At 62.6% G+C, this 115,343-nt stretch carries 80 protein-coding genes (2 of these 80 cut by a window edge); 48 read left to right on the forward strand and 32 right to left on the reverse strand.

All coding sequences use genetic code 11. The features are described from left to right. The 4 genes from ACN9MY_RS08620 to ACN9MY_RS08635 all read right to left on the reverse strand — a co-directional run. A protein-coding gene (locus tag ACN9MY_RS08620; protein ID WP_426169682.1) for an NAD(P)/FAD-dependent oxidoreductase crosses the window boundary here: on the reverse strand, nt 1–263 show its start. Its footprint begins 805 nt before the window's first position; only the first 263 of its 1,068 coding nucleotides appear in the window; the start codon lies at nt 261–263; its stop codon lies beyond the left edge, outside the window. Between the two features lie 81 nt (nt 264–344). Further along, nucleotides 345–668 carry a ferredoxin FdxA gene (gene fdxA, locus ACN9MY_RS08625; RefSeq protein WP_028100735.1) on the reverse strand — a complete coding sequence of 108 codons (324 nt, stop codon included), beginning with the start codon at nt 666–668 and terminating at the stop codon, nt 345–347. Nucleotides 669–807: 139 nt separating this feature from the next. Further along, the gene (locus ACN9MY_RS08630; protein WP_426169685.1) at nt 808–1,086 is read right to left on the reverse strand and encodes a protealysin inhibitor emfourin; all 279 of its coding nucleotides are present in this window, start codon (nt 1,084–1,086) and stop codon (nt 808–810) included. Next, nucleotides 1,083–2,492, reverse strand: a complete 1,410-nt coding sequence (locus ACN9MY_RS08635) for a hypothetical protein (protein ID WP_426321714.1) — start codon at nt 2,490–2,492, stop codon at nt 1,083–1,085. Before ACN9MY_RS08635 ends, ACN9MY_RS08630 begins: the two co-directional genes overlap by 4 nt. A 121-nt stretch (nt 2,493–2,613) precedes the next feature. Between ACN9MY_RS08635 and ACN9MY_RS08640 the strand changes: the two genes are divergently transcribed. Further along, nucleotides 2,614–2,895, forward strand: coding sequence for a polyhydroxyalkanoic acid system family protein (locus ACN9MY_RS08640; protein WP_426169690.1), 282 nt, complete (start codon nt 2,614–2,616; stop codon nt 2,893–2,895). 367 nt (nt 2,896–3,262) lie between these two features. Here ACN9MY_RS08640 and ACN9MY_RS08645 read toward each other — a convergent pair whose 3' ends face one another. The 9 genes from ACN9MY_RS08645 to ACN9MY_RS08685 form a co-directional block, all read right to left on the reverse strand. Then, nucleotides 3,263–3,631 (reverse strand): hypothetical protein, encoded by a 369-nt coding sequence (locus ACN9MY_RS08645; protein WP_426321716.1) that lies wholly within the window; start codon nt 3,629–3,631, stop codon nt 3,263–3,265. Beyond that, the gene (locus tag ACN9MY_RS08650; RefSeq protein WP_426337139.1) at nt 3,628–4,497 is read right to left on the reverse strand and encodes a GNAT family N-acetyltransferase; all 870 of its coding nucleotides are present in this window, start codon (nt 4,495–4,497) and stop codon (nt 3,628–3,630) included. The genes ACN9MY_RS08645 and ACN9MY_RS08650 overlap by 4 nt, the downstream gene beginning before the upstream one ends. Before the next feature lie 137 nt (nt 4,498–4,634). Beyond that, nucleotides 4,635–5,168 carry a DUF2867 domain-containing protein gene (locus tag ACN9MY_RS08655; RefSeq protein ID WP_426337140.1) on the reverse strand — a complete coding sequence of 178 codons (534 nt, stop codon included), beginning with the start codon at nt 5,166–5,168 and terminating at the stop codon, nt 4,635–4,637. Then, nucleotides 5,165–5,503 (reverse strand): hypothetical protein, encoded by a 339-nt coding sequence (locus ACN9MY_RS08660; protein WP_426169701.1) that lies wholly within the window; start codon nt 5,501–5,503, stop codon nt 5,165–5,167. Before ACN9MY_RS08660 ends, ACN9MY_RS08655 begins: the two co-directional genes overlap by 4 nt. Nucleotides 5,504–5,583: 80 nt before the next feature. Beyond that, complete coding sequence (locus ACN9MY_RS08665; RefSeq protein WP_028100729.1) at nt 5,584–5,835, reverse strand: acyl-CoA-binding protein; 252 nt, start codon at nt 5,833–5,835, stop codon at nt 5,584–5,586. An 88-nt stretch (nt 5,836–5,923) separates the two neighbouring features. Further along, nucleotides 5,924–6,967, reverse strand: a complete 1,044-nt coding sequence (locus tag ACN9MY_RS08670) for a DUF1176 domain-containing protein (RefSeq protein WP_426337141.1) — start codon at nt 6,965–6,967, stop codon at nt 5,924–5,926. A 110-nt stretch (nt 6,968–7,077) separates the two neighbouring features. Further along, nucleotides 7,078–7,365: an HU family DNA-binding protein gene (locus ACN9MY_RS08675; protein WP_057261775.1), complete on the reverse strand. Its 288-nt coding sequence runs from the start codon at nt 7,363–7,365 to the stop codon at nt 7,078–7,080. A gap of 173 nt (nt 7,366–7,538) precedes the next feature. Then, complete coding sequence (locus ACN9MY_RS08680) at nt 7,539–8,876, reverse strand: hypothetical protein (protein WP_426337142.1); 1,338 nt, start codon at nt 8,874–8,876, stop codon at nt 7,539–7,541. Between the two features lie 106 nt (nt 8,877–8,982). After that, on the reverse strand, nt 8,983–10,350 hold the full coding sequence (locus tag ACN9MY_RS08685; protein WP_426321725.1) for a S8 family serine peptidase: 1,368 nt from the start codon (nt 10,348–10,350) through the stop codon (nt 8,983–8,985). Nucleotides 10,351–10,439: 89 nt separating this feature from the next. Between ACN9MY_RS08685 and ACN9MY_RS08690 the strand changes: the two genes are divergently transcribed. Further along, the gene (locus ACN9MY_RS08690; protein WP_130315233.1) at nt 10,440–10,943 is read left to right on the forward strand and encodes an RNA polymerase sigma factor; all 504 of its coding nucleotides are present in this window, start codon (nt 10,440–10,442) and stop codon (nt 10,941–10,943) included. Continuing rightward, nucleotides 10,940–11,698 carry an anti-sigma factor family protein gene (locus ACN9MY_RS08695; RefSeq protein WP_426169715.1) on the forward strand — a complete coding sequence of 253 codons (759 nt, stop codon included), beginning with the start codon at nt 10,940–10,942 and terminating at the stop codon, nt 11,696–11,698. Before ACN9MY_RS08690 ends, ACN9MY_RS08695 begins: the two co-directional genes overlap by 4 nt. A gap of 21 nt (nt 11,699–11,719) precedes the next feature. Here the strand turns inward: ACN9MY_RS08695 and ACN9MY_RS08700 are convergent, their stop codons facing one another. Next, a complete protein-coding gene (locus ACN9MY_RS08700) occupies nt 11,720–12,076 on the reverse strand; it encodes an FKBP-type peptidyl-prolyl cis-trans isomerase (protein WP_057261771.1) in 357 nt (118 codons plus the stop codon). 141 nt (nt 12,077–12,217) lie between these two features. On the opposite strand from ACN9MY_RS08700, the gene ACN9MY_RS08705 reads away from it, so the two are divergent. The 8 genes from ACN9MY_RS08705 (at nt 12,218) to ACN9MY_RS08740 (ending at nt 24,096) form a co-directional block, all read left to right on the forward strand. After that, nucleotides 12,218–13,186 carry a cytochrome D1 domain-containing protein gene (locus ACN9MY_RS08705; protein ID WP_426169718.1) on the forward strand — a complete coding sequence of 323 codons (969 nt, stop codon included), beginning with the start codon at nt 12,218–12,220 and terminating at the stop codon, nt 13,184–13,186. After that, nucleotides 13,186–13,965, forward strand: a complete 780-nt coding sequence (locus ACN9MY_RS08710) for a polysaccharide deacetylase family protein (protein ID WP_426337143.1) — start codon at nt 13,186–13,188, stop codon at nt 13,963–13,965. Before ACN9MY_RS08705 ends, ACN9MY_RS08710 begins: the two co-directional genes overlap by 1 nt. Next, entirely contained in the window at nt 13,962–14,927 is a 966-nt protein-coding gene (locus ACN9MY_RS08715; RefSeq protein WP_426169723.1) for a sterol desaturase family protein, read from the forward strand. The genes ACN9MY_RS08710 and ACN9MY_RS08715 overlap by 4 nt, the downstream gene beginning before the upstream one ends. Beyond that, on the forward strand, nt 14,927–15,754 hold the full coding sequence (locus ACN9MY_RS08720; protein ID WP_426169726.1) for an EI24 domain-containing protein: 828 nt from the start codon (nt 14,927–14,929) through the stop codon (nt 15,752–15,754). Before ACN9MY_RS08715 ends, ACN9MY_RS08720 begins: the two co-directional genes overlap by 1 nt. After that, nucleotides 15,739–16,524: a competence/damage-inducible protein A gene (locus ACN9MY_RS08725; protein WP_426337144.1), complete on the forward strand. Its 786-nt coding sequence runs from the start codon at nt 15,739–15,741 to the stop codon at nt 16,522–16,524. The genes ACN9MY_RS08720 and ACN9MY_RS08725 overlap by 16 nt, the downstream gene beginning before the upstream one ends. 311 nt (nt 16,525–16,835) lie before the next feature. Further along, a complete protein-coding gene (locus ACN9MY_RS08730) occupies nt 16,836–20,045 on the forward strand; it encodes a transglycosylase domain-containing protein (protein ID WP_426337145.1) in 3,210 nt (1,069 codons plus the stop codon). Nucleotides 20,046–20,198: 153 nt separating this feature from the next. Beyond that, complete coding sequence (locus ACN9MY_RS08735; RefSeq protein WP_426169732.1) at nt 20,199–21,497, forward strand: TAXI family TRAP transporter solute-binding subunit; 1,299 nt, start codon at nt 20,199–20,201, stop codon at nt 21,495–21,497. Between the two features lie 106 nt (nt 21,498–21,603). Further along, nucleotides 21,604–24,096, forward strand: coding sequence for a TonB-dependent receptor plug domain-containing protein (locus ACN9MY_RS08740; protein WP_426337146.1), 2,493 nt, complete (start codon nt 21,604–21,606; stop codon nt 24,094–24,096). 90 nt (nt 24,097–24,186) lie between these two features. Here the strand turns inward: ACN9MY_RS08740 and ACN9MY_RS08745 are convergent, their stop codons facing one another. Continuing rightward, on the reverse strand, nt 24,187–24,648 hold the full coding sequence (locus tag ACN9MY_RS08745) for a rhodanese-like domain-containing protein (protein WP_426169737.1): 462 nt from the start codon (nt 24,646–24,648) through the stop codon (nt 24,187–24,189). Between the two features lie 217 nt (nt 24,649–24,865). Between ACN9MY_RS08745 and glnA the strand changes: the two genes are divergently transcribed. The 7 genes from glnA to ACN9MY_RS08780 all read left to right on the forward strand — a co-directional run bounded on the left by glnA (nt 24,866) and on the right by ACN9MY_RS08780 (nt 33,490). Continuing rightward, nucleotides 24,866–26,281 carry a type I glutamate--ammonia ligase gene (gene glnA / locus ACN9MY_RS08750; protein WP_090437322.1) on the forward strand — a complete coding sequence of 472 codons (1,416 nt, stop codon included), beginning with the start codon at nt 24,866–24,868 and terminating at the stop codon, nt 26,279–26,281. A gap of 99 nt (nt 26,282–26,380) precedes the next feature. Beyond that, on the forward strand, nt 26,381–26,866 hold the full coding sequence (locus tag ACN9MY_RS08755; RefSeq protein ID WP_426321736.1) for a DUF4124 domain-containing protein: 486 nt from the start codon (nt 26,381–26,383) through the stop codon (nt 26,864–26,866). Beyond that, complete coding sequence (glnL, locus tag ACN9MY_RS08760) at nt 26,863–27,954, forward strand: nitrogen regulation protein NR(II) (RefSeq protein ID WP_426337147.1); 1,092 nt, start codon at nt 26,863–26,865, stop codon at nt 27,952–27,954. Before ACN9MY_RS08755 ends, glnL begins: the two co-directional genes overlap by 4 nt. Before the next feature lie 9 nt (nt 27,955–27,963). Then, complete coding sequence (ntrC, locus tag ACN9MY_RS08765) at nt 27,964–29,451, forward strand: nitrogen regulation protein NR(I) (RefSeq protein WP_426169747.1); 1,488 nt, start codon at nt 27,964–27,966, stop codon at nt 29,449–29,451. Nucleotides 29,452–29,587: 136 nt separating this feature from the next. After that, nucleotides 29,588–30,553 carry a magnesium/cobalt transporter CorA gene (gene corA / locus ACN9MY_RS08770; protein ID WP_426169749.1) on the forward strand — a complete coding sequence of 322 codons (966 nt, stop codon included), beginning with the start codon at nt 29,588–29,590 and terminating at the stop codon, nt 30,551–30,553. A 42-nt stretch (nt 30,554–30,595) separates the two neighbouring features. After that, on the forward strand, nt 30,596–32,137 hold the full coding sequence (locus ACN9MY_RS08775) for an HD domain-containing phosphohydrolase (RefSeq protein WP_426337148.1): 1,542 nt from the start codon (nt 30,596–30,598) through the stop codon (nt 32,135–32,137). A 9-nt stretch (nt 32,138–32,146) separates the two neighbouring features. Next, nucleotides 32,147–33,490, forward strand: a complete 1,344-nt coding sequence (locus ACN9MY_RS08780) for a sensor histidine kinase (protein WP_426169753.1) — start codon at nt 32,147–32,149, stop codon at nt 33,488–33,490. Here ACN9MY_RS08780 and ACN9MY_RS08785 read toward each other — a convergent pair. Beyond that, the gene (locus ACN9MY_RS08785; protein ID WP_426169755.1) at nt 33,465–35,099 is read right to left on the reverse strand and encodes an NAD(P)/FAD-dependent oxidoreductase; all 1,635 of its coding nucleotides are present in this window, start codon (nt 35,097–35,099) and stop codon (nt 33,465–33,467) included. The genes ACN9MY_RS08780 and ACN9MY_RS08785 overlap by 26 nt on opposite strands. Before the next feature lie 237 nt (nt 35,100–35,336). Here ACN9MY_RS08785 and ACN9MY_RS08790 point away from each other — a divergent pair, with 237 nt between their 5' ends. Next, entirely contained in the window at nt 35,337–38,129 is a 2,793-nt protein-coding gene (locus ACN9MY_RS08790; protein WP_426337149.1) for a TonB-dependent receptor, read from the forward strand. Nucleotides 38,130–38,299: 170 nt separating this feature from the next. Here ACN9MY_RS08790 and ACN9MY_RS08795 read toward each other — a convergent pair whose 3' ends face one another. Further along, nucleotides 38,300–39,025: a 16S rRNA (uracil(1498)-N(3))-methyltransferase gene (locus tag ACN9MY_RS08795; protein ID WP_426337150.1), complete on the reverse strand. Its 726-nt coding sequence runs from the start codon at nt 39,023–39,025 to the stop codon at nt 38,300–38,302. Nucleotides 39,026–39,151: 126 nt separating this feature from the next. Here ACN9MY_RS08795 and tkt point away from each other — a divergent pair, with 126 nt between their 5' ends. Both tkt and gap read left to right on the forward strand, forming a co-directional pair. After that, the gene (tkt, locus tag ACN9MY_RS08800) at nt 39,152–41,143 is read left to right on the forward strand and encodes a transketolase (RefSeq protein WP_426169762.1); all 1,992 of its coding nucleotides are present in this window, start codon (nt 39,152–39,154) and stop codon (nt 41,141–41,143) included. 24 nt (nt 41,144–41,167) lie between these two features. Then, nucleotides 41,168–42,178 carry a type I glyceraldehyde-3-phosphate dehydrogenase gene (gap, locus tag ACN9MY_RS08805; protein WP_426169765.1) on the forward strand — a complete coding sequence of 337 codons (1,011 nt, stop codon included), beginning with the start codon at nt 41,168–41,170 and terminating at the stop codon, nt 42,176–42,178. Nucleotides 42,179–42,376: 198 nt separating this feature from the next. Here gap and ACN9MY_RS08810 read toward each other — a convergent pair whose 3' ends face one another. Continuing rightward, a complete protein-coding gene (locus ACN9MY_RS08810; protein ID WP_426169768.1) occupies nt 42,377–43,345 on the reverse strand; it encodes a helix-turn-helix transcriptional regulator in 969 nt (322 codons plus the stop codon). 92 nt (nt 43,346–43,437) lie between these two features. On the opposite strand from ACN9MY_RS08810, the gene ACN9MY_RS08815 reads away from it, so the two are divergent. Beyond that, entirely contained in the window at nt 43,438–44,016 is a 579-nt protein-coding gene (locus ACN9MY_RS08815; RefSeq protein ID WP_426321748.1) for a glutathione S-transferase family protein, read from the forward strand. On the opposite strand, the gene ACN9MY_RS08820 is transcribed toward ACN9MY_RS08815, so the two are convergent. Together ACN9MY_RS08820 and glnE are read right to left on the reverse strand one after the other, a co-directional pair. Next, a complete protein-coding gene (locus tag ACN9MY_RS08820; protein ID WP_426169772.1) occupies nt 44,017–46,881 on the reverse strand; it encodes a TonB-dependent receptor plug domain-containing protein in 2,865 nt (954 codons plus the stop codon). Between the two features lie 121 nt (nt 46,882–47,002). Next, a complete protein-coding gene (glnE, locus tag ACN9MY_RS08825) occupies nt 47,003–49,732 on the reverse strand; it encodes a bifunctional [glutamate--ammonia ligase]-adenylyl-L-tyrosine phosphorylase/[glutamate--ammonia-ligase] adenylyltransferase (RefSeq protein ID WP_426169774.1) in 2,730 nt (909 codons plus the stop codon). Between the two features lie 101 nt (nt 49,733–49,833). Here glnE and ACN9MY_RS08830 point away from each other — a divergent pair, with 101 nt between their 5' ends. The 4 genes from ACN9MY_RS08830 to udk all read left to right on the forward strand — a co-directional run bounded on the left by ACN9MY_RS08830 (nt 49,834) and on the right by udk (nt 56,998). Then, entirely contained in the window at nt 49,834–53,997 is a 4,164-nt protein-coding gene (locus tag ACN9MY_RS08830) for a YhdP family protein (RefSeq protein WP_426169777.1), read from the forward strand. After that, nucleotides 53,994–54,803, forward strand: a complete 810-nt coding sequence (locus ACN9MY_RS08835; protein WP_426169779.1) for a carbon-nitrogen hydrolase family protein — start codon at nt 53,994–53,996, stop codon at nt 54,801–54,803. The genes ACN9MY_RS08830 and ACN9MY_RS08835 overlap by 4 nt, the downstream gene beginning before the upstream one ends. Nucleotides 54,804–54,841: 38 nt before the next feature. Beyond that, entirely contained in the window at nt 54,842–56,302 is a 1,461-nt protein-coding gene (gene tldD / locus ACN9MY_RS08840) for a metalloprotease TldD (RefSeq protein ID WP_426321757.1), read from the forward strand. Nucleotides 56,303–56,365: 63 nt separating this feature from the next. Next, nucleotides 56,366–56,998 carry a uridine kinase gene (gene udk / locus ACN9MY_RS08845; RefSeq protein ID WP_426169784.1) on the forward strand — a complete coding sequence of 211 codons (633 nt, stop codon included), beginning with the start codon at nt 56,366–56,368 and terminating at the stop codon, nt 56,996–56,998. A 58-nt stretch (nt 56,999–57,056) separates the two neighbouring features. On the opposite strand, the gene ACN9MY_RS08850 is transcribed toward udk, so the two are convergent. Both ACN9MY_RS08850 and ACN9MY_RS08855 read right to left on the reverse strand, forming a co-directional pair. After that, nucleotides 57,057–59,900: a TonB-dependent receptor gene (locus ACN9MY_RS08850; RefSeq protein WP_426321759.1), complete on the reverse strand. Its 2,844-nt coding sequence runs from the start codon at nt 59,898–59,900 to the stop codon at nt 57,057–57,059. Nucleotides 59,901–60,302: 402 nt separating this feature from the next. After that, nucleotides 60,303–62,942 carry a TonB-dependent receptor gene (locus ACN9MY_RS08855; RefSeq protein WP_426169789.1) on the reverse strand — a complete coding sequence of 880 codons (2,640 nt, stop codon included), beginning with the start codon at nt 62,940–62,942 and terminating at the stop codon, nt 60,303–60,305. 435 nt (nt 62,943–63,377) lie between these two features. Between ACN9MY_RS08855 and aroG the strand changes: the two genes are divergently transcribed. Beyond that, nucleotides 63,378–64,436, forward strand: coding sequence for a 3-deoxy-7-phosphoheptulonate synthase AroG (gene aroG / locus ACN9MY_RS08860; protein WP_426169791.1), 1,059 nt, complete (start codon nt 63,378–63,380; stop codon nt 64,434–64,436). Nucleotides 64,437–64,563: 127 nt separating this feature from the next. Here the strand turns inward: aroG and ACN9MY_RS08865 are convergent, their stop codons facing one another. From ACN9MY_RS08865 to ACN9MY_RS08880, 4 genes are all read right to left on the reverse strand, one after another. Further along, nucleotides 64,564–67,356 carry a TonB-dependent receptor domain-containing protein gene (locus ACN9MY_RS08865; RefSeq protein WP_426169794.1) on the reverse strand — a complete coding sequence of 931 codons (2,793 nt, stop codon included), beginning with the start codon at nt 67,354–67,356 and terminating at the stop codon, nt 64,564–64,566. Nucleotides 67,357–67,748: 392 nt separating this feature from the next. Then, nucleotides 67,749–70,565: a TonB-dependent receptor gene (locus tag ACN9MY_RS08870; protein ID WP_426169797.1), complete on the reverse strand. Its 2,817-nt coding sequence runs from the start codon at nt 70,563–70,565 to the stop codon at nt 67,749–67,751. 164 nt (nt 70,566–70,729) lie between these two features. Continuing rightward, entirely contained in the window at nt 70,730–73,627 is a 2,898-nt protein-coding gene (locus ACN9MY_RS08875; RefSeq protein WP_426169799.1) for a TonB-dependent receptor, read from the reverse strand. A gap of 363 nt (nt 73,628–73,990) precedes the next feature. Then, entirely contained in the window at nt 73,991–76,759 is a 2,769-nt protein-coding gene (locus ACN9MY_RS08880) for a TonB-dependent receptor (RefSeq protein WP_426337151.1), read from the reverse strand. Between the two features lie 241 nt (nt 76,760–77,000). On the opposite strand from ACN9MY_RS08880, the gene ACN9MY_RS08885 reads away from it, so the two are divergent. From ACN9MY_RS08885 to ACN9MY_RS08980, 20 genes are all read left to right on the forward strand, one after another. Beyond that, entirely contained in the window at nt 77,001–77,936 is a 936-nt protein-coding gene (locus ACN9MY_RS08885; protein ID WP_426321763.1) for an ABC transporter permease, read from the forward strand. 12 nt (nt 77,937–77,948) lie between these two features. Continuing rightward, the gene (locus tag ACN9MY_RS08890; RefSeq protein WP_426337152.1) at nt 77,949–78,980 is read left to right on the forward strand and encodes an ABC transporter permease; all 1,032 of its coding nucleotides are present in this window, start codon (nt 77,949–77,951) and stop codon (nt 78,978–78,980) included. A 1-nt stretch (nt 78,981) separates the two neighbouring features. Next, on the forward strand, nt 78,982–80,655 hold the full coding sequence (locus tag ACN9MY_RS08895) for an ABC transporter ATP-binding protein (RefSeq protein ID WP_426337153.1): 1,674 nt from the start codon (nt 78,982–78,984) through the stop codon (nt 80,653–80,655). A 70-nt stretch (nt 80,656–80,725) separates the two neighbouring features. After that, nucleotides 80,726–82,948, forward strand: coding sequence for a response regulator (locus ACN9MY_RS08900; RefSeq protein WP_426169811.1), 2,223 nt, complete (start codon nt 80,726–80,728; stop codon nt 82,946–82,948). A gap of 29 nt (nt 82,949–82,977) precedes the next feature. After that, nucleotides 82,978–83,967 carry a VTT domain-containing protein gene (locus ACN9MY_RS08905; RefSeq protein WP_426169814.1) on the forward strand — a complete coding sequence of 330 codons (990 nt, stop codon included), beginning with the start codon at nt 82,978–82,980 and terminating at the stop codon, nt 83,965–83,967. A gap of 246 nt (nt 83,968–84,213) precedes the next feature. Continuing rightward, the gene (locus ACN9MY_RS08910; RefSeq protein WP_426337154.1) at nt 84,214–85,224 is read left to right on the forward strand and encodes a glucokinase; all 1,011 of its coding nucleotides are present in this window, start codon (nt 84,214–84,216) and stop codon (nt 85,222–85,224) included. A gap of 177 nt (nt 85,225–85,401) precedes the next feature. After that, nucleotides 85,402–86,133, forward strand: coding sequence for an SMC-Scp complex subunit ScpB (gene scpB, locus ACN9MY_RS08915; RefSeq protein ID WP_426321770.1), 732 nt, complete (start codon nt 85,402–85,404; stop codon nt 86,131–86,133). Beyond that, entirely contained in the window at nt 86,120–88,129 is a 2,010-nt protein-coding gene (gene rluB / locus ACN9MY_RS08920; protein ID WP_426321772.1) for a 23S rRNA pseudouridine(2605) synthase RluB, read from the forward strand. Before scpB ends, rluB begins: the two co-directional genes overlap by 14 nt. A gap of 338 nt (nt 88,130–88,467) precedes the next feature. Beyond that, on the forward strand, nt 88,468–88,956 hold the full coding sequence (rimP, locus tag ACN9MY_RS08925) for a ribosome maturation factor RimP (protein ID WP_130315189.1): 489 nt from the start codon (nt 88,468–88,470) through the stop codon (nt 88,954–88,956). Next, nucleotides 88,953–90,518, forward strand: coding sequence for a transcription termination factor NusA (gene nusA / locus ACN9MY_RS08930; RefSeq protein WP_426169826.1), 1,566 nt, complete (start codon nt 88,953–88,955; stop codon nt 90,516–90,518). Before rimP ends, nusA begins: the two co-directional genes overlap by 4 nt. Nucleotides 90,519–90,581: 63 nt before the next feature. Continuing rightward, on the forward strand, nt 90,582–93,470 hold the full coding sequence (gene infB / locus ACN9MY_RS08935; RefSeq protein ID WP_426321775.1) for a translation initiation factor IF-2: 2,889 nt from the start codon (nt 90,582–90,584) through the stop codon (nt 93,468–93,470). 197 nt (nt 93,471–93,667) lie between these two features. After that, on the forward strand, nt 93,668–94,069 hold the full coding sequence (gene rbfA, locus ACN9MY_RS08940; protein WP_426169831.1) for a 30S ribosome-binding factor RbfA: 402 nt from the start codon (nt 93,668–93,670) through the stop codon (nt 94,067–94,069). After that, nucleotides 94,066–94,992: a tRNA pseudouridine(55) synthase TruB gene (gene truB, locus ACN9MY_RS08945; RefSeq protein WP_426337155.1), complete on the forward strand. Its 927-nt coding sequence runs from the start codon at nt 94,066–94,068 to the stop codon at nt 94,990–94,992. Before rbfA ends, truB begins: the two co-directional genes overlap by 4 nt. Next, a complete protein-coding gene (locus ACN9MY_RS08950) occupies nt 94,989–95,570 on the forward strand; it encodes a hypothetical protein (protein ID WP_426321779.1) in 582 nt (193 codons plus the stop codon). Before truB ends, ACN9MY_RS08950 begins: the two co-directional genes overlap by 4 nt. A gap of 111 nt (nt 95,571–95,681) precedes the next feature. After that, nucleotides 95,682–97,661, forward strand: a complete 1,980-nt coding sequence (locus ACN9MY_RS08955; protein ID WP_426321781.1) for a M13 family metallopeptidase — start codon at nt 95,682–95,684, stop codon at nt 97,659–97,661. A 70-nt stretch (nt 97,662–97,731) separates the two neighbouring features. Next, entirely contained in the window at nt 97,732–98,829 is a 1,098-nt protein-coding gene (locus ACN9MY_RS08960) for a sensor histidine kinase (RefSeq protein WP_426337156.1), read from the forward strand. Continuing rightward, complete coding sequence (locus ACN9MY_RS08965; protein WP_426321783.1) at nt 98,826–99,545, forward strand: LytR/AlgR family response regulator transcription factor; 720 nt, start codon at nt 98,826–98,828, stop codon at nt 99,543–99,545. Before ACN9MY_RS08960 ends, ACN9MY_RS08965 begins: the two co-directional genes overlap by 4 nt. A 73-nt stretch (nt 99,546–99,618) precedes the next feature. Continuing rightward, a complete protein-coding gene (typA, locus tag ACN9MY_RS08970; protein WP_426169847.1) occupies nt 99,619–101,454 on the forward strand; it encodes a translational GTPase TypA in 1,836 nt (611 codons plus the stop codon). Nucleotides 101,455–101,717: 263 nt separating this feature from the next. Next, nucleotides 101,718–104,816, forward strand: coding sequence for a TonB-dependent receptor (locus ACN9MY_RS08975; RefSeq protein ID WP_426169849.1), 3,099 nt, complete (start codon nt 101,718–101,720; stop codon nt 104,814–104,816). A gap of 8 nt (nt 104,817–104,824) precedes the next feature. Further along, a complete protein-coding gene (locus ACN9MY_RS08980) occupies nt 104,825–106,732 on the forward strand; it encodes a family 43 glycosylhydrolase (protein ID WP_426337157.1) in 1,908 nt (635 codons plus the stop codon). Here the strand turns inward: ACN9MY_RS08980 and ACN9MY_RS08985 are convergent. From ACN9MY_RS08985 to ACN9MY_RS09010, 6 genes are read right to left on the reverse strand one after another with little or no spacing between them, the layout of a single operon-like run. Further along, on the reverse strand, nt 106,719–108,089 hold the full coding sequence (locus tag ACN9MY_RS08985) for an FGGY-family carbohydrate kinase (RefSeq protein ID WP_426337158.1): 1,371 nt from the start codon (nt 108,087–108,089) through the stop codon (nt 106,719–106,721). The genes ACN9MY_RS08980 and ACN9MY_RS08985 overlap by 14 nt on opposite strands. Next, nucleotides 108,086–109,102, reverse strand: a complete 1,017-nt coding sequence (locus tag ACN9MY_RS08990; RefSeq protein ID WP_426337159.1) for an ABC transporter permease — start codon at nt 109,100–109,102, stop codon at nt 108,086–108,088. The genes ACN9MY_RS08985 and ACN9MY_RS08990 overlap by 4 nt, the downstream gene beginning before the upstream one ends. After that, nucleotides 109,099–110,091 carry an ABC transporter permease gene (locus ACN9MY_RS08995; protein WP_426337160.1) on the reverse strand — a complete coding sequence of 331 codons (993 nt, stop codon included), beginning with the start codon at nt 110,089–110,091 and terminating at the stop codon, nt 109,099–109,101. Before ACN9MY_RS08995 ends, ACN9MY_RS08990 begins: the two co-directional genes overlap by 4 nt. Beyond that, entirely contained in the window at nt 110,088–111,575 is a 1,488-nt protein-coding gene (locus ACN9MY_RS09000) for a sugar ABC transporter ATP-binding protein (RefSeq protein WP_426337161.1), read from the reverse strand. The genes ACN9MY_RS08995 and ACN9MY_RS09000 overlap by 4 nt, the downstream gene beginning before the upstream one ends. A gap of 26 nt (nt 111,576–111,601) precedes the next feature. Continuing rightward, nucleotides 111,602–112,567 carry a rhamnose ABC transporter substrate-binding protein gene (gene rhaS / locus ACN9MY_RS09005; protein ID WP_426172152.1) on the reverse strand — a complete coding sequence of 322 codons (966 nt, stop codon included), beginning with the start codon at nt 112,565–112,567 and terminating at the stop codon, nt 111,602–111,604. A gap of 38 nt (nt 112,568–112,605) precedes the next feature. Then, on the reverse strand, nt 112,606–113,472 hold the full coding sequence (locus tag ACN9MY_RS09010) for a DeoR/GlpR family DNA-binding transcription regulator (RefSeq protein WP_426321797.1): 867 nt from the start codon (nt 113,470–113,472) through the stop codon (nt 112,606–112,608). 277 nt (nt 113,473–113,749) lie between these two features. Here ACN9MY_RS09010 and ACN9MY_RS09015 point away from each other — a divergent pair, with 277 nt between their 5' ends. Continuing rightward, nucleotides 113,750–115,343, forward strand: partial view of a bifunctional rhamnulose-1-phosphate aldolase/short-chain dehydrogenase gene (locus tag ACN9MY_RS09015; protein ID WP_426321799.1) — the 5' portion only. 506 nt of this gene lie beyond the right edge of the window; the window shows 1,594 of its 2,100 coding nt (coding positions 1–1,594); the start codon lies at nt 113,750–113,752; the stop codon falls past the right edge of the window.

Here is a 115,343-nt window from a genome sequence, read left to right on the forward strand (position 1 = left end):
GCGCCGAACGGCTCGATCTGCTTCAGCAGGCCGTCAGTCAGTTCCTGGCCGGTGCAGGATGGAATGGCTGGAATGTCGTAGATCGGCTTGTCCGGATACAGTTCCACGCACTGGCCGCCAACGGCGCTCAGCGAGTCAATCACGTGGGCTTTGATCTCCAGCAGGCCGAGTTCGAAGACCTGGAACAGGCCGACCGGGCCGGCGCCGATGATGACTGCATCGGTCTCGTGGAGACCGCCTGGTGGGGTGCTGACGACATTCATAATGATTCTCATTCCATCTGAATAAGCGAACACCGCGTCAGGCGCGGTGTTGCACGGTGAATAACAGGCTGCTGGAAGCGTTTAGCGCTTCAGCAAGTGGGCCTTTTCCTTGACGTCCTTGAACTGCTCGGCTTCCGGCAGGGCAGGCTTGGTCTTGGTGATCGAAGGCCAGTTGCGCGACAAGTCAGCATTGATCTTGATGTATTGCTGCTGGTCGGACGGCACGTCTTCCTCAGCGAAGATGGCGTTGACCGGGCATTCGGCCACGCACACGGCGCAGTCGATGCACTCGTCTGGGTCAATGGCCAGGAAGTTCGGGCCTTCGCGGAAGCAATCTACCGGGCAAACATCGACGCAATCGGTATAGCGGCAGGCGATGCAGGATTCGGTGACAACGTGGGTCATAACAGTCCTATCTATGTTGGAGCGCTGGAAAAAGCTCAGCAAAGCACTGTATTTTAAGGCAATCCGCTATTTCTCACAATTCGGGCTTAGATACAATCTAAATAAGCAAATTCGTGGCGTGACTCTAACAGTCTTGCTTTCAGGCAGCGGAACGGATCAAATCGAGCAGATTTTGCCAGGGCGGCGCGCCAGTCTCGACAAAGCTTAAGCTATGTCGTCGACGGCCATCGTCGGCTGTGATAGTCCAGTGCCCCAGATCGGCGCCAAGCGGGGGCGAAAAATTTTCTGCGGACGCGAAAAAACCACTGGAGGCGAGGGCCGCCTCCAGCGCCGAACCGACTGGACTTGCATCCGTGTCAACTTCGAAGTGCTGGCTGAGGCCGGCGAAGCCGCCTCCACCGGTCGCGGTGATCTTCATTTTTCGACGGTCAATTCTCCATGGCGGGTACTGTAATTTTTGCACCAGGCCGCTAAAGCCTGGCGCTCGGCATCGAGCACGCCTTCCAGGTCGAAGTATTCGGCATGGTTCATGGTACCGCAGCAGGCGCGGCGGTCCTGGCGCGCGTCGGGGGCGTCTTCCACCATGGCCGGCAGTTCCAGGTTTTGCGGCTGGTCCTCGGTCAGCGGCACGGGCGAGACCACCACCTCGCGCAGGGCGAAGCGGTTGCGGATGAAGTTGGCGTAGTCGACAGGCTTGCCGTCTTCCTGCGCAATGCGCAGCATCTGGTTGACCACGTCGGCATACTTGGCGTTGGCGTCGGGTGCTGCGACCAGGGCGCGCAGCACCAGGCTGCACAGGTAGCCTGCCACGCCGTGCAGGCAGGCTGCATCGTCGCGCAGGCCCGGGGCGCGTTCGAACGAGAAGATGTCGGCCAGGATGTCATAGATGGCGCCGGTGAACACCTGGGAGATCGCGTGCACTTCATTGCCGGTTTCGGACAGCTTGAGGTCGTTGTCGGCATTGCGCAGGCCGTTCGGACGGCCGAGTGCGAGGCCGAACTGTTCCGCCATATCGGCCAGGAAGGTCTTGTCGTGCAGGTCAGCCTTGGTTTGCGCGATCACCGCTTCCACCTGGTCGAGCTGGGACAGCGCCAGGAAGATCGCCGTCAGGTCGCCGAAGGATTCATGCAGGCCGCCGGTTTGCGGCGGCGCGCTGTTCAGTATCCATTGTGGTTTCAGCCCGTCCAGCACGGCGTGGCCGGTCTCGTGCGAGACGATATCGAAGGAGCGGCAGGTGAACACGCGCCCGGCGGCGCCGGTCGGCACGAAGTCGCCGAATTTCAGCGCGCGGTCGCTGCGGCTGTAATAGGCGTTCATTACATTCGGCAGCCCATGCGGGAACACCTGCAGCGGATCGGTGTTGCTGCCGCTGTTCCAAGCCCAGGGCAGGGGCGCGCTTGTGTCGGCACGCGATAGCACGCGCTGGTACATGGTCAGGGTCGAGCGCACCACGGCAAAGGCATGCACGGCATCGAACTGGTCGGTGTCCGGCGCCATGATGAAGTCGCCGAAAGCATTCGGGCTGACCGGGGCAATGCCGGGCTGGCCGTACGTGATGCGGGCGTCGCGCGGACCTTCCAGGATCACGCCGGGCAGGAAAATCTTGCGGGTGCCGAGTTCGCTGACGGAAGGGTCCTGCTTCCAGATCAGCACGCGGGCGCCAGCGGGCGGTGCGGCGGCGGGACGCGTTGGCAACGCGGTATCTTTCAGGCGTGGCAGGCTGGGCTGCTGTAGCAGTTGCGCCGACTTACGGTGTGCGCGGTACAGGGCGGATGGTGTCGGCACAAAGCTGACAGGCAAAGTCATGCACATATTCTCATCCATGATCACTCTCCCAAGGGCGGTTGAATGACCATGGTTACCCTGTCTGTGGCATCGCCCTTTGATCCAGCACAAAGGTGCGTGCGTTAAAATAGCGCCTTTTGTGCTTTTTGATTAGCAGAGTATGGCCGATATCAACATCACCCAGGCCCACAGCCTGGAACCTGCGCAAGCGCGCGCAGCAGCAGAACAAGTCGCACAACGTATCGCCAAGGAATTCGACCTGGCCTGCCAATGGCACGGCGATACCCTGAAGTTCGGCCGCAGCGGCGTGGAGGGCACGCTGACCCTGGCCGACAGCGCAGCCCATATGAATATCAAGCTCGGCTTCCTGATGGGTGCCTTCAAGAGCGCCATCGAAGGCAAGGTGGCCGAGAAGATGCGCGCGGTATTCGCTCCGGCCTAAGCGGCCCTGGTGGGTTGGCCCACCGTCTCGCTCATCGCCACCGCAGCACGCTCCAGTTCCTGCCTGCCTGGCTCATGCTTGCCGCTGCCTGCCATGCGCTGCTCGATGTGCAGCAGGCGCTTGCTTCTTCATCGTTCCAGGTCCTTTCTCATCGCTAGGGCGGCTCGGCAGGCTGGATCTTCCTCGCCAAACTTGCACGATTTCTTGAGCGCTTCGAGGGCTTTCTGCCTGTTGCGCGGATTGCTCTTGTCCCCGCCAAGGATAAACCCGTACATCGAACAGCCCCATGGGTCGTTTGCCGCACAAGTTCGCTCGAACGTGCGCGCAGGGCAGCTTTGCGCGTCCACCTTCGCTGGACGTTCCGGCATCAAGGTGGCTGCACGGTTGGTGGGGATGCCACGCCTAATTTGCAGGATCGCTGGAACAGAATGTCCGACGCGCGATCATCCTGCTCCGATGCTTGCAGCGCAACCCCTAACCAATAACAATATTCGCCTTTGCCGGCCTTGCAAGCAGCCATGCATGCCGGCTGGCTGGACGCGGTCTCGCATTGCGCTTTGACGCCGTGGTTGTAGTCTGGCTGGCTGGTTGCAGGCATCAGGTCGGCAGGGCATCTTGCGAGATCGCCTGCCCAGTCCTTGCTTGCATTTATCTCCTTGACCAGCGCCGAAGTGTTTGATTCGGCCCACGCTGAAGGCAGCATCAAGCAAAGCAGCAGGAACATTAACTTCTTCATTCTTCTTCAAGGAATCGATGTAAAACGTAGGCGTCGACCAGTCCAAGTTCGCGATGACGGAAAGCTTGCGGCAAGATGCCGGCGATGTTGAAGCCAAGCTTGCGATACAGCGCCAACGCCGCGGCGTTGGTACTGACGACGTAATTGAACTGCATGGCGAGGAAGCCTTCGCGACGCGCCTGTGCCAGGCTGTGTTCGACCAGCGCGCGGCCGATGCCATTCCCATGCGCCGGTGCGGCGACGGCGTAGGTGGCGCTGGCGACGTGGGCTCCGTGGTCGGGATAGTTGGCGCCCATTTTGTACATGCCGAGAATGACGTCTCCCGCGCAGGCAACATAGGCCGGGTGGCTGCCGAACCAGTGCAACTGGAAGGTGGATTTCTCAAATCCCTGGCCAAACGGGAATGCGTCGCCGCCTGCCAGCAGCGGCTGGAAAATGCTCCACATTGAATCAAGGTCGCGCGGTTCGGCAAGGCGAATCGTCGTCGCTCGCTCGAGCCGGTAGTGCACATCGACGCCATTGCTGATCTCACCGCGCTGCCAGCCTTGGGCCAGATAGAAGCGATCGGCGCGCGTGTCGGCCGCAGTGGAGAGTTTGATGGATTGGGCGCCGCTGGCAAACAGCCATTGCGTCGCCAGTTGCAGCAAGCGCTTGCCCGCGCCCAATCCTTCAAATGCCGGCTCAACGAATAGTGCCCAGATCGAGTTGTCTTCGCGCGCAGCGTAAGAAAAGCCGATTACTGCTCCTTCGCGTTCGCACACCCAGCCCTGGCCAAGGCGATCCAGGTAATCTTCATACATCTGTTGCGTAACGCGAGCCGGATTGGAAAGTGCGTTTTCGCGCACGGCCAGCCTGATCGCACTCATGGCGGGAATATCGGCAGTTGTCGCGCGGCGGAAAAGAAGTGTCATGCGTCGGGATTGGCTTATAGAAAGCGCAACTCTAGCATGCAGGTGGAAGAGGTGGCGAGCTCGCGCGCCTGCTTGCACATTGGCGGCGTGTGCTACCGACAGCGATGCGCGAACGTCGCCAAGGCTGTCCTCTTCAGCATTGTCCTGACAATTATCTTGTGCAGAGGCGTGACCGGCAACATGTACAAGCGCCCCAGCCAATTGTGCACATGGACGACAGTGGTCACGCTGACCGCACCTTGCGGCGCTTTGCAGACGGATAGCACCACGTTCAGGTGCTTGTCCGAGTCGCCCAGCAGCACTTCATCCTGCGACAGGTAAAGCAGGGAGAAGATGCCGACGCGATCGCCGATACGATATTCGCTTACCGGTTTGGCCGCGCGCAGCGCGCCTAGGTGGCCCAGGTTTTTCAGCCCGGCCAGGCCGGCCAGCCAGTTGCGCAAGGCCATGAGCCGGTTTACCCAAGCTGGAGTCTGCTCCACAACGTGCAAGTACAGCTCCAGCGCGGAGACGTTGGCGTCCGGCGAGACGATCTGGTAGCAGTCATGGAAGTACGCGCCCGGCAGGCGCAGGCTGGCCTGGCTGCCCGCTGGCACTGAGGCGGGAGTAACTTGGCCGCGCATCATTTGCGCAGCAGCGCCCACAGGGAATAGCCGCCTGTCACGGTGCCGACTGGAACGTTGAACAGGGCGACAATGCTGAAGATGATCAGGGGCGTGCGCGCGGCGCGCGAACCCTTCAGGTAAGCGATGGCTGAGCCGATTTGCAGCAGGCAAAGCGCAACCAGCAGGCCAAGAATGATGGTGCCCGCACCCGTGATGAATTCAACGACACCCGGGGCATTGCGTACGATCTCCGCCAAGGCGTGGAAGAAGACGGCCAGGCAGGCCACCAGTAACAAGGAAAGGAAGCCGAGGACGATGTGGGCAATCGCGGCGATCCTGGAGTGGTTGTCCAGCATTTGACTGTTAATTATTTTGCAAATACTGGAGTGTGCAGCGCCGCGCTGGTTTTGACAAGCGCGGCGTCAAGGCGGGAGGATTACTTCAAGCTTTCGATCAGGTCGATGTACTGCTGCTTGGCGTCGTCCTGGCTGGTGCCTGCCAGTGCCGCCCATGCGTCGAACTTGGCGCGGTTGACGAAGTCGGTCATGCCAGGGCGCTCGCCGGTGGCGTCGCCTGCCGAGCCTTGCTTGAACAGGGCGTAGATCTTCAGCAGGGTCATATTGTCTGGGCGTTCCGGCAGGTTCTTGGAATCGGCCATCGCTTGGTCAAACTGTTCTTGCAGGCTCATGGTGTCTACCTTTGGTTTAGTGGAGTTATGAAGCGCCATCATACAAAAGAAAGCCTGCGCTGCCTTAGAGGGGAGGCTCCAAATTCTCCTACTCCTGGGTCACCACGGTTGGCAGGTGCCAGGTTCCGTCAGGTGCGATCGCCTGGCACATGCCGGTCGTGGATGCTGCGGTGAGCTGAAATTGCTTGCCGTTCCAGCGCAGGGTTTTATAGGTCCAGCAGTCACCGAGGCCACGTCCCTTGTGCATCTCGCTGATCTTGCCGGAGGCGTAGTCGCTGCCGGTCGTGGTCACCAGGACTGGCCGGAACGGCGGCTTGTCGTTGACGACCCAGTAGCCAGCTCCTGCGTTATAGGCCGCTATCCAGCAGCGCATGGATACCAGCATCTGATTGGAAGTCAGCCTGACCGCTTTCAGCGAGTACAACATCTCGTCGTCAAAAAGTTCTTCGCAATCGTCCGGCTTCACGCTGGTGCGCAGGGCAGCCACCAGGTTCTTGCGATGGCGATCCACGAAGCGGGAGTCCGCCTGCTGCGTCATGGCGGTTGGCGCGGGCAGGAACTTCGGCTTGGCGACAGCCGGCGGGACGCTTGATTCGGGCCGCGAACCCTTGCGAACCACCGCGCCGGGCGTGCCAACCCGTCCCTGGTATTCGTCCATCTTCAGCAGGACTGCGGTGGCGCCAGCGTCGGATATCTCTCCCCATAGCTCGTCTCCCCGCTTCAGTTCAACGGTGGCATGCTGGGGCAATGCGGCCAGCAGCGCCGCGATCTGAGCCTGTGAAAGCTCGGCCACAAACGTTTCCCGGGCAAATTCCAGCGAACCTGTCGCCGTGTCGTTGATCCACAGTTCAAGCTTGAACTTTGCCGGCATGTGCGCGATCGCTTCCCTTTCGTCATAATGGCCCAGCATGACTTGTCCGCTGACTTGCTGGCCAGGGCCGGCTTGCCTGGTCAGCAGGATGGATGCTGCCTGGTCTTTCTGGAGATTCCCGCCGTAGCCGGCAGCACGGCAGGCGCCGGTGTTGTCGCAGGCCAGTTCCCATGCGTCGTGTTCGAAATACAGGCCGGACGGATTGAAGGCGTGGGCGCAAAGCGGCAGCAGTGCCGCGGCGAGGGCAAATATCAGGCGCATGAATTTTCCTGGCGTGGGCGCCGTGTGCGGCGCACCATATAAAAACGGCGGTTCAAGACAAGCCGCTTGGGCCAGCCTTGAACCGCCGTTCTGGCGGTAAGCCTGAAGAATTACTTCTTCTTGGTTGGGTTCACAGCGGCTTTCAGGGTTGCGCCAGCCGAGAACTTAGGGGTCTTGGATGCAGCGATCTTGATCGCTTCGCCGGTTGCCGGGTTGCGGCCTTTACGGGCAGCGCGCTTGGCGACGGAGAAGGTGCCGAAACCGGTGATGCCAACGGTGTCGCCCTTTTTCAGACGCTCGGTAACGATCGCGATCAGGGTGTTAATTGCGTCGTTAGCGGCTGCGCCGGACATTTCGGTACGCTTCGCAAATTCTGCAATCAGTTCGCCTTTTTTCATTACTACCTCCTTGGTTAATGGAGCGCGCAGATTAGCACATTAATTGAAAAAAGTGTGTACCGTTTTTTGAAGAAGCCCATATAGTGACTGGCTCGCCACGAAATCTGGGGCGGTTTATGGCGAAAACCTCAGCTAGTTTAAGCTTTTCCGCCGCGCCGCCCCAGCCTGGTGCGTCATTGCGCGGAGCCTTCAACGGCGGCGTTCCTGCCTGCCTGGGCGCTGAAACCGGCGTTCACACCGCCGTTTGCGGAAGCGCTTTTCGGCGATTGCTGCGCTGCGGTTTGGCTACCGCTGCGGGCGCTTTTGCTGGCGCTGGCGGAACCGTTGGCCGAGCCGTTTGCCGCGGCGTTGGCATGGCGGGAAGGCGTCGCTGCCTTGCCGCTGGCCGCGCCGTTGGTGCTGCCGTTCGCCGAACCGCTGGCGCCGGAACGGCTTGCATTCGCATTTGCGCTGCCGTTGGATGCGCCGTCTGCGCTGCCGCTCACGATGCTTGTGCCGCGCGCCAGGCTGGCGCCCAGGCCGGACGCGCCGTTGCCGCTGCCGGATGCCGAACCGGACTTGCCGCCGTTCGAAGTTCCGCTTGGGGTGTTATTGGCAGTGCTGTTGGAAGCGCCGTTCGCGATACCGCTTGCCGCGCCGTCGGCGTTGCCGCTGGCCGCACCTGCATTACGCGCGACCTGAGCGCCCAGGGAATGTGCGCCCGCTGCGCCGCCTGCCAGGCTACCCGCCAGGCCATTCGCCGCACCATTCGCCGCGCCGTTTGCTGCGCCGCCTGCGTTGCCGCTGGCGTTGCCGTTCGAGGTGCTGCTGGATGCTTTGTTTGCCGTGCCGTTTGCGGTGCCCGATGCGGCGCCGTCCACTGCACCGTTTGCGGAACCTGCACGGTGCGCCACCTTGCCGCCGAGGGCGGATGCGCCTGCCGCTGCGCCAGCCAGGCCGCCTTCCGCACCATTCGCGCCGCCACTGGCCGCGCCGCTAGCCGCGCCGTCGGCGCTGCCGCTGGCAGTACCAGCACCGCGCGTCAACTGGCCGCCGAGCGCAGATGCGCCGCCGGCACCACCGGCCAGGCTGCCGGCGATGCCGTTCGCCGCTCCATTAGCGGCGCCATTTGCTGCACCGTCTGCGTTACCGCCTGCCGCGCCAGCATTGCGCGACAGGTTGCCGGTCAGGTTGGCGGCGCCGTTGGCCGCACTGCTGGCGTCCAGGCCGCGCTGGGTGGCATTGTTAGCCGCCGAATCCGCAGCTGCGACGCGGGAAGCGGTAGCGGTGACATTGCCTGCCGCATTGCCGGCGATATCCGCGCCGGCGCGATTGCCGCGCATGGTGCTGCCGGCGATATCGCCGGTCATTCCGCCGCGCATGGCGCCCATGCCGCCGCCAAAAGCACCGCCGATACCGCCGCCGATATTCCCCCCCAGTGCGCCGCCGAGCGGGCCAGCCTGGGCGATGGATGCGGCGCTGGCAGCAGCGATAAAGGCAGCGCGGATGATGGTTGCGATGTTGGTCTTCATATCAGTTCTCCTTGGTCTGGCTGCGGGAAATCCGCCGCGTACATACAGAGAACGAACCGGGAAATGGATTTCTTCCATCCATCCGGAAAAAAAATTCAAATTCTTTTCAGCGGAAGGCTGAAGGGGGAACGCGCAGGTTTTCGGCAACCACGCCGCGGCCGGTGCCGTCGCCGGCTGCGCTGGCATCGGCGGCGAGGGCGGAAAGCGCTTCGGCGGCCTGCGCCGGGGAGGGCGAGTGCAAGCGCGGCGCCAGTAGCGCCGCCACCAGGGGCGAGGCGAAACTCGTCCCGCGCACAAGCTTATACGGCGGCGTGCCGATGGCAGCTGCGGCCATCTGGCTGCCTGGCGCGGCGAACATCACTTGCGGGCCGCGCGCAGCTTCCGGCAGCGGGCGGCGCTTCGGATCGATGCCCGTCACGCCGACCACGCCGGGGTAGCTGGCCGGATATAAAGGAGGTGCAGCAGGCCCGTCGTTACCGACCGCAGCCACCAGCAAATGGCCGCGCGCCACCATCGCCTGCACCACACGGCCCAGCATCTGGTTGGGTGGGCCGACCAGGCTGATATTAATGACGCCGACTTGTTCCCTTGCCAGCCAGGCCAGTGCCTGTACGATCTGGCTGGCGGAGCCGCCGGTCGGCTGGTCGCAATATATATCTGCTGCATAGAGTTTCGCGCCCGGCGCCGCGCCGGTGAAGCGCTCGGACTTGCCGATCATCAGGGCGCCTACCGCCGTGCCATGGGGCGCAGGACGGGCCGCTCCGTCGCAGCCCCAGCGCACGATGCGGGCGTTCTCGAAAACCTCGTGGCTGCCATCGATGCCGCTGTCCACCAGGCCAACGCGCACATCGCCGCCAACCGCGCGGGCTGGCGCGGTACGCGGCAAGCTGCCCGCATTGTCTCGCGCCGCTGCCGGATCGGCATCTGGCGCATCGTTCGCACCGGCGCCTGTATACACATGGTTGAAATCGTAGCTGCTATCAGGATCGGCGGCGCGCAGCCTGGCCAGCGCGTCCGCCGTGGCAACGCCATCGGGCACCCGCAAGGTCACCAGCACCTGGCCGACCTCCGGCATTTCCTGCCGGCCGGTCAGCGTCAGCCCGGCCGCGACGGCTGCCGCAAGTCCGGCCTCCGATGGCGACCAGGCCAGGATTTCCTTGCGCACAATAGGAAATCCGGCGGGATCCGGCTCAAGCTGCGCCGGATGCCGCTGCAGCAATTGGCGCATGTTCAGCGCACGGAGCTGGTCCAGCGACACCTTGCCTGGCAGTTCGGCCGTGTCCAGCAATTTTTCGCGCAGCCGGTCGCGCAAGCCGTTGTCGCCAAGACGGGATGGCAGGCCGCCGGGCAACTGGGGCAAGCCAGGCAGGCCGATTTGCGCCGCCGCCGGCCCCGCGCCGGCCAGCAGGCCAAGGGCCAGCAGCAGGCAGCGGCAGGAACGCAACAGGGAATAAGTCGGGCGCAAGGTTGGCATGGTCGGATGATAATATAAGCTACCGGTATCTATTCTGTATTAACGACGGAGAGAGGGAAGAAAATCCCGATCCCGTTCGTTATCTTCATATGATGGACAACGATAGCGCCCTGCACGAGGAAATCGCCACACTGTTGCCGCGACTGCGGCGTTTCGCCCGTACCCTGGCCTGGCACCGCGAGGATGCCGACGACCTGGTCCAGCTCTCCGTGGAGCGCGCCATCCTGCACAGCAGCTCTTACCAGCCGGGAACCCGCCTGGATAGCTGGTTGTTCCGCATTATTAAAAATGCCTGGATCGACGAAGTGCGTTCCCGTACCCGCCGCAGCGAACTGTTTGCGCCGGAGGAGGAAGGCGAGCACGTAGGCGACGATTATGCCGAAGCGCACCAGCAGCGCATGGCGGTGCAAAAAGCCGTCAGCCTGCTGAGCGAAGAGCACCGGCTGGTGGTCGGCCTGGTGCTGGTGGAGGGGCTGCCTTATAAAGAGGCGGCCGAGGTGCTGGATATTCCGGTCGGCACCCTGACCAGCCGCCTGGCGCGTGCCCGCACCGCGTTGCAAGAAATGTTATCGGAACAAGCGAGGACAGTATGAAGAGTTTTTCCGACGAAATCCTGATGGCCTATGCCGACGGCGAGCTGGATGAAGTCACCCGCCGCGCAGTGGAAGAAGCCATGCACAAGGATGCCGCGCTGGCGCGCCGCGTCGCCCAGCACAAGGCCATGCGCAATGACGTCTTTGCCGCCTTTGCCCCGGTGGCGGAGGAAGCGGTGCCGCCAAGGCTGGCGCAGCCGCTGCGCCAGGCCACGGTGGTCAGCCTCGATTCCGTGCGCGCCCGGCGCGAGGCCGAGCAGCAGGCTGCCCGCAAGGCCACTCGTGGCCGGCGCTGGTCATGGCCGGAGTGGGGCGCGCTGGCGGCGATGTTGATGGTGGGCGTGATGGCCGGCCATTACGGCGTCGGCATGCTGCCGATCGACCGCGGCGAAACGGTGGCCAGCCGCGATGGCGTGCTGGTGGCGCAAGGCCGCCTGGCAACGGCGCTGGACCAGCAACTGGCCGGCAGCGGCGGCCCGGTGCGCATTGGCACCAGCTTCCTGGCGCAGGACAACAGCTACTGCCGCAGCTTCACCACGGCCCAGGATATGTCGGGCCTGGCCTGCAAGCAGGGCGGTGCATGGAAGGTGCAGCTGGCGGTGCAAAGCCAGGGCAAGGCCCAGCAGGGGGAATACCGGCAGGCGGCGGCGGACATGCCGACGCAGGTGTTGGATGCGATCGACCAGCGTATTGCCGGCCAACCGCTCGATGCAAAAGCGGAGCAGGAGGCCGTGCAGCGCAAGTGGCAGCGCTAGGCCTCCCGTCGCAGGGCTGGCTTATACGCCCAGCAGTTCCACGTCGAAGATCAGGGTGGCGTTGGGTGGAATCACGCCGCCGGCGCCGCGCGAGCCATAGCCCAGTTCAGCAGGGATGATCAGCTGGCGGGTGCCGCCTACCTTCATGCCTTGCACGCCTTCATCCCAGCCGCGGATCACCATGCCGGCACCCAGGGCGAATTCGAACGGATCATTGCGGTCCTTGGACGAATCGAATTTCGGGCCTTTGCTGCCGTCGTCGTTGCGCAGCCAGCCGGTGTAATGGACGGTGACGTTCTGGCCAGCTTTTGCTTCCGCGCCATCGCCAACCTTGATGTCGTCGTATTGCAGGCCGGATGCGTTAGTGATGATAGTCATTTGGATTCCTTAGAAATGTGGGGCTTAGGCCGCGATTGTAGTCCATTCGCGGCCGATACCCATTAAATGTTGTCGGCAATAACTTGATACAAGACGTTTGACCGTAAAATACTGGTTGGCTTAACCAATAAGCGAGTTTTCATGTTCCGCAGTATCCGTAGCGCAGCAGTTTTATGTGGTTTGCTGGCAGGCGTGCAGCCTGTCCAGGCAAACGTCGTCGTCGTGCTCAATTCGCGCGATGCCACGGTCCAGTTGCTGGACCAGGTAAGCTACAAGAGCCTGCAGACCTTCCCGGTGGGGAAAGAGCCCCACCACCTGATGGCCACGCCCGATAACAAGTCGCTGATCGTCGCCAGCGCCGTGGGCAATGAGCTGGTCTTCCTGGACCCTGTGACCGGCCAGGTGCAGCGCCACGTCAAGGATATCCTCGATCCATACCAGATCGGCTTTTCGCCGGACCAGAAATGGTTCGTCGCGACTTCGCTGCGCTTGCACCGGCTCGATGTCTATTCGTATAACGGCAAGGAAATGACCCTAGCCAAGCGGATTCCGCTGCCCAAGCTGCCCAGCCATATCGCCTTCGATGCCAAAAGCACCACGGCCTTCGTCACCCAGCAGGGCAGCGACCAGGTCAGCGCGGTCGACCTGAAGACGCAGAACGTGCTGTGGACTATCCCGGTCGGCAAGCTGCCGGCCGGTATCGCCATGACGCCGGACGATAAATACCTGCTGGTCGGGATCATGGGCAGCGACTACGTCGAAGTAATCGACTGGCGCACCCGCCAGACCGTCAAGCGCATCAAGGCCGGCGCCGGCACCCACAACTTCCGCGCGCTGGGCGATGGCCGCTACACCTATGTGTCGAACCGGGTGTCGAATACCATCAACATCATCGACCAGAAGACGCTGGAGAACGTCGGCACCATCGACGTGCCCGGCGGCCCCGATTGCATGGAAATCACGGCCGACAAGAAATACATGTGGGCCACGCTGCGCTGGATTAAAAAAGTGGCAGTGATCGACCTGCAGCAGAAGAAGGTCGTCAAGATGATCCCGGTCGGCCGCTCGCCGCACGGCGTCTTCTTCGCCAACTCGTCCGCGAGGATGTAATGCGGTTGCAGGCATGCGTGCTGGGACTGGCCGCTGCGGCGGCCACCGGCGCGTCGGCCGCCGCGCAGGCGCCCGCGCCGGCATGCCGCGGCACGATCTACCTCACCTTCGACACCGGCAGCCAGTCGCAGGCCGACCTGATCGCGACGGTCCTGGCGCGGCAAAACGTCAAGGCCACCTTCTTCCTGGCGAACGAAAAGACCGTCAAGGGCGACTACAGCCTGGACCCGTCCTGGCAAGCCTACTGGCGCGCCCGCGTCGCCGAGGGCCATGCCTTCGGCAGCCACACCTTCGACCACACCTATTACGTGCGCGACGCCGGCAACGGCAAGATCAGCGTCAAGCCGCAATTCGGCGCCCGCGCCGGCAAGGTGCAGGACTGGACTTCGCAACAGTACTGCGCGGAGTTGCGCCGCGTCGACCAGCGCTTCCAGGAACTGACCGGCAAGGCGCTGGACCCGTTCTGGCGCGCTCCCGGCGGCAAGACCAGCCCGCGCACCCTGGCTGCCGGCAAGGCCTGCGGCTACCAGCATGCGGGATGGGCCACGCCCGCCGGCTTCTCCGGCGACGAACTGCCGGTGGAACGCGCCTCCAACGCGCAATTGCTGAAGCGCGCCCTGGACGGCCTGCGCGACGGCGACATCTTCATGGCCCACATGGGCATCTGGTCGCGCAAGGACCCATGGGCGCCGGCCAACCTGGAACCCCTGATTGAAGGCTTGAAGCAGAAAGGCTTCTGCTTCGCCACCCTGAGAGAACACCCGGATTACAGCAAATGATTCAATTCTTCCTGGACCTCCTGGGCCAAGCCCAGGGCTGGCTGTTTGAAAACGCCATCCAGCCGCTGATCTATTACTCCGGCATGGGCGACATCACCGAAGAAGCCTTCGAAGGCACGGAATGGCTGCTGATCGGCATGGCCGAACTGCTGCTGATCTACCTGGTGCTGCGCCCGCTGGAAGCGGCCATCCCGGTGCACCAGTTCAGCGACAAGCGCGCGCGCTGGAATGACTTCATCTACACGGTGCTGCAGCGTATCGGCCTGATTCCGCTGCTGCTGTTCTTTACGCTCGATCCCGTCATGGACGCCATTTCCGGCGCCTTGCACATGGAAGGCGTGCAGCCCTTCAACCTGGAAAACCTGGTCACCAATATGCACCCGCTGGCCAGCTTTGCCGTCTACCTGCTGGTGCTGGACTTTTTCGATTACTGGTTCCACCGCGCCCAGCACCAGTTCAACTGGTGGTGGGGCCTGCACAGCCTGCACCACAGCCAGCAGAACATGAACCTGTGGAGCGACGACCGCAATCATTTGCTGGACGACCTGCTGCACGATGTCTTTATGGCGGTGCTGGCGCTGGCCATCGGCGTGCCGCCAAGCCAGTACGTGCTCCTCGTATCGCTGTCCCGTATCGTACAAAGCTTACAACACGCCAATGTTCGTATACACTTCGGCCGCATTGGCGAACGGCTGCTGGTGTCGCCGCGCTACCACCGCATGCATCACGCGATTGGCGTCGGCCATGAATCGAAGGGCCAGGGCACGCTGGGTGGTTGTAATTTCGCCGTGCTGTTCCCGATCTGGGACATTATTTTCCGCACCGCTAACTTCACGCCGCGCTTCGAAGCGACCGGCGTGCGTGACCAGTTGGCGGGCCGCGATTACGGCCGCGGCTTCTGGGCCCAGCAATGGCTGGGCCTGAAGCGGATGTTTGAATATTTGAGAAAGAAACCGAGTTAATGCGCGCTGTTATCCACGCTTATGGCAGGGCCCTGCTGTCCCAGTTCCACGGCAAGATCTTATTGCTGAGTATTGTTCCTTTCATTTTGTCAGTCGCCCTCTGGGCATTGCTGCTCTGGCTTGGCCTGCAGCCGCTGCTGGACTGGCTGCACGGCCACTTCGTGGAATTCGAGGTATACCGCGTCACCAGCGACTGGCTGCAATCGATCGGCCTGGGCGGCTTGCGCTCGATCGTGGTGCCGCTGTTTGCGCTACTGCTGCTGCTGCCGCTGATGATCGTGACGGCCATGATCTTCATCGGCGTGGCTGCCATGCCGTTCATCGTGCGCCACGTCGGCGGGCGCCATTTCCCGCAGCTGGAAAAGAAGCAGGGCGGTTCGATACTGGGCGGCGTCGTCAAGGCGCTGGGCGCCTTCGGCATCTTCGTCGTGGCCTGGCTGTGCATCCTGCCGATGTATATCTTCCCGCCGCTGGCCGGCCTGGCCACGGTGCTGCTGTGGGGCTGGCTCACCAGCCGCGTGATGAGCTATGACGCGCTGGCCGACTATGCCAGCCCGGAAGAACTGTCCAAGCTGCAGCGCGAACATCGCTGGCAGCTGATGTCGATCGGCGTGGTGTCCGGCCTGGCCGGCTCGCTGCCGGCACTGGTGTGGGTGGGCGGCGCGGCTGCTGCCATTGCCTTCTTCCCGATCCTGCTGGCCGCATCGATCTGGGTGTATGTGGTGATTTTCATCTTCACCGGCCTGTGGTTTGAGTATTATTGCCTGCAAGCGCTGGCGCAATTGCGCCATGAACCCTTCGAGGAAAGCCTATGCGAATCGGACTGATCATCATTGGCGACGAAATCCTTTCCGGCAAGCGAACCGACCAGCACTTCCCCAAAGTGGTGCAGCTGCTGGCGGCACGCGGCTTGCAACTGTCCTGGGCCGAATTCCTGGGCGATGACCGCGAGCGCATCACCGCCACCCTGAAGCGCACCTTTGCCAGCGGCGATATCGTGTTCTCCTGCGGCGGCATCGGCGCCACGCCGGACGACCATACGCGGCAGGCCGCCGCTGCGGCACTGGGCTTGCCGCTGGAGTTGCACGAAGGCGCAAAAGACAGCATCCAGCAGCGCGTGCGCCAGGTGGCTGAAGAGAAGGGCGAGGTAGCCGATCTCGCTTCGGCGGAAAACCTGCAGCGCTTGCAAATGGCCGAATTCCCGCAAGGCGCTGCGCTTATTCCAAATCCGTATAACAGCGTGGCCGGATTCGCGCATGGAACACATTACTTCGTCCCCGGCTTCCCGGTCATGGCGTGGCCGATGATCGAATGGGTGCTCGACACGCACTACACCGACCTGTTCAATCGTGAGCCTCGCGCTGAGCGATCGGTGTTAGTGTACGAGGCAGCGGAAGCAGCGCTTACTCCGCTGATGCTGGCCCTGGAAGCAGCCTGGCCGCGCATCAAGGTCTTCAGCCTGCCAAGCGTGGGCGATGCGAACACCAGGCGCCATATCGAGCTTGGCGTGAAAGGCGATCCGCCCCAATGCGAGGCTGCATTTTCCCAAATGTGCCGTGAGCTCGATGCCCTGAACGTGGAGTACGCGAAGCCCTGAATCCACAGTGTGAAAAGGGTGTTAACTGCTCTTGCAACGGCGCTTACAAACGTGTGAAGCGCCGTTGTTTTTTTGCGAAACTGAACCGCGAAGTTTAAATATTTTGCGAGTTGCCCCGTGCAGTGCGCGCCGATGTGGTGCAATGGTAATCAAGCAGAAATACTCTGCGTGTACTGTCCGGTTTGAACACTATGTTAAGCAATCGTCGTTTTCGCCGGCCCCGAGTTGTCGTTCGAGCGGTGCGCAAAATGCGCGCCGGCGCGGCAGCAATTGGATATGGCGGCAACAGGCGGCGTTTGCGCTCGGTACCTATGCCTTCCCAACAAGATCACGAATCAAGCTCCTTCGAACCAAGCCCGCCAACCGAGCCAGCACTGCCACCTCCATCTGAACCGAAGAAGGGTTCGCGCTTGCGCAATGCGCTGATTGTGCTGATCCTGGTGCTGCTGACCGTGGGCGGATTCTGGGGCTATCACGAGACCCGCACCTCGACGATGCAGGCGAAAGTGTTCACCGACCTGGTCGGCAAGCTGACCTACAAGGTGGAACCGGGGCCGAGCAAGTCGATCCGCTTCCCGCACGACAGCCCATACGACGAGCGCCTTGGCTACGCCAACCTGCCGGATTACCTGGACAAGCTGAAGGCGCGCGATTACGAAGTCATTTCGCAGGCGCGTTTCTCGCCGAAGATGCTGGAGCTGACCGACATGGGCGTGTTCGCGACCTATCGCGAAAAGACCCGCACCGGCCTGTCAATCTTCGACTGCCGCGAACAGCCTCTATTCACTGCCAGCTATCCGGAGCGCATTTACGGCAGCTTCGAGCAGGCGCCGAACGCGCTGGTGCAAAGCCTGCTGTTCATCGAGAACCGCGAGCTGCTGGACAACAAATACCCGAAACGCAACCCGGCCGTCGAATGGGATCGCCTGTCCAAGGCCATCCTTGAAAAAACCGCGAGCGCCGTGGGCGCCGGCGGCCACCGCGCGGCGGGCGGCTCCACCCTGGCTACCCAGATCGAGAAATATCGCCATTCGCCGGAAGGCCGCACGGGCTCGATGAAGGACAAGCTGCAGCAGATGATTTCGGCCTCGCTGCGAGCCTATCAGCAGGGCGAAGACACAACCAAGGTGCGGCGCCAGATCGTGGTCGACTACCTGAATACCGTGCCGCTGTCGGCCAAGCCGGGCTACGGTGAAGTGAACGGCGTGGGCGACGGCATGTGGGTCTGGTACGGCCGCGAGTTCGACGAAGTGGGGCGCCTGCTGGGCGGCAAGATGGACCAGCCGGGCAGCCCGCTGGCTTTCAAGGAAGCGCTGTCGCTGCTGATCGCGCAGCGCCGCCCGAGCTACTACCTGGGCGAGGGCGATGAAGACCTGGAGACGCTGGCCAACAGCCACCTGCGCCTGCTGGCCAGCGCCGGCATCATCACGCCGCAGCTGCGCGACGCCGCGCTGAAGGAAAAGCTGCACCCGGCCAAGGGCAACGGCGTGCAGGCTGCGCCGCCGATGACCTATGTCACCAAGAAGGCCTCGAACGCCGTGCGCGTGCACCTGGCCAACCTGTTGGGCGACAACCGCATGTACAACCTGGACCGCCTCGACCTGTCGGTGAACACCACGCTCGACGCGGAAACCCAGAAAACCGTCACCGCCATGCTGCGCCAGTTGCGCGAGCCGGAGACCGCCGTGCAGGCCGGCCTGACCGGCAAGGGCATGCTGGGCAATGGCGACCCGGCCAACGTGGTGTACAGCTTCACGCTGCTGGAGCGCGGCGAGCACGCCAACTACCTGCGCGTGCAGACCGATAACTACGACCAGCCGCTGGACATCAACGAAGGCGCCAAGCTGGACCTGGGCTCCACCGCCAAGCTGCGCACCCTTGTCACCTACATGGACATCGTTGACCAGCTGTACAAGAAGTATGGCCAGATGGAGGTGGCTGAACTGAAGAAGGTCAGCGTCGACCAGCGCGACCGCCTGACCACCTGGGGCATCGAGTACCTGACCATGACGCCGAAGGACAAGCGCAACCTGCCTGACATGCTGCAGGCGGCGCTGGAGCGCAAGTATTCGGCCAATCCTGGCGAGGGCTTCTTCACCGGCGGCGGCCTGCATTACTTCGGCAACTTCAGCAAGGACGACGACTTCAAAATCATGACCGTGCGCGAAGCGCTGCGCCGCTCCACCAACCTGGTGTTCGTGCGCCTGATGCGCGACGTGGTCAAGTATTACTCCTTCCAGATGCCGGGCTCCTCGCAGACGCTGCTGACCGATTCCGACGATCCGCGCCGCGCGGCCTATCTGGCGCGCTTCGCCGACAAGGAAGGCAAGGAATTCCTGTATCGCTTCTACGCCAAGTACAAGGGCAAGAAGACGTCGGAGCTCGATGCCATCCTGCTCGATACGATCCGCCCGACGCCGGTGCGCCTGGCGAATATCCACCGCACCGTATATCCAAACGCGACGCTGGCGGAGTTCGACAAGTTCGTGAACGAAAACCTGAAGGTGCAGAACGATGTGCCGGAAGAGCGGCTGGCGAAGATGTACGAGCAATACGCGATGGACAAATGGAACCTGGCCGACCGCGGTTACCTGGCTGCCGTGCACCCGCTGGAATTGTGGCTGGTGGCTTACCTGCACCAGAACGAAGGGGCTTCGTTGTCCGACGTGGTGGCCGCCAGCGAGAAGGAGCGCCAGGAGGTTTACCAGTGGCTGTTCAAGACCCATCACAAGTACGCGCAGGACAAGCGCATCGCCGGCCTGCTGGAGATGGAGGCCTTCATGGGCATCCACCGCCAGTGGAAGAAGATGGGCTATCCGTTCGATTCGCTGGTGCCATCGTATGCGACCACGCTGGGCGCGTCGGCCGATCGTCCGGCAGCGCTGGCCGAGATGATGGGGATCATCGTCAACGGCGGCGTGCGCAAGACAACGCAGCGCATCGAGTCGCTGCACTTTGCGGAAGGCACGCCCTACGAGACCACGGTGGCGCGCAACAAGTCGAGCAGCAATGAGCAGGTGCTGACGCCGGAAGTGGCGCGTGCCGTGGCCGACGCGATCCGTGAAGTGGTGTCGGATGGTACGGCGCGGCGCGTGAAGTCCGCTTTCGTCGGGTCGGACGGGCAGATCATTCCTGTGGGCGGCAAGACCGGTACCGGCGACCAGCGCTTTGACGTGTACGCGGCGGGCGGGCGCCTGATCGAGTCGCGTTACGTGAACCGCTCGGCCACTTTCGTGTTCAATATCGGGGAGCGCTTCTTCGGCTCGATGACGGCTTATGTGCATGGGCCGGAGTCGAAGAATTATGACTTCACCTCGGCGCTACCGGTGCAGCTGCTGACGGTGCTGGCGCCTTCGCTGATGCCGCTGATCGAGCCGAATGCGCAGAAGGCTGCGCCGGTGGTCACAGCGATGGCGGCTGGCGCGCCGGGCGGCGTGCAGCCGGTGGCCACGGCGGCTTTGGTGGCGGCGACTTCCGCTGCAGCTCCCGCCGCGCCGCTGCGCGCCTGCGGCGCGCGCTAAACCGGTAAACCTGGGTCTCCAGGCCGAGGGCTTGGGTTGTGCGCCGTTGATCTTCGTCGAAAGTCAAAAGCCTCAAACCCCGTCAGCGGCCGCCGCACTGACGGTGTCTGACCCTGCGGGTCAGACACCGGGTTACCGGTTTAAAATGCGCGAATGAAACTCATCACCAAGTTCACCCGCATCAGCCTGCGCGACCTGCTGGTCTCGTTCGCCCCCACCATCCTGCTGATCGCTGGCGCCTGCGCACTGGCCTACTGGATCATCGACCCCACCCCTCCGCGCGTGGTCAAGCTCTCCACCGGTCAGGAAAACAGTGCCTACGAAAACATCGGCAAGCGCTACGCGCAAGCGATGGCCAAGCACGGCATCAAGGTCGTCCTGCAGCAAAGCCAGGGGTCGCAGGAAAACCTGCAGCGCCTGAACAAAGGCGAAACCGACATCGCCTTCGTGCAAAGCGGCTCCACCAACGAAGCCGAAGCCGAACGCACCGGCCTGGTCTCGCTGGGCAGCCTGTTCACCGAACCTGTGTGGCTCTTCATGCGCGAGAAGAAAGCCGTCAACAGCCTGACCCGCCTCAAAGGACTGAAGGTCAACCTCGGCCCCGAAGGCAGCGGCGTGCCGCGCCTGTTCCGCCAGGTACTGCAGATTAACGGCGTCCACAACGGCGACATCATCGCCAGCGACCTGGAAAACACGCCCGCCACGGTGGAACTGCTGGAAGGGCGCATCGATGCCCTGGTATTCGCAGCGGCGCCGGACGACCCGCTGATCCAGATGCTGTTGATGACGCCCGGGATCAAGCTGTTCAACTTCACCCAGGCCGAAGCCTATGCGCGCCGGCTGCCGTTCCTGACCCATGTCACCCTGCCGCGCGGCATCGTCGACCTGGGCCGCGACCTGCCGGCTCGCGACTACCACCTGATCGCACCAACCGCCACCCTGGTGGCGCGCGAAGACTTGCACCCGGCCTTGATCGACTTGTTCGTACAGGCCGCCAGCGGCATCCATAGCGGGGCGGGCTGGTTCCAGCAGCAGGGCCAGTTCCCTTCACCGCGCTATACCGAGATCCCGGTCGCGCGGGAAGCGGCCAAGTTCTACAAGGATGGCCCGCCGTTCCTGCAGCGCTACATGACCTTCTGGCTGGCCAACCTGTTCGATCGCCTGTGGGTGGTGGTGCTGGCCGCCGGCGCCCTGATCCTGCCGCTGTCGAAAGTCGTGCCGCCGATCTACGTCTGGCGCATCCGCTCGCGCGTCTACCGCTGGTATGGACAACTGCGCTCGGTGGAGCAAGGTGTCGATGAGGGCAAGCCGCGCGATGAGCTGCTGCACCGCCTGGACCAGATCGAAGAACGGGTCAACCGTCTCACCGTGCCGCTATCCTTTGCCGATGAGTTCTACGGCTTGCGCAACCACATCGAGTTCGTGCGGCAGAAGCTACGTACAAACACGTAAAACACCTTGAAAGTGTTGTATCCGCGAGACCCTTAATTGACAGTTGCTTACAGTTACCTCAAAGATAAGCCGGGGAGTGAAACTGGTTTAACAACAAGGGGTAGCTATGGCACCAAAAAAACAGGTTCTGGCAATCGCAGTTGCATCACTTTTCACCAATGCCGCATGGGCGCAGGAAGCGCCTGCCGGCGAAACCGCTACGGTGGTGGTGACCGGTACCCGGGTCTCCAACCGCACTGTGCTCGACACCACCGCACCGGTGGACGTCATCAGCGCCGACAGCATCAAGAATGCCGGTGTGCCGGAAGTGACGCAAGCGCTGTCCGTGGCGCTGCCTTCACTGAATTTTCCGCGTCCGGGCCTGGCCGACGGTACCGACACCATCCGCCCGGCCACCCTGCGCGGCCTGGCGCCCGACCAGACCCTGGTGCTGGTCAACTCCAAGCGCCGCCACACTTCATCGCTGGTGAACCTGAATGGCACTATCGGCCGCGGTTCGGCAGCGGTGGACATGAATACCATCCCGGCCGGTATTGTGAAGACCATTGAAGTGCTGCGCGATGGCGCGTCCGCACAATACGGCTCTGACGCGATTGCCGGCGTGATCAACGTGCGCCTGCGCACCGATCGCACCGGCGGCGAAGCCAGCGTGAGTTATGGCCGTCGCGATACCGAGTACAACTTCAATCCAGGCACGCCGCCGGCCGGCGCCACCTGGGGCGTTGAAGATTCGCGCAAGCGCAAGGACGGCAATACGCTCAATCTCAGCCTGTGGAAAGGCATGGAGCTGGGCGAAAGCGGCTTCCTGACTCTCGCGCTGGAGCGCAAGCGGCAGGATCATACCGAGCGTTCCGGCTGGGACGTACGCCAGCAATATCCGCTGGTAAACGGCGCCTTCGATCCGCGCGAAGCGAACTTCAACCGCTTCAACGCCTGGTACGGCGAGCCTGAGCTGACGCAGAGTACCTTCTTCGCCAACGCCGGCTACAACCTGGCAGGCGGCGTCCAGCTGTATGGCTGGACCAGCTACCAGGACCGCGATGCGCGTTCGGGCGGCTTCTTCCGCCGCGCCCAGCAGGACAACAATACGATCGAGATTTATCCAAATGGCTTCCTGCCGATCATCGCGCCGGCAGTATCGGACTTCAGTGCCGCCTTCGGCGCCACCTGGACCGCCGGCGAGTGGGACATGGATGCATCCGTGACTTACGGCGACAACCGGATGGACTTCACCATCGAGAACACGCTGAACCGTTCCCTTGGCCCGTCCTCCAAGACTGTCTTCGATGCAGGCGGTTTCAAATACGACCAGCTCACCTTGAACCTGTCTGGCGTGCGGCAGTACGAAGTAGGCCTGTCGTCGCCGCTCAACGTGGCCGTTGGCGCGGAAGCGCGTCGCGAAGGCTACGCACTGCATGCTGGCGAGCCTGACTCCTGGCGTAACGGTGGAGTGACGCTGCCGCCGCTGCCGCCGCCGGCGGCGCAAACGCCACGGCCTACGGCTTCCGGTTCGCAGGTCTTCCCAGGCTTCCGTCCGAGTGATGAATCGGATGCCAACCGCAAGGCCTACTCGGTATATGTCGACGTGGAAGCGAACCTGACGCAGAACCTGTTGGCATCGGCCGCAGTGCGCGGCGAGCATTACACGGACTTCGGCAACAACTGGTCGGGCAAGCTGGCGGCCCGCTACAACTTCTCGCCATCGTTTGCGCTGCGCGGTTCGGCGCAAAATGGTTTCCGCGCACCGTCGCCGCAGCAGCAGTTCTTTACCTCCACGGCGACCAACTTCGTTGGCGGCGTGCCATACGACATCACCACCTTCAAGCCTAGTGATCCGGCTGCAGTGGCGCTGGGCGCCAAGCCGCTCGATGCCGAAAAGTCGACCAACTTCTCGCTGGGCGCGGTCGGCAAGATGGGCAAGGCCAGCCTGACGGTGGATGCGTTCCAGATCAAGATCCGTGACCGCATCGTGTTGTCTGAGAACCTGCTGCAGGACAATGTGCGGAACTACCTGACATCGCTGGGCTTCATCGGCATCGGCGGCGGGCGCTTCTTCATCAACGGCGTGAACACGACGACGCGCGGCGTGGACGTGGTGGCCAACTATCCATGGAATGCAGGCAACGTGGGCAAGTTCGACTTCACTCTGGCGGGCAATTACACCAAGACCGAAGTGACCAAGGTGCCGGTGACTGCGCAATTGGCCGCGCTGAATCCTGCGCCCCCGCTGTTCGACCGCGTGAACGTGCTGACCTTTGAACATGGCACGCCGCAGACCAAGTTCACGGCCAGCGTGAACCATACGCTGGGCAACTGGAGTGGCACCTTCCGCGCCACGCGCTACGGCAAGGTGTTGCAACCGGATGCGAATCCGGCACGCGATCACTGGATGACGCCGAAGACTTTGGTTGACGTGGAAGGGCGCTACAAGATCACGCAGCGCCTGACTGCAGCGCTGGGTGCGGAGAACCTGTTCGACCAGTATCCGGATCCGTATCCAGCGTTGTTGAATGGCACCGGCAATGCGCCATATTCCAATTACTCGCCGTTTGGCCGCTCGGGGCGCTTTGTCTATGCACGTTTGAACTACGCGCTTTAACCCAGAAGCCGCGGATCGGATAGGCGGCAGTTACACCGGAGAGATGATGGGCATCGGCGATATTGAACTATCCCGATGCCCATTTAATTCTTACGCGCCCGCCCAGGGCAGGCCTGCCTTGCACCAGCCGCCCACGTTCTTGCGGTGGCCTTCGGCATCCTTGTCGCCTTCGAAGCCTTCCAGGATGTCGTAGCACTGGGTGTAGCCGGCCTCGGTCGCCGCCTTGGCCGCATGGCGCGAACGCACGCCAGAACGGCACAGGAACACAATCACTGTGTCCTTGCCAGGCACCGCCGCCGCCAACTGGCCCAGGAAGTCAGGATTGGGCGTCCCGCCCGGATAGACGTTCCACTGCGCCGCATGATGCTGCTCGGCCGGAATCGCCACGCGCCCCACCCAATCGCGCTCGGCATTGGTCCGCACATCGACCAGGCGCACATGCGGATCGCATTTCAGCAGCTCGTATGCCTCATGCGGGGTCACCGCACCGGCATAGGGCAGGGAAGTGTCGCGTTTGCGTGCACGGTCGAGGATTTCGGCGGTGGAACTCATGGTTTTTCCTTTATGATGACTGCACCACAACGATGCATTTGCTTCAATTGGTGCAAATATGCACCACAGTGGTGCGATAATCGGCAGATGCACCCGCATGGTGCGCCTTTTGCGTGTTGGTAGCATGGAATTGGCTGGCATGATATCTGCTTAATGTACCACCAGCGTTCGCCGCACCCAAGTGGTCGCGGCAGTTTTTTCACTTAGGAGATATGTAATGGCACTGACCGCCGCAGACGTTCTGAAGATGGTACAAGAGCACGAAGTCAAGTTCGTGGACTTCCGTTTCGCCGATACCCGTGGCAAGGAACAGCACGTAACCGTGCCTGTGTCCCATTTCGACATCGACAAATTTGAATCGGGCCACGCTTTCGACGGTTCTTCCATCGCCGGCTGGAAAGGCATTGAAGCTTCCGACATGATCCTGCTGCCGGATCCTGCGACCGCCAACATCGACCCATTCTTCGAAGAAACCACCCTGTTCATGCAGTGCGACGTGATCGAACCGTCGGACGGCAAAGGTTACGACCGCGACCCGCGCTCCATCGCCAAGCGCGCTGAAGCCTACCTGAAATCCTCCGGCCTGGGCGACACCGCCTACTTCGGCCCAGAGCCAGAATTCTTCATCTTCGACTCCGTGAAGTGGAAGATCGACATGTCCGGCGCCATGGTCAAGATCGACTCCGACGAAGCTTCGTGGTCGACCGACAAGGACATCGACGGCGGCAACTCCGGCCACCGTCCAACCGTGAAGGGCGGCTACTTCCCAGTGCCTCCAGTCGACTCCTTCCAGGACATGCGCTCCGAAATGTGCCTGATCCTGGAATCGATGGGCATCCCGGTCGAAGTGCACCACCACGAAGTGGCCGGCGCCGGCCAGAACGAAATCGGCACCAAGTTCTCGACCCTGGTCGAGCGCGCCGACTGGACCCAGAACCTGAAATACGTGGTGTGGAACGTTGCCCACTCCTACGGCAAGACCGCTACCTTCATGCCTAAGCCAGTGGTTGGCGACAACGGCTCCGGCATGCACGTGCACCAGTCGATCTGGAAAGACGGCAAGAACCTGTTCGCCGGCGACGGCTATGCCGGCCTGTCCGACTTCGCGCTGTACTACATCGGCGGCATCATCAAGCACGCCAAGGCACTGAACGCGATCACCAACCCAGGCACCAACTCGTACAAGCGCCTGGTGCCAGGCTACGAAGCTCCAGTGAAACTGGCTTACTCCGCACGTAACCGTTCGGCTTCGATCCGTATTCCACACGTGGCCAATCCAAAAGGCCGCCGCATCGAAACCCGCTTCCCGGACCCGCTGGCCAACCCATACCTGTGCTTCGCTGCACTGATGATGGCCGGCCTGGACGGCGTGCAGAACAAGATCCACCCAGGCGAAGCAGCGTCCAAGGACCTGTACCACCTGCCACCGGAAGAAGATGCACTGATCCCAACCGTCTGCGCATCCCTGGAAGAAGCCCTGGATCACCTGAACAAGGACCGTGAGTTCCTGACCCGCGGCGGCGTCTTCACCGATTCGATGATCGATGCCTACATCGAACTGAAGATGACCGAAGTGACCCGCATGCGCCAGACCACTCACCCGGTCGAGTTCGACATGTACTACTCCCTGTAATCAGGGGGCGATTGCCGGAATTAACCGGCAGTCAACAAAAACGCGAGGCCAGCAGCTTGCTTTCCTCGCGTTTTTTTTCGGATGTTGTATAGTCGGGGCATGAACACTCGCACTCTCGTATTACATGGGCTGGCGTTGCTGGCCGTGAGTGGCGCAGCGCAGGCGCAGCAAATTTTTCTCTGCGTGGATGCCGATGGCCGCAAGGAACTGACCGATACCCGCAAGGGGAAGAACTGCAAGACGCTGGACCTGCCGGGCGCCACCATTCCCGCGCCGGGCGGCGCGCGCCGCGGCTCGACGCCGTCCGCACCTGCCGTAGCGCCAGCCAACTTCCCACGCGTGGAAAGCTCGGAACAGAAAGCCCGCGATGCCGACCGCCGCGCCATCCTGACCGATGAGCTCAACACCGAAAACCGTAAGCTGGCGGATTTGCGCAAGGAATTCAACAACGGCGAACCTGAACGCAGGGCCGACGAGCGCAACGCCGCCAAGTACCAGGAGCGCGTAACTGGCCTGAAGGACAGCATCGCGCGTGCGGAATCGAACGTGGAAGCGCTGAAGCGCGAGCTTGCCAATATAAAATGACCCCAGACAGCCCTGCCAGCATCCGGCCCGCTGAACTGGCAGGGCTGGACCTGCTGGCATCGGCCGTTGTCATCGTCGATGGCGGCGGCCATATCCTGTACCTCAACGCGGCTGGCGAAAACCTGCTGGAATCGTCGCTGAAGGCCTTGGTACGCCAGCCGCTGGGCGGCCTGTTTGCAGCGCCGCTGGAGCTTGAGAACATCATCGCGCAGGCGCGCGAGCACAAATTCTCCGACGTACGGCAAGAGCTGGTGCTGGAACGCAGCGGGCGTGAAGCGCTGCACGTGCACATCATCGCCAGCGCGCTTGACGAGCCGGATGGCGCCGTGATGATCGAGCTGCGCGAGATCGTGCAGCAGATGAAGCAGGACCGCGAAGAACGCCTGATGGACCAGAGTCAGGTCAACAAGGAGCTGATCCGCAACCTGGCGCACGAAATCAAGAACCCGCTGGGCGGCATCCGCGGCGCTGCCCAACTGCTGGAAATGGAACTGCCGCCGCTGCACCTGACGCAGCTGCGCGAATACACCCAGGTCATCATCAAGGAAGCGGACCGCCTGCAAACCCTGGTGGACCGCCTGCTGGCGCCGCACCGCCGGCCGCACATCGTGGGCGACGTCAATATCCACGAAGTGCTGGAGCGGGTGCGCAGCCTGATCCTGGCCGAATTCCCGGTCGGGCTCACCATCCGCCGCGACTACGACGCTTCCTTGCCCGAATTCCGCGGCGACAAGGAGCAGTTGATCCAAACGGTCCTGAACATCGCCCACAATGCCGCGCAGGCGCTGGCGGCACGCATCGAGCAGGGCGATGCCGAGATCATTTTCCGCACCCGTGTGGCGCGCCAGATGACGCTGGCGAAGGTGCGTTATCAGCTGGCATTAGATTTGCATATCATCGATAACGGACCGGGCATCCCGCCCCAGATCCGCGACCGCATTTTCTACCCGCTGGTGTCGGGCAGGGATGGCGGCAGCGGCCTGGGACTGACGCTGGCGCAAACCTTCGTGCAACAGCACATGGGTGTTATCGAATGCGAAAGCAGGCCTGGTCAAACGGACTTCAGAATCTTATTGCCTTTGCCTTGATCGGAATACATGAAACCAATCTGGATAGTTGACGACGACGAATCGATCCGCTGGGTGCTGGAGAAAGCCCTGGCGCGGGAGAACCTCGCAACGCGCAGCTTTGCCAATGCGCGCGATGCGGTCGCCGCGCTGGAACATGAGACGCCGCAGGTGCTGGTGTCGGACATCCGCATGCCGGGCGACTCCGGCCTCGACTTGCTGCAACTGGTGAAGCAGCGCCATCCCGGCCTGCCGGTGATCATCATTACCGCCTTCTCCGACCTGGATTCCGCCGTGGCGGCCTTCCAGGGCGGCGCCTTTGAATACCTGGCCAAGCCCTTCGATATCGACAAGGCGGTGGAGCTGATCCGCCGCGCGCTGGACGAAAGCCTGCGCGAGTCGAGCATCGAATCCGGGCCGGCCGATACGCCGGAAATCCTGGGCCAGGCGCCGGCCATGCAGGAAGTCTTCCGCGCCATCGGCCGCCTGTCGCAATCGAATGTGACGGTGCTGATCACCGGCGAATCCGGCACCGGCAAGGAGCTGGTGGCGCGCGCATTGCACAAGCACAGCCCGCGCGCCGAGCAGCCCTTCATCGCCATCAATACGGCCGCAATTCCCAAGGACTTGCTGGAATCCGAATTGTTCGGCCACGAGCGCGGCGCCTTTACCGGCGCGCAGACGACTCGCCGCGGCCGTTTCGAGCAGGCCGAAGGCGGCACGCTGTTCATGGACGAAATCGGCGACATGCCGTTCGACCTGCAAACGCGCCTGCTGCGCGTGCTGTCGGACGGGCACTTCTACCGCGTCGGCGGCCACTCGCCGCTGAAGGCCAATGTGCGCGTGATCACGGCCACGCACCAGAACCTCGAGCAGCGCGTGCGCGACGGCCTGTTCCGCGAAGACTTGTATCACCGCCTGAACGTGATCCGCCTGCGCCTGCCCAGTTTGAGGGAGCGGCGCGAGGATATCCCTATCCTGGTGCGCCACTTCCTGGTGCAGAGTGCGCGCCAACTGGGCGTGGAAGCCAAGCGCATGAGCGATTCGACGCTGGCGTTCTTGCAGCAGCTCGAGTTGCCGGGCAATGTGCGCCAGCTGGAGAACCTGTGCAACTGGATCACCGTCATGGCGCCGGGCCAGACGGTGGAAGTGAAAGACCTGCCGCTGGAACTGACGCAAGGGCAGGAGAGCGCCATGCATGCCGCCGTGCCGGCCGCGGCCGAAACCGCGATGCCGCAGCACCACGGCACAGTGCAGCCCTTGGCGCCACCGCCATTGGCTGCATCGCCGGAAGGCTGGCTTAGCCTGCTGGAACTGCAGGCGGCCGGCATGCTGAGCAGCGGCCAGCAGGACGTGATGGACGTGCTGGGTCGCCAGTTCGAATCGGCCCTGATCCGCACCGCGCTGAAGTACACGCACGGGCGCAAGAACGACGCCGCGATCCGGCTTGGCATCGGGCGCAATACCATCACGCGCAAGATTGCCGAACTGGGCATCGACGGCGCCAAGGATGACTGAAACCGGTAAGGCGGTGTCAGGCACAAGTGCCTGACACCGGTCTGCGGCGGCCGCGTGCGGGGTCAGGCCTTGCGGGCCTGACCCCGGTTTACCGGTTTTCAGTTATGCTGCGGGCTTGGAAATTTGAGGAGCCTGCATGCTGATTAACTGCGTCGCCTACCAGGATGGGCGCAAGCTGGCTGATATCCCGGTCGAGGACATCAGCGATTACGTGGCGCGTCAAGACGCCTTCGTCTGGGTCGCCCTGCGCGACGCTTCACGCGCGGAACTCGAAGTGATGCAGGAAGAATTCGGCCTGCACGAACTGGCGGTGGAAGACGCCGGCCGGGGCCAGCAACGCCCCAAGATCGAGGAATACGGCGACTCCCTGTTCGTCGTGGTCAAGATGCTCGAGTTGCGCGAGGACGAGCTGCATGTCGGCGAAGTCGATATCTTCGTCGGCCCAAACTACGTCCTGTCCAATCGCTCCAATTCCACCAAGGACTTCCTTGGCGTGCGCGCCCGTGCCGAGCGGGAACCGCACCTCTTGCAGCAAGGCTCCGGCTTCGTGCTGTACGCGCTGATGGACGCTGTGGTCGACCGCTATTTCCCGATCATCGACACGCTGGAAGTCGAACTGGAAAAGATCGAAGAGCGCATCTTCATCCGCGGTTCGCAGCAGGACAATATCGAGCGGCTGTATGAGCTCAAGCGCAAGGTGATGACGGTGCGCCACACCGTCGCCCCCTTGCTCGATGCCATTGGCAAGTTGCACGGCGGCCGCGTGCCGGCGGTCTGCCGGAACACGCAGGAATATTTCCGCGATGTCCACGACCACTTGCTCCGCATCAACTCTGCCCTCGATACCATGCGCGAGACCATCGGCACCGCAATCCAGGTCAACCTGTCGATGGTGGCGCTGGAAGAAGGCGAGGTCAACAAGCGCCTGGCCGCCTGGGCTGCAATTTTCGCCGTCTTGACCGCCTTCGCCGGCCTGTGGGGCATGAATTTCAAGCACATGCCCGAGCTGGACTGGCGTTTCGGCTACCCGGCGGCCCTGACCTTGATGGCTGTTGTTTGCGGCGCATTGTATCGACGCTTTAAGAAGGTGGGCTGGCTGTAGCGGTATATAATTTTCAATAAACAACCTCTGGTGGGGCTGGGCATGGTTGATGACGCAATGTTGTTCGACGATGATGAAACGCCAGCCCCGGCCGCGTCCCTCCCGCCCTGGGAGATCCTGGTCGTCGATGACGAGCAAGCGGTACACCAGGTCACCGAGCTGGTGATGTCGGACTTCGAGTTCGACGGCCGCCGCGTCCATTTCTCCCATTGCTATTCCGGCAGCGAAGCGCGCGCGCACCTGGCCCGGCCCGGCCAGTTTGCCCTGATCCTGCTCGACGTCGTGATGGAGTCCGAGCACGCCGGCCTGGAGCTGGTGCGCTATATCCGCGAAGAGCTGGGCGACCGCAACGTGCGCATCGTATTGCGTACGGGCCAGCCTGGCCAGGCGCCGCAGGCGCTGGTGTTGAAAACCTACGACATCAACGATTACCGCGAAAAGACCGAGCTGACGCACGCCAAGCTCAGCACCGTGTTCTATTCCGGCCTGCGCGCCTATCGCGACCTGATGCGGCTGGAGCGGGCCCGCCTTGGCTTGCGGCGCTCGATCGACGCCATCACCCATGTCTGCGATTCGGACAACCTGCGCCATTTCTGTTCCGCAGTACTGGAACAGGCCTCGGCATTGCTGGGCCGGCAGGCGGAAGGCGTCTGCGCCAGCCGCATGAATGCCTACGCTGCGGCGCGCCAGCCAAGCCGCCTGCAGGTGCTGGCGGTGACCACGGCCTACGCCGACCTGGCCCTGGAGGAAACGCTGGACCATTTGCCGGCGCAGGTGCGCGATGCCTTCCTGCGCTGCATGGCGGAGCAGGCCGACCATTATGGGCCGCGGTACTACGCTTGCTACTACCGCACGCGCGACGGCAACGAGAGCCTGCTGTACATGTCTTTCAGCGAAGCGCTGGAAACGGAGGAGCGCGAACTGCTTGGCCTTTTCTCGGCGAATGTCGCCATCACCTACGAACGGCTGCTGGCGCGTGAGGAACTGGAGGCGACCCAGGAAGCCATCATCCACATCCTTGGCGAGGCGCTGGAAAGCCGCTCGGCAGCGTCCGGCGGCCATGTGGAACGCGTGGGCGAGATCGCCGCCATGCTGGGCGCAGCGGTCGACATGCCGGAAAACGCCGTGCGCCAGCTGCGCCAGGCCGCCCCGCTGCACGATATCGGCCATGCCGGCATCCCGGACGACATCCTCAACTTGCCCGGCCCGCTCGACGCGGCGCAGCGCACGCGCATGCAGGGCCATAGCGACATCGGCTGGCATATGCTGTCCTCGTCGACCCAGCCGGTCCTGCAACTGGCAGCGCGCATCGCCCACGAACACCATGAGCGCTGGGATGGCGCGGGCTACCCGCAAGGCTTGCAGGGTGCCGATATCAGCCTGGCAGCGCGCATCACCGCGCTGGCCGACTTCGTCGACGCCATGGTGAGCCCGCGCAGCTATCGCCCGGCGCATACGCTGCAGCATGCGCTGGATGAGGTGCGCGAGGGCAGCGGCAGCCGCTTCGATCCGGCATTGGCCAGCCTGCTGTTGCAGCATAAAGATGACCTGCAAGACCTGTACCGGCGCCACCCACCCCATTAGGAGCCCGTGATGGAACTATTCGACGCCAACGACGCGCGCACCCTGGCCGAAGCGGCGTTGCGCTCGATTACCGATTCCACTGCGCGTGCGCGCGGCGAGGAATTTTTCCGCGTACTGGTGCGCGACCTTGCGGCGGCGCTGGACGTGACCTATGTGATCGCGGGCCGCGTGATCCACATGCCGGACGGACAGGAAGGCATCCGCACCCTGGCCGTGTGGGGCGGCGAAGAGTTCCTGCCGAATATGGAATACAGCCTGGAGCACACGCCTTGCCACAACGTGACCGACCAGACCATGTGCTTCCACGGCTGCGGCATCCAGCAGGATTACCCGCTCGACACCCTGCTGGTGGACATGAAGGCGGAAAGCTACGTCGGCATGCCGATGGTCGATACCGAGGGCAAGACCCTGGGCATCCTGTCGGCCATCGACACCAAGCCGATAGATGAAAACAGGCGCTTGCTGGCGCTGTCGCTGCTGTCGATCTTCGCCGCGCGCGCAGCGGCCGAGCTGCAGCACCAGGATCGCGAGCACCTGCTGGAGGAAAAGGTCTCGCGCCGCACCGAGGCCCTGCGCGCGGCGCAGGCCAGCCTGGTGGAGCAGGAAAAGCTGGCGGCGCTGGGCGCGCTGGTGGCCGGCGTGGCGCATGAGGTGAACACGCCGGTGGGCGTGGCGCTGACCGCCGCATCGGCCATGAGCAGCTATACGGCGCAACTGGTGCAGGCATTGGAAGCGCCGAAAGTGAGCCGCTCCGACCTGGTCAACCTGGCCGCGCGCTTGAACGATGCGGCAGCGCTGATCGAGCAGAACCTGCACCGCGCCGCCGCCCTGATCGGCAACTTCAAGCAACTGGCAGTGGACCAGGGCACCGAGCATGTGAGCACGCTGGCGCTGAAGGATTATGTGCAGGGCGTGGTGTCGGCGCACAGCCCGGAATTGCGCAAGGCCGGCATCAAGGTGGAGGTGGAGATCGACCATCTGCTGCGGCCACGCCTGCCGCCCGGGAAGTTCTCGCAAGTGCTGTCCAACCTGCTGATGAACGCCGCGCGTCACGCCTACCCGGATGGGCAGGGCGGCACGGTGACCGTTCGCGCCAGCACGGCCGACGGCTGGCTGGAGATGGACTTCATCGACCAGGGCGTGGGACTGGCCCCCGGCGTGAGGGAAAGGATTTACGAGCCCTTCTTCACCACCAAGCGCGGGCAGGGCGGCTCAGGACTCGGCATGCATATTGTCTACACCATCATGCAGCAGATGGGCGGCGCGGTGGAAGTGCACAGCAAGCCCGGGCAAGGCTGCCGCTTCCACCTGCAGATGCCGTTTGAAGTCAGGACTTCTCCGCCGCCTGCATAGACAGCGCCACCGCTTCCGCCACCTTGATGCCATCCACGCCGGCCGAGAGGATGCCGCCGGCATAGCCCGCGCCCTCGCCGGCCGGGAACAAACCGCGCGTGTTCAGGCTTTGCAGGTCGTCGTTATTGCGCTTGATGCGGATCGGCGAGGAGGTGCGGGTTTCCAGGCCGGTCAGCACGGCATCGTGCTTGAAGTAGCCCTTGACCTGCTTGTCGAAGGCCGGGAAGGCTTCACGCAGCGCGACCACGGCGTAGTCCGGCAAGATGGTGGCCAGGTCGGTCCAGGTGATGCCGGGCTTGAAGGAAGGGACTACGGCGCCAACGTCGCTCGACGCGCGGCCGGCCACGAAGTCGCCCATCAACTGGCCCGGCGCATTGTAATTGGAGCCGCCCAGCACATAGGCCTTCTCTTCCAGGCGGCGCTGCAGTTCGATGCCGGCCAGCGGGTGGCCAGGGTAGTCTTCCTCAGGGCTGATCGACACCACGATGGCGCTGTTGGCATTGCGCTCGGCGCGCGAGTATTGCGACATGCCGTTGGTGACCACGCGGCCCGGCTCCGAAGCGGCCGCCACCACGGTGCCGCCCGGGCACATGCAGAAGCTGTATACCGCGCGGCCATTGCTGGCGTGATGCACCAGCTTGTAGTCGGCCGCGCCCAGGATAGGATGGCCGGCATTCGGGCCGAAACGGCACTGGTCGATCAGCGATTGCGGGTGCTCGACGCGGAAGCCGATCGAGAACGGCTTGGCCTCGATGTAGACGCCGCGCTGGTACAGGGTTTCGAACGTGTCGCGCGAGCTGTGGCCGATGGCCAGCACCACATGATTGGTTGCGAGATATTCGCCGCTGGCCAGGTGCAGGCCGCGCATCTGGCGCACGCCGCTTTCCTCGCCGATGTCGAAATCGGTCACGCGCTGCTCGAAGCGGATTTCACCGCCCAGGGCGGTGATTTCCTCGCGCATGTTTTCCACCATCTTCACCAGGCGGAAGGTGCCGATGTGCGGCTTGCTGACATAAATGATTTCTTCCGGCGCGCCGGATTTGACGAACTCGGTCAGCACCTTGCGGCCATAGTGCTTGGGATCGCTGATCTGGCTGTACAGCTTGCCGTCCGAAAAGGTGCCCGCGCCGCCTTCGCCGAACTGCACGTTCGATTCAGGGTTCAACACGCGCTTGCGCCAGAAGCCAAACGTATCCTTGGTGCGCTCGCGCACGGTCTTGCCGCGTTCGAGGACGATAGGCTTCAGGCCCATCTGGGCCAGGATCAGGGCGGCGAACAGGCCGCATGGGCCCATGCCGATGACCACCGGGCGCGGCTGCTTGCCGTCGGCGTTGACGCCATGCGCGACGAACTTGTAAGCCATGTCCGGCGAGACCATCAGGTGCTTGTCGTCGGCGCGCTTGGCCAGGATGCCGGCATCGTCCGTGGTTTCCACATCGACCGAGTAGATCAGCGAGATGTTGGACTTCTTGCGCGCGTCATAGCTGCGTTTATAGACGGTAAAGCCCAGCATCTGCTGCGGTGAAATCTTCAGGCGGGCCAGAATGGCTTTGGCCAGCTCCGGTTCTTCGTGGTTGAGGGGGAGCTTGATTTCGTTCAGTCGCAACATGGTGGTCTTTCTCTCTCGGATGGGGCGCGCAACGGGCCCAAAGGCGACATTTTACCCGCTTCCTCCAGATTGATTTGTGTTGGTTGCACGCCATAAGGCTTTGCCGATTCGCCGCCGCCTTCCTGGCGACTCCGGCACAATCCGCTTTTTTCATTATTCATTGCTGAATTGACATGCTTTGATTCACAAGCCGCACCCGGCGGCGAGTACAAAAAACAGAGAGTCAAAGAGGAAACGATGATGAAAGAAACCATCCTGTCGCGTTCGGTGCGACTGATGTTCATGGCCGGCCTGGGCGTTGCAGTCCAGCCGGTGATGGCTGAGGAGAACATCCAACGGGTCGAGATCACCGGCTCGGCAATCAAGCGCGTTGCAGTGGAAGGCGCGCTGCCGGTGCAGACCCTGTCCAAGGCGCAGATCGAGCAGACCGGTGCCACCACGGTGGCCGACCTGGTAGCAACGCTGCCGTCGATGCAGGGCTTCGTGACGTCGTCGGCGTCGATCAACGGCGGCGGCGGCGGGGTGCAGACGGCTTCGGTGCATGCCATTGGCACCGGCTACACGCTGGTATTGCTGAACGGCCGCCGCATTGCACCTTACAGCTCGGGCTCCGCGGTCAACCTGGCCTCGATCCCGCTGTCGGCGGTCGAGCGGGTCGAGATTCTGACCGACGGCGCTTCGGCCCTGTACGGTTCCGACGCGATTGCCGGCGTGGTCAACTTCATCCTGAAGAAAAACCAGACCGACGCCAACATCGAGCTGACCTACAACCGCCCCACCAAGGGCAGTGCAGGCTCCACCTCGAACGTGGCCATTTCCAAGGGCTTTGGCGAGCTGGAGAACGATGGCTTCAACGTGCTGCTGGCCTACAGCCACGACACGCAGAAGGAGCTGAGCGCGAGCGACCGCCGCTTCTCGGCGCCGGGCGGGGTGCATGCCTTCGGCGAGGGCGGCAAGGCCTATTCGATGTATCAGGTATCGGCCAATTCGATCCCGGGCAACGTCAATGCGCGCACCAGCAACGGCAATGTGCTGTTCAATCCAAGCCTGATCAATACTGGCGCCTGTGGCGCGCCGAACACCTTCAAGGTGGGCGACCGCTGCATGTACAACTATGGTTCGGTGGTCGAACTGTTGCCGGAACTGAAACGCGACGGCCTGTTCGCCTCCACCAACATCAAGCTCAATGCCGATTGGACCTTCTTCGCCGAAGGCCTGTATTCGAAGTTCACCAGCACCGCGCGTTATGCGCCGCCGGCCCAGCCGCTGTCGCTGGATATCAATTCCGCGCTGTACAAGGCCAACGTGGTGCCGGCGCTGGTCAAGCTTGGCGTGGACCCGGCGACGGTGAATTCCGCCACCATGAGCTTGCGCCTGGTCGATGCAGGCGGCCGTACCGACGACTGGAAAACCGAAGCGAGGCACCTCGCGCTCGGCGTCGAAGGCCGGTTGGGCGGCTGGGACCTGACCGCCTCGTACACGCATTCCGAAACCAAGGCGGAAGACCACGCGGTAGCTGGCTACACCAGCAGCGACAAGCTGGACGCCTTGATGGCCTCCGGCGCCTACAATCCCTTCATTGTGCCGACTGAGGAAACCCGCGCCGCGCTGGCTTCTGCCGTGCTGCACCAGCAACTGGATGAAACCACCTCGAAGATCGATGTCGTGAACCTGCGGGGCTCGCGTCCGGTATTCGAGGCGCCGGGAGGGGCCGCCATGCTGGCTTTGGGCGGCGACTTCCTGCGCCAGAAATATGTTTACGATCCAAGCGCGATCACCATGGGTGCCAACAGCCTGCAGCCGAACTTTACCGATAGCCCGATCGGCGGCATCTCCGGCTCCTTGCCGACCGATGCCTCGCGCAAGAACTGGGGCGCGTTCGCCGAACTGGTTGTGCCGGTGATGAAAGGCCTGGAGCTGACTGGCGATGTGCGCTATGACAGCTACGACGCGGTGAAGGACAAGATGAACTTCGACAGTACCGGCAAGCTGGTCGCGCCGGGAACCAAGGGCAATGAGGCCAGCAAGACCACCTACAAGCTGGCCGCGGCCTGGCGTCCGGCCGATTCCGTGCTGGTGCGCGGCTCATACGGCACAGGCTTCAAGGCGCCGGTGATGACCGATATCACCAACCCGCTGCAAGGCGGCGGCTCGTCGAATGCGCATCCATGCCCGATTACGTCAGGTCCGCTGATGCCGCTGTGTAACGGCACCTCAGAATATAACCTGCTCAGTGGCGGTAATCCGTATTCCGGCGCCACCGGCTTGAAACCGGAGACTTCGAAACAGGCTTCCATTGGCTTGCGCGTGGAGCCGATGCGCGAACTGTCCATTGGTTTCGATTTCTGGGATGTGAAGATCAACGACCAGATTTCCAAGTTGCCGGAGAACGAAGTGTTCAACAATCCGGCCAAGTATATGGGCCTGTTCGTGTCCTACTACGACCCGATCCAGAAGCAGGATACGCTGGCCGCTGCGCTGACGCCATTTAACCTGGCCAAGTCGCACTACCAGGGCATCGACTGGGACCACACCTACAAACTGGGCAAGCTGGCGTTCAACTGGACCGGTACTTATATGAAGAAGGCCGATTTCCAGACGCTGGCGACCGACCCGGTCGAGAACAGCGTGGGGCGTTTCGATTCGTATAACTCGGTGACCTTCCGCTGGATCAGCAAGGTGGTGGCGAGCTGGAAGCAGTCGGATGTGCTGACGCATTCGCTGACCGGGGTGTACAAGTCCGGCTATCACGATATGCCGATCAGCGCGGACAGCCTGGCGGTGCGGGATGAGGCGGGCAATTTCGTGGCGTCGAACCGCAAGGTGGATGATTACCTGGTGTGGGATTGGCAGACGCGCTATCGCTTCAATCCGAACCTGGTGCTGACTGGCGGCATCAAGAACTTGTTTGACCGTGAGCCGCCGTTCTCGCAGCGGATCGCGGGGGGCGGTAACCAGATGGGGTTTGATGCGCGGTATACCGATCCACTGGGGCGGCAGGTTTATCTGGTGGGCAACTACAAGTTCTAAACCGGTAAACCGGGGTCAGACCCGCAGGGTCTGACCCCCAACGGTCTTGAAGCCTGGGGTTGGGTTCGAGGCTTTTGATCTTCGCAATAAGTCAAAGGCCTACAACCACCCCCGCGGCAGTTGAGTCGACCGGGTCTGACCCTGCGGGTCAGACCCGGGTTTACTGGTTTTCAGATCCCGCCCCAGGCCGCAGACAGGATCGACACCGCCGCTAAAGCGGCCGTCTCCGTCCGCAAGACCCTCGGCCCGATCGACAAGGGCAGGACCCCATGCCGCAAAGCCTCAGCCTCCTCCTCATCGGAAAAGCCGCCTTCCGGCCCAACCATGATGCTGAGCGCCTGCGCCGGCTGGTGTCTTGCCCAATCCGCCAGCGACTCCGTGGCGCGCGGCGTCAGGATCACGCGTTTATGCAAATCCTGCCGCGCAATCCACTCGCGGAACTCGAGCGGCGCCGCCACCGATGCCAGCCGGTTGCGTCCGCACTGCTCGGAAGCCGACACCACGATCCCATTCCAGTGTTCCAGCTTCTTCTCCGCCCGCTCGGCCGACAGCCGCACCACGCAGCGCCGCGCCGCCAGCGGCTGGATGCCGGCCACGCCCAGTTCCACCGCCTTCTCGATAATCCAGTCCATCTTCGAGCCCTCGGGCAACGCCTGGGCCAGGGTCACGGCAAACGGCAGTTCCGCTTCGCGCGGGTCGAAGACCTTGATCTCCGCCCAAGCTTTCTTTTTTTGCACATCTGTCAACACTGCCGTATACTCGCCGCCATCGCCATTGAACAAGGTCAACGTGTCGCCCGGCTCCATGCGCACCACGTTGATATGGTGGGCAACGTCGGCTGGCAGCTCCAGTTGCTGGCCTGCGGCAAAGGGCTGTTGCACGTGGAAACGGGGCATATGGTCACTTCGGAAAGGTTGAAATGCACCAATTTTAAGCGTTGCTGTCACGCTCTGGTAAAATATCGGGTTCCATAGGCGGCGTCTGCCGCAGTGCACCAAATACTCAACCTTCCTCGAACTACGATGAAAACTTCGCTCCCTTTCACCAAAATGGCCAACGCGATCCGTGCGCTGGCAATGGACGCTGTGCAGAAGGCCAATTCCGGCCACCCAGGCATGCCAATGGGCATGGCTGAGATTGCCGTAGCACTGTGGAGCGGTCATCACCGCCACAACCCGACCAACCCAGCCTGGGTCAACCGCGACCGCTTCCTGCTGTCCAACGGCCACGGCTCGATGCTGCACTACGCGCTGCTGCACCTGTCGGGTTACGACCTGCCGATGGAAGAGATCAAGAATTTCCGCCAGCTGCACTCCAAGACTCCGGGCCACCCGGAAGTGGGCTACACCCCAGGCGTGGAAACCACCACCGGCCCGCTGGGCCAGGGTATCGCCAACGCGGTCGGCATGGCGCTGGCTGAGTGGCTGCTGGCATCCGAATTCAACAAGCCAGGCTTCGACGTGGTCGACCACTACACCTACGCCTTCATCGGCGACGGCTGCCTGATGGAAGGCATCTCGCACGAGGTGTGCTCGCTGGCCGGCACCCTGGGCCTGAAGAAGCTGATCGCCCTGTACGACGACAACGGCATTTCCATCGACGGCAAGGTTGAAGGCTGGTTCACCGACGACACGCCTAAGCGTTTCGAGTCCTATGGCTGGAACGTGATCAAGAACGTCGACGGCCACGACGTGGCAGCGCTGTCCGCAGCCATCGAACAAGCGAAGAAATCCGACAAGCCAACCCTGGTTTGCTGCAAGACCATCATCGGCAAGGGCTCGCCAAACCTGCAAGGCGGCGACAAGGTGCACGGCGCACCGCTGGGCGACAAGGAAATCGCCGCAGTGCGCGAGTACATCTCCTGGGGCGCCGAGCCGTTCGACATTCCTCACGACGTGAAGGAAGCGTGGGACTTCAAGGAAGAGGGCGCGAAATTCGAAGCCAGCTGGAACGAGATGTTCGCCAAGTACTCCGCCCAGTACCCAACCGAAGCTGCTGAACTGACCCGCCGCATGAAGGGCGAACTGCCAGGCAACTTCCAGGCAACCCTGGACGCCGCCATCGCCGCCTGCGTCGAAAAGAAAGAAACCATCGCCACCCGCAAGGCATCGCAGAACGCAATCCAGGCCCTGGCGCCAATCCTGCCTGAATTCCTGGGAGGCTCGGCCGACCTGACCGGCTCCAACCTGACCAACTGGAAAGAATGCATCGCCGTTCGTTCCGGCGTGCCGGGCAACCACATCAACTACGGCGTGCGCGAGTTCGGCATGTCCGCCATCATGAACGGCGTTGCCCTGCACGGTGGCTATATCCCGTTCGGCGCGACCTTCCTGACCTTCGCCGACTACAGCCGCAACGCGCTGCGCATGGCCGCGCTGATGAAGCAGCGTTCCCTGTTCGTGTTCACCCACGACTCGATCGGCCTGGGCGAAGACGGCCCGACCCACCAGTCCGTGGAACATGTGTCCTCGCTGCGCCTGATCCCCAACCTGGACAACTGGCGTCCGGCCGACACCGTCGAATCGATGGTCGCATGGGGCGAATCCGTAAAGCGCGCCGACGGCCCGTCGACCCTGATTTTCTCGCGCCAGAACCTGCCGTTCATCGAGCGTTCCGCTGAAGTCCTCGCCAACGTCGCCAAAGGCGGCTATGTGCTGTCCGACGAAGCCGGCGCTAAGGCCATCCTGATCGCCACCGGTTCCGAAGTGGAACTGGCCATGAAAGCCGCCGCCGAACTGAAGGCAGCCGGCACCCCGGTACGCGTGGTTTCCATGCCGTCGACCGACGTGTTCGACCGCCAGGACGCAGCCTACAAGGCATCCGTGCTGACCAAGGGCCTGCCACGCGTGGCGATTGAAGCGGGTGTCACCGCCTTCTGGTACAAGTATGTTGGCCTGGAAGGCGCGGTTGTCGGCATCGACACCTTCGGCGAATCCGCACCGGCTGGCGTGCTGTTCAAGCACTTCGGCTTCACCGTCGACAATGTTGTGGCAAAAGTCAAAGCAGTCATCTAATTTCTATCATCAGGAGTAAACAGCATGACGATCAAAGTAGCAATCAACGGTTATGGCCGTATCGGCCGCAATGTCCTGCGCGCTTTCTACGAAGGCGGCAAAAAGCAGGACATCCAGATCGTGGCGATTAACGACCTGGGCAACGCCGAGTCGAACGCCCACCTGACCCGCTACGACACCGCCCACGGCAAGTTCCCAGGCACCGTCACGGTGGAAGGCGACAACATGATCGTGAACGGCGACAAGATCCGCGTGTTCGCGCAACGCAATCCAGCTGAAATCCCATGGGGCGAGCTGGGCGTGGACGTGGTGCTGGAGTGCACCGGCTTCTTCACCACCAAGGAAAAAGCTTCGGCCCACCTGAAAGGCGGCGCCAAGAAAGTGATCATCTCCGCGCCAGGCGGCAAGGACGTTGACGCGACCGTCGTGTACGGCGTGAACCACGGCGTGCTGAAGGCTTCGGACACCGTGATCTCGAACGCTTCCTGCACCACCAACTGCCTGGCCCCGCTGGTCAAGCCGCTGAACGACGCCATCGGCCTGGAAACCGGCCTGATGACCACCGTGCACGCCTACACCAACGACCAGGTGCTGACCGACGTGATGCACGAAGACCTGCGCCGCGCCCGTTCCGCCACCCAGTCCATGATCCCGACCAAGACCGGCGCTGCTGCCGCTGTCGGCCTGGTGCTGCCGGAACTGAACGGCAAGCTGGACGGCTACGCCATCCGCGTTCCGACCATCAACGTGTCGATCGTCGACCTGTCCTTCATCGCCAAGCGCGACACCACCGTTGAAGAAATCAACAAGATCATGAAGGAAGCTTCGGAAGGCGCACTGAAAGGCGTGCTGACCTACCAGACCGAGCCGCTGGTTTCCGTCGACTTCAACCACAACCCGGCCTCGTCCAACTTCGACGCCACGCTGACCAAGGTGTCGGGCAAGCTGGTCAAGGTATCGTCCTGGTACGACAACGAGTGGGGCTTCAGCAACCGCATGCTGGACACCACCGTCGCTCTGATGAGCGCCAAGTAATTCCTGGCTTCAGCGACAAGAAAGCGCCCTGCGGGGCGCTTTTTTTTTTCAAATTCGCAAATTCGGGGTCAGGTCTGTCATTTGGACATCTACGAACATCCTTTGATCTTGATCAATACGCGAAACGCACAACTTTTGCTCCTTGATCGGCATCAAAGGATAGCGCTAGCTGTCCAAATGACAGACCTGACCCCGAATTTATCCTGCGAGGCGGGCGAGGCGGCGAGCTTCGTCGCGCACGGCGTTGCGTAGCTCTTCCGGGCCTTCGATCGTGAAATCGAAATTCAACGAGGCCAGCAGGCGCGCAAACCAGCTGTAGCTGGTGGTCGTTGTCTTCAGGCGCACCCCGCCTTCCACTTCCGCCAGCGGGCCGATATAGCGGCCGACTTCCCTTGCGGCGCTGGCCAGGTCCGCGTGCAACAGTACTTGTACCGGCAGGGGCCGCGGCAAGGTCGCCATGGCGTGCTGCAATTGCGCGGCGGCGTCAAAGCTGTCGGGCTTGTCGAACACGGCACCGGTTTCGCTCACCTCCGCAATACGGTCCAGCCGGAACGAGCGGATTGCCAGTCGCAGCCGGCACATTCCCACCACATACCAGCGTGTATGGCTGAACACCAGCCCGTAAGGATCGAATTCGCGCTGCATGGCTTCACCGTCTTGCGGCGTGTAGCGGAAGCGCACGCGGTGCTGGGTCTGCGCGGCCAGTGCCAGCGCCGTCAGTTCGCCGGTCAGGGCAGGACGGGCGGCGCCGGAATAGGTCCAGCGCTGTTCTGGCGTGTCGAGTACCGCGGTCTCGCGCAAGGCTTGCACGCTGCCTTGCAGGGCTGGCGGCATCACGCGTTCCAGCTTTGCCTGTGCGCTGGCGACCGAGGGCGCGGTATCGGCCAGGCGCAGCGAGCGTACCGCCATCAGTCCCAGCGCTACGGCGGACGCCTCGTCATTGGTGAACATCAGCGGCGGCAGCTTGAAACCCGGCACCAGCATGTAGCCGCCATAGCGGCCTCGCTCAGCCGTGATCGGAATGCCCAGCTCTTCCAGCATGGCGATGTAGCGGCGCAGCGTACGGCGGTCGATGCCGAGCCGCTCGGACATGTCGGCGCCGGAAATCTGCCGCTGGCTTTGCAGCAGTTCGAGGATGGAGAGGGCTTTGATGGCGGGTTTCGACATGATGTGGCAATCATGGCACGAAATCAGGGCGGATATTGTCCTATATTAGTCAGACAATGCCTCATCCCCAACAAGAACAATGAGGCAAGCACATGGAAACCATCCTGTACCACGGCGCACCGCAGGGCTGCGCATTCGGCGTGATCGTCGCCCTTGAATGGTTGTGCCGGCCGTACCGGCTGGTGCGGGTCGACCTGCCGGGCTTGCCGGTGCCGGTCATGCAGGCGGGCGGCAGGATGCTGCGCGATTGCCGCAGCATCCTGCGCCATATCGGCCAGCAGAAACGCTACCTGCTGGGCTACCGTGCCGGCACGGCGGAGGCGCGCAAGCTCGACACGCTGCTGGATTACCTGCACGAAGGGTTCGATGGCGGCCCGGCGCGCATGGCGCTGGCCTGTGCCGCGCTGGACGAAGTGCTGGCTAGCCAGGAGTGGCTTGACGGCTGCAAGCGCACCGTGGCGGATGCCTGCCTGGTGGCCGTGGTGCGCTGGGCGCAGCGCGAGGCGGGACTGGAACTGGCGGCTTATCCGGCGTTGCAGCGCCATGTGGCGGATCTGCATGGCGATCCGGCCGTCTTCTTTGCCGATGCGATTGAAGCGCGGCGGCCGGCGGTGAGCAGCGGCCGCTTCCTGGGCAGCGCATCGGCCGATGCGCTGCCCATGGCTGCCTGATCAGAAGAAGCGGTACTCTGCCGTCAGGCGGATGCGGCGGCCGGCCACGTCATCCAGGTTTTGCGGGACGATGCCGCCGCCATCGCGGTTGACGGCCTTCAGGTCCAGCGGCGGGCGCTGGTCGAACAGGTTGCGGATATTCACCGACAGCGTCAGGTTCTTGATGCCGTTATAGGCGAAGTTGTAGTCCCAGCGCACTTCGGAACCGACACGGCATACGCCCGAACCCCATTCGTTCGCTTCGCAAGCTTCCTTGGTGTACTCCTCGTCGAAGTAGTCGCCCTGCAGCTTTTGCGGGCTGAAATATACTGCGCGCAGGCTGTTGGTGTAGGCGCCGGTGGTCAGCGCCGCCATCAGGTTGGCGGTGAATTTGGAGTAGTTATAGCGGCCCGCCAGGTTGTCACCCCAACTGCCGCCATTGCGCGTCGGAGCAAAGTTGCGCAAGTCGATCAGGTAGGTGGCATTGCCGTTGATGTCGAGGCGGCCGGCCGGTACCGTGAAGCGCGAAGCCAGGCCCAGGTCGACGCCGCTGGTCTTGGTCTTCGACACGTTCTCGAACATGCCGTTGGTGGAGGCCAGCGGGCCAGCGGTCACGCCATAGGTCGCGCGTTCGGCGGCGCTGAAGGTCGTGTCCTGCGCGAGGGGCAGGCGGGTGATCGTGCCCGCTGGCAGGGAGTCCTCCGCCGACAACAGCTCGGAGGTGTTCTTCAAGCCGATTTCGTTCTTGCGCTCGATACGGAAATAATCGAGCGCAATCGAGGTGCCTTTCACCGGCTCCAGCACGAAGCCCAGCGTGGCGCTGCGCGAGGTTTCCGGCTTCAGGTTCGGGTTGTTGCGCACGATGGACGCCACGCCGGCCGCGCATTCGTTGCCTTCCACCGTGTCGGCGCGCGCCAGCAGCAGTGCAACATTGGGATCGCTGGGCGGCAACGCGTCGGCCTGGGTGCGCAAATCGTTGGCCAGGGCCTGTGCCTGGTCGCAGCGTTTCGGATCGGTGACGCCGTTATCGAAGGCGAACTTGCTCGATTGTGCGCTCTCGGTCAGGTTCGGTGCGCGGAAGCCGGATTCCACGGTCGCCCGCAACAGGAACGATTCCGCGGCTTGCCAGCGTGCGGCCACCTTTGGCGAGAAGCGGCCGGAAAAGCCAGGGAATTTGTCGTAGCGCGCGGCGCCGATCAGTTCAAGCTTCTCCAATACCGGCAGGCTGACCTCGGCAAACAGCGACTCGTTGGTGCGGCTGGCATTGGCGGCCGACGCGCCATTGCTGACGATATCGCCCGCCAGCAAGTTGGCCGTCGGCATGATGCGGATCTTTTCATGCCGTACATCGCCGCCTACCGCGACACTGACCGGGCGATTGGCGATGCTGCCGGCCTGGCCGTTAGCCTTCACATCGATGAAGGTTTGCGTGATCTTGCCGTCGTAGCCGTTTTCCGGGAACAGCCTGGCGATCACGTCGGGCGAGTTCATCTGGCCCAGCTTGTAGTCGCGGTTGAAGAAGTTCGCGTCAGGGAAGAGCGCCGGGTCGCGGTCTTCGCCGATCACCTGCCTGAAACCGCTGACGCTGAAGAAGCCGCCGCGGCTGCGGTCCTTGGTCTTGCCGCCCATCACGCCCAGTGCCGCCTCCCAATCCCATTTATTCGGCAGCGTGCCTTTGATGCCGGCCAGCGCGCGGTATTGGTCGCTGGTCGACTTGCGGTAGGAAGGGTCATCGGCGAAGCGGTAGCGCAGTTCGAGCTCTTCGCCGCTGGTGTTGAGCGGATGGGTGGCCGGCAGGCCGCGAGAGAAAAAGCTGCGTTGCTGGCCTGAGCTCGGGTCACCCCAAACGGCGACCGGATTGGTCGAACCATAGGTGGCGAAGGCACCGCCGTAGTCGGTAGTGGTGTGCGAGTACAGGACTTCGGCAAACCCTTCGGTGCCCTCATTGATCTTGAAGCGGCCGGAAATCAGGCTGTTGACACGTTCGGCACCCGGTTGGGCCTGGAAGCGGCTGAAACGGTCGTAGATGCACAGGCCGCCCGCATTCAGGGTGCTGCAGCCTGGCAGCGGGCCCTGGCCGATCAGGTTGCCCGGGAAACTGTAAGTGGAAGGCAGGCCGCGGTTGCCGAACATCTGGCCGCTCTTCGGCGCCAGCGCGCCGAAATAGTCGCCGTAGGTCGGGTTGATATCGTCCACCACTTCGCGCCAGAACACGCCGTTGCGCTTGTAGTACTCGATATTGGCCAGGACGTTGAAGCGGTCGGTGTCGAGGTCGCCCATGCCGCCGGTCACGCTGACGGTGCCGTTGCGTATCATTTGCTGCTCCACGGAGCGGGTGAAGCTGCCGCTGGCCGTCAGGCCGCGGAAGTCGGAGCGGGTAATCACGTTGATCACGCCGGCAACGGCGTCGGAGCCGTAAATGGCCGAGCCGCCGTTGCGCAGGATCTCGACGCGCTCCACGGCGTCAAGCGGCAGCGAGTCCAGGTTGGTGAACACCTCGTTGTAGTCGGCCAGCGGATAAGGTGCGACGCGGCGCGAGTTCAGCAGTACCAGGGTCGATTGCTTGCCGAGGGCGCGCAGCGACACGGACGAGGCGCCGCCGGCGAAGGAGTTGCTGCCGCCGGCATCGGTGAGGGCGGAACGGTCCGACGAGGTCAGGGTGTTCATCAGTTCCTTGACCGAGCTGACGCCGAGACGCTTGATGTCCTGCTGGCGGATGACTTGCACCGGCTGCGAGGTTTCGGACTCGATGCGGGCAATGTTCGAGCCGGTCACGATGACTTTGGGGATGGGCTTGTCGCTGGCTTCCTGAGCCAGCAGGAATGGCGATACAGGCAGAGTCAAGGCTACTGCGATGACACTGCGTTTCGGCAGGATTCGCTTCACTATTGTTCTCCCATAGATGTTGCACAAAGGCCATGCATGTGTCGCATGGCCGCACGCTTCAATCTAGGAAGCAGACGTTATAAGCTCAATAATTTTGGTTGAAATGCACCTGAATCGGTGTTCATGGCGTGGTGTAGAAGATACATTCCCACAGCTTGCGCACATTTTTAGCGTGCGATGCCGCTTTCTCCGGCGCCACCCGGGACTGGTCCTGGCCTTGCAGGCGCAACTGGTGTTGCCACTTGCGCATGTCGCGGTAGGCGTCAGCCACCGCGCCCGCCAGCGTGGCCTCCACCAGGCCCAGCTGGCCGGCCAGGTGCAGCAGGGCGATGTTGCCGATGTTGCCGGTCAGCTCGCTGTATTGTGCGGCGTGCTGCAGCACCAGGTATTGCACGATGAATTCGATGTCGATCATGCCGCCCTCGTCCTGCTTGAGATCGAACAGTTCGCTGCGGTTGGGGCGGGCGTCGCGCATTTTCTGGCGCATGGCCAGCACTTCCTGTTTCAGGGCGGCAGCGTCGGGGCGTTCCTTGCGCAGCACCTGGCAGCGGATCTGTTCGAAGCGCTGGCCGATGGCGGCGTCGCCGGCACAGAAGCGGGCGCGCGTCAGGGCCTGGTGCTCCCACAGCCAGGCCGAAGTCTGCTGGTATTTTTCAAACGAGCCGACGCTCGATACCAGCATGCCGCTGGCGCCGTCCGGGCGCAGGGCGGTGTCGATGTCGAACAGGATCCCGGCCGGGGTGTGCGAAGTCATCCAGGTGATGAAGCGTTGCGCCAGCTTGGCGTACAGGCCGGGCGCGTCCTGGTCTTCATCGTCGAACAGGAAGATCACGTCGAGGTCGGAGACATAGCCGAGTTCCTTGCCGCCCAGCTTGCCATACGCGATCACGGCGAACTTGGGCACTTCCACATGGCGCTTGGCAACGGTCTGCCAGGCGGCTTTCACCACGGCGGCGACGATCACGTCGGCCAGGGCGGACAAATGGTCGGCCAGCTTTTCCACCGTCAGCGAGCCGGCCAGGTCTTGCGCCAGCAGGTGGAACAACTGGGCGTGGTGCACTTCGCGCAGGATGTCGAGCTGGCGCTCGGTATCGCCGGGGGCGGTGGCCAGTTGGCGCTCCAGCTCGGCTGCCGCGGCAACCGGGTCGAACGTGGCACTGAGGATGCGGTCGTCCAGCAGCTCGTCGAGCAGGATCGGGTGCTGGGTCAGGAATTTGGCGGCCCAGCCGCTGGCGTGCATCATGGTGATGACGCGTTCCAGCGTGTGCGGGTATTCGGTCAGCAGCGACAGGTAGGAGGAGCGGCGTGAGATCGCTTCCAGGAAGTCGAGCAGGCGGCCCAGCGTGCCAAGCTGGTTGCCTGCGCTGTTGCGCTCGGCGGCGCGCGCGATCTGCGGCAGGGCGGCGTTGACCAGGGCCACCAGGCGCTGGCGGCTGGCGTCGGGCAGGGTGGCCAGCTTGGGTGCTTGCCAGGTGGCGATCAGGCGCTGGGCTGCGGCGGCCGGGTCTTCGTAGCCGAGGCTGGCAAAGCGTGCTTCGATGGCTTCGCGGTTATCGGGATCGGCGCATTCATTGCTGGTGGCGGGATCGACATCTTCGCTGCCGTTGCCGCTCTTGTCGGCGAAGATGGCGTCAAATTGCTCGGCGACGTACTGGCGGCGGGAATCCATTTCAGCCAGCAGGGTGGCGACGTCAGGCAAGCCCATCATCTGCGCCACGGCCAGGCGGTCGGCCTCGTTCGGCGGCAGGGTGTGGGTCTGGGCGTCGTCGAGGTATTGCAGGCGGTGCTCGAGATTGCGCAGGAAGGTGTAGGCGTCCATCAGGCGTGCGACCACGTCGGCGCCCAGCAAGCCTTTTTCCGGCAACTGGCGCAAGGTGCCGCGCGTGGAGCGGCCGCGCAGCTCGGGATCGCGCCCGCCGCGGATCAACTGGAAGACCTGGGCCAGGAATTCGATTTCGCGGATGCCGCCGCGGCCCAGCTTGACGTTGTGGCTGCGTTCCGGGTGCAGCCTTTCCTGGCGCGCCACCTCGGCACGGATCTGGGCGTGCATGGAGCGGATGGCGTCGATCACGCCGAAATCGAGGTAGCGGCGGAAGCAGAACGGGCGCACGATGGCGTCCAGGGCTGCGATGTCTTGCGCGCGGCCGGTGACGGCGCGCGCCTTGACCCAGGCATAGCGTTCCCATTCGCGGCCTTGCACGATCAGGTAGTTTTCCACCATGCCCAGGCTGGCCGCCAGCGGGCCGGAAGCACCGTTCGGACGCAGCGCCATATCGACCCGGAAAGTGAAGCCGTCTTCCGTGATTTCCGCGATAGCGGCAATCAGCTGCTTGCCGAGGCGGACGAAATACTCATGGTTGGAGAGCTGGCGCTGGCCGGCACCGGCCGCAGTTTCGCCGTCTTCCGGATAGACGAAGATCAGGTCGATGTCGGACGACACGTTCAGCTCGCCGCCGCCGCCTTTGCCCATCGACAGCACCATCAAGTGCTGCTCTGCGCCCGATTCGGCGCCCATCGGCACGCCGTGCGCTGCCCGCATGGCCGCGTCCAGCTCGGCCAGGTGGCGCTCGATCACGAAGTCGGCCAGCCTGGTCATGGTGGTGACCACTTCGTCCAGGTCCGCCTTGCCCTCCAGGTCGCGCCGGATCAGGGTGGCCAGCACCAGGTTGCGCAGGCGGCGCATGCCGCGTGCCAGCGGCAGGTCGCCCTGCTCGTTTGCCAAAACATCGGCAAAGTTCAGCGTGGCAAGCGATAATTGCGCTAGAGCATCTATTTTGCCCTGGCGGGAGGGATCGGCAGCCAGCCAGCGCTGGTAAAAGCGGGATGCGGAAACGAGTGCGGAAGTGCTCATTGACAGATGTTAGAGAGTGTAAAAAGCCTGCGAAACCGTGCCTATTGGAACATAGTTTAACGGGGCAGTGCGGTAAAATGCTGTATTGATAAGGGCCTGGCTTGAGCGTATTGAAGGACAACCTGGTAGAGCAGATCGAGGCAGTCGAGGCCCCGCTCAAGGAGCGCTGGCATCGCCTGCAGGCCGCCTATCGCTTCTGGAACCTGGCTACCCATCACGTCCTCGGCTTCACCATCAAGCTGGTGCTGCTGCTGTATTTCGCCTTCACCATCGTGTTCCTGGCCCTGCGCTGGGTGGTGTTGCCGAATATCGACCATTACAAGCCCGACATCGAACGCCTGGCCACCCAGGCGGTCGGCAACCCGGTGGCGATCGACCGCATCTACGCTTCCTGGAAGGGCCTGCGCCCGCAACTGATTTTGGGCGACGTGGTCATGCGTGACGCGCGCGGCCAGCAGGCGCTGCACCTGCCGAGCGTGTCGGCCACGCTGTCGTGGTGGAGCGTGCCGGCCGGCGGCCTGCGTTTTGAATCGCTGGAATTCCACCGCCCCGAAGTCGCCGTGCGGCGCGAGGCCGATGGCAAGCTGTACGCCGCCGGCATCTACATCGACCTGGAAAAGAAGGGCGATGGCAAGAGCGCCGACTGGCTGCTGTCGCAACGCGAGGTGGTGGTGCGCGACGGCCGCATCGTCTGGACCGACCTGCAGCGCGGCAGCGCGCCACTGCAGCTCGAGAATGTCACGGCCCTGATGCTGAACAAGTGGCGCCGCCACCAGTTTGCCTTCAAGGCCACGCCGCCGGCCGCGATGGCGGCGCCGCTCGATGTGCGCGCCGATTTCAGCCACCAGCCGTTTTCCCGTATTTCGGACGTCAAGCACTGGAAGGGCGAGGTGTATGCGGAACTGCGCCATGCCGACCTGGCGGGCTGGAAGCCTTACCTGCCCGGCAAGCTTGACGTGCAGTCCGCCAGCGGCGGCGTGCGGGCCTGGCTGAGCATCGATAATGCGCGCCCGGCGGCCATCACGGCCGACGTCGCACTGGACAATGTGGTGGCCACCCTGGGCAAGGATTTGCCGCAGCTGGACGTTGCGGCCCTGCGCGGGCGCGTGACCGCCAGCGAGGAACATGCCGCCACCCTGGTGGCCACGCCCGGCACGCCGGCTGCCATCACGCGCTCGCTGGAATTGAAAGACGTGACGCTGCGCACGCGCGACGGCGTCGAGCTGGCGCCGACCACCGCCTCGGCACGCCACGTGACGGCCGCCCAGCAGCCGTCCTGGACCGAAGTCAAGGCTGCCGCGCTGGACCTGGAAATCCTGTCCGAACTGGCCACCCGCCTGCCGCTGCCGCAAGTGCAGCGCGACCTGCTGGCGGAAGCTGCGCCGCGCGGCCGCGTGCGCAACCTGGTGGCTGAATGGCGCGGCCCGTTGTCGGCAGCCAGGGACTACAAGCTGAAGGCGGACCTGGACGCGCTGGGCATGGAGGCGCTGGCTGCGCGTCCCGCCGTGCCGCGTTCGGCCAAGGCCCTGCCGATGCCGGCGCTGCCCGACATTCCCGGCTTCGCGAAACTGAGCGGCCATGTCGAAGCCGGCGAACAGGGCGGCAGCGTGGCCTTCGATGCGCCCGGCTTCACGCTGGCGATGCCGGCCTGGTTCGACGACGAGCCAATGGAATTCGAGCAGTTCAAGCTGAACGGCAGCTGGTCGCTGGCCGATGCCAGGCAGCTCGCGCTCAAGCTGGAGCAGCTGGACCTGGTGCAGGAGGGCATGAACCTCAGGCTGGCCGGCAGCCACAGCTTGCCGCGTGGCCCGGGCGCCAAAGGCCCCGGCGTGTCCGACTTCACCGGCAGCATCGACAACTTCACCATCAACCGCATCGGCCGCTACCTGCCGAAGCAGACGCCGGAGCACACCCGCCAGTGGCTGGTGGGCGCGCTGGAAGACGGCATGCTGCAGGAGACTTCGCTGCGCCTGCGCGGCGACCTGTCGCACTTCCCGTTCAAGGAGGGCTCGCCGGACAAGGCCAAGGGCGAATTCCGCGTGGCAGGCCGCATCGTGGACGGCCGCCTCAACTATGAACCGGGCTATTTTGCCAAGGATGGCAAGACTCCGGTCTGGCCGCTGGCGGAAAAGATCCGCGGCAGCATCGTGTTCGACCGCGCCCGCATGGAGATCAAGGCCGACACCGCACGCACCCTGGGCGTCGCGCTCTCCAATGTGAAGGCGGTGATTCCCGACCTGGGCACCCACGACAGCATGCTCGACATCGACGGCACGGCTGCCGGCGCGATGCAGGACTTCCTCAAGTACGTCACGGCCAGCCCGGTGCTGGAGTGGATCGGCCACTTCACCGAGGAAACCACGGCCAGCGGCAATGCGAGGCTGGCGCTCAGCCTGCACTTGCCGCTGTCGCACATCATCGACGCCAGGGTGCAGGGCAGCCTGCAACTGCAGGGCAACGACGTGCTGCTGTGGCATGACATGCCAACCGTGGCCGGCGCTACCGGCAAGATCGAATTCAATGAGAAGGGCGTCAACCTGAACAACCTGGCCGGCACCTTGCTGGGCGGCCCGCTGTCGGTGAGCGGCGGCAGCCAGAAGGATGGCAGCATCCAGGTGCGCCTGGGCGGCACGGCGACGGTGGACGGGTTGCGCAAGCAGTACCCGAACGCCGCGGTGCAGCGCCTTGCCAACCACCTTGGCGGCGGCGCCAGGTTCAGCGGGCTGGTCACGGCTCGGGACCACAAGTACGAAGTGGCGATCGATTCGAGCATGCAGGGGGCGAGCCTGGACTTCCCGGCGCCGCTGAAGAAAGCCGCGGCCGACAGCATGCCGCTGCATTTCCAGCTCAACGGCGGCAGCGCCAACGAGCAGGGCGTGGCGCGCGACGATATCCGCGTGACGCTGGGCAGCGCCTACGCAGCGCGCTACCATCGCCAGCGCGTCAACAAAGGCCCGTGGAAGCTGGTCAACGGCGGCATCGGCGTCAACCTGCCGGCGCCGGAACCGGACAGCGGAATGATGATCAATGCCAGCCTGAAGTCGCTGAACGTGGATGACTGGATCGACCTGGCGGCCGAGATCGCCGGCAAGGACGAGCATGAGCCGGCCGCTGGAGCGGCCGCCCACGACGCGGCCGACGGCGCTGATATCTCGCAGTACGTGGTGCCGGAAACCATGGCCGCGCGTGCTGCCGAGCTGATAGTCGGAGAGCGCAAGCTCGATAACGTGGTGGCCGGCGTCACCCACAGCAAGGGCGTGTGGCAGGCCAGCATCGATTCGCAGCAGGCGGTCGGCTACATCACCTGGAACGAATCGCCGACCGGCAAGGGCGTGGGCAAGGTCACCGCACGCCTGTCGTCGCTGATCGTGCCCGAATCGCAGGCGGCGGAAGTCAAGGATCTGCTGGAAAGTTCGACCAATGCACCGACCATCCCGGCGCTGGATATCGAGGTGCAGCGCCTGGAATGGTTCAACCGCCCGCTGGGCCAGCTCGAACTGCATGCCTACAACGCGCTGATCACATCCGCACGCGAATGGCGCATCAGCAAGCTGTCGCTGGTCAATGCCGATGGTGAATTGAACGGCACCGGCCGCTGGCAGAGCAAGGATGGCCAGCACAACACCTCGCTCAACTTCAATATGGATATCCATGACGCCGGCAAGCTGCTCGAGCGCTTCGGCTTCAAGGACACGCTGCGCAACGGCAAGGGCAAGCTGAGCGGCGATATCGCCTGGAAGGGCTTGCCCTACCATATGGACTTGCCCAGCCTGTCCGGCACGCTGGCGCTGAACGTGGAGAAGGGCCAGTTCCTGAAGCAGGACCCGGGCGCCGCCAAGCTGCTCGGCGTGTTGAGCCTGCAAGCCTTGCCGCGCCTGCTCAAGCTCGATTTCAACGACGTGTTTTCGGAAGGCCTGCAATTCGACGGCATCACCGCCAACGCCACCATCAACCAAGGCATCGTCAAGACCGATAACCTGAAGATGCACGGCGTGCAGGCCACGGTGCTGATGGACGGCTCGGCCGACATCGCCAATGAATCGACCAACCTGCGCGTGGTGGTGATCCCGCAGGTCAACCTGGGTACGGCGCCGCTGGTGTACGCGCTGGCAGTCAACCCGGTGATTGGCCTCGGCAGCTACCTGGCGCAGCTGTTCCTCAGCGCGCCGGTAATGAAGGCGCTGACCTACCAGATGCAGGTGACCGGGCCGTGGAAGGCCCCCGTCATCACCAAGATCGAAAATCCGAAGGAGCCGACGCCATGACGAATGTAGCCAATAAGGTCTCAGCGATCCAGATGGTATCCACCCCCGTGGTGGAACAGAATATCGCCACCGCCGCCCGCCTGATCGGCGAAGCTGCCGCCCAGGGCGCCAAGCTGGTGCTGCTGCCGGAATACTGGGCCATCATGGGCATGAGCGACAGCGACAAGGTGGCCAGGGCGGAGGCGCTGGGCAAGGGCCCGATCCAGGACTTCATGTCGGCGATGGCGCGCGAGCATGGCATCTGGCTGCTGGGCGGCACGCTGCCTCTGGCGTCCGACGATCCCGAACGTGTCATCAATACCACGCTGGTCTACGATCCGCAGGGCAAGCATGTTGGCCGTTACGACAAGATCCACCTGTTCGGCTTCACTAAGGGAAACGAGTCTTATGACGAGGCGCGCACCATCGTGCCGGGCAAGGCTGTCGGCACGGTCGAGACGGCAGTGGGCAAGGTCGGCATGTCGGTCTGCTACGACTTGCGCTTTCCCGAGCTGTACCGTGCCATGGGCCCGCTCGACCTGATCGTGGTGCCGGCAGCCTTTACCTACACCACCGGCAAGGCGCACTGGGAAATCCTGTTGCGTGCCCGCGCCATCGAAAACCAGTGCTATGTGCTGGCTGCCGCGCAGGGCGGGACGCACGTCAACGGCCGCCGTACCTGGGGCCATTCGATGCTGATCGACCCGTGGGGCGAGGTCAAGGCTGTGCTGGCGGAAGGCGAGGGCGTCGTGACGGGGGAACTGGACCCGGCCTTCGTACACGGCGTGCGCGAGAGCTTGCCAGCGCTGAAGCACCGAATCCTCTAAAATTCGGCTAAGAGCACATTTCAAAGAATTCTTCTCATATGAAACCATTCGACCCTAACCTGTCCGCCATGGCCGCAGCGAAAGATATCTTGCTGACGCCTTTTGGCCTGGATGAAAGCAAGCTGCTGACAGCACTCGGCAGCATGTTCACCCATAAGGTCGACTACGCCGACCTGTACTTCCAGTTCACCAAGAACGAGGGCTGGAGCCTGGAAGAAGGCATCGTCAAGACCGGTTCGTTCTCGATCGACCAGGGCGTCGGCGTGCGCGCCGTGTCGGGCGACAAGACCGCCTTCTCCTATTCCGATGAGATCTCCGAAGCGGCGCTGCTGGACGCTGCCGCGGCAACGCGCACCATTGCCCGCGCTGGCGCCGGCAAGATCAAGGTGGCCGGCAAGATGACGCCGGTCGGCGGCCGTTCGCTGTACATGCCGCATGACCCGCTGGTGTCGCTTGATGCGGCATCCAAGGTTAAGCTGCTCGAACGCGTGGAGAAGATGGCGCGCGCCAAGGATCCGCGCGTGGTGCAGGTGATGGCTGGCCTGGCTGGCGAATACGACGTAGTGCTGGTGGTGCGCAGCGATGGCGTGCTGGCGGCCGACATCCGCCCGCTGGTGCGCGTGTCGGTGACCGTGATCGTGGAACAGAACGGCCGCCGCGAAGTCGGCTCTTCCGGCGGTGGCGGGCGCTATGAATACAGCTATTTCACCGACGCGCTGCTGGACCAGTATGCGACCGATGCGGTGAAATCGGCCCTGGTGAACCTTGATTCGCGCCCGGCGCCGGCCGGCCCGATGACCGTGGTGCTGGGCCCGGGCTGGCCGGGCATCCTGCTGCACGAAGCGATCGGCCACGGCCTGGAGGGCGATTTCAACCGCAAGGGTTCTTCCACTTTCTCCGGCCGCATCGGCGAGCGCGTGGCAGCCAAGGGCGTCACCGTGGTCGATGACGGCACGCTGGCCAACCGCCGCGGCTCGCTCAACATCGACGACGAGGGCAACCCGACCCAGTGCACGACGCTGATCGAAGACGGCGTGCTGAAGGGTTATATCCAGGACACCATGAATGCGCGCCTGATGAAGATGAACGTCACCGGCAATGCGCGCCGCGAGTCGTTCGCGCACCTGCCGATGCCGCGCATGACCAACACCTATATGCTGGGCGGCGACAAGGATCCGCAGGAAATCCTGGCTTCTGTGAAGAACGGCATCTACGCGGTCAACTTCGGCGGCGGCCAGGTCGACATCACCAACGGCAAGTTCGTGTTCTCGGCTTCCGAGGCCTACATGATCGAAGACGGCAAGGTGACCTATCCGGTCAAGGGCGCCACCCTGATCGGCAACGGCCCGGACGTGATGAACCGCATCACCATGATTGGCAACGACATGAAGCTCGACCCGGGTGTCGGCGTGTGCGGCAAGGAGGGGCAGAGCGTGCCGGTCGGCGTCGGCCAGCCGACCCTGCGCCTGGATGGCGTGACAGTCGGCGGCACCGCCTAAGAACGGGTGCAGCGCAAAGACCGGGTAAAATACCCGGTTTTTTTTGCCTGGGACGGAAATCACATGAACAATTCGAGCAACAAACCCTTCGTGATTGGCGTCGCAGGCGGCAGCGGCAGCGGCAAGTCGACGGTCACGCGCGAAGTGCTGAAATCCTTTGGCTCGGAAGTGGTGTCGGTTGTCCTGCAGGACGACTACTACCTGGACCAGACCCACATGTCGCCTGAAGACCGGCGCAAGGTCAATTACGACCATCCGGAAGCCTTTGACTGGGCCCTGATGATCGAACACCTGCAAAAGCTGCGTGAGGGCCAGTCGATCGAGATGCCGGTGTACGACTTCTCCATCGACAACCGCACCACCCGGACCATCACGGTCAAGCCGGCGCCGGTGATCGTCGTCGAGGGCCTGTTCGCGCTGTACGACGCCGACCTGCGCAAGCAGATGTCGCTGAAGATCTTCGTCGACACCGCGGCTGACGTACGCTTTATCCGCCGTCTGCAGCGCGATATCGCGGAGCGCGGCCGCAGCACGGAGAGCGTGATCAACCAGTATATGGAAACCGTGCGGCCGATGTACAAGCAGTTCATCGAGCCGACCAAGCGCCACGCGCACGTGATCCTGCCGCACGGCGCCAACGGGCCGGCGGTGGACATCATCACCACCAAGGTAGCGAGCCTGATCAAAGGCGAGTGATCAAAAAAAAACCGCGCCCCGAAGGGCGCGGCTGTCAGGGGCGATGTGCCCCGCCTGCTTAGAACTTGTAGCGCATGCCAATGTTGAAGTAACGGCCCAGAGCGCCGCTGTAGTCCAGCGGGTTGTAGCTTTGGGCGCCATAGGTCAGTGGATCCAGCGGAGCCTTCTTGTCGAACAGGTTGTTGATCGAGCCGAACAGTTCAGCTTTGTCGCTCAGGCGATAACGGCCCACCAGGTCGAACGTGGTGAAGGACGAGATCTTGCAACCTGCTGGAGCTGGCTCACCGTTAGCGAAGTGGGACGCGCAACCATCCGGGTCATCCTTGAAGTTGATGTTGTCCAGCTTGTCGCGGTAGGTCATGTTCAGCGACATGCGCAGCGCATCACGTTCCCAGGTAACGCCCAGGTTCACGCGGTTGTCTGGCGTACCCATGCAGTTGGTGGCGTCGCAGTTACCGTGGGTACCAGCGAAGTCACGCTTGCTGCCATCCTTCTCTTCGCGCTCCATCTTGATCAAGTGGGTCCACTTGGCGTCGATAGTCAGGGTGCCATTGCCGTCGCCCAGCGCGAAGCTCTTGCGTGCATCCAGGTCGACACCGCGTACGATGGTCGAAGCCGAGTTCACGTAATTGGCCAGCACGGCGGTGATAGCACCTGGGTCGCCAGGAATGTTGGTGGCGGTCGACGGGTCACGTGCGACGTGGCCAGCAGCGATTGCGGCATCGGTCTGCTCCTGGTTGATCTCGTTGGTACGCTTGATCTGCCAGAGGTCGAGTGCGAAGCTGGTACGTGGCATCGGATCCCACAAGATGCCCACCGAGTAGCTCTTCGAGCGTTCCGGCGACAGGGCCGGGTTCGGGCTGGTAATGATCGCGACCGAAGCAGGGTTACAGGCCGATGCTACGCCCAGGGCGCAACGTACCGGGTCGGTTGCGGTGGAGAACGCCGCCAGGCCGCCTTTGCCGTTTTCTGCTGCGCTTGGCGCGCGGAAACCACGCTCCGCATTCGCACGCAGCGCGAAGTTGCCGGTCGGATTCCATTTCAGGCCGAGCTTCGGCGTGTAGGAATTGCCGACGTCGGAGAAATGGTCCCAACGAATTGCGGTTTGCGCTTCCAGGGTCTTATGCAGCGGGATCGCCATTTCAGCGTATACCGCGCTTTCGTTGCGCTTGCCGTCATAGGCCGAGTAGCCGAGGCCGATGATGTTGCCTTTGTCGGTACCCTCGGTCGGAGCCAGGCGGGTTTCGGCGCGGCGGTATTCTGCGCCGAATGCCAGGCCAACCGAACCAGCTTCCCACTTGGCGATTTCACGCGAAGCCTTGAAGTCGATTTGCGAGATGCTGGTTGCTGCATCGTTGGAAATGTTCGGCGACAGGGCGGCGTACAGTTCGCGCGAGTTCAGGCCGGCGTTCTCGCCGATGCGCCAGAAGCTGCCGGCAGGCAGGGCTGCGTAGCGCGCGTTGCCCATGGCCGCGGCGACGTTGGCTGCGGTCGGGTTCAGCAGGGCGAAGGTAACATCGCGCTGCAGGTAGCCGCTACGCTCGTTGCTGACCTTGGTTGCCGAGTACAGGTAGGCGGTGTCGATATCCCAGCCGGCAGCAGTACCCTTCACGCCGATCAGGGCGCGATAGAAGTTGGAGTCGACGTTGCTGACACGTGGGCCGACGTCCGCAGCAAGATAGCGCAGGCGGGCGGCGGTGCCGAAGTAAGGGTTGTCAGGGTGGGTTGCACCCAGAGCCACGGCCGCGTTGCTGACCGGACCTCCAGGATAGCCAACGCTGCCGGAAATGCCGGATGGCGTGCCGCTGGCGATCGATTCGCTGCGGTAGGCATTGCCTTCGAAGTAGGCTTGCCAATCCTGGCTCAGGTTGACGGTGGCACGGGTGAACAGGTTGGCAGTCTTCTGGCGTGGCTGAATCTGGCCGTATTCCTGCGCAGCGTCGGTCAGGCAGCCGCCCAATGGGTCACCTTGCGGATGGCTGGTCAGCTTGCTGCAGTCGGCGCCTGGGAAGGTGCGGGTGAAGCCCACGCCAGCCAGGTTGCTGCGGCTGTAGTAGTCCAGAGTCGTTGGATTGCGAACGTTACCGACAATGGAACTGCCGGCCAGGTTGTTGTCGACGATGGCGCCGGTGCCGCCCAGCGATTCCTGGGCGCTGAAACCGAAGTCGCGCAGGTCGCTCTTGCCGATGGCACCGCGGTCGCTGCGGTCGCGGTTCCATACTTCGCGCTTGAGACCGAACTCAGCGTTGAACAGCACGTTGTAGCGATCGCTGTCCAGGTCGCCGAAGCCGGTGGTCAGTGCCAGGCGGGTATCGCCGCCATCGCGTTCTTGCGACAGGCCTTGGCTGGCGCGCACGGTGGTGCCCTTGATTTCCTTGCGCAGGATGATGTTGACCACGCCGGCAATCGCGTCCGAACCGTACAGGGCGGAGGCGCCGCCTTTCAGCACTTCAACGCGCTCGACCGCCTCGGCCGGGATCACGTTCAGGTCGGAGAACACTTTCTGGCCGTCGTCAGCCAGGCCGTACGGTGCCATGCGGCGACCGTTCAGCAGTACCAGGGTGGAAGCTGCCCCCAGGCCGCGCAGAGAGATGCCCGATGCGCCGGAAGCGAAGCCGTTACCGAAGGAAGTCGGGACCGAACCCTGGTTGTCGACTGCCAGCGTTTGCAGCAGTTCGGCGACGGTGGTCTTGCCGGACTTTTCAATGTCCGCACGCGACAGTACCTGGATCGGGTTCGAGGACTCGGCTTCGGCACGGCGGATGTGCGAGCCGGTGATTTCAACGCGCTGGATTGGCGCGGTGGCCTGCTGGGCTTGGGCGGCCACAGAAGACAGCAGCAGCGGCGCAGCCAGGTAAGGCAGGCAGCGGCGCAGATTCACAACCAGTTTCTTTTGTTGCATTGAACATTCTCCAAAAGGTGGGGATAACTCTTTTGCAAGAGATCTATCTTTTATAATATTTTTCAATTGGCAAGGGAATAGGGCGTTACAAAAAATCTTTGCCGAAAATAACTTGCAAATGAAAAGTAGTATTTGCGCAAAACAGGCCAAATGTCGCGAAAATGTAGCGAAATCGAGGGAATTCACCTGTGTATACGACTTTTTCGGTGGTTTCACTTAATCTTTCGGCTTTCTTCCCGCGCGGCGATTGTGTAACAAGCGGTTCGCGTAAAAACAACAGAATTACCGGCAGAAAGCTAAACAAGCCGACCAATTAAAGAACCCCAATTGTTGGATGCCAACAATTGGGGTTTAGTTTTAGATACCGTATTTCTCTTTAGCTTACGTATTATTACGCACGAGTCAGAAGCTGTAGCTGGCGCGCAGGTAGATGGCGCGGCCGATCGGGTCGGAGTAGCGCGGGTCATACCCCTTCTGGAACACGGTGCCCTGGTTGGTGAACGGCGGGTCCTTGTCCAGCAGGTTCTTCACGCCGCCAGTCAGGGTCAGGCCCTTCCAGCCGGTGTAGGTCGCCGACAGGTTCCACAGCTGGTAGGAGTCGACCTTGTTGAAGAATTCCGGCGCCACGAAGTTCTGGTCTACATAACCGGACTTGAAGTTCTGCGACAGCGTCGCGCTCCATGGGCCTTCGCGCCAGGTCAGCGAGGCATTGTGGCGCCAGCGCATGATCGGGCCGTTGTCGCCGTAAGTACCGACGTTCTGGATGAACGCGCCGTCGCGCTCGTTCTGGTACTTGTAGCTGTGGACCCAGGTACCGTCCAGGGTGAAGCTGAAGTTGCCGTATGCGGTGCGGCCGGAGCTGACAGTTGCACTCAGGTCGATACCGTCGGTCTTGACCCGGCCCAGGTTTTCGTTCAGGTCGAGGATGGCGAACGGCGAGCCGTCCGGGTTGCGCAGGAAGCGATCCTTGTACTTCGCATAGTTGCCGTAGATCGCTTGCTCCGGCAGGGCGCCGATCTTGTCCTTCAGGCGGATGTTCCAGTAGTCCAGCGCAATGGTCGTATTGCGCACCGGCTCGAACACGGCGCCGAAGGAGAAGGTCTTGGATTTTTCCGGCGTCAGCGCAGCATTGCCGCCTTGCAGCTTGAACTGCTGCAGGTCGCAATCGCGCAGCGGGTTGGCTCCAGGCTGCGGCACGCCGCCCGGGCACAGGATCGGGTCGTCGTAGGAGTTGCTGGTGTCGTTCTTCGACTGCGGCGCGTTCTTCTCGAACAGGGTCGGGGCGCGGAAGCCGGTGCTGGCCGATGCGCGCAGCAGCAGTTGCTGCATCGGCTGGTAGCGCACGCCCAGTTTCGGATTGGTGGTGCTGCCCGCATCGCTGTAATGGTCGTAGCGCACCGCGGCCTGGATGTCGAGGTCCTTGATCAGCGGCACGCTCAATTCGCCGTACACCGCTTTCACATTGCGCGAACCGGTCTTGGACTGCGAACCGGACAGGCCGGAGCTGGACGCCTGGCCCGCGATATCGCGGTTCACGTTGAAGTCGGCGTCTTCCTTGCGGTATTCGGCGCCGAGCGCGACCGCCATGGCGCCGCCGGCCAGTTGCATCACGTCGCGCGAACCTTTGATGTCAAAGGTAGTGGACTTGTTCTTGGCGTCCTGCACCTTGCCGCGCAGGGCCACGCTGGCCAGGTAGGCACGGCCGGCTTCATTTTGCAGGCCGAAGGGATTCAGGATGCCGTTCTGCACGCCGGCAGCGAAGCCGGCGTCCTGCACATAGCCGCCGGTAAAGTTTTCTTCAGACTTGCTGACCGAGTGGTTCAGGCCGGCCTTGTAGTCCCAGCCTGCGGCGATGCCTTCCAGCGCGGCCACCAGGCGGTCGCCTTCACCCTTGGAGTTGATGCGGCGCTGGCCGGCTTCCGTTGGACGCCAGTTGACCGACAGCGGCTCGCCCGACAGGTTAGGCTGGGCCGGCACGCCGCCCGAATTACCTGGATAGTAAGGGCTGGTGATGGGCAGCGACAGGCCGGTCTGCGGCGGCGGCGCGGTGCGCGACACGACCTTGTTACGCGAGTGCAGGTATTCCAGGCTGGCCGTGGTATCGGCGTTCAGCTTGAATGCTGCCTTGCCGAAGAAGACCAGGCGGTCCTGCTCAGGCAGGTCGTCGATCTGGCGCGTATAGTCCTGGCGGCAGGTGCCATCCGAGGCGCGCGGCAGCGAGAGCGGCGGGTTGCAGCCGCCGGCAAAGCCGGGGTTGCCGGTGGCTTCGGTGACCGGATCGAAGTAGTTGCCGGGGAAGGTAGTGCCGGAGGTGCCGTCCGATACAGTCATGCCGCGTTCGGGGATCACGGCAGTCTTCGAGAAGTCGCGCTGTTGCGAGGTCAGTACATCCTGCTTCTGCCAGTCCAGCACGCCCATCAGGTTCCAGCCATCCTGGTCGAGGTTGCCGATGCCGCTGACGATATTGGCGCGGCGTTCCTTGCCGCCCGATTCGCGCGGCAGCATGGTCTCGGCCGTGACGGTGGTGCCGGTCACGGAACGCTTGGTGATGAAGTTGATGACGCCGCCGATGGCATCGGTACCGTAGATGGCCGAAGCACCGTCGCGCAGTACTTCGACCCGCTCCAGTGCCGCCACCGGGATCACGTTCAGGTCGACGCTGGCACCGTCATAGGGGTGGTTGGCGATGCGGCGGCCATTCAGCAGCACCAGGGTCTTGTCGCCGCCGAGGCCGCGCAGGTCGGCCACGGCCTGGCCGCCGGTCGGCAGGCCGCTGGCGTTGCCGCCCACCACGTTGCCGGCACCCATACTGGTCTGGTTGGACGGGATGCGGTCCAGGACTTCCTGGGCGGTGGTCAGGCCTTGCTTGGTGAATTCCTCGGCCTTGAACACGGAAAGCGGCTGGGAGGTTTCCGACACCAGCCGCTTGATGGACGAACCGGTCACTTCGACGCGGATCATTTTTTCTTCAGGAGCCTGTTGCTGCGCCATGGCCGGCAACACCGCCAGTGCGCCGAATGCTGACAACAGGGAATAGATCATGGATTTAGCCTTGATTGTAGCCAACGTACTTCTCCTCAAATAGAAGGTGTGCCAAGACCGACGGAAGTGCTTGAGTTAGGCACTTGCAAAGGTTGAACAAATTCTATTTGATATCTGATAACAATCGCCAAAAACTACTATTCGGAAACTCTTTTGTGTTGCGCCTGCGCGTCTACTTCCTGCTTGCAAGCGAACTCAAGCCTCGCTTGCAATGGGCGCTAACTGTTGTTATAGTGGATCGAAATCCGCGGAACTCTACCCATGCACCTGCACTTTTTTACCGGCTTTTTTTACTTTAGCAATTCCAACCCAAAGGCGGTGGAGTAGCGGCCGGTTCACGTAGCAGCAAAACGAGATCCCAGCAGATACAAGACAAACCGCCAGTAATGGCGGTTTTTTTTTACCGATTTTATTTAAGTCTCAGGAGAAACCATCATGCAACGTACCGACGACCTGCGTATTCGTGAAATGAAGGAGCTGACGCCACCGTCGCACCTGATTCGCGAATTTCCCTGCACGGAAGCGGCATCCAACACGGCCTCCCAAGCGCGCGTCGCGCTGCATCGCATCCTGCATGGACAGGACGACCGCCTGATGGTGGTGATCGGCCCATGCTCGATCCACGACCCGAAAGCCGCGCTGGAGTATGCGCGGCGCCTGGCGCCGGTACGCGAACGCCTCAAGGGCGACCTGGAAATCGTGATGCGCGTGTACTTCGAAAAGCCGCGTACCACGGTGGGTTGGAAGGGCATGATCAACGACCCCTACATGGACAACAGCTTCCGCATCAACGATGGCCTGCGCATGGCGCGCGAACTGCTGCGCGACATCAATGAGATGGGTCTGCCGGCCGGCACCGAATTCCTGGACGTGATCAGCCCGCAGTACATCGCCGACCTGATCTCCTGGGGCGCGATCGGTGCCCGCACCACCGAATCCCAGGTGCACCGCGAACTGGCTTCCGGCCTGTCCTGCCCGGTGGGCTTCAAGAACGGCACGGACGGCAACACCAAGATCGCAGTGGAAGCGATCAAGGCCGCATCGCAGCCGCATCACTTCCTGTCCGTGACCAAGGGCGGCCATTCGGCGATCGTGTCGACCAACGGCAATGAGGATTGCCACATCATCCTGCGCGGAGGCAAGACCCCGAACTATGATGCGGCCAGCGTGGAAGAAGCGTGCAAGGCCATTTCCGGCTACGGCCTGGCAGCGCGCCTGATGATCGATGCTTCGCACGCTAATTCCTCGAAGAAGCCGGAAAACCAGGTGCCGGTCTGCGCCGACATCGCGCAGCAGGTGGCGGGCGGCGATACGCGCATCGTTGGCGTCATGGTGGAATCGCACCTGGTGGCTGGACGCCAGGACCTGGTGCCAGGCAAGGAATTGACCTACGGCCAGTCGATCACCGATGGCTGCATCGACTGGGATGCCAGCGTACTGGTGCTGGAAAACCTGGCTGCCGCAGTGCGCCAGCGCCGCCTGCAAGGCGAATAAACCTGCGGTTTGAGCCTGCCCCAAGGGGCGGGTTCGATCTGCGAAGGCTGCAGGCTGAAAAAGCAATAAAAAACCCCACCTGCGCATTGCGCAGGTGGGGTTTTTTGCACTCAGGCTACTTCAGCGATCAGTACTTGTACGTTGCGCCAACGTAGTAGGTACGGCCGATCGCGCTGGCGTAGCGTGGGTCGTAGCCCAGCTGGTGAGAACCAGTGTTACGCAGCGACAGCGGTGGGTTGCGGTCGGTCAGGTTCTTTACGCCGAAAGTCAGGTCCAGGCCCTTGATGGCGCGGAAGGTGGTCTGCCAGTCGAAGGTGGTGTAGCTTGGCACGTCCAGTTGCACGTCCACGCACTCCGCCGCTGCGTCGTTGGTATTGACCGCGCAGTTGTCCACGTCGTGGTGCTTGTCCTTGTAACCATTGCGGAAGTTGCCGGTCAGGTTGTGGGTGAAGCGACCAATGTCGTAGGTCAGGCTGGTGGCGATCACGTTGCGGAACTGCACAGCGTTATCGACGCCGTACACGTTCAGGCTCGACTGCCATTCGTCGTCGGTACCTGGAGTGGTGTACTTCGAGTGGTACAGGTAAGTACCGGCCAGGCGAGCGGTCAGCTTGCCTTCCCAGACTTTCTCGCGGAACTGGAAGTCGTAGTCCACGCCCTTGTTTTCCTGACGGCCGATGTTGATTGGCAGCAGTTTGATAGCCAGTTTGTCCAGGCCGGTGGAGGCCTTATGCTTCACCGTGTACAGTTCGATGTACTTGTTCGGGTTGGTGGCGATCAGGTCTTCGCTGACGCTGGCAACCGCATCACGGATTTCAACCGACCACAGGTCGATCTTGGCGCTGAAGTTCGAAGTTGGCTCGAATACTGCACCCAGGGTCCACTGGCGCGATTTTTCCGGCTTCAGTTCGGTGTTGCCGCCCTGGAACACTTCCAGCTGGCCGCGGGTGTCGCAGTATTGGGCCAGTGGGTGGTTCTGCAGGCCATTGGCTGCGCTCAGAGGGCAGTTGTAGGTACCGCCGGTCACGCCGAAGTCAGCCAGTGGCTGGCCGATCTGGGTCATGGAAGCGACCTTGAAACCGGTGCCGTAAGCGCCACGGAATACCATGGTCTTGGTTGGCTGCCAGCGGGTGCTGACCTTGAAGGTGCCTGCGGACTGATCTTTGCCCAGGTTGCCGCCATGCAGGTCGTCGCTCAGCTTGGTCACGCGGTCATAGCGCGCCGAAGTGGTAACCGACCAATCCTTGGTGATTGGGGTCTCCAGTTCGCCGAACACGCCGCCGCTCTTGCGCGAGAAGGCGAATTCCGGCTGCACGTCGTCGAACAGGATTTCGGCATTTGCCACAGCCTGGTTAGCCAGCTGAGAGAACTTGGTCTTGCGAATGTCTACGCCCATACCCAGCATGGCAGGGCCGGCCGGCAGGGAGAAGGCTTCGCGGGAACCGTGCAAGTCCCAGCCGTACACTTTAACGTCGGTAGTGTTGTAGTTGCCAACGTATTGGGTGGAGCGCAGCACGTCCTGCATGTCCTGAGGCATTTCGCCGAGTGCGTATGGGAACGGGTCCAGTTTGCCGGCCGCAACAGCTGCATCGAACTTGTCGGCCAGCGGGAAGCCGCCGAGGTAGTTCTGTGGTTGCTTGTTGCGAGAGTAGACCACAGCGGAATTGATATCCCAGCCTGCTGCCGAACCTTCCACGCCAGCGACGATGTTGCTTGCCTTGCTCTGGTAGTCGTAAGCGCGGCCACCCAGGTCTTGCAGACGGTACTTGACGGTTGCCGAGGTCATGCCGTTGAGCTGCTCAGCGGTCAGGTAAGGCTGCACGTATTTGGTGAATAGCGGGCTCGACTTCGCCAGCGAGAATTCAGCTGGGTATGGAGCGATGGTGGCGTAGATATCCGACTTGTTGTAAGAGATATCGGAGAAGGCTTTCCAGCCGGTGTTGCCCAGTTTCAGGCTGCCAGAGGCCCAGAAGCCATCGCGCTTGATTTCAGGAGAGATTTCCACCGAGGTGGTGTAGTCGAAGTAGCACTGGCCGTCGCCCAGATCAACGTGAGCGGCTGGGCACTTGCCGTTGAGCTTCAGGTAAGGGTTGACCGAGACCGAGCTCTTCTCGCCGGCGCTGTCCAGGTAGCCAACGGTCACGTTCGGAGGGATCGACCGCGAAGAACCGTTGAAGAACTGCAGTGGCTTGCCGGTCTTGGGATCGTTGAAATTGATGATGCCGGTCTTGGCGAAGTCGCGCTGCGAAGCCTTCAGGCGGTCGGCGTCCTGGTGGCTGTAGGACATGAACAGGCTGTAGCCATCATTCTCATAGTCGCCGAAGCCTTTGGAAATGGACACGGTGCGGTCGGTGCCGCCTGGGTGCTGTGGCTTGCTGTATTTAGCGTCGATGGTCAGGGGAGCTGCGCCCTTCTTCATGATGAAGTTAACCACGCCGGCGATCGCGTCTGCGCCGTACAGTGCGGAAGCACCGTCGGTCAGCACTTCGATACGCTCAACGGCTGCCAGCGGGATGGTGCTGATGTCGATGGTGGTGCCGGAGGTCGCAGGTGCGATACGACGGCCGTTAACCAGGACCAGGGTGTAGGATTCGCCAACACCGTGGATGGATGCGGTGGTCAGGCCGCCGCCGCCGCCGCCGACCGAGTCGGACGACGCGGTGAAGCCCTGCATCACAGGCAGTTGCTGGATGAAGTCGGTGACCGAGGTGACGCCGGTGCGCTGGATATCCTTCTGGCTGAATGTCTGAACCGGCAGCGATGCCTCAGCAGCGATGCGCTTGATCGAGGAACCGGTGATTTCCACGCGTTGCATTGGCTGTTCAGCTGCTTCTTGTGCGAATGCGGCGTGCATGCCAAGCGCCAGGCCCCCCGCGCAGATCACGCGGACCGAGCGGGACAGAATGGTTTCCTTCAACATATCTTTGATACTCCCAAGAATTACAAACTGTTTAAGGCCGTTGCCAGCCCTTAATTTTTGTTTGACGACAAACAGTGCAACTTGTGGTCTCTGCTTTACGTCCGCGCTTATCAAATCATTCATTGACGAACTGTGTCAATGAGAACCAAGTCGCAAGTTATCGAGACAACTTCAGCTTTGGCGCTGGCTTGGAACGATGGAAAAGACGTAAATTGGCCTGAGTTAGGAGATTTAGTGATGGGATGGCGACAATTTGAGCAATTGACATTGAGCTCGAATTTGCCGAAATGCAGCTTTTGAAACGGAAGGAAGTGTGCCCGATTTGCCACAAAAATTACAGAAACGATAAAAAGCCCCGCCCGGGCAGGCGGGGCTGGTCTTAGCGTTGCAGCTTAGAACTTGTAGGAGGCGCTCACATAAAACTGGCGACCCAGTGCCGACGAATAGGATGGGTTGTAACCCACCTGGTGCGAGCCGGTGTTGCGCAGGGTGAACGGCGGGTCGCGGTCGAACAGGTTGATGATGCCGCCGGTGATTTCCAGGTTCTTCACCGGGCGGTAAGCCGTCTGCAGGTCGAAGGTGGTGTAGCTCGGCACCTGCAGGGTGATGCCATAGCATTCGCCCGGTTGGCCAGCCACGATCACGGCGCAGTCATCGACGGATTGTTCCTTGTCGGTGTAACCGTTGCGGTAGCTGGCGCTCAGGGTATGGGTCCATTGCGCCTGCTCGAAACTGGTCGACGCGCGCACCACGTGGCGGAAGCTGACCTTGTCGTTCGAACCGTAGCGGTTCAGGCTCGATTCCCACTGGTCGTCGGTGCCTGGCGTGGTGTAGCGCGAACGGATCAGCCAGGTGCCGGCCAGGCGGCTGGTCAGCTTGCCGTCGAACAGCTTGGTCTTGTGGGTGAAGTCATAGTCGACGCCGCGGTTTTCCACCTTGCCGATATTGATCGGCAGCAGCTTGATGGCCAGCACGTCCTTGCCGGTCGAGCCGATGTGCTTGGTGGTGAACAGCTCGGCATACTTGGCCGGGTTGTCGAAGATCAGGCCTTCGGAGACGGCGGTCACCTGGTCGCGGATTTCCACGTTCCACAAGTCAAGCGACATCGACAGCGAGTTGGTCGGCTCGAACACGGTGCCGATGCTCCACTGCTTGGATTTCTCCGGCTTCAGGTCGGGGTTGCCGCCCTGGAAGGCTTCGAACTGCTGGCGTACCACGCCGTTGCAGTAGGAGGCCAGCGGGTGGCTGGTGCCAGTCAGCGGGCACTGGTAGTTGCCGCCAGTGACGCCCCAGTCTTCCAGCGGGCCGGCGATTTCCTGCATCGAGGCAGCGCGGAAGCCGGTGCCGGCTGCGGCGCGGAACAAGAGGTTCCTGGCCGCGGTGTACTTGGCGCTCAGCTTCCAGGTGGCAGCGTTTTCCTTGTTGCCGACTTTTTGGCCGGTCAGGTTGTTGTCGATGGCGCCGATCTGGTCGTAGCGGGCGGAACCGGTCAGTTCCAGCGCTTTGCTGACGGGCATGACCAGCTCGGTGTAGGCGCCAAAGTTGTCGCGCTCGTAGGCGCTGTCCACCTGCGGGTTGTCGAACAGGATCTGGGCGTTCTTGGCCACGTCGGCCTGGTTGACCTTGAACGAGGTGTTGCGGTAGTCGACGCCGACGCCGACCTGGGCCGCGCCGCCTGGCAGGGTGAACGCTTCGCGCGAGGCACGGGCATCCCAGCCCTTCATTTCCACGGTCTGGGTGTTGTAGGTGCCGTTGAATCCGGTCGACAGCAGGGTGTCGCGCATGGCTTGCGGCATTTCGCCCAGGCCGTATGCGAACGGGTCGATGCTGCCGGCGTCGATCGCAGCCTGGAACTTGTCCGCCAGCGGGAAGCCGCCGACGTACTTCTGGGTCTGCTTGTTCTTGGAGTAGGTCAGGGCCGAGTTGACATCCCAGCCTGCAATCGCGCCGTCCACGCCAGCCACCAGGTGGGTCGCCTTGGTGCCGTAGTCATAGGTGCGGTTGCCCATTTCGTACAGGCGGTACTTGGCCACGACCGAGGTGGCCCCGGCGTCCTGTTCGGCGCTCAGGTGTGGCTGGATGTACTTGTTGTACAAAGCCGAACCCTTGGCGACCGAGAAGTCGGCCGGGTAGGGCGCGATCGAGGCGACGACTTTCGCTTCGGTGTAAGCCAGGTCGTAGAAGCCCTTGAAGCCGGAATTGCCGAGCTTGACGCTACCGGACGAGAACAGGGCGTCGCGCTGCGATTTCGGGTTGATCTCGATGGTCGAGGCGCTGTCGAAGTAACAGTTGCCGTCGCCGTAGAAGTCGGCATTGACCGCGGCGCACTTGCCGCCGTGGGCCAGCGCATACGGGTTCAGGTTGACGGTCTTTTCCACCGGCTGGCCTGTGCCTGGGTCGATCTCGCTGGAGTTGTACGTCACGCCGGCGTTGGCTGGCAGCGAACGGGAAGAGCCGTTGATGAACTGCAGCTGCTTGCCGTTGGACGGGTCGGTGAAGTTGATGATGCCGGTCCGCGCGAAGTCGCGCTGGGACGCCTTGAGCTGCTTTTGCTCATCGTGGCTGACCGAGAAGAACACGCTGTAGCCGTCTTCATCGATGTCGCCAAAGCCCTTGCTCAGCGAGATGGCATTGCTGGCGCCACCGCTCTGCTCAGGGCGCGAGTACTTGGCGTTGATTTCCCAGTCGGTGGCACCCTTTTTCAGGATGAAATTGACCACGCCAGCGATGGCGTCGGCGCCGTACAGGGCGGAGGCGCCGTCGGTCAGCACTTCCACGCGCTCGATGGCCGACAGCGGGATGGAGTTCAGGTCGATGGTGGTGCCGGAGTTGGCCGGGGCGACGCGGCGGCCGTTCAGCAGCACCAGGGTGTAGGCGGCGCCGATGTCGTGGATGGAGGCGGTGGTCACGCCGCCGCCGCCGCCGCCGACCGAGTCGGCCGCCACGGAGAAGCCCTGCATGGCTGGCAGTTGCTGGATGAAGTCGGTCACGGTGGACACGCCGGACTTCTTGATGTCTTTCTGGCTGAACGATTGCACCGGCAGCGAGGATTCGGCAGCAATACGCTTGATGCTGGAACCGGTGATTTCAACGCGCTGCATCGGCGCTTCGGGGCTTGCTTCCTGGGCAATGGCGGCGGCGCTGCCGATGGCCAGGCTACCGGCGAACATCACGCGCAGGGTGCGCGACAGGGCTTTCTCGATGATCATTGATAAACATCTCAGTAATAAATTAATGGGAGTGTTATCAGATCATCGGCGGCTTAGTTTGGCAATGGATGTTTGATAAGTGAAACAAATGAAACATTAGGCGACAATAAAAAAATCCCCGCCAACTTGCGCGGGCGGGGAGCGGGAGTCGTGCTAAAGGTGGGTTACTTGAACTTGTAGCTGGCAGTCAGGTAGAAGGTACGGCCCAGCGGGTCGGTGTAGCGACCGTCGTAGCCAACCTGGTTGCCGCCGCCGGTGTCGCGGATCGACAGCGGCGGATCCTTGTCCAGCAGGTTGCGGATACCACCGGTGATCGACAGGTTCTGGTTGAAGACGTACTTCGACTGCCAGTCGAGGGTGGTGTAGGCCTTGACCTTGCGGCCCTCCATGTCGACGTAGCCGCCCAGTGTGCCGTCGTCGTTGACCGAGCGCACGCGGCCATCGTCGGCCGTGTAATTCTTGTCGGCGTAGCCGGACTTGTAGTTCACGGTCAGCGAGTTGGCCCACTGCTCGCTCGACTTCAGCGAGAACACCAGGCGCGAAATCCAGCGGAAGGTCACGTCGTCGTAGGAGTCGAAGCGTGCGATGCTGCTTTCAGTCTTGTTTTCGCCAGGCTTGTCTGCGTCAGGCACGGTCTTTTCGGCCTTCAGCATATAGGTGGCGGACCAGTTCGTGGTCAACTTGCCGATCGGGGTGGCGGCGCGGAAGGTGGCATCGAGATCGATGCCGCGATAACGCGAGCTGGCCAGGTTCAGCGGCGACTGGGTCATCACCAGGACTTTCGATTTCTGGATCGGATCGAAGTAGATGGTGGCGTACTTGTTGGCCAGTGCTTCGGTGCCGAACAGCATGTCCTGCGACAGGTTCTGGATCTGGTTCTTCAGGCGCACGTCCCAGAAGTCCACGCCCAGCGACAGCGAGTCCATCGGTTCCAGGCGCATGCCGATCGACGCCTGCTTCGAGGTTTCAGGCTTCAGCGCATCGGCGCCGGTGCCTGGGTTACCCACGGTCAGCAGGCCGTATTCCTGCACGCCGCGGCAGTAAGCGAAGCGTGGGTCGGCCGCGTTCTTGATCGGGCAGGCGAAGAAGTTCGACGAGCCTGCGTTTTTCAGTGGGTCGGAGATGTCATTCATGGTCGGCGCCTTGAAGCCGGTGCCGTAGGAGCCACGCAGCATCACTTCTTTCGAAGGCTGCCAGCGGGCGGACAACTTGAAGGTAGTCTTCGAGACGTCTTTGCCCTGCTTGCCTGCCAGTGACGGATTGCCGTTTACGTCATAGCTGGTATTGCGCTTGTCGACCGCGTCGTAGCTGTCATAACGCGCCGAAGCGGTCACGTCCAGGCCTTTGATGACAGGCATTTGCAGCTCGCCGAATGCACCCCAGTTGTTGCGCTTGGCATCCAGCGGCTGGGAGCCAGTGCTGCCGCCGATGACGGTGTCGGTCCAGCCCGGATTGCCTGGGCCAGGGCCCATCACGATCCTGCTCGGCGAGTCTTCATACTTCTGCATGGTGTAGTCGGCACCCAGGCCCAGGGCGGCATTGCCGCCTGCCATGGCGAACACTTCACGCGATGCGTGGGCGCTCAGCACGTCCAGCTTGGACTTGGTGGTCGACAGGTTTTCATGCAGCACAGCCGGCGCCAGGATGGAAGCGGCATTCGGGTCGAAGACGTAAGGGTTGTAAGCGCCGGACTGGACCAGGGCTTCGAACTTGTCGCCGCTCATGTAGCCGCCTGCAGCCTTGTCGGTCTGCTTGTTCTGCGAATGGGTGTAGGCTGCGCCGACGTCCCAGCCAGCGAACTCGGAGTCCAGGCCGACGGAGAAGTGCAGGGCCTTGGTGCCCCAGTCATCGGTACGGCCGCCCGCGTCACGCGCACGGTAGTACAGGTAGGCGTCGGTCACGGCGTTCGGGTCGATGCCCTGGCCAGCCAGCAGCGGCTCAACCGACTTCTTGTAAGGCACGATGTAGACCGGGCTGATGGTCTTCACGTGGGTTTCCGGATCGGTGCTCATGGTGGTCAGCGGCTGCGCCGGTGCCGCGTAGCGTGCGGTGCTGGTGAACTTGGAATAGACGAACTCGCCGGTCAGGCGGGTCTTGTCGGAGATCTTCAGCGCGCCGGAAGTGAACAGGCTGTCACGCTTCAGCTCAGGCAGCAGTTCCACGGTTGCCGCATAGTCGTAGCGGCAAACGCCGCTGCGCGCGAACGTGTTGGGGCCGCTGCACTTGCCGTTGTTGACCAGGTCCGGCGAGAACGTTGCTTCGACATCGGGACCGTTGAACACGTCGGCATTGGCCGGGATCGAGTTGATCGAGTTCTGCCAGGTCGCATATTGCTTGCCGTCCTTGCTGAACTTGACCACGCCGGAGTTGGCGAACGGGCGCTGGGTGGCGTTCAGTGCCTTGCTCTGGTCGTGGCTGTACGCCAGCATGACGTTGAAGCCGTCGCTATCATAGTTGCCGAAGCCTTTGGTGATCGAGACGTTGGCGCTCTGGCCGCCTTTATGTTGCGGGCGGTTGTAAGTGGCGTCGATGTTCAGGTCGTTCTGGTTTTTCTTCAGGATGAAGTTGACCACGCCGGCGATGGCGTCCGAGCCGTACAGCGTGGAGGCGCCGTCGGTCAGGATCTCGACGCGCTCAACCGCTGCCAGCGGGATCGATGCCAGGTTGACGGCGCTGCCGGTGCCATAAGGCGCCATGCGCTTGCCGTTCAGCAGCACCAGGGTATAGTCGGTACCGATCGAGTGCACCGATGCGCTCTGCACGCCGCCGCCGCCGCCGTTGATGGAAGCGGACGAGGTGATCATGCCCTGCATCGAAGGCAGCAGGGCAACCAGGTCGGCCACGTTCTGCACGCCGGTTTGATCGATGTCCTTGCGGCTCAGGGTTTGGATCGGCAACGCACCCTCTTGGGCAATGCGTTTGATCGACGAACCGGTAATTTCAACGCGCTGGATGGCAGCGTCAGTTTGCTGGGCGAAAACTGGTGCACAGACTCCGGCTGCCAGCAAGCCGCTGGCGCAGGCCAGGCGGATTGCATACGACAGGCTGTTCTCTTTCATCATAATTCTTTGATCTCCCAGAAGGTGGACTGTTCTTTGCATTTGCGCAAAACCTAGCAATAGGCTGCTAGTACTTTCTTGCAAGTGTTCTCGTCTTGCAATCTTTTCGATACAAAAAGCCACAGACTGTTACGAAAGCGCAACAATGGCTGGCTCCAGGCGTGTGGGAAGTTGGCCTGAGATGAAGATCTTTACTGTAGTTGGAAGGATTTGGCTCCTTTTTGCCAGAAAGGCGCAATCGCTCTGCTACTGAATATTTCTTATTGTAACTATTCAGAAACATGCGCCTTGTGTACACAACTTGCGGCAGGGGTGAAAAAAAACGGCACCGAAGTGCCGTTTTGGGAGTGCTTCAAGCCTCGTGGCTTAGAAGAACTTGTACTGCGCGCCGAGCTTGAAGTAGCGGCCAATGGCGCCGGAAGCGTCCATCGGGTTGTAGCTCATGCCGCCGTAGGTCAGTGGGTCCAGCGGCGCGATCTTGTCGGTCACGTTGTTGATCGAAGCGAACACCGTGAACTGCTGGTTCACGTTGTAGCGCGCCGACAGGTCCAGGGTGGTGAACGAGGCGATCTTGCAGCCGTTGGTGCCCGGCTGGCCGTTGGCCAGGGTGGAGGCGCAAGGATCACCGGCGAACTTGACGTTCTCCATGCTATCGCGGTAGTTGACGATACCGGCAACGTTCCAGTCACGGAAGTCCCAAGATGCGTTCAGGTTCATCTTGTTCTTAGGCGTGCCGGCGCAGTTTGAAGTGTCGCAGTTGCCGTGGGTGCCGTTGAACTGGTACACGGTCGTGGCGGACTCGTGACGCTTCCAGGTCGCGGTATGGGTCCATACGAAGCCCACAGTTGCGCGGCCGTACTCGCCCAGGCGGATGCGCTGCTTGACATCCAGGTCCACGCCGCTGACTTCGGTGAAGCTGGAGTTGCGGTACGGCGCCTGTGTCAGCACCAGGGTGCCCGAATTCGGGATCACGACGCCGTTGACGACCAGGTTGTTGTCGTTGCGGATGGCGGTTGGCAGGGCAGCTGCTTCGTTGTATGGCAGCGGGTTGATCTCGTTGCTACGCTTGATCTTCCACGCATCGAGCGCCAGGCTGGTGCCGTCGAACGGGTCCCACACGATGCCCAGGGTCGAGCCCTTGGAGGTTTCAGGTTTCAGGGCAGAGGAGCCAACCTTCACAGCTGCAACCGGAATGCCGCAGTCGGTCGAGGTAGCACCGCCAGGTGCCGGCGTTTTGCCGTTCGGGCAGCGGATTGGATCGGTAACGGTGGAAGTGCCGGTCGATTGCGACAGCGGGGAACCTTCCGCTGGGCCAGGAGCACGGAAGCCTTCGGTGTAAGTACCGCGCAGGGCGAAGGACTTGACCGGGGTCCATTTGAAGCCGGCTTTAGGCGTAGTGGAATTGAAACTGTCGTACTTGTCGTAACGTACGGCAGCGCTCAGTTCCAGGCCTTTCAGCACCGGGGCGGCCAGTTCGAGGAAGACTGCCGATACCTTGTTGTCGCCGAAGGCTGCAACGTAGGAAGAGTTGATCGAACCGTCGATCGAGCCGGACAGCGACGGGTTTTCCAGCTTTTCACGGCGGTGTTCGGCGCCGACTGCCAGGCCCAGGTTGCCGCCTGGCAGGGCGAACAGTTCACGCGAAGCGTGGAAGTCGATCACGTCCAGCTTGGTGGTCGAATCCGAGGTCGCGTTGGTGACCAGGGCAGAGTACAGGGCAGCCGAGTTCTTGGACGCTTCGGTGCCGATGTAGTACCAGCCGTACTGGGTCGGATCGCGCATTGCCGTGCGCAGCACGTTCAGGTTCAGCATATTGCTGTAGTCCAGGTGCAGCTTGGACTTGGAGTGGGTCAGGCCAGCGTCGTAGTCCCAGCCGGCGACCGCGCCTTTGATTCCCACCACGAATCGATTGAACTCGTTGTTGGCCGAGCGGGTGCTTGGGCCGATATCAAACGCGGTGTAGCGCACGCGGGTCGCCACGCCATATGGGTTCTGCGGGTGGTTTGCGCCCATCAATGCCAGCGCGCCGTAGTTGACGAAACCCAGCGGGTTGGCGGCATTCGGCGGGAAAGCCACCGTTGGCGTGATCGATGGCGGCGTCATGGTGAAGGCGGTATCGCGCTTCGAGTAGCCGGCTTCAGCGTACACCTGGGTGTCGCCATTGACCTGCCAGGTGCCGCGCGTGTACAGGTTGACCGATTCGATCTCCGGCTGCATGTCGCGGAACTGATCCTGATGCCACAGGCAGCCGCCGTTGGCGCCGGTCTGGTCCTTGGTGGCGCTCAGGGTGGAGCAGCCAGGCAGGCCGACGTAATCCAGGGTGGCCGGATTGCGGATCGCGCCGGCTGGACCAGCCGAAGCGTTGTTGTTGCCGGCGATGTAGCCGCCGGCGAACTGGGTGCCGACCGGGAAGCCGTACGGACGCAGGTCGCCCTTGCCGATGTGGCCGCGGTCCTTGCGGTCGCTGTTCTTGATACGGTCCGAATCCGTGAACTCGGCATTGACCACCCAGTTGTACTTGTCTTCGTCCAGGTTGCCCAGCCCGTAGGTGATGGAAGCCTTGTTCTGCTTGCCGTCGTCGTAGCGCGACCAGCCGGTATCACCCTTGACTTGCAGGCCCTCGATGTCCTTGCGCAGGATGATGTTGACCACGCCGGCGATTGCGTCTGCGCCGTAGGTGGAGGAAGCGCCGTCTTTCAGGATTTCAATGCGCTCGACGATCTGCATCGGCACCGTGGACAGGTCGGTAAAGCTCTTCTGGCCGTCGTCGGCACGTGCGAATGGGGCCATGCGGCGGCCGTTCAACAGTACCAGGGTCGACGTCGCACCGAGGCCGCGCAGGGAAATCGCGGTGGAGCCAGCAGCGAAGCCGTTGCCGAAACCAGTCGGCAGCGAACCGGCGCCGTCAACGGTCAGGGTCTGCAGGTATTCGGCCACGGTTGCCTTGCCGGACTTCATCAAGTCTTCCTTGCTGATGACCTGGATGGGCGATGCAGTTTCCTGGGTCGCACGCTTGATGCTCGAGCCGGTCACTTCCACGCGCTGCATTGGCGCCGGGGCTTCCTGCGCAAAGACAGGGGCGGCTATGGTGGCCAGCATACCGCCGGCGCAAACCAGCCGTACGGAACGAGCCATGATTTTTTCCATCATGTTTGCTATCTCCAAAAATTTGGAATAAAAAGACGAGCTACAGCTTTTGACTACTGCTTCGGCGCTCCCATTGGAAGGAACCATCTATGTGATTCCTCGGGGAAAGATGAGAGCATTTGGACTAATATTGCGTCAATTAAAAACTGGCCAACGATACAATTTTGAGAAGATCCGTCTCATTTATGAAACGATAGCAAGTGAACCAGTTATAGATTGATTACCGAGGATGATTTCATTTTTAATACGTCGCATCTGGCAAATGGCGCCGACACTGCTGGGTGTTGTGTTACTGGTGTTCGTGCTGTTCAACTGGGTAGGTGGCGATCCTGCCTATATCCTGGCCGGCAAGATGTCCGACGCCGCCAGCATCGACAATATTCGCCGCCAGCTTGGCGTGGACCAGCCCTGGTACGTTCAGCTGGGAATTTTCCTGAAGCAGATCGCGACTTTCGATTTTGGCCAGAGCTGGGCCACCGGGGAAGCGGTATCGGACATCATCACTTCCCGCCTGGGGCCTTCGCTGACCGTGCTGGTGCCGCTGACCTTGCTAGAAACCGTGCTGGGCATTGCACTGGCCCTGGCGGTGGCCTTCGTGCGCGGTTCGCTGGCCGACCGCGCCGTGATGGTCGCTTGCACGGTAGGCATGTCGATCTCCATCCTGGTCTATATCATCGTGTTCCAGTATTGGCTGGCCTACAAGGCGGGCTGGTTCCCGGTGCAGGGCTGGGGTGCCGGCTTGCCGGAGAACCTGCGCTTCGCAGCGCTGCCCATCCTGATCGGGCTGGCTGTGTCGCTGGCGCCGACCTTGCGCCTGTACCGCAGCTTCGTGCTGGACGAAGTCGGGCAGGATTACGTGCGCACGGCGCGCGCCAAGGGCTTGCCCGAGCGGCGCGTGATGTGGCTGCATGTGCTGCGCAATGCGGCGATCCCGATCATTACCCACGTGATGGCGAATTTGCCAGCCATGCTGATCGGCGCCTTCCTGCTGGAGCGCTTCTTCGGCATCCCGGGCATCGGGCGCGAAGTGATCCTGGCGGTGGAGCGTTCCGATTTCCCCGTGATCAAGGCGATTACCGTCTACGTAGCCGTGGCGACCATGGTGTTCAACCTGCTGACCGATCTGCTGTACCAGGCTGTCGATCCGCGCGTACAGCTCAAGTAAGAAGGACAGCGCATGCATGCCATTCATGACTCGGCCGGACTGTGGACCCTGGCCTGGCGCCGCCTGCGGGCAGACCGGCTTGCCATGGCGGCGCTGGCGGTCGTAGCCGGCTTCCTGCTCCTGCTCGCAGCTTCCGCCAGCGGCATCGTAGCAGCCGACTGGGAAGAGGAGGTTGCGCTCAACTATGCGCCGCCGACATTTGCTGCGCCGCCTGCGGTGCAGGTGGCGCACGATGCCGCCGCCGGGACCGACAACGCCGGCAGCGCAGCGCCACCCCCCAATGAATTCGACCCGCTGGCGGAAGACCTGCGTGAGCTGCGCGCCACCTTGGGCAAAGCGGTCGCCGAGCCCGCTGCAGGACGGGCTCCGAGCCTGCCGTTCGGCGCTGACAAATGGGGCCACGACATCATCAGGAAAACCATCAAGGGCGGCGAAACCTCGATCGTGGTCGGCCTGGCTGCGGCCACGCTGGCAGTTGGCCTGGGCACGTTTTTCGGCGCCGTTTCCGGCTTTTACGGCGGCGTGGTGGACGATTTCTTGAACTGGTTCTACAACGTCTTTACCTCGATCCCCTCGATCCTGATGATCCTGACCGTGGCCGCCGTGCTGCAGCAGAAAGGTGTGCTGACCATAGTCCTGATCCTTGGATTGACCGGCTGGACCGGCCCATACCGCCTGATCCGCGCCGAATACATCAAGCACAAGGCGCGCGAATACGTGCTGGCTGCCGACGCCATCGGCGCTTCGGCCTGGCGCAAGATGTTCAGCCACATCTTCCCGAATGTCAGCCACGTGGCCCTGGTGCAGCTGTCGATCCTGGTGGTGGGCTTCATCAAGGCCGAAGTGATCCTGTCCTTCCTTGGCTTTGGTGTGCCGGTCGGCGTGGTGAGCTGGGGCTCCATGCTGAACGAGGCCCAGAATGAACTCGTTCTCGGCAAATGGTGGCAGCTGACTGCTGCCGCCAGCGCCATGGCCTTGCTGGTCACGGCCTTCTCCCTGTTTGCCGACGCCCTGCGCGACGCGCTCGACCCCAAGGTGAAATGACATGCTGCTACAGGTCCGCAACTTGCGTATCCGCTTCCGTACCGACAAAAAGAACACTGTCGAGGCGGTGAAGGGCATTTCCTTCGACATCCCGCATGACCGTACGGTCGCCCTGGTGGGCGAGTCGGGCAGCGGCAAGTCGGTCAGCTCGCTGGCTGTCATGGGCCTGCTGCCGCCGCAAACGACCCTCATCGACCAGCAAAGCAGCGTGCTGTTCGAGGGCCGCGAAGTGCTGCACCAGCCGGCACGTGAACGCCGCGCCATGTGCGGCAGGGATATTGCGATAATTTTCCAGGAACCGATGTCCTCGCTGAACCCCGTGTTCACGGTCGGCTTCCAGGTCGGCGAAGTGCTGCGCCTGCATATGGGCATGGACCGGCGCAGCGCCCGCGCCCGCACGCTGGAGTTGCTGGAAGAGGTGGGCATCCCCGATCCGCCGGCCAGGATCGACGCCTATCCGAGCCAGTTGTCGGGCGGCCAGCAGCAAAGGGTGATGATCGCCATGGCGATAGCCTGCAGGCCCAAGCTGCTGATCGCCGACGAGCCCACTACCGCACTGGATGTCACGATCCAGAAGCAGATCATGGAACTGATTGCCGGGCTGCAGAAGAAACACCGGATGTCGGTGCTGTTCATCACCCACGACCTGGGCCTGGTGGCGGAAATTGCCGATGACGTGATCGTGATGCGGCACGGCGAAGTGCGCGAAACTGGCGATGCGCGTGCGGTGTTCGCCGATCCGAAAGACCTGTACACGCGCGCGCTGCTGCACTGCCGGCCATCGCTCGACGCGCGCCCGGTGCGCCTGCCGGTGATCAGCGACTACATGGAAGGGCGCTTCGGCGCTGCCGTGCAGCAGGCGCAGCGCGCGCGCGGCAGCGCTCCGGGCGATGAGATCGTGCTGGACGTGCGGGGCCTGAAAAAGAGCTTCTGGCTGCGCGAAGGCCTGTTCGGCAAGCGCGAATTCCAGGCTGTCAAGGACGTCTCGTTCACGCTGGCGCGCGGCAAGACACTGGGCGTGGTCGGCGAATCGGGCAGCGGCAAGTCCACGCTCGGCCTGACGCTGCTGCGCCTGCACCAGGCCAGCGGCGGCAGCGCCCTGTTCAAGGGGCGTGACCTGCTGGCGATGAGCGACAAGGAGTTCCGCCCGTTCAAGCGCCGCATCCAGATCATTTTCCAGAACCCGTATGCCTCGCTGAACCCGCGCTTTACCGTGGGCCAGATCCTGCTGGAACCGATGCGGCTGCACGGCATCGGCGCCGACGACGCCCAGCGGGTAGAGCTGGCGCTGGCGCTGCTGGAGCGGGTAGGGTTGCCTCAGCAAGCCTACCATCGCTATCCGCACGAATTCTCCGGCGGCCAGCGGCAGCGCATTGCCATCGCGCGCTGCCTGACCATGAAGCCGGAAATCCTGGTATGCGACGAGTCGGTATCGGCGCTGGACGTGTCGGTGCAGGCCCAGGTGCTGAACCTGCTGCAGGACCTGCAGGACGAATTCGGCCTGTCCTATATTTTCATCTCGCACGACCTGTCGGTGGTCAGGTACATTTCCGACCAGGTGATGGTGATGCACAAGGGTGAAGTGGTGGAAATGGCCGACTCGGACGAACTGTATCGCAACCCGCGGCACCCCTACACGCGCTCGCTGCTGGCGGCTATCCCCAGGGCTGCTTGATCGCCCCCAGCAAAGCTGGCACACTGGTCATTCGCGCCGCATACCGCGGCGCCCCGGCCGGAGCAGGTCTTTGCGTTCGAACAAAGTTGCCTCCATCGCATTATTGGTCAGCGTGGCGTTAGCGAGCATCGTCAGCGCCGTGCTGCTGGTGTTCGCCGCTTATTCCTATTCCTCGGAGAGCAGCAAGCGCTGGCAAGAGCTGCAGCGCGTGCTGAACATCAGCGCCGACCAGTTGGCGCTGGGGGTAGCCATGCCAGCCTGGAATTTCGACGACAAGCAAGTGTTGTCCATCATGCGCGCCAGCATGAACCAGCGCGACCTGCATGCCATCGTGTTGTACGGCACGGGCAGCAAGCGTGAGCTGGTGGTGCAGCGCGGCCCCGGCGACAAACTTGAAACCAGCCTGCCGCTGGCAACCACGCCGGACATGCTGGTGGCCCAGCGCCCGGTCGTCGTCGATGGCGCCGCGATCGGCACCATCAAGGTTTTCGCAACGCCAGCCTATATGCTGCAGCAATTGCAGGACCAGCGCCGCGCCAACCTGATGGCGATCCTGGTGCTGGCCGCGGCGCTGGTCACCAGCCTGTACGGCTTGCTGTGGTTCCTGATCCTGCGGCCACTGAAGGCTGTAGGCCAGTACGTCATGGGCGATACGCCGCAAAAGGCCTGCTTCTACGGCGAACTGCGCACCCTCAAAGAGTCCATCCACAAGATGTGGGAGCTGCTCGACAGCCGCTACCGCGCGATGCGCGAGAGCGAGGAACGCCTCAGCGTTGCCACCCGCGCTGCACGCATCGGCATCTGGGACTGGGACGTGGTCTACGACGAATTGATGCAGGACGACGAGATCATGCGCCAGTACGGCCTTGGCAGCCGGCTGGGCGGCGGCAACTACAAGGCCTGGCTGGAGCGCGTGGTGCCGGAAGACCGGGAGCGCGCGCGCGCCGAAGTGGCGGCCGCCTTGAACGGCGAGCGCGACTTTTCCCTGCAATTCCGCATCCGCCGGCCTGACGGCACGCTGCGCCACTTGCGTTCAATGGCTCGCTCCTTCCGCGATGCGCAGGGCAAGGTGGTGCGCATGGTCGGCGTCAGCATCGACGTCACCGAGGCTACCGAAAGCGAGCAGGAGTTGCGGCGCCACCGCAGCCACCTGGAAGAACTGGTGAGCGAACGCACGGCAGCCCTGTCGGTAGCGGTCGCCGAAGCCCAGGCGGCCAGCCGCGCCAAGAGCGTGTTCCTGTCCACCATGAGCCATGAACTGCGTACGCCCCTGAATTCGGTGATCGGCTTTTCGCGCCTGATGGCGCATTCGACCACCATGTCGGCCGATGAAAAACGCAATATGGCGATCATCCACCGCAGCGGGCAGCATTTGCTGGCCTTGATCAACGACATCCTCGAGCTGTCGCGGATCGAGGCCGGCGGCGTCAGTTTGCACCGGGAAGCGGTCGACGTGGCGCAGCTGCTGCGCGATGTGTGCGATATGGTCGGCGAGCGTGCCGTGCAGGCCGGGGTGGCGTTGAAGATGGAATGCGGCGCCTTGCCGCGCGCGCTGATGATGGATGGCGCCAAGGTGCGCCATGTGCTGCTCAACCTGGTGACCAATGTCCTCAAGCATGCGCGCCAGGGCACGATCACGCTGTCGCTGCGGCCGACGGGCTTGCCCGGCGGGCGGCATGGCCTGGCGTTTGCAGTATGCGCGGGACAGGCTGGCATTCCAGAAGACCCCGGCCTTGGCCTGGCGATTTCGCGCCAGTACGTGCGCATCATGGGCGGCGAGCTGGAAGTCGAGCCCGGGCCGAGGCCGGGAGCGGGCACGGTATTCCGCTTTACCATCGAGGCGGAAGAGGCCGATGCCGGCGAGCCCCTGGCGCGCCTGCCGCAGCTGGCGCCGATGCACCAGGGCCGGCGCATCCTGGTGGTGGATGACGGTGTCGAGGGCCGCCACCTGTTGCGCAGCATGCTGCTGCCGGCCGGCTTCGAGGTTCAGGAGGCGTCCGATGGCATGGAGGCACTGGATGTCATCGCCAAGTCGCAGCCGGAACTGGTATTGATGGACTGGCGCCTGCCAGTGCTGGACGGGCTGGAAGCAACGCGCCGCCTGCGCGCCGATCACAGCCTGCCGCAGCCGCGCGTGGTGTTGATGGCGGCAACGGCCTTTGGCGGCGAGCGGCAACAGGCCCTGGCGGCCGGCGCCGACGACTTCCTGCACAAGCCGGTGGAACAGGACAGGCTGTTCCGGATGCTGCAGCAACAGCTGTCGCTGCAGTACGTCGAGGGAGCCCTGCCTTAGCCCTCGTTTTGCGCTACCATAGTCGAACTATGGCTAACCTAATATCCTTGTTGCAGCAGTATGGTGTCCTGATCGTCTTTGCCGTGGTGCTGGTCGAACAGATGGGGTTGCCAATTCCTGCCTATCCGGTGCTGATCGTGGCCGGTGCGCTGGCCATCGATAATGGCAATAGCGCGCCGTTTCCGGTGGTGCTGGGCGTTGCCATGCTGGCATGCCTGCTCAGCGATTTCTTCTGGTTCCGCGCCGGCCGCCGTTTTGGCAAGCGCATCCTCAAGCTGCTGTGCAAGATTTCGCTGTCGCCGGACTACTGCGTCAGCCAGACGGAAGACAACTTCCGCAAATGGGGGCCGAAGTCGATGGTGGTGGCCAAATTCATCCCCGGCTTCAACACCATTGCCCCACCGATGGCAGGCGCGCTGGGCACCGGCGTGCCCACCTTCCTCGGTTTCAGCCTACTGGGCGGCCTGCTGTGGAGCGCCACCGGACTGCTGATCGGGGCCTATTTCCATGCCGACGTGGACAAGGTGCTGGACGTGCTGTCGACCATGGGGTCGACCGCGCTGACGGTGCTGGCTATCCTGCTCGGCCTGTTCGTGCTGGCCAAGTTCATCGAGCGGCGCCGCTTCCAGAAGGCCATGCAGACCGAGCGCATCAGCATCGACGAACTGAAAGAGTTGCTCGATTCGGGCCATGATCCGGTAATGGTCGATGCCCGCAGCGCCACCGCACAATTGCTGGATCCGCCGGTGCCGGGCGCCCTGCTGGTAGGCGCCAGCGACCCGCTGGCCGTGATCAAATCCCTGCCGAAGGACCGCCACATCATCGTCTACTGCAGCTGCCCGAACGACGTCACCGCCGCCAAGGTCGCCAAGCAGCTCCACTCCCACGGCTACAAGCGCGCCAAGCCCTTGCACGGCGGCCTCGATGCCTGGAATACCGCCTTCCGCAGCGAGGGCGAATCCGCCGTGATCGCCGAACAGACCCCCGACAGCCTCACCCCCGCCGACTCCCGTCATTAATTAAAGTCGGGGTCAGGTCTGGCAATCCGCCAAAAAAGGCACGCACGTGCCTTTTTTGGCGGATTGCCAGACCTGACCCCGACTTTTTTTTACGCAAGCTGGAGTAGTCATACTACCGTCGAAATATCGCGTAATGTAGTGTGTGTACCTAATTTTTACGTTTCTTGTACTCAAACTACAAAGAATTCCTTGCGTCTCGGCTAACAAATCCCTTAGGATTAAGGCTCAACTTAATCGCTTGTGCCCATGACTGCCCAGACCATCCCTGTCACGCCTGCCTTCTTCCAAAGCCCGCGCCTGCTGGCCGATGTGGGTGGGACCAATGCCCGGTTTGCCCTGGAACTAGCGCCAGGCAGGATTGAGCATATCCACGTGCTGTCCGGCGCAGCTTATGCAACGCTGGCCGATGCGCTAAGGGCTTACCTGGCGCTGCCGGATGTGGTGGCGGCTGCCGGCCTGGGCGTGCGTCATGGTGCGATTGCGATCGCCAATCCGGTCAATGGCGATTACGTCAAGATGACCAATCACCATTGGGAGTTTTCGATCGAGGCACTGCGCCTGGAAGTGGGCTTCGAGGTGCTGGTGGTGGCCAATGATTTCACCGCGCTGGCGCGCTCGCTGCCGCTGCTGGCGGATGACCAGAAGCGCCAGGTCGGTAGCGGCACGCCGCAAGCCGGCGCGCCGCTTGGCCTGATCGGCGCTGGCACCGGCCTTGGCGTGTCGGGCCTGATCCCGTCGGCTTCCGGCTGGACCGCACTGCTGAGCGAGGGCGGCCATGTCAGCTTCCCGCCGATGAATCCGGAAGAGGTGGCGATCCTGCAATACGCCTGGACCGAATTTCCGCATGTGTCGGCGGAGCGCTTGCTGTCCGGCGTCGGCATCGAACTGATTTACCGCGCGCTGGTGGCCCAGCGCGGCCATGAGGAGCCGGTACTGCCGGCGCCGGAGATTGCGCGCCGCGCGCTGACCGGCGAGTGCCCGCTGTGCGACGATGTGATTGAGCACTTCTGCACCATGCTGGGCACCATTGCCGGCAACCTCGGCGTGACACTGGGCGCGACGGGCGGCATCTATATTGGCGGCGGCATCGTGCCGCGCCTGGGCGAGCGCTTCGACCGTTCCGGCTTCCGCGCCCGTTTTGAGGAAAAAGGGCGCTTCAACAAATACCTGGCGGCGATTCCTACCTATGTGATCACTGCCGAGTACCCGGCTTTTGTTGGTGTTTCGGCAATCCTGGCCGAGCGCCTGGCCGGCTAAGCGAGCAGGCTTTTACACTTCTCCTGACTTTTATCAGGTACAATTGGCCAAGTTGGATGAAGCGGCGCCTGTCGTCCGCCTTGTTTTCGCCCTGAAAACGCTCTCCACCTGAGACTCTCGCCCCGGCGCGTAGCGGTCCGGCGCCTTCTTACTTAGTTACACAACCAAATGTAGTGTATGGATAATGCAGAGGCTAAGAAAGTCCTCGAAGCTGCGCTGCTATGCGCCCGTGAACCCTTATCGATCCACAGCCTGAAAAAGCTGTACGTCGAAACCGACGACCAGGGCAATCCGCTCGGAGCTGGGGTCGGCGCTGATACGATCAAGGAATTGCTGGAAGAGTTGCGCCAGGATTGGCAAGGGCGCGGCATTGAGGTGGTCAGCCTCTCCAGCGGCTGGCGCTTCCAGAGCCGGCCTGAAATGAAGTTGTACCTGGATCGCCTGAATCCGGAAAAACCGCAGAAATATTCGCGCGCCACGCTGGAAACGCTGGCCATCATCGCTTACCGCCAGCCGGTGACCCGCGGCGATATCGAGGAAATCCGCGGCGTTGCGGTGAACTCGCAGACGATCAAGATGCTGGAAGACCGCGGCTGGGTCGATACGGTCGGCTACCGCGATGTGCTGGGCCGCCCGGCCTTGCTGGGCACGACCAAGCAGTTCCTGGACGACCTGGGACTGGAATCGCTGTCCCAATTGCCGCCGCTGCAGCAGATCAGCGATACGCAGAATGAAAATCCGCTGGAAGTACTGGAGGCTCGCTTGACCGAGAACTTCGAGAAGGCGGCGCAGGAAGCACAAGTAGTAGAAGAGAAAGAGGCGACGCCAGACGAGGCGCCGCCGGTAACAGATGACCCGGCGCCCGATAACGTCGAGCCCTTAGCAGAAACGAATAATGAACAAGCCTGATAACTCCCCAGAAACCGGTACCCCGGCAGCCGCCGAGACCGCACCCGCCAAGCCGAAACGCCGCACCAAGGCGCAGATCGAGGCTGACAACGCTGCCGCCCTGGCGGCCGGCGAAACGCCAAAGCCCAAGCGCCGTACCAAAGCCGCGGCCGAAGCTGTGGCGGGCGAGCAGCCTGCTGCGAGCGCGGAAGCCGCTCCGGTCAAAAAGCCGCGTGCCAAGAAGGTTGTAGTGGCGGAAGCGGCACCGGTTGCGGAAGCAGCTCCAGAGCCGGCCGCACCGGCACCTGCGGGGGCAGCGCAGGCCGGCGAAAGTGGGGAAGGCCAGGGCAAGGATCGCGGCCGTGCGCCGCGCGGCCCGCGCCAGATGCGCGAACAGCGCGCACTGCGCCAGGCTGAAAAGGCTGCCGTGGCGGCAGCGGCACTCGGCGCCGAAGCAGTGCCTGCCGAGGGCGCCGCGCTGGCCGCCGCTGAGGGCGGCGACGGTGCGAGCCCATGGCCAAGTGCAGTCCCTGCTGAAAAGCGCCACGACAAGCATGGCAAGCACAAAGGCAAGAAGGGCAAGCACGGCAAGCAGGCGCATGGCGAAGGCCAGGGCGCGCAAGCCGGCGAAGGCGGCCAGGTTCAAGGCCAGGGCAAGGGCGGCCAGGGCAAGCAGCGCGTGCCGGGCGCCTTCGGCAACAAGATGAAGGCCAAGGACAAGTCGTCCGAAGCCGATGCGGTGTTCTCCTTCGTGACCTCCGACGCGTTCGACCGCGACGAGGGCGGTTCCGGTAAGCCGGTCAAGGCGCGCCGCGACCTGACGGCGGAAGACGATGCACCGAAGTTGCACAAAGTGCTGGCGGAAGCAGGCATGGGCTCGCGCCGCGACATGGAAGAGCTGATCATCGCCGGCCGCGTGTCGGTGAACGGCGAGCCGGCCCACATCGGCCAGCGCATCCTGCCGACCGATGCGGTCCGCATCAACGGCAAGCTGGTGCAGCGCAAGGTTTCCAAGAAGCCGCCGCGCGTGCTGGTCTACCACAAGCCGGCCGGCGAAATCGTGTCGCACGACGACCCGGATGGCCGTCCATCGGTGTTCGACCGCCTGCCGACCATGAAGACCGGCAAATGGCTGGCCGTTGGCCGCCTGGACTTCAATACCGAAGGCTTGCTGCTGTTCACCACCTCCGGTGACCTGGCGAACCGCCTGATGCACCCGCGCTACAACATCGACCGTGAATACGCGGTGCGTACCCTGGGCGAGCTGGAAGAGGGCATGCGCCAGAAACTGCTGGCCGGCGTCGAGCTGGAAGACGGCATGGCGCAGTTCACCAAGATCGCCGATGGCGGCGGTGAAGGCGTGAACAAGTGGTACCGCGTGGTGATCGGCGAAGGCCGTAACCGCGAGGTGCGCCGCATGTTCGAGGCGATCGGCCTGACTGTGTCGCGCCTGATCCGTACCCGTTACGGCGCGCTGACCTTGCCTTCGAACTTGAAGCGCGGTCGCTGGGAAGAGATGGAAGAGAATTCGGTGCGCGACCTGCTGACGGCTGTCGGCTTCAAGAAAGAAGGCAGCGCCGGCGCTGGTGCTGGCGAGGGTAAGAAGCCGCAGGGCGGTCCGGGTCAAGGCCAGGGCAAGCGTGAACGTGAGCGCGAGCCGAATGGCAACCGCATGGATGTGAGCAACAAGAATGCCGATCCTTTCCCGCAGGCGCCGCGCGGTGGCCGCAACCAGGGGCAGGGGGCGTTCTATGGTGCGCCGCGTCATGGCGGCGGCTTCACCGGATTCGGTGACCAGCAGCCGGGTGGCCGTGGCGCCGGTGGTGCTGGCGGCGGCAAGGGTAAGGGTAAAGGCAAGGGGCAGGGTAGCGGTCCTCGCCAGCCGGATCCGCTGATGACGACTTTTGGCTTCGCTGGCCAGGGCCACGGCCACGGCCAGGGGCAGCAGCGCCGCGGCGGGCACCAGCCGCGCGGCGGGGCTTCGGACCATGGCATGCCGCGCCGCCGTAAGGGCTAAAACCGGTAAACCGGTGTCTGACCCGCAGGGTCAGACACCTGCCCAGCCAGCGGCAGTAGCGTACAAGTGTCTGCCCCCCGCGGGTCGGACGGGGCGGCCGTCCGACTGCAGTGCCGGTTTAAGGTGTTGGTTTTTGAGCACCTTCCTATTGTTACACCCTCGTCCGATGTGGTATGCGGCATTGCAGCGAAGTCAATAAGGCGCTATAATGAGCAGCCTAGTTAAAGTTCTTCGCAGGTATTTTTGCCGAGAGTGCTTTCATCTGGCTGCAGTAACGAAAGATGGGCAGTTGCCCATTTTTTTTTGGTTGAATCGTTTTAAGTATCTGGAGATTTCTTTTGCAACTGCCTGAATTGATTGAAAAAACCGTCGCTGGCCTCGGCTACGACCTGGTCGATTTCGAACGGGCCGAACGCGGACTGCTGCGTGTTTATATCGACTTCACGGCGGAAGATGCAGAAGAAAAGGGCCCGATCACGGTTGAAGACTGCGCCACGGTGAGCCACCAACTGTCGCACGTGCTGACGGTCGAGAACGTTCCTTACGAACGCCTCGAAATTTCGTCGCCTGGCCTGGACCGTCCGCTGCGCAAGTTCAGCGACTTCGTCCGCTTTGCCGGCTCCGAAGCGATCGTCAAGCTGCGCATGGCCATTCCAGGCACTGCAAATCGCAAGTCCTACCAGGGCATCCTGACGGAGCCTGAAGGCGATCAACTGGGTATTGAATTTGAAGGTAAAGAAGGTCCTGCGGTGCTGAATTTCACGCTCGCGGACATTGACAAGGCACGCTTGGTGCCGCAGGTGAATTTTGGGAGCCGCAAAGCATGAGTCGCGAAGTATTGTTATTGGTTGATGCGCTGGCGCGCGAAAAGAACGTCGACAAGGAAGTCGTGTTCGGCGCGCTCGAGTTCGCACTGGCGCAAGCCACGAAGAAGCGCTATGAAGGCGAAGTGGATATTCGCGTTTCGATCGACCGTGAAAGCGGCGAGTTCGAGTCCTTCCGCCGCTGGCACGTAGTGCCGGACGAAGCCGGCCTGCAACTGCCTGACCAGGAAGTGCTGCTGTTCGAAGCGAAAGAGCAGATCCCTGACATCGAAGTCGATGAATACATCGAAGAGCCGATCGAATCCGTGGAATTCGGCCGCCGCTTCGCCCAGGACACTAAGCAAGTGGTCCTGCAGCGCGTGCGCGATGCTGAACGCGAGCAGATCCTGCAAGACTTCCTGGAGCGCGGCGACGCGCTGGTCACCGGCACCATCAAGCGCATGGAACGCGGCGATGCGATCGTCGAATCCGGCAAGATCGAAGCCCGTCTGCCGCGCGACCAGATGATCCCGAAGGAAAACCTGCGTATCGGCGACCGCGTGCGTGCCTACATCCTGCGCGTTGACCGCAATATGCGCGGCCCGCAAGTGATCCTGTCGCGCACCGCGCCAGAGTTCATCATGAAGCTGTTCGAACTGGAAGTGCCGGAAATCGAACAAGGCATGCTGGAGATTAAATCCGCTGCGCGCGACGCCGGCGTGCGCGCCAAGATCGCCGTGCACACCAACGACAAGCGCATCGACCCGATCGGTACCTGCGTCGGCATGCGCGGTTCGCGCGTGCAGGCCGTGACCGGCGAGCTGGGCGGCGAGCGCGTGGACATCGTGCTGTGGTCGGAAGATCCAGCGCAATTCGTGATCGGCGCGCTGGCACCTGCCAACGTGTCCTCGATCATGGTTGACGAAGACAAGCACGCGATGGACGTGGTGGTTGACGAAGAAAACCTGGCAATCGCCATCGGCCGCTCCGGCCAGAACGTGCGCCTGGCTTCCGAGCTGACCGGCTGGAAGATCAACATCATGACCGCGGAAGAATCGGCCGACAAGCTGGCGACCGAAACCGCTGCAGTGCGCGCACTGTTCATGGAAAAGCTGGATGTGGACCAGGAAGTGGCCGACATCCTGGTGGAAGAAGGCTTCAGCAGCCTGGAAGAAATCGCCTACGTGCCGATTTCCGAGATGCTGGACATCGAAGCGTTCGACGAAGACACCGTCAACGAGCTGCGTACCCGTGCCCGCGACGCCCTGGTGACCGAAGCCATCGCTTCGGAAGAAGGCCTGGAAGGCATGGAAGAGCAGCTGGTTGGCCTGGAAGGCATGGACCGCGTCACCGCGGGCAAGCTGGGCCTCGCAGGCATCAAGACCCTGGCGCAATTTGCCGGTCTGGCCTATGACGAGTTCGGCGCCATCCTGGCATTGTCGAGCGACCGCGCGCGTGAACTGATTTCGAATGAGTTTGAGAATGTGACCGACGATGAAATGAAGCTGGTCGACGGTAAGTACGATGATCGCGCCAAGGCCCTGCAAGCCAAGGCCTGGGCATCGTCCGAAGCGGCCAAGGCCTAAAGAATGGCCTGAACAGCAGTAGCAGCTTTATTTATCATCGAGACACATAGAAAAGAGGACTGAATGGCGAGTAACAACGTAGCCCAATTTGCCACCGAACTGAAGATGCCTGCAGATTTGCTGCTGTCGCAGCTGAAGTCTGCTGGCGTCGAAAAGAGTTCGGCGTCAGATCCATTGTCAAAAGATGATAAGGACAAGCTGCTGGAACACCTGCGCCGTACCCACGGCGCAGGAGCAGAGCCGGGCGAAAAGAAAAAGATCACCCTGACTCGTAAAGAGACCACGGAGATCAAGCAGGCCGACGCCTCCGGCAAGGCCCGCACCATCCAGGTCGAAGTGCGCAAGAAGCGCACCTTCGTCCAGCGCGACGACGTGGTGACCACCACCGCCGCCAAGCCGGCCGCGCCGGTGATCGACGCTGCCGAACAGGCGCGCCGTGAAGAAGAAGCACGCCGCCAGGCCGAGCTGATCGCCCGCCAGGAAGCGGAGCTGAAAGAGAAACAGGAACGCCTGGCCAAGCTCGACGAGGAAAAGGCTGCCCAGGCCAAAGCCGCCGAAGAGGAAGCCAAGCGCGTAGCGGAAGAACAGTCCAAGAAAGCTGCAGCCGACAAGGCCGCCGCCGAAAAGGCCGCTGCTGCCGCTGCTGCCGGCGCCGCGCAGAAAGCCGCTGCCGAAGAAGAAGAGAAGAAGCGCCTGGCCGATGCCGAAGAGTCCAAGCGCAAGCACGAAATCGCCGCCAAGGAAGCCGCCGAGCGCGCCGAAGCGACCGAACGTGCCCGTAAAGCTGTTGCAGACGAAGTGGCCCAGATCAAGCTGATGATGAGCCAGCCGCGTCGCGTCATGAAGGCTCCTGAGCCGGCTCCGGCCGCTGCTGCAGCCAAGCCGAAAGTCGCCGAAGGCACCCTGCACAAGCCAGCCGACAAGAAGCCTGCCGCTACCGCAGCAGCTCCAGCCGGCGACAAGAAAGAAGGCAAGCCAGGCGACAAGAAATCCATCAAGTCGGCCAACGTGGCTTCGACCTGGCAGGATGAAAAGCGCCGTGGCGCCCCGGGCGGCGGTGCAGGCAAAGGCCGCGGTGGCAACACCGGCGCCAATGCAGGCGGCCGTGACGGCTGGCGTGCAGGCGGCAAGGGCGGTCGCCGCGGCGGTCATCATGACGATCGCGAAACCAACTTCCAGCAGCCGACCGAGGCGATCGTGCATGACGTGCACGTGCCGGAAACCATCACCGTGGCCGAACTGGCGCACAAGATGGCGGTCAAGGCATCCGAAGTCATCAAGCAGCTGATGAAGCTGGGCCAGATGTGCACCATCAACCAGGTGCTGGACCAGGAAACCGCGATGATCGTGGTGGAAGAGATGGGCCACAAGGCCTTCGCTGCTGCCGTCGACGATCCGGAAGCGCTGCTGGCCGACCAGGGCGAGCACGCCGAATACGAAGCAACCCCGCGTGCACCAGTGGTGACCGTGATGGGCCACGTCGACCACGGCAAGACCTCGTTGCTGGACTACATCCGCCGCGCCAAAGTCGCGTCGGGCGAAGCCGGCGGCATTACCCAGCACATAGGCGCTTACCACGTGGAAACCCCGCGCGGCATCATCACCTTCCTGGATACCCCGGGTCACGAAGCCTTCACGGCCATGCGTGCCCGCGGTGCGAAAGCAACCGACATCGTCATCCTGGTGGTGGCGGCCGACGACGGCGTGATGCCGCAGACGAAGGAAGCAATCGCCCACGCCAAGGCAGCAGGCGTGCCGCTGGTGGTGGCGATCAATAAGATCGACAAACCAGGCGGCAACGTTGACCGCGTGACCCAGGAGCTGGTGGCCGAACAGGTGGTGCCGGAAGAATACGGCGGCGATTCGCCGTTCGTGCCGGTGTCCGCCAAGACCGGCCAGGGCATCGACGACCTGCTGGAGCAAGTGCTGCTGCAAGCCGAAGTGCTGGAACTGAAAGCCCCGGTGGAAGCGCCTGCGCGCGGCCTGGTGGTGGAAGCTCGCCTGGACAAGGGCCGTGGTCCTGTGGCCACCATCCTGGTGCAATCTGGCACCCTGCGCCGCGGCGACGTGGTGCTGGCAGGTTCGTCCTTCGGCCGCGTCCGTGCGATGCTGGACGAGAACGGCAAGTCGATCGCGGAAGCAGGTCCTTCCATCCCAGTGGAGATCCAGGGCCTGACCGAAGTGCCGGCCGCCGGTGAAGAAGCGATGGTCATGGCTGACGAGCGTAAGGCCCGTGAGATCGGCCTGTTCCGCCAAGGTAAGTTCCGCGACGTGAAGCTGGCCAAGCAGCAAGCCGCGAAGCTGGAAAACATGTTCGACCAGATGGCCGAAGGCGAAGTGAAGAATCTGCCGCTGATCATCAAGACCGACGTGCAAGGCTCGCAGGAAGCGCTGGTTGGCTCGCTGCAGAAGCTGTCGACCTCCGAAGTGCGCGTACAGATCGTGCACGCAGCGGTGGGCGGCATCTCGGAATCGGACGTCAACCTGGCGACCGCCTCCAAGGCAGTCATCATCGGCTTCAACGCCCGTGCCGATGCACAGGCGCGCAAGCTGGCCGAGACCAACGGCGTCGACATCCGCTACTACAACATCATTTACGATGCGATCGAAGAGGTCAAAGCGGCGCTGTCGGGCATGCTGGCGCCGGAGAAGCGCGAACACGTTACCGGCCAGGTCGAGATTCGCCAGGTCATCCACGTCTCCAAGGTCGGCGCGATTGCGGGCTGCCTGGTTACCGATGGCGTAGTCAAGCGTTCGTCTTCCGTCCGCCTGCTGCGCAACAACATCGTGGTGTGGACCGGCGAGATCGACTCGCTCAAGCGCTTCAAGGACGATGCGAAGGAAGTTCGCGCCGGCCTGGAGTGCGGCCTGAACCTGAAGGGCTACAACGACATCGTCGTAGGCGACGTGCTCGAAGTGTTCGAAGTGCAGGAGATCGCCCGTACCCTGTAACAGCAGGACGGCGCGATACACGGCGGGTGCTTCCCGCCTCGCGAGAGCGGGGCAGGGCACCCGCCTTTTAGTTTTATGAAAACCGGCAAACCGATGCCCGACCCGCAGGGTCAGGCACCTGGCCCACGGCAGCCGCGTATCGGTGTCTGACCCTGCGGGTCAGACACAGGTTTACCGGTTTAAAAGGAAAGAAAATCATGGCAAAACACAGCAAATCCATCCCCCAGCGCGGCCTGCGCGTGGCGGATCAAATCCAGAAAGACCTGTCCGAGCTGATCGCCTTCGAAGTGAAGGACCCGCGCGTCGGAATGATTACCCTGTCCGAAGTGCAGCTGACGCCCGACTATGCGCATGCGAAAGTCTTCTTCACCACCCTGAAGGACGATCCCGAGTCGATCAAGAACACCCTGGCCGGCCTGGCCGCCGCCGCCGGCTACCTGCGCAACCAGCTGGGCAAGCGCCTGCACATCCACACCTTGCCGCAGCTGCACTTCCTGCACGACATGTCCGCCTCGCGCGGCATGGCGATGTCCGCCCTGATCGACAAGGCCAACGCCACCCGCGCCGCCGACTTCGAAGAAGACAAAGACGAAGAATGACCGAAGCACGTGTAAAGCGCGTGCGCGACGCTGTGAACGGCGTGCTGCTGCTCGATAAGCCGGTTGGCCTGTCCAGCAACGACGCCCTGATCAAGGCCAAGCGCTTCATGAACGCGAAAAAAGCCGGCCACACCGGCACGCTCGACCCGTTTGCCACCGGCCTGCTGCCGCTGTGCTTCGGCGAAGCGACCAAGTTCTCGCAAGACCTGCTGGAAGCCGACAAGACCTACCTGGCCACCGTGCACCTTGGCGTGCGCACCGACACCGGCGACACCGAAGGCCAGGTGCTGGAAACGCGCGACGTCGGCGCGACGCTGGCAGACATTGAAGCCGTGCTGCCCCGTTTCCGCGGCCCGATCAAGCAAGTACCGCCGATGTACTCCGCGCTCAAGCGCGATGGCAAGGCCTTGTACGAATACGCCCGCGAAGGCATTACGCTTGAGCGCGAGGCGCGCGACGTGGTGATCCACAAGCTGGAAATCGTCGGCTATGAGGCGCCGTTCCTGCGCATTGAAGTCACCTGCAGCAAAGGCACTTACATCCGCGTGCTGGGCGAAGACATCGGCGCCGCCCTGGGCTGCGGTGCGCACCTGAATGCCCTGCGCCGTACGCAAGTCGGCGCGCTGACCACCGACAAGATGGTCGCGCTGGAAGACCTGGCCGCCCACGCTGCGCCACGCGAGCTGCTGGCGCCAGTGGACGCTCTGCTGTCCTCTTTCCCGCGCATCGTGCTGAACGCCGACCTTGCGAAACGCTTCCTGCACGGCCAACGCCTGCCGCTCGGCAAAGAGCCGAGCATTGCCGTCCCCACGCCATACGAGGGCCGGGTGCGCATTTACGATGAAGCCGGCCGCCTGCTCGGCACTGGCATCTTCGGCGAATATGCCATCCTGGCGCCGGAGCGCTTGATCGCAGCTGCGTGAAGGCGTACTTTGAACTCGGCGCACCTGACGGCCTCCGCTCCAGGTTTCTCGCCGATGCCGCCGAATTCGAAAGCTGGCTTCTTGACCTGGCAGGAGAACTATCCGGCGAATATCCGCCTGCGGCGCTGGCCAAGCTTGCGGACATTTCACTGCGCGGCGCTGCAGCGCTGAAGACTGCCCATCTGGACGAAGCATGCCTGATCGACCGCCTCATGCACGATTACTGGATCTTCTGCACCATGACCGCCCGGCATGGAGAGCAGGACGTCACGCCGGCGACCGGGCATTGCTACCCGATGGAGCTCGCGCGGGTCCTGCCGGCTGCCAGCCCCGAAGTGTGCGAATACTATCGGCGCCTGTTCGCGGGCAACACGCTGGCTGAGTGCAGCGGCCATACTTTTCGATCGGCAGACGGCGTGTTCCGCTGGTCCTGGCTCTTGCCGCATGAGGTGGCGGATTTTTGCGACAGGTTGCAGGACCATGCACATTCCGAAAGCGAAGATGCAGTACGCGAGACTCTCGCGCTACTCCGTATGGCAAAGGACGAGCGAAGCAGTCTGCTGATTTCGATTGCCTGAGCGCCCAGGTTTTTTGCCACTTGTCCCCGCATAGCGCCGTTCGGCCCCTTTTTTTCCAGGCTCAAGGAAGAGGTCCGAGAATGAACCACCAATTCATTCGAAAGGCTCACCATGAAACTGCTGAAGCTTGCCAGCCTGGCCGTGCTGGCTTCCCTCGCCGCCCAGGCCGGCGCCGCTGCGCCGCGCATCCAGGATGACCTGTACCGGGCCGTCAACGGCGCCTGGATCGAGACCACCACCATTCCCGCCAGCCGCACCGAGTCCTACGGTGCGGAGCTGCCCGATATCGTCGATCAACGCGTGCGCGAAATCGTCGAGGAGCTGTCCGCGCGGCCGCAGCGCGCGGGCAGCATTGAGCGCAAGATCGGCAGCTACTACGCGGCCTACCTGGATACCGGACGGATTGAAAAGGCAGGCTTGGCGCCGGTCCGGCCCTTGTTGGCCGAGATTGACGCGATTGGCAATCGCCGTGAGCTGGCCCGGTGGATGGGACGGGCGCAGGGACGCATCGAGACGCCGCTGTGGCTGTGGGGCGGCTTTGCCGACTTCAAGGATCCGACGCTGAACCGCGTCATGATGTGGCAAGGCGGGCTTGGCTTGCCGAGCCGGGATTACTATCTGTCGCCGGACGACGTTCCGATGGCGAAAGCGCGCGCGGCCTACCGCGAGTACCTTGCGGCGCTGGCGGCGCTGGCGGGCCAGCCGCAGCCCGCAGCGATGGCTGCACGCGTGTTGGCGCTTGAACAGCGCATTGCTGCAGTCCAGCTTCCGCTGGCGCAGGCGCGCGATCCGGCGCTGATGCACAACCCGATGAACGCGCGCGAGCTGCTGCGGCATGCGCCCGGCATCGACTGGCCGGCCTTCATGCGCGCCGCCAGCATGCCCGCGGACGAAGCGGTAACGGTGGCGCAGCTTGCGCCGGCCAAGGCGATTGCCGCGCTGTTCGCCGCAGTTCCCCTGGACGACTGGAAGATGTACTTCAAGCTGCGCAGCCTGGACGAAGCGGCACCGGTATTGCCGAAGGCTTTTCGCGACGCCAGGTTTGCTTTCAGGGGCAGGGCCCTTGGCGGCCTGGGCGCTGAAGCGCCGCGTGCCGAAAGCGCGATCATCGAGCTCAGCTCGGCCTTGAGCGAACCGTTAAGCAAAGTGTATGTCGAACGCCATTTCCCGGCTGCGCACAAGGCGCGCGTGAGCGCCATGGTCGATCACCTGCTGGGCGCCTATAGCGAGGTGATTGCCGACAGCAGCTGGATGTCCGCGGCGACACGTGAGCAGGCATTGGCCAAACTGTCCAAATACCAGGCCAAGATCGGGTATCCGGAGCAGTGGCGCGATTATGCCGGGCTTGTCGTGCGTGACGGCGATGCCCTTGGCAACCGTCACCGAGCGCGTCGTTTCGAGTGGGAATACAAGGCGGCGCAGGCGGGCAAACGGATGGACCGCAGCGCATGGGCAATGTCCCCGATTGCCGTCAACGCTTTCTACGATCCGATGCTGAACGAAATCAACTTGCCGGCCGGCCTGCTGCAGGCGCCCTTGTTCGACATGGCAGCGGACGATGCGGCCAACTACGGCGGTATCGGGGTCCAGATTGCCCATGAGATCAGCCACGGTTTCGATTCGATGGGCGCGCAGTTTGATGGCGATGGCGTCATGCGCAACTGGTGGACCGATGCCGATCGCAAAGCTTTCGAGGAAATCGGGCAGCGTCTGCAAGCGCAGTACGCGCGCTACGAGGCCTTGCCGGGCAAGTACGTCAACGGCGCCATGACGCTGGCGGAGAATATGGCCGATCTGGCCGGGCTGCAGGTGGCGTTCCGCGCGTATCAGCTCGCATCTGCCGGCAAAGTCGTGCCGCTGGTGGACGGCTTCAGTGGCGAGCAGCGCTTTTTCCTGAACTTTGCAAAAAGCTGGCGCAAGAAGGCGCGCGACGAACGGGTGCTGCAGCTGCTGGCGTCCGATCCCCATGCGCCGAACGAGTTTCGCGCCAATGGGCCGGCAGTGAACGTCGACGCCTTCCATGAGGCGTTCGCCACCAAGCCGGGCGATGCCATGTTCAAGCCGGCGGATGAGCGTATTCGGGCGTGGTGAGGCGCATAGCTCGCTTATTGCATAAAAGTCACCTAGAATGCGGTACTCGAATCCTTTGCCTGCCACCTGCATGCGTCAACCCTTCTTCTTCCCGCGCGACAGGCAGTTCTGGATCTTCCATGGCAGCGCGCTCGCCCTTGGCTTTGCGGTGTCGGCATTGATGATCTATTTCGCCGGCTACCGCGTCGCCAGCAAGCTGCTGGCAAGCACGGTGTGGATGCCGGTATACACGGTGGCAGTGCTGTGTTTCCGCTGGCTTTACCTGCGCCGCGCATGGCAGCGACTGTCCATGGGACGCCTTGTTTTCATCGCGGTGGGCTACAGCGCGGTGGCGGGCATCGCCATCGGGGGGCTGGTCGTGTCGCTTGTCGCTCCGCCGTTCATCGGCGATGTGCGTGTCCAGTACCAGGCTCTCGGGATGTCGTTCGATCCCCGGCGCTATTACTTCGATTCGTTCGTTGAACAGGCGGTGCAAAGCCAGCTCTTTGTCTGCATCTGGTGCTTCATCTATACCAGCGTCACCTCGATGCGACGCATCCGGGAGACGGAATTGCAGACCTTGCGTCTGCAAAACGGCTTGAAGGAAGCCCAGTTGAGCAGCCTGTCAAACCAGCTCAACCCCCATTTCCTGTTCAACGCCTTGAACAACATCCGTTTCATGATGCATGAGGACGTGCAGTTGGCCGACCGCATGACGACGTCGCTGTCGGACATCTTGCGCTATTCACTGGAAAGCAGTCGCCATGACAAGGTGAGCTTGCGGCGTGAGCTGGCCATCATCCACCAGTACGTGGACATCGTGAAGACCCAGCTGGAAGAGCGCATGGATTTCGCGATCCGCATTCCCGAGCAATTGCACGGCGCCCTGGTGCCGCCGATGGTGCTGCAGATGCTGGTTGAAAATGCGGTCAAGCATGGCCTGGAGAACCTCCAGCGCGGCGGCAGGCTGGCGGTGGACCTGGCCGACCGCGGTGATTGCCTCGTATTCGAAGTCTGCAACGATACGCCGCAACAGGCGCCCGGCAAGACAGGCGGCATGGGTATCGGTTTGCAGAATATCGAACGCCGCTTGAAGCTGCTGTATGGCGAACTGGCCGCCATGCTGGTCGAGCGCAGCGCCGGCCAGTTTAAAGTGACCGTGACATTACCCAAGGAATATGCAAAGTGAAAGCTGTTGTCGTTGAAGATTCCCGCCTGGCGCGCGAAGGGCTGGTGCGCATGCTGCAGGCTTTCCCCGCGATGGACGTGATCGGACAGGCGGACCATCCGAGCACGGCGCTGGCATTGATGCGGGAGACGCGGCCCGAAGTTGTTTTCCTCGACATCCATATGCCCGGTGCCACAGGCTTTGATTTGCTGGAGCAGCTCGATTATGTGCCGCGCGTGATATTCACCACCGCCTATTCGGAACATGCCATCCGTTCCTTCGACTTCCATACGGTCGATTATCTCCTGAAGCCGATCAGCGCCGAACGCCTGGCCCTGGCCATAGCCAAGCTGACGGGTGCCCCCGGCGCCTCGGACGAGGGTGAGGCGCACAAGCCGGAACTGGAATTTAACAGCAGGATCTTTATCAAGGATGGCGACCGCTGCCACCTGGTGTCGCTTGACGCGATCCATTACATCGAGAGCTGCAGGAACTACGTACGGGTGTTCTTCGGCGAGAAGAGCGCCTACGTCAAGAAGTCGTTGAACAGCATTGAGGCCCGCCTGCCCAGGCAGTTCTTCTTCCGCGCCAATCGCCAGCACATCGTCAACCTGCAGTCCATTGTGCGCATCGAGGAGTCGATGAATCTAGGCTACGACGTGACCCTCGCCTGCGGCAAGGTGCTGGAAATTTCGCGCCGCAACGCAGCCGAGTTGAAAGAGCTGCTCAGTTTCTAAGTCGCGCCACACCATGCTATACTAGTGGGTTCAGTGCTTCCGCACGTGCAGAATTCCTGTCAATACACAAATCATGTCTAATACTAAACGCGCAATTCGCAACATCGCCATCATCGCCCACGTTGACCATGGCAAAACCACCCTGGTGGACCAGCTGCTGAAGCAATCCGGTACCTTCCGCGAGAACCAGCAGGTTGACAACCGCGTCATGGACTCCAACGATCTGGAGAAAGAACGCGGCATTACCATCCTGTCGAAGAACTGCGCCGTTGAGTACGAAGGCACCCACATCAACATCGTCGACACCCCAGGCCACGCCGACTTCGGCGGCGAAGTGGAGCGCGTGCTGTCGATGGTCGACTCCGTGCTGCTGCTGGTCGACGCGCAGGAAGGCCCGATGCCTCAGACCCGTTTCGTCACCCGCAAGGCGCTGGCCCTGGGCCTGAAGCCGATCGTGGTGCTGAACAAGATCGACCGTCCTGGCGCGCGCGCTGACTGGGCGATCAACCAGACCTTCGAACTGTTCGACAAGCTGGGCGCAACCGATGAACAGCTGGACTTCCCGATCATCTACGCATCGGGCCTGAACGGCTACGCCGGCCTGACCGAAGACGTGCGCGGCGGCGACATGAAGCCGCTGTTCGAAGCGATCCTGAAGTACGTGCCGGTGCGCGACGACAATCCGGACGGCCCGCTGCAGATGCAAATCACCTCGCTGGACTACTCGTCCTACGTGGGCAAGATCGGTATCGGCCGTATCAACCGTGGCCGCGTGAAAGCAGGCCAGGACGTGGTCGTTGTCGACGGTCCAGGCGCTACCCCGATCAAGGGCCGCATCAACCAGGTGCTGAACTTCAAGGGCCTGGAGCGCGTGCTGGTTGACGAAGCTGTCGCAGGCGACATCGTCCTGATCAACGGTATCGAGGAAATCGGCATCGGTTCCACCGTGTGCGCGGCCGACACCCCTGATCCGCTGCCAATGCTGACCGTGGATGAACCAACCCTGACCATGAACTTCATGGTCAACACCTCGCCGCTGGCTGGCCGCGAAGGCAAGTTCGTGACCTCGCGCCAACTGCGCGACCGCCTGGACAAGGAACTGAAATCCAACGTGGCACTGCGCGTTGCCCCGACCGACGACGACACGATCTTCGAAGTGTCCGGCCGCGGCGAACTGCACCTGACCATCCTGATCGAGAACATGCGTCGCGAAGGCTTCGAAATGGCCGTGTCGCGTCCACGCGTCGTGTTCAAGATGGTGGACGGCGTGCGCCATGAGCCGTACGAAATGCTGTCGGTTGACGTGGAAGAAGCCAACCAGGGCGGCGTGATGGAAGAACTGGGCCGCCGCCGTGGCGACCTGCAGAACATGGAATCGGACGGCAAGGGCCGTGTGCGCCTGGAGTACCGTATTCCTGCGCGCGGCCTGATCGGCTTCCAGGGCGAATTCATGACCCTGACCCGCGGTACCGGCCTGATGTCGCACGTGTTCGACGCCTACGCTCCGGTCGACACCTCCAAGGGTGAAATGGCTGGCCGCCGCAACGGTGTGATGATCTCCCAGGACGACGGCCAGGCCGTTGCCTACGCACTGTGGAAGCTGCAGGACCGCGGCCGCATGTTCGTGGTGCACAACGACCCAGTGTACGAAGGCATGATCATCGGTATCCACTCGCGCGACAACGACCTGGTGGTGAACCCGATCAAGGGCAAGCAGCTGACCAACGTGCGCGCTTCCGGCACCGACGAGGCAGTGCGCCTGGTTCCGCCAGTCCAGCTGTCGCTGGAATACGCAGTGGAATTCATCGAGGACGACGAGCTGGTGGAAATCACGCCTAAGTCGATCCGCCTGCGCAAGCGCTACCTGAAGGAACACGAGCGCAAGCGCGCTTCCAAAGAAAACGCGTAATCGCCTCAGCGCATCGCGCCAGCCCGCCGCCTCGCAAGAGCCGGCGGGTTTTTTCTTTGCGCCGGCGCGTAACAAGCAATCACCGGATTGATCGTTTGCGCATTGCAGCAAGCATATCCTTATTCGTGGAACGCCTTTAACTGCGGGGTTTTTTCAACACTTTGATCATCGTAGTGATTCTTTGGCAGAGCCGTGATTTTTCGTTACAGGGCTCACTTAGAATCGGCTCACCAAGCAAGCAAAACTACAACAAGGAGATCACCGTGAGTCAGCCGCAGTACAGGAAAGTCCGACTGTTCAATCGAACGATGTTCATTTTGGTATCGCAACTGGTCGCCAGCGGCGCCTTTGCGCAGGAGGCGGAGCAGCAAGCGACGCATGTGGTGACCGTCAGCGGCACGCGTGCTTCCGTGGCGTCGGCCATCGAGCGCAAGATCCGCAGCAGCACCGTCTCCGATTCGCTGGTGGCGGAAGACGTGAACCAGTTCCCGGACAAGAACGTGGGCGAGGCGCTGTCGCGCATCACCGGCGTGCAGTTGACCCGCGATTTCGGCGAAGGCTCGCAGGTCTCCATCCGCGGCGTTGAGCCGGACCTGAACCGGGTGGAGATCAACGGCATGTCGGTGCTGGCCACGGGTGATGGCGGCGGCCGCGGCGCGGAATTACGCGAGCTGGCATCGGAACTGATCCAGTCGATCGACGTCTACAAAGGAACCACCGCCGACCTGACGGAAGGCGGCGTAGGCGGTACGGTGGTCATCACCACGCGCAAGCCGCTGGACTTCACCAAGCCCACCCTCAGCACTACAATTTCGGCCGAACGCGCGACGAGCCGTGGCGGCGCGCAGCCGCGTGCCAGCTTGCTGCTGGCCGACAAATACCTGGACGGCAAGCTGGGCCTGATGGCCAATATCGTCTACGACAAGGTTTTCACCCGCAACGACTACGCGCGCAATACTTCGTGGCGCTTCCTGCGCGACTGGGACTTCTCGCCGGAGAAGACCGTCACCAGCCTTGACCCGGCCGTGGCGGCTGTGAGCACGCCTGCCGGCTGCGCGTCGACGACGCTGACCTCGGCCCAGCGCACCGCCTGCAACGCGCAATGGTCCGACTATTCGCCGGGTATTTCGCGCTACGGCATCTGGACCCGCGACCATCAACGCACTTCGGCGGAACTGACGGCGCAATACCAGTTCACGCCGGGCTTGCGGGCCTTTGTCAGCTACGAAGGCAATGACCAGGACCAGCGCCTGAATGACCGCAACTTCGGCACGGACCTGGGCAACGTCAGCCGCCTGTCCAATGCCGGCACCGCGCCGGTGTATAACCCCGCCACAGGCGTCCCGACCACCGCAGGCAGCTGCGTGGGCGTCCCAACCACGAACACTCCCGCAGGCGTCACGGTGCAAAACCATTATGTGACCCAATACACAATCGGCAACTGCCTGTATGTGGGCGGCGCCGGCGGACAGGGCGCCTTCGGTACGTCGGCGCGCGACTTCTCGCTGAAGGTCCGCTCGGATTACCTGTCCACGGGATTCAACTGGAAGACCGGCGCCTGGGAGGTGGACGGTTTGCTGAATACGTCGAAGTCCAAATACAGCTCGCAGAGCAATAATATTTCGATGACGCAGAATGCGCCCGGCCTGAAGGTGTCGCTGGATGCGCAAGGCTTGCCGCATTTCGAATTCCCGTCAGGGTATTCGCCGGATGCCAACACCTCCTATACGCAAGTACAGCTGCAATACCGGCCTTCGGAAACCAAGAACACGGAAGACCAGGGCAAGCTGGATTTCAAGTACAAGCTGGATAACCCATTCTTCCGCAAGCTGTGGTTCGGCGTGCAGGGCCGCCGCTCGACGGCGCAAAAATATGGCGGCGGCGGCTACCTGGCCAGCAACGGTGCGAACCTGGCCTCGACTGCGGACGACGTCAACGTATTGCAGGCCAATGTCAACCAGACGCTGATCTACGATCCTTTGAACAAGACCGGTGTCGTGCGTGCTGCGGACGTGCAGCCGTTTATCTCGTCGACTTCTTCGACCAAGTACATCAATGCGGCGCAGATGGAAGCGCTGGTGGCCGCCGTGCGCGGAACTTCGCCGGGCACCTTCTTCAAGGGCTTCGATGGCGTCAGCAACATGCCTTCGGGCTGGTTGAGCCCCAACTACCAGGCAGCGGCGCCTTATTTCGATACGTCGAATTTTACCCACCAATACCTGTACAACGCACCGGGCAGCGACGGCAAGACCTATCCGCAGATTCCTGCATTCAAGGCGGAGGAACGCGTGCTTGCCGGCTACGGCCGCCTGGACTTCAGCACCGAGCTGGCAGAGCGCCAACTCTTCGGCAACATCGGCGTGCGTTATGCCCGTACCCAGGAAAGTGCCACCGGTCTGGCGAAATACCAGGTGCGGGTCGCCACTGCGCCTGGCAGCACGTCTTTCGTCGACCGCGTCATTTCCAACGGCATCGCTACCGTCGACAACACCTATCACGACTGGATGCCGAGCGTGAACGCCGGCTTGTGGCTTGTCCCCGACACTTTCCTGGTCCGCACCGCCTGGGGCAAAGTGCTGGCGCGTCCGAAGATCGACTTGCTGGTGCCGAACGCCACCTGTACCGCAGGCAGTGGCCTGGCGCAATTCGGGGGCGATGGCGTTGACGACTGCAAGGCCGGCAACCCTGACCTGAAGCCATACCGCGCAACCAATACTGACCTGAGCCTGGAATACTATCCAAGCAAGGATACCCAGTTGAGCATGGGCCTGTTCAACAAGAAGATCACCAGCTACATCGTCGACAAGGCGGTAGTGCCCAAGGTCGACTTGTTCAAGGATGGCGTGCTGTTCGACGTGACCCAACCGATCAACGGCCAGGGCGCAACCACCAAGGGCATCGAGCTGACGGCACGCACGGCCTTGACCATGCTGCCTGGCTGGCTCGGTGGTCTCGGCATCGATACCAACTACACGCGCATGAAGTTCAAGTACGCTGCCGGCACGGCGCTGGTGAATGCCCTGGACGGGACCGAGCTGCCATATCCGGGCTTGTCGAAGAACAGCTACAACATCGCCTTCTGGTATGACCGCAATGAGTACAACGCACGTATCGCATATACTTATCGCGACCGCTTCTTCACCGGCGGTAATGACGTGTCGGGTAATCCGAACTTCCAGGAGAAGACAGGCTTCCTGGATGCGAAATTCCAGTACCGCTTCAACAAGAACCTGACCTTCTCCATCGAGGGCAAGAACTTGACCGACCAGGAACAAGTCACCGATGCCGGCGACCTGTTCCGCGTGAACGAGCTGGCCTTCTCCGGACGTCGATATTTTGTGAGCCTGACTTATACGCACTAAGGAGTAAGATGGTTGCACGCTTCCTTGTAGTTTTGCTGGCTTTGCTGGCGATGGGGGAGGCGTCTGCCAATCCCCTGGTCCTGCAGCGCGCCGATCCACAGGTGCTGCTGCAGGACGACGGCAATTACTATCTCGCCGCCACCGTTCCCGAATATGACCGCATCGAGCTGCGCCGCGCGCCCACGCTGGAAGGCCTGGTCAAGGCCGAAGCGCATGTGGTCTGGCGCAAGCATGCGAAAGGTGAAATGGGCGCGCATATCTGGGCTCCCGAGCTGCACCGGATCGGCGGCAAGTGGTACATCTACTTCACGGCCGGCCGTTCGGATGCGATCTGGGAAATCCGCTTGCACGTGCTGGAGAATAGTTCGCCCGATCCCTTCAAGGGCGAGTGGATAGAGCGCGGCCAACTGAAGACCGGCAGGGAGTCCTTCTCTCTCGATGCCACCACCTTCGCGTTGCGCGGCCAGCGCTACCTGTTGTGGACGCAGAGCGATCCCGATCCTGCCAGGAAGGCGACCAACATCTATATCGCGAAGATGGATTCGCCGCTGTCGATCAAGGGCCCGGCAACCATGTTGTCGACACCCGATTACGCGTGGGAGAAGAAGGGCCATAACGTGAACGAGGCACCGGCTGCGCTGGTGCGCAACGGGCGCGTGTTCGTGACTTATTCCGCCAGCGCGACGGACGCGAACTATGCCTTGGGGATGCTGACCGCGCGCGACGATGCCGACCTGCTCGACGCTCGCTCGTGGAGCAAGTCGCCCGAGCCGGTGCTGCGCAGCAGCGTCGCGAACGGCCAGTTCGGACCGGGACATAACTCCTTTACCACAACACCGGACGGCAAGACGGATATCCTGGTCTACCATGCGCGCAATTACCGCGACATCAAGGGCGATTCATTGCTCGACCGGAATCGCCACACCCGTGCGCAGGCAATTCGCTGGCGCGCCGACGGTACGCCGGATTTCGGCGAGCCGGTGCCCGACGATGCCGGGGCTGTGGCCCCCAAACCGCTGTTCCGCGACCCGGTGCATGACGGCGCGGCAGACCCGGTCGTCATCTGGAATCCGTTCGTGGGGCGGTGGTGGATGTTCTATACCAACCGCCGTGCCAACGTCCCGGGCCTGGCTGATATCGCCTGGGTCCACGGTACGCGCATCGGCATTGCCGAATCGGATGATATGGCGGCGCATTGGCGCTACGTGGGCACGGCCAACATCACGCTGCCGGAGGAGCTGGGCGGGGCCGGTGCGACGCAATGGGCGCCGGACGTGGTGCGTGCGCCCGATGGCCGCTATCACATGTTCCTGACGGTGGTGCCGGGCGTCTTCAACGACTGGAAGCATCCGCGCCATATCGTTCACCTGACCAGCGGCGATTTGCGCAACTGGGGCGATGCGAAGGAAGTGCCGTTGGCTGTGCCGAAGGTGATCGACGCCAGCGTCGTAGCGCTGCCCGAAGGCGGCTGGCGCATGTGGTACAACAATGAGGCGGACAAGAAGTCGATCTATTTCGCAGACAGCGCGGACCTGGTGAAATGGACTGACCGCGGCCGCGCCATCGGCGACCAGGCCGGTGAAGGGCCAAAGGTATTTCGTTGGAAGGACAGTTGGTGGATGGTGACCGATGTTTGGCAAGGCCTGGGCGTGTACCGCTCCTCAGACGCCTTGAACTGGAAGCGCCAGCCGGGCTACCTGCTGCAGCAGCCAGGCAATGGGGAGGACGACCGCGCGATCGGTGGGCATCCGGATGTAGTGGTCAGCGGCGAGCGCGCATTCCTGTTCTATTTCACGCATCCGGACGGGAAGGGCACGCGCCGCTCCAGCATCCAGGTGGTGGAATTGGCCAGCGACGGCCAGGTACTGCATGCCGAGCGCGATGCTGCGGCACGCGTCATGCTCATCCCTCAATAAGTTCGCGCCAGCGCTGGCGGTAGGCTTGCAGGCCGTCCAGCGCAAGCGCTTCGGCGGCTTGGCCCTGCAGTTGGGGCGTGCCTTCGCGGCGATGCAGCAGCCAGCCGCCGCAAGTTGTTCCGCTGGTATCGTCAGTTGCCAGCACGCGGCCGGTGCGCAGCGCTGCCAGCACCGGAGCGAAGTACGCATTTCCGGTAAAAGCTCCCTCGACCACCACATCGCCGCGCACGCCCAGCGCATCCAGGCAGTAATCGCACATCAGGACGAGGTACAGCGTCGCCAGGGCTGAACGTTCCGCAGCGCTCGTCGGCGCCGGTCCGGCAATGCCGCCATTGCGCCGTGCGAAGGGGCCTGCCTGGGCGAATGCCGGCAGCGCGAACGTGGCCTGGTGCACGATGGCCGCCAGGTCGCTTGCCAGGAAGTCCGTTGGCGGTGTGCCGTCCGTGCCGCTGGCGATCGCGCCGAATTCCCTTCCGCCCATGAAGCGCATGCAGGGCACCGGTTGCGCGAAAGCGCTGCTGTTGGCCAGCATGTCCGCCTTCTCGCGCAAGCCGTCGAGCGCCATGCCGGGGGCGGCGGCGATGACCCAGGTGCCGGTGGAGAGCACGGCTGGGGCGGCAGGCGCGCCAAGGTGGCGCAGCAGGGACGCATTGCTGTCGTGGATGCCGCACAGTACCTGGCAATCGACCGGCAAGCCGGATTGCGCCGCCAGTTCGGGCTTGAGCGTGCCAAGCGCCTGCCAGGCTGGCTGCAAGGGCGGCAGCAGTGCATGCCAGCCCATGCGCTCCACCAGGGCGGTGTAAGCCTGCCTTGCGGGCTGCCACAAGTCGGTATGGCAGCCTAACGACGTCACTTCGCCCGCCGCCACCCCGCACAGGCGCCAGGCCCAATACTGCGGATACATCAGGATGTGCTGTGTTTGCGCGAACTCGTCGGGGTAGGCTTGTGCCAGCCATGCCAGCTGGCTGCCCAGGTTCAAGCCGGCGGGCAGGCGCGGCGAGTAGCTGCTTGTGTAGGCAGGCCGCAGCTCATCGTAGCGTTGCACGTGTGCGGCTGGAAGCACGTATTCATAATCCAGTACCGGCAGCACCAGGCCGTCGCAGTTGACCAGGGCCGCTGTGGCGCCGTGGGTAACAGGCACGATGGCGCCGATGCTGGCCTGGCCGCCAAATTGGCGCAGCACGCCCAGCATCCAGTGCCAGATGCCTTCCGTGTCGTGATGCGGATAGGGGCCATCCTGAAGGATGGTATTGGACCGGCGTTGCTCGGTAAGCTGGCTGCCGTCAGCGGCGATCAGGGTCAGCTTGGCGTTGGTCTTGCCGATGTCGAGGACGACGGTGGCGCGCTGATCGCTCATTTCGCCACCTGGCGACGACGAAACAGGCGCGGCAGGGCAATCGCGACCAGCAGCAATACGCCTACGGCAATCGTCATGGAAATGCCAGGCACGTTAGCCAGCGACAGGCCGAAGGTGACGGCGCCCAGCGTCAACACGGCAAGCATCACGCCGCCGATGGTGCCGATGCCGCCGGCGATGCTGACGCCGCCGAGGATCACCATCGTGATCGCTTCGAGCTCCCAGCCCATGGCAATGTTGGGGCGCGTGCTGCCTATGCGGCCGGTCAGGAGGAAGGCGGCCAGGCCGGCCATGGCGCCCGCCAGGACGAACAGCATGAAGCGGTAGCGTTCCACGGCGATGCCGGAAAAGCGCGCCGCCACCGGGTTGTTGCCGATAGCGTAGATGCGCCGCCCCCAACTGGTGGCGTGCAGCACGAAGGCGAACAGGGCGGCACACAGCAGCAATACGGTGAATTCACGCGGCAGGACGCCGAAGAAATAGCCCTGGCCCCAGTCGGCCATCTGCTGCGGGTAGCCGGTGAAAGCCTGGTCGCCCAGCACCACGCTGGCGAGGCCGCGGAACACCGACACCGTGCCGATCGTGACGACGATGGAGGGCAGGGCGAAATGCGTTACCAGCACGCCATTCAGGGCGCCGCATGCCATGCCGGTCAGCAGGGCTACCAGGAACAGGGATTCCGGCGGCCAGCCGGCGCTGTTGGCCAGGCCCATCGCAACGGAGCTGAGCGCGAGGATGCCGGCCACGGAAATGTCGATCTCGCGGCAGATGATCAACAGGGCCATTGGCAGCGCAAGCAGGGCCTTCTCGCTGAAGTTGAAGGTGCCGTCGGCCAGGTTGTCCAGGTCCAGGAAATGCGGCAGCAGTGTGCCGTTGACGGCGAACACCGCGACGAGCAGCAGGGCGAGCATGGATTCCCAGCGCCCGAGCAGGGCGCCGAGCCGGAAGCCGGGACGATCGAGGATGGTGTAGCGAGAGGTGCTTGGAGCGGTCATGGTCTGGGCGGAGGTCATGCGGCACTCCTGGCGGGATTATTCAGGTGCAGCTGCAGGATCTGGCGCCCTTTGCTGCGGCCGCCGCGTGCATTGATCAGCACAGCGACCAGGATGACGAGGCCGGTCAGCGCACTTTGCCAGAATGGCGATACCTTGATGACCGGCAGGGCGTTGCCGATCACGGCGAGGAAGAGCGCGCCGAGGACCGCGCCTGTCACCGAGCCGCAGCCGCCGGCAATGCTGATGCCGCCGATGACGCAGGCTGCAATGACGGTGAACTCAAAGCCGTAAGCGATTTCGGTATAGGCCACGGCATAGCGCGCCACCCACAGGTAGCCGCACAGGCCGGCCACGGCGCCGGACAGGCCGTAAGTCCACAGCAGTCGGCGCGCGATCGGAATGCCGACGTAGCGCGCCGACGCCGGCTCGTTGCCGATGGCGTACAGGTCGCGGCCAAAGCGGCTGTGGCGCGCTACGTACCACGCTGCGAGCGCGGTGGCTGCGGCGATCCAGACCAGGTGGGTCAGGCCGAGCAGGCGTTCAAGCGGGAAAGCAATGAACTGCGCCGGCATCTGGTGCGAATTGACCCAGGCGCCGCCCGAAAGCACGAAGACCAGGCCGCGATAGACGCTCATGGTGCCTAGCGTGACGACGATGGGCGGCAGTTCAAGGTAGCCGACCAGCCAGCCATTGAGCAGGCCAAGCACGAGGCCCAGAGCCGTCGCCGCCAGCATGACGAAGGCAAGCGGCAAGCCGGGATTGCGCGACGCCAGCAGGGCGGCAGACATGCCGCAGAGCGCAAGGGTGGACGCTACCGACAGGTCGACACCACGCGTGACAATCACCAGCATTTGCGCCAGTGCCAGCATGACCAGCAAGGTGCCGTCGGTCAGCAGGTTGGCCAGGCTGGGCGCGGTCAGGAATACCGGCGCGCGCCAGCCGACCAGCAAGGCCAGGGCGGCAATCGAAAGCGCAAGCTGGGCTTCGCGTTGCTTCAATATCTTCATGCCGTCTCCATCTCCAATCCTGACGCGGCGGCCACCACGTTCTCGGGCGTGGCTTCACCGCGCTTGAATACCTGCTTCACATGACCCTTGTGCATGACCAGAACGCGGTCGGCCAGGCCCAGTACTTCCGGCAATTCGGAAGAGACGAGAATGACCGACAAGCCTTGCTCGACCAGCCGGCTGACGAAGCGGTGCACGGCGGCTTTGGAACCAATATCGATGCCCTTGGTCGGTTCGTCCAGGATGATGACCTTCGGCTGCGTTGCCAGCCATTTGCCCAGCACGACTTTCTGCTGGTTGCCTCCGGAGAGTTCGCTCACGTTCTGCAGCAGGTGGCTGGCCTTGAGTTCCAGCTGCTCGCTGTAGTGGCGCGCAATTGCGCATTCCTCGGCACGCCGCCGGCGCAGCAAGAAGCCAACGCGCGAAAGGATCGGCAGCGTGATGTTCTGCAGAATCGGCATCGACAGATGGGCGCCCTGATGCTGGCGGTCTTCCGGCACGTAGGCGATGCCGTGACGGATCGCGTCCTGCGGCCCGCGGATGTGCAACGCCTTGCCTTCCAGCCTGATGCTGCCGCTGACGTTGGCGGTCAGCCCGAACAGGCCCTGCATCACTTCCGAGCGGCCGGCGCCGACCAGGCCATAGAAGCCGAGGATCTCGCCGCGCCGCAGGTGGAAGCTGACCTGGTCGAATTCGGTGGGGTGGCACAAGCCTTCCACCTCCAGCAACACTTCGCCCGGCTCCACGCTGGCCTTGGGGTAGGCGTCGTGCACGGCCCGTCCAACCATGAGGGCGACCAGGCCGGCTTCATCGATGTCGGACAGCGCACCAGCAGCGATGAACTGCCCGTCGCGCAGCACCGTGTAGCTGTCGGCGACGGTAAATATCTCATCGAACTTGTGCGAAATGAAAATCACCGCCGTGCCGGCCGCGCGCAACTGGCCGATGATGCGGTACAGCTCCTGGATCTCATGCTGCGAGAGGGAAGCGGTCGGTTCGTCCATGATGACCACGCGCGCTTCCTGCGACAGGGCGCGGGCGATTTCGACGAAGTGTCGCTGCGCGACGCTCAGGTCCTTGACGCGGGCGCGAACCGGCAACGACACTTCGAGCCGCGCGAACAGACGCTCCGCTTCCGCTTCGATCAGCTTCCAGTCGATATGGCCCGCGCGGCTTGGGTGGCGGCCGACGTAGATGTTCTCGGCTACGGTCAGCTCGTCGAACATCACGGTTTCCTGGTGCACGGCAGTGATCCCCGCGCGCATGGCGTCCTGCGGACAAGTGAATGCCACGTCCTGGCCGGCGAGGCGAACGACGCCTTCGTCCGGCGTGTAGATCCCGGTGAGAGTCTTGACCAGGGTCGACTTGCCGGCGCCGTTCTCGCCCACCAAGGCCATGACTTCGCCTGCGCGTACAGAGAGGCTGACCTTGTTCAGCGCCACGATGCCGGCAAAACGCTTGCTGATGCCAGAAAGTTCCAGCACTGGTGCCTTGTTTTCCTGCATGGCGCTCAGAAGATACTGGAGAACTGGTCGACGTTCTCCTTGTTGTAGGTGAACGGCGGCGCCATGGCGGCTTCGCCGTGCGCGTCGAGCGAAATCGCGCCCATGCGGCCGGCGTTGATGCTGCCACCGGCCTTGGCTCCCGGCTCGCCCTTGACGAAGCCGTAGGCCGCATACGTTGCCGCGTAGCCCAGGTCGATCGGGTTCCAGATCGCGAACTCGCGTACTGCGCCGCTCTTGACGTGACCTGCCATTTCCGATGGCAGGCCAAGGCCAGTGACGAAGACCTTGCCGACCAGCTTTTCGTCCACTACTGCCTTGCTGGCTGCGTTGATGCCGACGGTGGTCGGGGCGATAATGGCTTTCAGTTGGGGATTGCTGCGCAACAGGCCGATGGCTTCGCGGTAGCTTTTGTCGGACTGGTCGTCGCCATACACGGTGGCGACCAGCTTGAGTTTGGCAAACTCTGGCTTGGCCAGTTCGTCCTTCATCACCTTGATCCAGATGTTCTGGTTTGTCGCCTGGGCCGATGCGGACAGGATCGCGATGTCGCCCGCGCCGCCGATGGCGTCGGAAGCCATCTGCACCTGCTTGCGGCCGATCAGCTGCGCATTGGAAGGATTGAGGTGCATCTGGCGGCCTTCTTCGGCCAGACCGCTGTCGAAGGAGATCACCTTGATCCCGCGCTGCATGGCCTTCTTGGCGATCGGCACCAACGCGTTCGGGTCGTTGGCCGAGATCACGATAGCGCTAACCTTCTGGCTGATCAAAGAGTTGATGATCTCGATCTGGCCTTCCGCGCTGGGCGTGGTGGGGCCGGTGTAGATAATCTCCACGTTCTTCAACTGTGCCGCCGCCTCGTTGGCGCCGGCATGGGCGGCATCGAAGAAACCGTTGCCGAGGCTCTTGACCACCATCGCGATGCGGATTTTCTCGGGCGCTTTTTGGGTGCAACCGGCGACGGCCGCCAGCATGCCTGCGGCGAAGGCCGCAATGACTAATCTCCTGGATTTCAATGCGAAGTCTCCGTGTGGTAAAGCGCTGCAGGCTGGAAGTCGAAGTTGGGTGCGAATGCGGCTGGGCTGATTGTTTGCGGCAGTGCCTCTGGCGCCACCGTGACAACGTTGACGCCGGATTGTTCCAGCAGCTGCACGGCGTAGTCGGAGGCATTGGTGTCGGTGATAACAGTCGAAACGCGATTCAGGCCGCACAGGATCAGGCCCGCTTTCTTGGCGAACTTGGAGCTGTCGGCCAGCACGATCAGTTCCTCGGCCTGGCTGATCAGGCGCTGCTCGGCCTGGATCAAGAGCGGATCGGCCTCCATCAGGCCAAGCAGGGACAGGCCGTACACGCTCATGAACATCTTGGCGGCGTAATGGTGCTGGGTGATGTCGTTGTCGAAGGGGCTGAGAATCACGTTCTGCTCGCGATACACTTTTCCGCCCGGGAGAATGATTTCGTTATCGCTCGAGACCAGCAGGCGCTCCGCCATCAGGAAGGAATTGGTCAGGATCTTCAGGTGCTTGTCGGTCAGGAACTCGGCCATCATGAAGGTCGTCGTTCCGCCGTTGATGATGATCGTTTCGCCATCGCCGCACATGCTGGCGGCATAGCGTGCAATGGCGCGCTTGCGCTCCGCATGGCACTGGATGTTGTTCTGGAAGGTTTCGCTCGTGAGCGGGAAGCCGCGCTTTTTCTGCGGCAGGTTGGCTGCGCCGCCCCTGGTACGCGTCAGGAGGTTGCGGGCGGCCAGCCAGCTGATGTCGCGCCGCACCGTGGCAGGCGAGGCGCAAAGCCATTCGACCAGTTGCGGAACGCTGGCTGTCGTATGTTCCGCGAGCAGCTTGAGCAAACGTTTACGGCGCTTGTGATTCACCATCTTCGTCTCCTTATGTTGTGCCTTCCCTCGGTTCCGGAGCCGGGCCGGGTGGCTACTTTATTAAATCGAGGCTAATCAATCCGCCGGCACAGGTCAATCAAGTGATGATCAATTCGCTGATTATTTCGGGATTTGCTGTGACTGATAACCAAATGCGATCAACGATATGATTATTTCGTTCTTGGTCATCATGTTGATTGCTTTCGCATTGACACTCCACCGGCGCCTGATTTCTACTGGTTTCCAGGCAAATCAACCAACCAATACGGAGAAAGTAATGCAAGATTCAAGGCAGAAGGCGGCGATTGCATCGCTGTGGGACGATGCGAAGGCGGCCGCCATGAGCGAGCCGGAGCTGCTGCTGTACCGTTCCAACCTGCTCGGATCGGACCTGCGCATCACCAATTTCGGCGGCGGCAACACCTCGGCCAAGGTGATGATGGAAGATCCACTGACCGGCGGCCAGGTCGAAGTGCTGTGGGTGAAAGGCTCCGGCGGTGACCTGGGCAGCATCAGGAACGACGGTTTCTCGACCCTGTACATGGACAAGCTGCAGGCGCTCAAGCAGCGCTATCGCGGCCTTGAGCACGAAGACGAGATGGTGGGCTACCTGCCGCACTGCACCTTCAACCTGAATCCGCGCGCGGCTTCGATCGACACGCCGCTGCATGCCTACATCGACCGCAAGCATGTAGACCACATGCATCCCGATTCCGTGATCGCAATTGCGGCCTGCGCCAACAGCAAGGCGTTGACGCAGAAGATCTTCGAAGGTGAACTGGGCTGGCTGCCATGGCAGCGCCCGGGCTATGACCTGGGCCTGAAACTGGAGGCCCTGTCGCAAAGCCAGCCGGAGCTGAAGGGCATCATCCTGGAGGGCCACGGCTTGTTCACGTGGGGCGACAGCGCCAAGTCCTGCTACGAAACCACGCTGGCCATCATTAAGCGCGCCGAGGAATGGCTGGCCGCGAACATCCGGCAGCCGGTCTTCGGCGGCGCGGCGATCGCGCCGATAGCTGCGCAGGAGCGCGCCGACCTGGCCGCGCGCCTGATGCCCATCCTGCGCGGGAAAATCAGCAAGACCGAATTCAAGCTGGGCCACTTCGACGACAGCGACGCCGTGCTGGAATTCGTCTGCAGCCGCGACCTGAAGCCGCTGGCTGCGCTGGGCACGTCCTGCCCCGACCACTTCCTGCGCACCAAGATCCGTCCGTTTGTGATCGACTTCGATCCTGCCCGTCCGGATTTCGAGGCGCTGGTGGCGGGACTGGATGCCAGCCTGGAAGCCTACCGCGCCGACTACACGGCCTACTATGAGCGCTGCAAGCGGGCCAACAGCCCCGCAGTGCGCGACGCCAACCCGATCATCTACCTGATTCCCGGCGTAGGCATGCTGTCCTTCGCCAAGGACAAGGCAACCGCCCGCATCGCCGGCGAGTTCTATGTCAACGCGATCAACGTGATGCGCGGCGCGAATGGCGTCGACAGCTACGTCGGCCTGCCGGAGCAGGAAGCCTTCGACATCGAATACTGGCTGCTGGAAGAAGCAAAGCTGCAGCGCATGCCCAAGCCGAAGTCGCTGGCCGGACGCATTGCACTGGTGACGGGCGGCGCCGGTGGCATCGGCCAGGCGGTGGCGCGCCAGCTGCTGCAGGAAGGCGCTTGCGTGCTGCTGACCGATATCGACAATGAGGTGCTGGCCGAGGCGCACCATGCGCTGTCGAAGGTGGCCGGCAAGGACAATGTCGCGAGCATCGTCGCCGACGTGACAAGCGAGCAGGCCGTGGAGGCGGTGCTGCGCGAATCGGCGCTGCGCTTCGGCGGTGTCGACCTGCTGGTGTCGAATGCCGGTATCGCGTCGTCTGCGCCGC

Origin of the sequence: Pseudoduganella sp. R-31, from assembly GCF_049913235.1 — a bacterium.
GTDB lineage: Bacteria > Pseudomonadota > Gammaproteobacteria > Burkholderiales > Burkholderiaceae_D > Rugamonas.

Bases quoted from the DNA above. Each gene is read 5' to 3' on its own strand.
- fdxA (WP_028100735.1), bottom strand. From the start codon at position 668: ATGACCCACGTTGTCACCGAATCCTGCATCGCCTGCCGCTATACCGAT.
- ACN9MY_RS08630 (WP_426169685.1), bottom strand. From the start codon at position 1,086: ATGAAGATCACCGCGACCGGTGGAGGCGGCTTCGCCGGCCTCAGCCAG.
- ACN9MY_RS08635 (WP_426321714.1), bottom strand. From the start codon at position 2,492: ATGGATGAGAATATGTGCATGACTTTGCCTGTCAGCTTTGTGCCGACA.
- ACN9MY_RS08640 (WP_426169690.1), top strand. From the start codon at position 2,614: ATGGCCGATATCAACATCACCCAGGCCCACAGCCTGGAACCTGCGCAA.
- ACN9MY_RS08645 (WP_426321716.1), bottom strand. From the start codon at position 3,631: ATGAAGAAGTTAATGTTCCTGCTGCTTTGCTTGATGCTGCCTTCAGCG.
- ACN9MY_RS08650 (WP_426337139.1), bottom strand. From the start codon at position 4,497: ATGAGTGCGATCAGGCTGGCCGTGCGCGAAAACGCACTTTCCAATCCG.
- ACN9MY_RS08655 (WP_426337140.1), bottom strand. From the start codon at position 5,168: ATGATGCGCGGCCAAGTTACTCCCGCCTCAGTGCCAGCGGGCAGCCAG.
- ACN9MY_RS08660 (WP_426169701.1), bottom strand. From the start codon at position 5,503: ATGCTGGACAACCACTCCAGGATCGCCGCGATTGCCCACATCGTCCTC.
- ACN9MY_RS08665 (WP_028100729.1), bottom strand. From the start codon at position 5,835: ATGAGCCTGCAAGAACAGTTTGACCAAGCGATGGCCGATTCCAAGAAC.
- ACN9MY_RS08670 (WP_426337141.1), bottom strand. From the start codon at position 6,967: ATGCGCCTGATATTTGCCCTCGCCGCGGCACTGCTGCCGCTTTGCGCC.
- ACN9MY_RS08675 (WP_057261775.1), bottom strand. From the start codon at position 7,365: ATGAAAAAAGGCGAACTGATTGCAGAATTTGCGAAGCGTACCGAAATG.
- ACN9MY_RS08680 (WP_426337142.1), bottom strand. From the start codon at position 8,876: ATGAAGACCAACATCGCAACCATCATCCGCGCTGCCTTTATCGCTGCT.
- ACN9MY_RS08685 (WP_426321725.1), bottom strand. From the start codon at position 10,350: ATGCCAACCTTGCGCCCGACTTATTCCCTGTTGCGTTCCTGCCGCTGC.
- ACN9MY_RS08690 (WP_130315233.1), top strand. From the start codon at position 10,440: ATGATGGACAACGATAGCGCCCTGCACGAGGAAATCGCCACACTGTTG.
- ACN9MY_RS08695 (WP_426169715.1), top strand. From the start codon at position 10,940: ATGAAGAGTTTTTCCGACGAAATCCTGATGGCCTATGCCGACGGCGAG.
- ACN9MY_RS08700 (WP_057261771.1), bottom strand. From the start codon at position 12,076: ATGACTATCATCACTAACGCATCCGGCCTGCAATACGACGACATCAAG.
- ACN9MY_RS08705 (WP_426169718.1), top strand. From the start codon at position 12,218: ATGTTCCGCAGTATCCGTAGCGCAGCAGTTTTATGTGGTTTGCTGGCA.
- ACN9MY_RS08710 (WP_426337143.1), top strand. From the start codon at position 13,186: ATGCGGTTGCAGGCATGCGTGCTGGGACTGGCCGCTGCGGCGGCCACC.
- ACN9MY_RS08715 (WP_426169723.1), top strand. From the start codon at position 13,962: ATGATTCAATTCTTCCTGGACCTCCTGGGCCAAGCCCAGGGCTGGCTG.
- ACN9MY_RS08720 (WP_426169726.1), top strand. From the start codon at position 14,927: ATGCGCGCTGTTATCCACGCTTATGGCAGGGCCCTGCTGTCCCAGTTC.
- ACN9MY_RS08725 (WP_426337144.1), top strand. From the start codon at position 15,739: ATGCGAATCGGACTGATCATCATTGGCGACGAAATCCTTTCCGGCAAG.
- ACN9MY_RS08730 (WP_426337145.1), top strand. From the start codon at position 16,836: ATGCCTTCCCAACAAGATCACGAATCAAGCTCCTTCGAACCAAGCCCG.
- ACN9MY_RS08735 (WP_426169732.1), top strand. From the start codon at position 20,199: ATGAAACTCATCACCAAGTTCACCCGCATCAGCCTGCGCGACCTGCTG.
- ACN9MY_RS08740 (WP_426337146.1), top strand. From the start codon at position 21,604: ATGGCACCAAAAAAACAGGTTCTGGCAATCGCAGTTGCATCACTTTTC.
- ACN9MY_RS08745 (WP_426169737.1), bottom strand. From the start codon at position 24,648: ATGAGTTCCACCGCCGAAATCCTCGACCGTGCACGCAAACGCGACACT.
- glnA (WP_090437322.1), top strand. From the start codon at position 24,866: ATGGCACTGACCGCCGCAGACGTTCTGAAGATGGTACAAGAGCACGAA.
- ACN9MY_RS08755 (WP_426321736.1), top strand. From the start codon at position 26,381: ATGAACACTCGCACTCTCGTATTACATGGGCTGGCGTTGCTGGCCGTG.
- glnL (WP_426337147.1), top strand. From the start codon at position 26,863: ATGACCCCAGACAGCCCTGCCAGCATCCGGCCCGCTGAACTGGCAGGG.
- ntrC (WP_426169747.1), top strand. From the start codon at position 27,964: ATGAAACCAATCTGGATAGTTGACGACGACGAATCGATCCGCTGGGTG.
- corA (WP_426169749.1), top strand. From the start codon at position 29,588: ATGCTGATTAACTGCGTCGCCTACCAGGATGGGCGCAAGCTGGCTGAT.
- ACN9MY_RS08775 (WP_426337148.1), top strand. From the start codon at position 30,596: ATGGTTGATGACGCAATGTTGTTCGACGATGATGAAACGCCAGCCCCG.
- ACN9MY_RS08780 (WP_426169753.1), top strand. From the start codon at position 32,147: ATGGAACTATTCGACGCCAACGACGCGCGCACCCTGGCCGAAGCGGCG.
- ACN9MY_RS08785 (WP_426169755.1), bottom strand. From the start codon at position 35,099: ATGTTGCGACTGAACGAAATCAAGCTCCCCCTCAACCACGAAGAACCG.
- ACN9MY_RS08790 (WP_426337149.1), top strand. From the start codon at position 35,337: ATGATGAAAGAAACCATCCTGTCGCGTTCGGTGCGACTGATGTTCATG.
- ACN9MY_RS08795 (WP_426337150.1), bottom strand. From the start codon at position 39,025: ATGCCCCGTTTCCACGTGCAACAGCCCTTTGCCGCAGGCCAGCAACTG.
- tkt (WP_426169762.1), top strand. From the start codon at position 39,152: ATGAAAACTTCGCTCCCTTTCACCAAAATGGCCAACGCGATCCGTGCG.
- gap (WP_426169765.1), top strand. From the start codon at position 41,168: ATGACGATCAAAGTAGCAATCAACGGTTATGGCCGTATCGGCCGCAAT.
- ACN9MY_RS08810 (WP_426169768.1), bottom strand. From the start codon at position 43,345: ATGTCGAAACCCGCCATCAAAGCCCTCTCCATCCTCGAACTGCTGCAA.
- ACN9MY_RS08815 (WP_426321748.1), top strand. From the start codon at position 43,438: ATGGAAACCATCCTGTACCACGGCGCACCGCAGGGCTGCGCATTCGGC.
- glnE (WP_426169774.1), bottom strand. From the start codon at position 49,732: ATGAGCACTTCCGCACTCGTTTCCGCATCCCGCTTTTACCAGCGCTGG.
- ACN9MY_RS08835 (WP_426169779.1), top strand. From the start codon at position 53,994: ATGACGAATGTAGCCAATAAGGTCTCAGCGATCCAGATGGTATCCACC.
- tldD (WP_426321757.1), top strand. From the start codon at position 54,842: ATGAAACCATTCGACCCTAACCTGTCCGCCATGGCCGCAGCGAAAGAT.
- udk (WP_426169784.1), top strand. From the start codon at position 56,366: ATGAACAATTCGAGCAACAAACCCTTCGTGATTGGCGTCGCAGGCGGC.
- ACN9MY_RS08850 (WP_426321759.1), bottom strand. From the start codon at position 59,900: ATGCAACAAAAGAAACTGGTTGTGAATCTGCGCCGCTGCCTGCCTTAC.
- ACN9MY_RS08855 (WP_426169789.1), bottom strand. From the start codon at position 62,942: ATGATCTATTCCCTGTTGTCAGCATTCGGCGCACTGGCGGTGTTGCCG.
- aroG (WP_426169791.1), top strand. From the start codon at position 63,378: ATGCAACGTACCGACGACCTGCGTATTCGTGAAATGAAGGAGCTGACG.
- ACN9MY_RS08865 (WP_426169794.1), bottom strand. From the start codon at position 67,356: ATGTTGAAGGAAACCATTCTGTCCCGCTCGGTCCGCGTGATCTGCGCG.
- ACN9MY_RS08870 (WP_426169797.1), bottom strand. From the start codon at position 70,565: ATGATCATCGAGAAAGCCCTGTCGCGCACCCTGCGCGTGATGTTCGCC.
- ACN9MY_RS08875 (WP_426169799.1), bottom strand. From the start codon at position 73,627: ATGATGAAAGAGAACAGCCTGTCGTATGCAATCCGCCTGGCCTGCGCC.
- ACN9MY_RS08880 (WP_426337151.1), bottom strand. From the start codon at position 76,759: ATGGCTCGTTCCGTACGGCTGGTTTGCGCCGGCGGTATGCTGGCCACC.
- ACN9MY_RS08885 (WP_426321763.1), top strand. From the start codon at position 77,001: ATGATTTCATTTTTAATACGTCGCATCTGGCAAATGGCGCCGACACTG.
- ACN9MY_RS08890 (WP_426337152.1), top strand. From the start codon at position 77,949: ATGCATGCCATTCATGACTCGGCCGGACTGTGGACCCTGGCCTGGCGC.
- ACN9MY_RS08895 (WP_426337153.1), top strand. From the start codon at position 78,982: ATGCTGCTACAGGTCCGCAACTTGCGTATCCGCTTCCGTACCGACAAA.
- ACN9MY_RS08905 (WP_426169814.1), top strand. From the start codon at position 82,978: ATGGCTAACCTAATATCCTTGTTGCAGCAGTATGGTGTCCTGATCGTC.
- ACN9MY_RS08910 (WP_426337154.1), top strand. From the start codon at position 84,214: ATGACTGCCCAGACCATCCCTGTCACGCCTGCCTTCTTCCAAAGCCCG.
- scpB (WP_426321770.1), top strand. From the start codon at position 85,402: ATGGATAATGCAGAGGCTAAGAAAGTCCTCGAAGCTGCGCTGCTATGC.
- rluB (WP_426321772.1), top strand. From the start codon at position 86,120: ATGAACAAGCCTGATAACTCCCCAGAAACCGGTACCCCGGCAGCCGCC.
- nusA (WP_426169826.1), top strand. From the start codon at position 88,953: ATGAGTCGCGAAGTATTGTTATTGGTTGATGCGCTGGCGCGCGAAAAG.
- infB (WP_426321775.1), top strand. From the start codon at position 90,582: ATGGCGAGTAACAACGTAGCCCAATTTGCCACCGAACTGAAGATGCCT.
- rbfA (WP_426169831.1), top strand. From the start codon at position 93,668: ATGGCAAAACACAGCAAATCCATCCCCCAGCGCGGCCTGCGCGTGGCG.
- truB (WP_426337155.1), top strand. From the start codon at position 94,066: ATGACCGAAGCACGTGTAAAGCGCGTGCGCGACGCTGTGAACGGCGTG.
- ACN9MY_RS08955 (WP_426321781.1), top strand. From the start codon at position 95,682: ATGAAACTGCTGAAGCTTGCCAGCCTGGCCGTGCTGGCTTCCCTCGCC.
- ACN9MY_RS08960 (WP_426337156.1), top strand. From the start codon at position 97,732: ATGCGTCAACCCTTCTTCTTCCCGCGCGACAGGCAGTTCTGGATCTTC.
- typA (WP_426169847.1), top strand. From the start codon at position 99,619: ATGTCTAATACTAAACGCGCAATTCGCAACATCGCCATCATCGCCCAC.
- ACN9MY_RS08980 (WP_426337157.1), top strand. From the start codon at position 104,825: ATGGTTGCACGCTTCCTTGTAGTTTTGCTGGCTTTGCTGGCGATGGGG.
- ACN9MY_RS08985 (WP_426337158.1), bottom strand. From the start codon at position 108,089: ATGAGCGATCAGCGCGCCACCGTCGTCCTCGACATCGGCAAGACCAAC.
- ACN9MY_RS08990 (WP_426337159.1), bottom strand. From the start codon at position 109,102: ATGACCTCCGCCCAGACCATGACCGCTCCAAGCACCTCTCGCTACACC.
- ACN9MY_RS08995 (WP_426337160.1), bottom strand. From the start codon at position 110,091: ATGAAGATATTGAAGCAACGCGAAGCCCAGCTTGCGCTTTCGATTGCC.
- rhaS (WP_426172152.1), bottom strand. From the start codon at position 112,567: ATGCTGGCGGCCGTCGCCGGTTGCACCCAAAAAGCGCCCGAGAAAATC.
- ACN9MY_RS09010 (WP_426321797.1), bottom strand. From the start codon at position 113,472: ATGGTGAATCACAAGCGCCGTAAACGTTTGCTCAAGCTGCTCGCGGAA.